We start from the raw sequence: 115,343 nt of genomic DNA, 5'->3' as shown, positions 1-115,343 counted from the left end.
CAACGGAGTGTACAACGTCGGAACCGGGAAGAGTACGACCATCCTCGAACTGGCGGAAACCATAAAAGACTTGACTGGAAACGCTCTTCCTCTGAATTTTTGCCGGGAACGCCCGGGAGATATTCGCTTTTCCCTGGCTTCCGTGGACGCGTTTTCCGGTGCGGCCCATTGGGTTCCCCGGATTTCTCTGCGGGCGGGACTGCGGGAAACCCTCCACTGGGTTCGAAGGGATTCTGTTTGAAGAATGGCTTCACACGGTTGACGTGATTATTGTATGAGCGTTTGTATAGAGAAGGGGAAAAAAAAGTCTGTAGAACCACTAACCTTAACGGAAAAGAAAGGAGTCAGATCATGCCAGAATTCGGAACATCTCTTTCCGGTTTAACCCTGGATCGCAAAGTCACTCATCAGGAGTTGGTGCGGGCAATCCGCTTCATGGTTGCTGCCGAGTACGAAGCGGTTCAACTCTATATGCAACTGGCGGAATCCACCGACCACGAACTTGCCAAAGAGGTACTCAAGGATATTGCCGAAGAAGAGCTGGTCCATGCGGGGGAGTTTCTCAGACTCTTGAAGGAACTCGAACCGGAAGAGGAGAAGTTTTACAAAGAGGGTGCCGAAGAAGTGGAGGAGATGATCGCTAAACTCAAGAAATGATTTTGGCAGGGCATCCTCCTCTTCAGAGGGAAGGATGCCCGTCCCTTGCATTCAAGTCCTGTCAGACGTTTCTGATGCTTACCCCGTTTTCTTCAAGGAATTTCTTGATTTCCCGTATGGTATAAGTCCCGTAGTGGACCATGGATGCGATGAGCGCGGCATCGGCGCAGCCTTTGGTGAGTACGTCGAGCAGATGTTCCGGTTTGCCCGCTCCCCCCGAAGCTATGACGGGAATCTGCACTTGAGTGGAAATCATGCGGGTGAGTTGCAGTTCGTATCCGGACTGAGTTCCGTCGGCATCGATGGAATTGAGGCAAATTTCCCCCGCTCCCAATCGTTCCGCTTCCAGGGCCCACCATAGAGCATCGATTCCCATGTGCTTGCGTCCACCGTTGATGACGATTTCATAACCTGAAGGAATCCTTTCAGATTTTTCAACTTGCTTCACATCCATTCCCAGTACGATGCACTGGCTTCCAAATGCCTCCGCTCCCTGGCGTATGATATCGGGGTTGAGGACTGCCGCTGAGTTGACGCTCACTTTCTCGGCTCCGGCAAGTAGAACATCCCGCATGTCTTCCAGTGTTCGAATTCCACCCCCTACGGAAAAAGGGATAAAGATGGTCTCGGCCACCCGCCTCACTACGTCCAGCATGATCGGCCTGCGGTCGCTGGATGCCGTGATATCGTAAAAGACGATTTCATCGGCTCCCTCTTCATAATAGAACCGGCCCATGTCGACGGGATCCCCAATATCGATGTTGTCTTTGAATTTGATTCCCTTTGTGGTGCGTCCATCCCGGACATCCAGGCAGGGGATGATGCGTTTGCTCAACATGATCTCTCCTTTACTGTGAAAATGCTCCATCCCATAGGCAGAAGTTTTTCAGCAGCTGCAGTCCGGGGGGGCCGCTCTTTTCCGGATGGAATTGGACAGCGACCAGGTTGCTCTGGGCGACGGCTGAGGCAAAAGAGATTCCATATTCCGTTTTACCGGCGATCTGATCCGGTTCGCTCGGGTCGGGATAATAACTGTGTACAAAGTAGAATGCGCTCTGGGGGGGGATGTTCTTGAAAACCGGGTGATCCTTCGTGAAAGCGACCTCATTCCAGCCCATGTGAGGAATTTTGAGATACGTTCCGTTGGCGGCTCGCATGTCCCTGGGGAAAAGACGAACCCTTCCGCGAACGATTCCGAGGCATTGCGTGTCGTTTTCTTCACTGTAGTCCAGAAGGACCTGTAATCCAACACAGATTCCAAGGATGGGAGTTCCGGCTTCCAGCCGTTCGCGAAGCAGGAGATCGAGACCCAGTTCTTTCAAATTTTCCATGGATTTCCCGGCGGCGCCAACTCCAGGGAAAATGATTCGGTCAGCCCTTTTGATCTCTTCGTGGGAATGGGTGATCCGACATGGGAAACCCAGAAAATTCAAGGCTCTTGCTACGCTGGTGAGGTTTCCGGCCCGGTAGTCCAAGATGGCGATCACGCATGACTCCTTTCACTGGCAGGTTGTATTCAATTTGAAGTAAGATGTGTAAATACCCATTATTTCTTCTGGGGTCAAGGGAATGGTCTCGTTCAAGATGGCGGGGAAACACCCTTTGCCGCTGAACGCGAATTCTTCCGGGCCGCCTTGCGTCCCGGGGCAGGAGAGTTTACGATTATCCTGGCAACAATCGTAGTCTTTGAATTGTCTGTTGCGAGCACAGATCATAAAATCATCTAAAGGAAAGTGAGAATAAAATGCAGAATATTGCCGAGTCTCTTCGCAAACAGCGGGAACAGATCCTGGGTGATGGCGGCGAGGACCTCTTGAGTCGCCATACCAGTCTCCTGGAGGTGGCCATCATTTCCCTTTATAACCGTCTCGTGAATCGCCTCAATCTGGACACGGAGCAGTTCCGCTCCAGCGGAGCCATATTGGCCCTGGGCGCTTTTGGGCGTGGACTGGTCGGACCGAGTCAGCCCATTCCGGTCCTCCTCTTAAAGGCTGAATCGTCGCCCTGGAAAGAGAGTTGGCTGGACGAAATCGTTTCACCGCTCACCGAAGCCGGTTGGACGCTCAAGGTAGAGCAGGGAACCGTGGATTCTTTGATGGAACGGGTGAGCCAGGATTTTTCTTTTTTTGTGTTGCTCCTGGAAAACCGTTATATTTCGGGAAACAGATTGCTTGTCGACCAACTGGAGGATGCGCTCGATACTTTTATAGAGGGGCGGCGGGATGAGTTCCTCAAGTACTTATACGATTCCGTGCGGCATCGGGAAAGCCGGCTCGAGGATCCTGGAAGCTGGCTGGAACCGGATTTGATCGAAAATCCGGGGGCGCTCTCCGAGATCCAATCCATAAGGGTTGCATGCCGTATTGCATCGAATATTCACAACCTGGAGGATGCCATTTTTCGGGGCTATTTGAACCGCCAGGAGGTGGATTTTCTTCAACAGGCTGAAAAGAGTTTCGCCCGCCTCCTCAGTCTTCTTGGAAGTCTTTCCAAGAGTGAGAAGAGCAAGCTTCGATTCGAGGAGCAGGAAATCCTTACGGAACGTTTGGGATATTCTTCTCGTGCGGGTTTTCTTCCGGTGGAATCTTTCATGCAGAAGGTCTTTCAACTTTTCCACGGTGTTGAATGCATCTCTCAGGAATTCTGGGAGCGTTTGCACGAAAGCCGGGAAGAGATCGTTGAAGAAGCTGGAGCGAAGGCCATCGAAGAAGGGGTAATGGTTCGTTCGGGGAGGATCACCCTGCAAACCGACCGGTACCCTGCCACGGCCGGGCACCTGGTTCATCTTTTCAACCTGGCTGCAACGCATCGTCTTCAATTCGCCAACGTGACGCGTCAATGGATTCAACACCACAGGAACGTGCTGGATACGGCTTCTGGGGACCCCATGGTTCGTGAGGAACTGTTGGATCTGATACGGAACGACTCGTCGGATTTGCCCGTCCTGAGGAAATTCTATGACCAGGGTTTTCTCACCTCTCTTATTCCGGAACTGGGGGCGGTACATGGACTGGTTCAACATGATGCTTTTCATCTTTATCCGGTGCATGAGCATCATCTGCGCACCCTCAGGGAACTGAAACGGCTCATTGCGGGGGAATATACCGATACGGAGCCCGAGTTGACCCAAATTGCCCAGGGAATTACCGACCCGACCTGGCTTTTTCTCGCCGGATTCCTTCACGATATCGGAAAGAGTTCAGGAAGGGGACATGCCCTCCATGGCGGGGAAATGATACCCGCTATTGCCCGGCGCATTGGGTTGAAACCCGAAGAATCCGATAACGTGCAGTTTCTGGTGGCGCAGCATCTGCTTCTGGTGGACAGCGCCTCCCTGAGGGACCTGGCCGATGAAGAGATGTTGGCCCACTGTGCGCTCATCATTTCCACACCGCTGCAGCTTGATCAGCTCATGCTCCTCAGTTTTTCCGACATGGTATCCACCGGTCCCAAAGGAAAACAGAAGTGGAAAAACACACCGGTCTTTGCTCTTTACGATATGATTCACCACCTTCTGGAGAAGGGGGAGCCGAGTCCTCAGGCTATCGCGGAGAGGATCGAACGGGTGAGGGTTCAGGTAGGAGAAGAATTGGCCGATTTGATCGGTACGGCAGAGTTGGAGACTTATTTTTCTCAGCTGGCTCCACGCTATTTGCTCTCCATGCCCCCGGAGGCCATAGCCCGGCATTTGAGGCTCGGATGGCAACTGCAAGCAAGCGAAGACCTTTTTGTATGGGAGGTTGCAACCAAGGACAGCGTGATAGAGTTGACACTCATGAGCTGGGAAAGACCCGAGCTGCTGTCACAAGTCGCGGGTATCCTGACCTTGCATGATATGAATATTGCTGGAGCCCAGGTTTTCACCATGAACAACGGGCTGGTGCTTCTTGTCTTTCAATGCCGCACGACGAAAAAGCGCGATGTGGCTTTCGATTGGAACGCAGTGAAAAAAGACATGAAGCAACTGATGCAGGGCAAAATGGCTCTGGATTATCGTATTGCAGCCCATGCAGCCAGTCGGGAAGATTTCCCCGTACCGGTTCGCCAGACTCCAAGCCATATTCTTATCGATAACGATTCGTCCCAGCTTTATACGATCCTCGAAGTTTACACCTTAGACCGTGTCGGCTTGCTTTATACCATCAGTCGAACTTTGTGTGAGCTACAGGTGAGAATTTTCGTGGCCAAGATCACGACCAAGGTGGATCAGGTGGCCGACGTTTTTTACATCAGAACGCATCAAGGGGAAAAAGTTACAGATCCGGAACAAATTGCAGAAATCAAAAATGCCTTGTGTTTCTGGCTGGATGGAATGATTTGAGCTTCTCTTTTTCAGGTGAATTTCGGGCTTGCGGGCTGATCTAAGCGCTCAAGATCTTGATTATACGGCCATTTCCATGGGGGATACGGCAATAAGTCGGCCGTGTCACCCATGGAAAAGTAGGCCCTTTTCTTTTTTCAGGTCAAGGAATGATGATCGTTTGTCCCAATGGCAGAGTATCTCCCTTTATCCCATTTGCCTTTTTTAGATCGTCGATGCTTACCTCGTATTTGCGTGCAAGACCAGAGAGGGTCTCTCCACTTTTCACCGTGTGAGAGCGCTTGGGATTGGACCCTGCACTGGGCTTCGGAGGATCGGCTTTTGCCTGAACGGCTTGTCCGACTTCTCTTTTGGCAACAGGAGATGCGGTTGTCTCTTCCATCCTTGCATTTGGGGGTATTTGAACGGATTGAAAATTGCGCTCGAAAGCCGCACCCGTGCCGGCTGGAAGTTTTAGTTCCTGAACGCCTGCTGGAATGGTGTCCGAACGAAAAGAGGGATTGATCTTCTTGAACTCACGGTAGGTGATGCCCGCCGCCGATGCTACGGTTTGAATGGGAACCGGCTTGCTCAAGTTCACTGTGACGCGGTCGAGCTTCAACTCTTGATACCCCGCGCCTTGGGGTAAATTATAGCCGTACCTTGCCGGGTCGCTCAGAACCGCTTTGATCGCCAGTATGCGAAAGACGTAGCGTTCTGTTTCCAGGGGAAGTTTGAGCAGATAATAGTTGTTGACTCCCTGAGAACGCATTTCATCCGTGATGCGCTTGTCTCCGCAATTGTAAGTGGCGATAGCCAGGGCCCAGTTGTTGTAGCGGCTGTATAAATCCCTCAGCAATCGGAAGGCGGCATCGGTGGATTGCTCGAAGTCGAATCGCTTGTCGCAGGAACCCTGTTGTTCCAGCCCATAGGATGCTCCCGTGGTCGGCATGAACTGCCAGGGGCCGGCTGCTCCTTTGGGTGAGCAAACATTGGGTTGCAGGTCGCTTTCCACAATGGCCACATACTTGAGGTCTTCGGGCAGTCCGTAGGAATGCAACCTTTCTTCGATCCAAGGGAAATATCGCTCCATTCGCTTCAACCAGAGGTAGACCTGAGCATGGTTGTAGACCACAAGGGTGAATTCCTTGTCGAATCGCTCCCATGCGTCTGCAACATCGAGAGGAACGGCTTCACCGCACAAGTCCATTCTTTCCGGCGGAGCGTAATAGGGAACAAGGGTTGGTGCATCACCGTGGCGGAAATCTCTCTTTGAAACCGTAGCCGGCTCAACCACAGACGTCTGAACACTGGTTTGTGTCACGGACATGGGAGGCGTCGGTGTTGAAGTCGTTTGAGTTGTTGAACAACCGGCCACTAATGCCAGGCCTGCCAAAGCTGAAAAGAATACCCGCAAATAGCTTTCCCTTTTCATGATTCTGATCCTTAAATGGTTCAAACGTCGTTCTTTTCTTTACCTGAAAATAGCCCATCTTCATGCTCTGAGGTGTCCCTAGAGGGCATGACAATTACATGGGCCAATATATTACTCTGCACGGATTAAATGAAGACTTTTGATCGCCATGGCGATGGGCAAGAAAGAGGCTTTGCCCATCTTACGGGAGGGACTCATGTAATTTTCGAACTTTCGCTCCCGGTAGGAACAGTTTTAATCCCGGCCACCATGTAACAGATTTTACCGTCATTGGAAGGCCATTTCCTCTTCCATGCATTTGATCTTTTCACGAAGCGTCTCCGAATTCTCAGCCTCTCTGATGCTCTCCATGAATTTCGGATTGTGACAGAGCCTGGAAATGGCGGCAAGCACCTGTAAATGGAGGGCGGTTGCATTTTGCGGAACTACCATGGCCAAAATGACATCCACGGGCAGACCATCCAGTGCATCGAAGTCTATGGGCTCTGCAAGGCGGATCAAGAGAATGGCCGCATCCTTGGCATCGGTACTGGGGGCATGAGGAATACCGATGCCGTCGCCTATGCCGGTACTCATCACCTCTTCGCGCATTTTCATTCCTTCGTAGAGGTGATTTGCATTCCTCACCGCTCCCTTGCGGGCAAAAATGTCCACTACAAATCGAAGCACGGAATCCTTGTCCGAAAGGTGGGCATCCAAGAAGATACAATCAGGTTGAAGGCGTTCCCATATTTTCATGGCATTCCAAAATCAAAGGGTTCTCTTGTGAGGAGTCAAACACGCTGATCAGAACATAATGCCAGGTTTTTCCTCAATAATCTTCTGGAATAAAGGAGCGTGATCCCTGTTGCACTCCATGTGACTGAAAATATTCCCCACCATATGCCTTTAATCCCCAGGTCCAGCAAGTGAATCAGAGCATAAAAGACAATGATGGGGGCCACAATCTGACGATACAGCCCTATCCATATGGCAAACATGGGTTTCTTGATTCCTTGCAGGGCCGCAATGTTGATATACATGATTGTATACGCATAAAGGACGAAAGAGGCAATCTTTAAGTAGGTCGTGCCGTGTTCTATGACCGGCGGGTCCTGTGTGAAGAACCCCATGAGGTTCTCGGCGAACATGAAAACACCCGCTGTTCCCAAGGACATGACCGCACCACCATAAAGCAGAGCCGTTTTGACGGCTTCGTGAATTCTGCCAAAGAGTCGTGCTCCGTTATTTTGTGCGACAATGGTCAGTGTGGCGATGTTCAACCCGATAGTGGGGAGCAGGGCTATCTGTTCCACCCTCGTTGCGATGCCGTATCCGGCAACAGCCTCTTTTCCGAATTTGCTGATGAAGTATGTGATGACGAAAATCCCCAAACCCACAGTGAACGTGTTGGCGCTTGCCGGAAATCCCTGCCGCGCAATTTCCTGAAACGTTTTTTTCCGGGGGTGCAATTCCGTCCATTGGCTCCCTTTGAGGATGCCAGATTGAAAGACCCTCGTTCCGAGATAGATGCTGCCGATCAATTGTATGAGGACTGTCGCGATGGCGATTCCAAGGGTTCTCATTGGAGGAATGCCCAGTCCGCCGTAGATGAACCATGGATCGAAAACGAGGTTCAAGAAGAAACCGGCAACCAGGAAGTTCCGATAGGGTTTGGTGTTTCCCAAGGCGTTCAGGATGGCGTTGAGCATATAAGTGAGCATGAAAAAGGGGGCGCCGAAAAAAATCGTATTCATATAATTCAAACATATTTCCAGATAGCTTTCCGAGGCTCCGAGCAACGAAAACAGGAAAGGCGCGCTCAGAAGGCCGATAACCGTCAGGAAAAAGGAGAGGATGACTCCGAAAGCAATCCCTTGAACGGCAAAAAGCCTTGCCTGTTGAAGATTTCCTTCTCCAATGGCCGTTGCTATCAAAGCCGTTGTGCCCGTGGCCATTCCGCTTCCCATGGCAATGATGATGAAAAAAATGGGAAACGAAAGGGAGAGGGCGGCCTGGACCTGAGTTGAAATGAGTCCTCCAAAGTAAGTGTCCACGACATTGTACATAGTGTTGAAGAAGAATCCTATGCTGGCGGGAATGGCGATTTGGCGGATGAGTTCGGGAATGGGCGCCATTGTGAGTTGGTTTTGTTGTTTCATGGAATAGAGGCTTTCCATTCGTTTGGAGTGAATGCCTGACCGGATTCAATCGTGAGCGATGAAGATGCGTAGAGAGGGGAATCCTTTCGGCGGCAGGACGGAATCCTTAAAATAAGTTCATCCACATGTCGGATGGATAGCAACTTTTAAAATTTCTGTCAATGAATAGGGCTTTGAGTCGGCCCTGGTCAAATTGTACAGTACTTATGGGGATCTACTCATAAAAGGGGTGAAATCGGGTTCCGATGGAATTTTCCTGAAGGTCAAACGAGTTCTCATTTTGCATGGCGGCCTTCTGATGAACCCTTGTGACCGTAACCCTGTATTTGATGGAATTAGAAATCATGTTAGAATTTTGCCCAAAAGGGCAAGTTTTGAAGAATCTACCCTCTTTCAATGTCCCCATACCTGGCTTGCTTATGTTGGTTATCAAAGCTTTCATGCCCGTGATGGCTTATAAGGCAATTTACATGGATTCCGGGGTCCTGGCCCCCTATGTTTGAGGAGAACTCCACTGTGCGAATTTCTGGATCATCGTCAGCCCGAATGGGCCTGGTGCTTTTTCTTCTATGCATCCTCTTGAATTTATCGCATGCCTCTCCTGAAGCAGTCATCACCGGCGATGAAGTTCGGAGTGACATGACCCTTTCTCTTTTCTGGCGCGAAGGGTGTGGACATTGTAAAAGGGAAAAAGAGTTCCTTTCTCAATTGCAAAAGGAGCTGCCTCATCTCAAAGTTAAACTGCTCAATATCGATCAGCCGGAAATCCGGCAGCTTTTCGACGCATTGACGGATAAGTTCCATCTGGCGAAAGTTACCCCCATCACTCTTATCGGCCAAAAATTCATTGTCGGTTTTGCCGGGCCTGACACCACGGGAAGCCAGATACGGGAATTGCTGCAGACTGAGCGGATGGATACGACAGTGGAACAGATGCTGGAAATGAATGTGGCAGGCGACACTGAGAAAGGGGGAGTATGCCCTTTAACGGGACCGAGCACAGCCTGTGGACTTGTTGAAGCCGGTCCTTTTTATTTTGATATTCCCCTTTTGGGAAGTGTCAATCTAACAGAATTCACTCTTCCCATGCTTTCGGTCGTGCTTGGTCTGGTGGACGGTTTCAACCCCTGCGCCATGTGGGTGCTTGTGGCCTTTCTGACGGCTCTGGCCCATGTCGGTTCCCTAAGGAGAATGGTCCAGTTTGCCGGACTCTTCATCCTGGCTCAGGGGGTAATGTACCTTCTTATTTTGAATTCCTGGTTCCTCGCTTTTGATTTTATCAAGGCCGATCGTATTGTGACGCCGCTCGTCGGATTGCTGGCGATAGGCGGTGGAATCTTCTTCCTTTGGGAATTTGTCACATTCGAGGGAACGTGCAAAGTGACAAGCCTGGAAAAACGGACCCAGACCGTCTCCCGCCTCCAATCTCTTGCGCACCAGAGCCTGACCCCCCTTGTGGTCGTGGGAATCCTGGGGATCGCGTTTTCCGTAAATGTAGTGGAGTTTGCCTGTTCTATTGGGATTCCACAAGCTTATACAAAAATCCTGGACATGAACAATATCGGCATCCTGAAGCGTGAAGCACTGATGGGAATTTATATTTGGTTTTATATGCTGGATGACCTGGTCGTTTTTGTCCTTGCCATCTGGAGCATCGAAAAAATCGGTCTTACGGCAAGATATTCACGTGCCACGAATTTCGTGGGGGGAATCATCATGCTGATACTGGGGGTGCTTCTTTTGGTTGCTCCGGAAAAACTGCGCTTCTGACAAGTTCTGAAACCCTTTCATCCTGCGTTGTGACCATCCCGGTCAGGGAATTAGTGAAATATTTGATCTTTAAAAAGTATAATCTTCTTCCAAAGGAACTTTCAGATCCTCCCTCCACTGATAAAGACCTTTTTGATCTTTTTCACGGGATTCAACGATGAGTCCCCATTTCAAGAAGGTATTCAAATAGCTTTGAGGGTTGGGCACCCCGAGCTTCTCTGCTTTTTCCAGCAGGGAGTGCAGGGGGAAAGGTTCTCCCATGCGTTGCGTGATCAATTGGAAATTAGAGAGTATTTCCGATTCTTCATGGGAAAGGTGGATTTCTGTGCGGTCGGTTTCGGGTGCGGGCGGTTTTCCCCTGGGTGGCGGGGTGAGGATTTCCGGCTCCGAAGATAGACGTCCCGGTCGGTGTTTGAGAATTTCCTCGCACATTCTGTCCCAAAGCTTGAGAAACCTTTCCGTTTGGGCAATCAAAATGGCCAGGATGACCAATCCCGTGAATACGATGCCGAGTCCCGCCAGTGCGATGACCCATCCATTCGCCGCATTGATTGCTTGAAGTCCGTACATTCTATTCTCCTCTCCGTGTCAACTTCCGGAGCAGGCTCAGGATCTGAACTGTCTCAAGGTCCTGGTATGGTGTTTCTTTCAGCGCATTCATGTGTTCAGAGTTTTTCCAAATCAAATTCGGCCCATACCGGTGTGTGGTCGCTCGGTTTGTCCCTGCCTCGAAGCTCATGGTCCACCATGCACTCGAGGGACGCCCTGGCGACAGGATCTGTGACCAGAATGTGGTCCAAACGCCAGCCCAGGTTCCTCTTGAAACTCATGGGCAGTCGGTAGTCCCAAAAAGTGAATTGTTTTTCATTGGGATGGTGTTTTCTATAGAGATCTATAAAACCCCAGGATTTGACACGGGAGAAGGCTTGACGCTCGGCGGGGTGGCAGCCGATTTCCCCTTCCATCCGCTTGGGATCAAATACGTCAATGTCCTCCGGCGCCACATTGATATCTCCAGCCCAGATAAGGCGATCTCCCGGGTCGAAACGACTTTCAAACCATCTTTTCAGCCGCTCCAAGAAGTCGATTTTATATCGGAATGCTGGATCTTCCGGAGTCCTGCCCTGAGGGACATACGTATTGACCACCCAAATCCCGTCAAAACGTCCCGCAATGAACCTGGCCTCCTCATCGGGATTTTCTTCATCGAGACGGCAAAGCAGTTCTTCGGCCGGTTTCTTTGAAACTATGGCGACACCGTTGAAGGATTTTTGCCCGCGCAGGCTGACACTGTAGCCGGCATCCCGGAAAGCCCCCTGAGGGAAATCCTTTTCCTGAGCTTTGATTTCTTGCATGCAGAGGACATCCGGCTGATGCTGTTCCAACCACTGAAGGACCACCGGCAACCGTGCCCGGATACCATTCACGTTGAATGTGGCAAACTTCCAATTCATTCAGACCTCCGTCGTTTCATTCCCTGAAGATCCTTGTTTCTTGTCCAGAACTTTTCGCGTTACCTGCAGCATTTGATTCATTTCATACGGTTTGCTGATGAAACCTTCGGCACCCAATTCGATGAGTTCATCTCTGGAATCATCCGGCGAGTACCCGCTGATGACGACAACTCTTACGGAGGGATTGATCCTCTGAAGTTCCCTGAGACATTCTGTGCCGCTCATGCCCGGCATGATCAAATCCAATAGAACTAAGTCTATGGTATTCCAATGAGTTGCATATATCTCAAGAGCGGTTTCTCCGTTTTCGGCGGTCCAGACAGTGTATCCGAATCTTGAAAGAATTTGTTTTCCAAGGTCTCTGATATAATCTTCGTCATCCACGAGAAGGATGGTCTCAGATCCCCGGTTTATAACTACTGGTTCAAGGGGTTTTTCCATGTCCCTCTCCTCTCGATCGATTACTGGAAGATAAATGTCGAAAGTCGTTCCTCTGCCGGGTTCGCTACGGCAAGTAATGTATCCCTTGTGGCTTTTCACGATTCCATAAACCATTGCAAGACCCAGCCCGGTTCCTCTACCGATTCCTTTGCTGGTGAAAAACGGTTCGAAGATGCGTCCCAGAGTGGGCGTGTCCATACCGTGGCCCGTGTCGGTGACTTGCAGGAGCACGTAGTTTCCCGGTACGGCCCCCATGTGTATTCGACAGTAAGGTTCGTCGAGAATGGCATTCCTCGTGGCTACGGTCAGTTTGCCTCCTTCCGGCATGGCATCCCGGGCATTTACTGCCAGGTTCATGAGCACCTGTTCCATTTGGGCCGGATCAGCATTGATGGTCATCAAATCCCCTGCAAGATGCAGTTCGATGCTGATCATCTTGGGAATGGTGCGGTCTAACAGCTTCCTGAGCTGAACAATTTCTTGGTTCAGATCGACCGGCTGAAGTTTGCTCTCGATCTTTCGGCTGAAAGTCAGCAATTGTTTCGTGAGGTCTGCTCCACGCTGGGCGGCACTGAAAATCTCTTTGAGATGGTCGTGGCTGGGTTCATTTTCTTTATTATCCAGGAGGAGCAGCTCCGAATATCCTTGAATGGCCTGAAGGAGGTTGTTGAAATCATGAGCGATTCCTCCGGCGAGGGTTCCGACGGCTTCCATTTTGTGGGCGTGGAGCAGTTGCGCTTCAAGTTTTTTCTGCGGCGTGATATCTCTGACGAAATTGAGGGTAGCTGTTTTTTTCTCCCATGTGTGTCGGACAGCATTGACTTCGAACCAGAGTTGTTCTCCTGCTTTATTGAGTGTCCGGCAGACATAATCTCCGGCAACTTCACCCTCCTTCAAGGATCTGGTATGCCTTTCCAAGGCTGACTCCTGTTCATCGGGATGGAGCAGGTCCGAGAAAGACATTCCGGTCAACTCGACTTCCGAGTATCCCGTAATGGCCAGTAAACGACGATTGGGAAACTTGATGACGTCGTCCTGATAGATGAATATTCCTTCATTGGTATTGTCCACCAATATTCGGTATTTTTCCTCGGATTCCTTGAGGGCCGCTTCGATCCTTCTGCGCTCGGAAATCTCTTTCTCCAGCTGCCTGTTTTTTGTCTCCACGTCCTGTTTGCTCCGGGCTGTTTCTTCCAGGCGCGTTCGAAGCACAAGATTGTGGGTATTGACCTTCAGAGCAAAAGCCGTTCCGCCCAAGATGATCAATGACAAGATACCCATGGCAATGGGAAGGCGCCAGGGGGCGGTTTTTCCAAATATGTCCGACGCCTCGGATAGAATCAGCAGGGAAAAGGGAGTCCCTTTCACGGGGAAGCGACCTGCAATCAGTTCTTCATATTTTCCATGCCTGGCAGAGGGGCGGATGCGATATATCTTGCCGGCTTCGAGGCCTTCAAGGTCAGGCATGGCATAGGATTTGAGCTTTTGCCGAATATCCGACGGCAAACCGAGTTCGCCTTTATTGGGGATGATATAGAGGGAACGTCCGACCTGGGTGCTGGTCTCCTTTACAAGCTGTTTGTAAACGGTTGCTGAAGAAACCCAGGCGACAATTTGCCCCTTGTATTTTCCTTTGTAATCATATGCAATGGAAACAATAACATCTGGATCCTGCTTGCTGGAATCGACAAGGATCGCTGCATCGCCAAGTTCCGGAGAGAGCAGGTGAGAGAGGCTTTCTACGTTTTTAGCCCTCGATTCGCTGGAGAAAGCCCCTGAGAGCAGCTGTCCGTTCTCTTTGATGAATGCAATCTGAGTGTAAATTTTTTCCTGATCCAATGTCTTCTCGTTCAAGAGACGGCTAAACGATTCCGTGACGCTGAACAGGCTGGCCTGAAGGCCGTATTCCATGGACATCCCGAGTGCTTTGCTGTGAAAGTAAGCGAGGATGTCGCGATTTTCACGCAGATCCTTCAGATCGCTCTTGCGTTCCGAGTAGAAGTAACTCACCGCCATGGAGCGTTTTTCCATGTCCTGTTTCAGTTGCTGAAGAGTGGCTGTCTGCAGTTCTACTTGTGAAAGGTAATTGGCGAAGAGCAGAAACCCTATATATCCCAGCAATACAAAGCTTGCGACTGCTACAGTGATGTTCCATTTTTTTGTTGCAAGTGTTGGTATTTTTGTTTTCATCTTTCCAAGAATGGGCTGAGAGATCATCCTTTTTGTCTGCACCTGATTCAATTGAAGAAATCGGGATAAAATTTGAAAATAGCAGGATAATACTTCATCACAAGTCGGTTGTAAGTACCGTCTTTTTTGCATTGCTCGAAAAATTCATTGAAAGCGTTACGTAATTCGGGGGAATTCTTGTCAAAGGCATAACCCATATTCTGCATAGAAGAAACCGGTCCAATGATCTTGACCCTATCGGGCCATTTTTCTACCGCAATCAGCACGCCTGAAACATCCTGGAGGCAGATATCCCCTTCGCCATTCATGATTGCCGGTACGAGTTCGTTCAAGCTTCCCCTGAAACCTTTTATTTTGGCGCCTGCCTCTTCCAGGCCATAGAGGTGAGGATCGACGCACGTGTTGGTCAGGCCCAATATGACTTTCCCCTGTAGCTGAGCCTTGACTGCCTTGATATCTTTTTGAACGTCTCCCGATGGAGTGATGGGGGTGAGAGGGGCGTCTCCATTGGCAACCGCCCACACCTGGTTGGGGAAGGTGGCAACGGAAAAGTCCGCAACCTTCTTCCGCCAGGGAAGGATCGTCAGTCCGTTGGCTGCAATATCCCCTTTGACGGGAACATCCCCCGTGATTTTTACTTCATCCCCGGTATTTGTGATTTTCTTTCCCGTCAGATCTGAAAAAACCCTTTCCCATGTCGTTTTGACGTATTCGTACTTAACGCCGAGATGCATGGCGAAGAGTCTTATCATTTCGACATCCAGCCCGTCTTCGCTCCCGGTTACAAAGTTGGCATAAGGAACTCCCAGATGTCTCAAAACTCCGCGCGTTTTGATTTCTTCAAGGTCTCCGGCCAAAACCCTCGACACGCTGAGGGTGCAGATAACAACACTAAGAATGATTTTCCACACGAATCGCGCTGCTGATTTGCTGCTCTGCTGTATCATCAATGCATCCTTTCTCATCTTCTACCCGGTTACTTCTTCGCGCATCGGCATGTGCAAGATATTTCGGTCCCAACGACAACAAGTATTAGAATTTTTTCCTCAAGAAAGAATCTGGATGACAAGAATTTATTTTAAACTTTTAAATTTTACCTCAACTGAACATTATTGGATTGGGCGCGTTTAGACTATTGCAGAAATACACTTTCAACACATTCGCCATTGAATATTATTCAGTATAATAGTAACGAATGCGAAATGATATCTTTTTCCGCGATTCAACGCATCAACGCAGGATAACGGCAATTGTTCACCGCAGAGAATGCGGAGAGTGCAGAGAATAAGGAAAATTCAAAAATTGGCTGTTTTTCCCTTTCTGTGCATCTGCTCAATCTGCGGATATAAAAAGGGTGGTGAACGGTTACAGGTAAGAAGGATTGGATCATCGTGAAAATAACGGACGAAATATACCAGGTAGGTGGTGGGAGATTCAGCTCTCCGGAAGATGCAGCGGTTTATCTGATCCATTTCAGAGAACATGCCGCTCTCGTGGATGCAGGGTGTGGGCGTGATCAGAACAAAATATTATCCAACATCAAGAAACTTGGAGTAGCCCCGGAACAAATTGAGTATCTCCTGATCACTCACTGCCATTTCGATCACACGGGAGGCGCTAAAGCGTTGCGGGAAATCACACACTGTCGAACGGTCGCCCATGAATTCGATGCGCCATTTCTTGAAAGGGGAGACAGTACCGTGACGGCTGCCGGTTGGTATGGATCCGAGATGGAGGCTTTCCCTATCGACATAAAGCTTAAGGGAGAACGACAAGAAATCGCTTTGGGGGAAAGAACTATCGAAGCTCTTCACGCCCCTGGGCATTCACCGGGGTCAGTGGTCTATGTGACGAAATCTCAAGGTTTGAAGGTTGTTTTCGCTCAGGATGTACACGGGCCTCTTCACCCGGACCTTCTTTCAAACAAAGAGAATTACCTGCAGTCCCTGGAAATGCTCTTCTCTCTAGGTTCTGTTGACATTTGCTGAAAGTTCCACATTTTCAGATAGATGCTTGATCTGCCTCGAAGCGGTCCTTTCCGGTGCAATGCCTTATGGATTCGGTCTCTACGAGAACGTTCCAATCTGAAATGTCAACAGAACCTAAGGGCGGACATCCTTTGTGAAGGGCATTACGGCGTGTTCAAGGGACAGAAGAAAGTCGCTGATTTTATTGAACAGTTCTTGAGATCCTAACATTCTATTTTGTAGGAGGGATCATTGAAGTGTTTGAAGCTTGGAAGGCCTTCTTCATGAGGAAATGGGGTCTGGTTGATGACTTCGTCGGGAAGGCAGGTGTTCTCATCGAAAATATGGAAAGCGAAGTGGAGTAAATTCAATTTTTCATTGTAACGCTTTTGTAAGAGAAAGCAGTAAAGCGCCTTGACCGATTCTTCGTAACTGAGTTTTTCCTTTTGAATTTTCTTTTGGATCAGCTTTTCCACGAATTCAGGGACAGGATGTATCAGGGATCGTGTGAAAGTGTCACACGCCGCGTGGCAGGACTCATCGTATGCCTCAAAATTTTCAAATTCCCGGAGCAGGCGTTCCCAATCGATGGTTTGCGATAAACTCTCTTTTGGCATGTTTCAATCTCCGATGTGTCCGAATTCGTCCGTTTCAAGTTTCAAATGATGATCTCTTTTCTGTTGCATTATCATAACATCGGTCCCGCAAATGTTGAAAGCCCCAAAGGACCCTCTCAAACACTTTCGTTACCCCATGGGTGAAAAGGGTTACGCCGGTGTGGGATGGCCTTTTGGGGCTTTATATTCTAATCTGCGTAAATTGCGCAATGTCTACGTCTATTCGATCGCTTATCTTGAATGGTTTTCAGTGCTCTTCCCGTGTTTATTGCTTTAACTGGGACAAACGGTCGATTCCTGCCAGGATCAAAACCCCGGCTACAAAGATGGCGCTACATCCCGGAATTGGATTTTCACCGATTAAATTGAAACCCATAAAGCCCATAGAAAGACCTAAAAGAATTTGTAATGAAGTAATCATATCGAACTCCTTGTTGAGTTGATCGATATGAAGAGCAATTCATATGCCAACTCTGAAAGGCGATTTTTGAAGCCTCTGAAGGCTGGAAGGAGAGCCTCGAGATGCCTTCAGCCATGGAGGATTCCATGAGAAATGCTCCTTTTCCTTTTGATCGAGGGCCTGATATGGAAGGTATGATATCAAATATTAACGATATTTCGTTATAATGTTATGATTTGGAAATTATGGACATATGAGAAGATTTTTGCATCTTGGATGGCATAGGCTCATTGTGAAGGGATAGGCGGATCAGGTGCCGGGAATCCAGTTCTTTAGAATCTGCGGACAGCCTTCGAATTTATTCGTTCGCGATGTGGAAAACGGCGCTGTTCATGACATCATTGCTATGATGCCATGGAATGGTGGAGGGAAATGTCATTGAGGGGTCTCATCAGGAACCCTCTGAATGGGCAACGGTCATGCCTGATTCAAACCACTGAAGATGCCGTCAAGTTTTGAAGACGGCATCTTCAGTGGTTTTATTTTCAAAGAAATGTTTCTCATCAGTCGTCCACAGGAATGAGTACCCCTTGGGTCACTCCAAACTTCATGCATTCCCGTTTGGAGGGAAGAAGAAAGTCGATCTTATTCTTGTGTTTCTTGGGCATGATATCTTGAAATTCTACCAGGTGGCTCTTTCCCTTGACCACCAGATAGAATTTATCGCCAAAGTCGTAATTCTTCGCCAGGTCGGGACTCAATGCGACCAACTTTCGGTAATGTTCTGGTTTGATGCGAAGAGAAGAAGCTGTACGACCGGGGGTCGTATCTGTACACGAAGAGGTGTTGGTGTAAGCGCTGACTGTGACTTTGCGAAAGTCTGAAGTTTCCTGATTGGGGTGAGCATGGGCGCTCAGTGGGAAATGAAAAAACATGGTAGCCAAACAGTAGATAGATAATGCTCCGATATTTCTTGACATTATTTCTTCCTTTCCTGGTAGGCCTCGTGATCCAAGAGAAGCGCTGTGAAGCCTCAGCCTTTCCATTTTGTCAATTAGACCCAATCCATGTTAACAAATTTGTTGACATGGCTCCTGCCGTTCAATGGACACACCGACCGGCTGCGTGACATGACCGTTGCCTCGATCTCAGTGGGAGTGTCATTCAAGGGAGCTTTCTTTATGCACAAATGATGCCTGATAAATCTGTCCGAACCTGGCAGAACGTGTTTTTCTCCTTTTCGTTTTTTCAGGAATTGGGTATTTTAAACAAAAAGGATCTCTGTATTTGCAGCCAGGCATATGAGTGATTATTTTAAATTTAACTTCCTATTGCTTTTGTAGCCTCCTGGTAGTTCTCGCGACTGATAAAATGGTTTTTATTCAAGTTGAAAAACATTCTTCAAATTCCGTAGCCGATCCTTCTAAAATAGATGTTTTGATTTAGTTAAGCTATTAAAAATATTGATATAATATATAAGAGTGGGGAAAGTGCGTGCTTAACCTCTTGGGGCAAAGGAGGGAGTGTCATGGCATGGCTCGCTTTTGAAATTGGCCTTTTCTTCGGAATTTGTTTCGGCGTTCTCATCGGGGTGCTCCTCAAGCAAGAGGACGCAGGGGGAGATGCAGAGAGTTCTGAGGCCGGATCTCTCGCAGTTCAAGCTTTTGATCTCTCAGAATAGGGGACGGTTGACATTGAAGTAGGAGGTAGTGGCAGTTGAGTCAACCAGCAGGGTTCCTGTTCAAATTTCCCTTGTCAGTACCGCTTTTATTTCAAAGATGATCATTGACGTTATAATGAGTATCCTGTATCTTTCACTCAATAAGTTTATTTGAGGATCAGGTGCTGCTACTTAGAACCTATCCGGAAACTACCTGTGGACTTTGCGACACCTCCATTGGTCCCCCCTTGAGGAGGGAATGAAAGGGGGGTGTCCGCTGCCGAGGTAGGTTTTCGGATAGGCTCTTAGTCCAAGATTGTAATGATGCGATCATATTGTTGTTTTGTGTGAAGCGGGAATTCTTGGTCGAGTAGTGCTGAGCTTAAAAGGGAATCCCGTGAAAGTCGGGAACGGTCCCGCCGCTGTGAACGGGGACGAAATCCGGTGATGCCACTGTCGCGCCTGGAGCGGGATGGGAAGGTCCGGAAAGTAGAGTGATCCGTAAGTCAGAAGACCTGCCTGATGCTGTTTGGGAAATCGGTACGTGGAAATTCCGATGACCTGATCAAGGATCAAGTGAAGCAGGGTGCAATCCTTAGAGTGTTTAGCTCTAGGGATTTTTTTTTGCCTGATCGCTTAATACTCAAGATCATAACTACGCGGCCCGATAGGGTTGAATCCTCTGACTGTTTTTACTCACTTTTGAAGAGGCGATCACGATGCCATAAGGATTTTGTCCTCAATAGCGTAAAAATTCATCTCAACTTTCTTGAAGCATTTTTAACAGGAAGTATCCAAGGCAGGATAAGAAGGAGGTGTAACATTGATTTTGACCATACTGGCGGCAACGACTCAAGCGACAGCAGAGGTGGCGGAGGTTCTTCCCACCCCGGGTGGGACAGGCATTCTTAGCATGGTGATCCATGCGGGACCGGTGGTCCAGGCCATCATGGCAGGTCTGCTAAGCCTCTCCTTGGTCTGTTGGGGCATCATCGTGGCCAAGACTTTCCAGTTTCGAAAGGTGAACCGGGAATCGGAGGCTTTTGCGGACCTTTTCATTCGGTGCAAAAGTCTGGAGCCGCTCCATAAAGAATGTGATCGGCTTCGGGAAGGCCATCTGGCCCATATCTTCCGGATCGGCTACGCGGAACTGAACCGCGTAAGCGGCCTTTTGGAGAGCAAGAGGCTGAAGAACACGGAAGGACATACGGATATGCTTCTGGAGAACGTGGATCGCGCCATTCAGGGCGGTGTCATCTCCAAAAGGAAGCGGTTGCAGCGTATGCTGTCGTTTCTGGCCACAACGGGCAGCACAGCCCCTTTCATCGGACTTTTCGGCACCGTGTGGGGTATCATGACCAGCTTTCAGGACATTGGCATGAAAGGTTCTGCCAACCTGGCGGTGGTGGCCCCGGGCATCTCGGAAGCCCTCGTGGCTACGGCCATGGGGCTTGCGGCCGCCATTCCCGCAGTGGTGGCCTATAACCACTTCTCCAACAAGATCCAGGTGATAGAAGACGATATGCTCCAGTTCACTTCCGATTTTCTCAACAGGCTCAAGACCGATTTGATGTGTGAGACCAGGCAGGACGATGAGGGATCGGAAACACTGGGGATTACGAGGGAAAGTCAAAGCTTGTGCGGCCGCAGGGACGAGAGTTCCCTGCAGACAGGATGAGGAGTGTTTCCAATGGGTATGCAGATGAGTGGCATCCGCTCACGTAGGCGGATGGTATCGGAGATCAACGTGACCCCTTTCGTGGATGTCATGCTCGTTCTGCTGATCATTTTCATGGTTGCGGCACCGATGATGATCCAGGGCATCGACGTGAGGCTTCCCGCAGTCTCCGCCAGGCCCATTCCCACAGAGACGGAAAGGCTCGTGGTGAGTGTGACTGCCGACGGGAAGGTCCTCGTCGAAGATAACGAGGTTGAGCTCGGGATGCTGGGGGCCAGGCTCTCGGCCATACAAAAAGAGTGTCAGGAGAAACGAGGCGTCATCCTGCGAGCCGATCGTAAGGTCGAATACGGGCTCGTGGCCCAGGTCATGGGAGTTATTCGGGATGCGGGAATCGAAGAGATCGGCATGATAACGGAACCGCTCGCGGGAAGCGCAAAACATCCCTTACCGGAGAGCTGAGCTCCGGTGCCATCCAACCGGGTGATTCATGAAAGAGTGAAACCTTTTTCACATTAATTTCCTCTCGCCGACTTTCTCCGATGGAAAGTGAATACGAAAGGGTATTGAGGATCAAGGCAATATGGAAGCTCGGGATTACAGGAATAACGGACTGTTCGATGAAGGCGTTCTGAAAGGCATGGTCGTGTCCGTTTTCGTTCACGTCGCGGTTTTCCTGCTGGTACTGGCTGGTTCATGGCTGATGCCGCCCCGCAAGGTTGAACTCCCGCTGTGCACGGTGAGCCTGCTCACACTGCAAGATATTGGAGGCGGTGGAGGGGAGGGGGAAGAAGGCGCTTCGAATAAGGGAAACGGGGAACCGAAGCCTTCGGGAGGATCGGAGGAGGTTCCGTCTCCGCCGGCACTGGAATCCACGGTGGAACCTGAACGGGAAGCACCGGCGAAGCCGGAATCGGAAAAAACGGAAGCGGTGCATCCGGCTGAAACGGTCAAGGAGACCGTGCCCCTCGTTCCGATTCCCAAGAAAGTCAAAAAGCCCGTGGAGAAGCCAAAAACCAGGCCAAAGCCTAAGCTTCCCCAGAAGCAGCAGACCATTGCGAACGCGGAGCCCTCTTCGTCCCCCGTGGCGAAAGCCGAGAGTGAGAGCCCCGGTGCCGCCGCCGGCGCTCTTTCCGGGCATGGCGAAGGGGCTGGATCGGGAAATGTCGATGGCCCCGGAAAAGGCCATTCCGGAGAGGGTGCCGGTGCAGGCTCCGGTGTCGGTGCCGGTGGAGGAGGGGGGCCGTACAACGCGACGTTCGGCTCAGGAGATGGTCCCCGGTTCGTCAGGAAGGTCCTGCCCAGATACCCCCGGTTTGCCAGAGAACTCGGGAAGGAGGGGACCGTTTTGCTCCTGGTCACCATTGACGAACTCGGACACCTGGTCGATGTAAAAGTGGTCCAGGGAGCTGGGTCTGGATTCGACGAGGAAGCTTTGCAGGCCGTTAAGAAATCGACCTTCAGTCCGGCAAAGCAGAACGGAAAACCGGTCCTCTGCAAGGCCCGTCTCCCCATCCTTTTTCAGCTGAAGGAAAAGGGCAACAACTGACAAAAGGCCAGCGAGATTTCGCAGTTTCAGCCGCCATTGGCATCAGGTTTGCCCATTCCAGCCTGATCGTACAAGTTCTTTGGTCCTGGAATTTTTTCTTGGTTCAGTGATGTTCGCCCGTATATGAAATTTTCCATGCGTTGCCATCTGAAACGGCTTGTATGGTTCCTTGAAAATCGGTTCGATAATACGGGATATGACGTTCACGGCATATTGCCAGGACTGGCGGGGAAGGAAATCCAAATTAATTTTATATGATTATATAACAGGATCGCCCCGTGATGCATGTCCATTTTACTTAATTGCTGACCAGCTTATCAGATAACTTCATGCTTTTGCCATACTACAAGAAGGCGCCATTAACTTATCGTACCGCAGGCGTCACCCTGTCACTGATTCACCCCAACCCACATATACGAGGCTTCCGAAACAGGACAACCCAATCCAGCTAGGATTTGCAAAACGTGGGTTTTTCAGGACTTCGTTTTTTCAAAGGACGGGTCAGGGGGGCAAATTACAGATTCAGGTTGCCGCCTGAAGGAAATTCCATTAGAGAGGCCACGTAGGATGTTGTCGACGGCACTACATCCACATGCCTACAATCCTGATCGGGTGCGGTCCCGCCGGGTTCCGTAATATCATAATGCAAGACCTGATCCCTTTTCTACATTGATCCTTCATTGCAGAATTTTAGATCCGAAGACGGGGGATAGCTCGGTCGTTTCCTGTCAGGAGAGAAGAAGTCATGATATTCTCCTGCATAAGTGATTATTTACTCGTTTCGCTCGATTCTTTGACCAATTGCTTTATCTGCTCGATTGAGTACGGCGGATTAATGGCATGGACTGCAGCGTGGCAATTCGGACAAAGCGGACGCAAATCCGCAATTGGATCTATTATGTATTCTTTGCCAATACTGGATATGGGTTTTATGTGGTGAACATGTATAAAATCTTGAAATGCGGACCCATAATATTTACCAAAGTCAAATTTGCAAACGCAACATATGGCACCATAATGATCCAGGCATTTCTTGCGAGCTTTCTTGTCTCGCTCGTAGGCGTTTACTAGGATAGAATGTACTGCACCTTCTGTGAATATCTCGAATTTTGATATTTCTCCTGCCACGTTACTAATAATACCTAACGAATCTTGAATATCTGGAAAGCATAGCTTGATGGCTCTCAAAAAACTATCGACAGATTCTTGACTGTCTATCTTAATGCCGAAGTAGTTCACCTTGTCCGATAGAATGCATCCAGCCCCTATCAGAATCTCTCCGATGCCGAGACTTGTCTTCATGACTTGAAGGCTGCACGCGCTCTGATTCGTCACCAAATGGAAGACATCGGGATAGGGTGTATAGCGAATATAGGGCATGTTCGACGGCGAACGTACTTTTGGGATGCAACCGGGTTGGAGATCTACCAGGATCTTGTGGATCTTTCTGGCAAATGGCCTGATAGTGGAGTTGACGATGTTCAGGCGTTCGTCCACTTGCTTCTGATCGGAGGAGGTGAGTGCGTCGGATTCAATATTACTGTTAGTCAAGTCGAAATCTCCTGCTCTCTCGATGGGAGTGGCATTGCTGAGACCGGTATTGCCGGTTACAGGCGTCTGTCAGATCGAACACGCTTGCTCAGACTTTGAAAATGGTCATGCCGAGTGCGCTCCACTGTTGAAGATTCTTTTCGATCTCCGGTGCCGCTTCGTCCAGGACAGGGAGTTCTGCGTCCCGGCCCAGCAATTCAACGTCGATCAGAAAAGCTGCCATCTTCGCATCGTACTCGTCGTTCTTGTTCGAGTACTGCTCGTCGAGTCGGTTGGCGAGCAGTCGGGTTCCGCTGAATCGGGCACCGATTTCGGTGAATTCAAGGATGTAGATGCAGTAGCCCGTCCAACTTCGATGGAAATAGAGCCGGTTTCTTTCATAGAAAATAAACCATTTGTCTTCCATCTCTTGGGGAATATGGCCGCAGACGATCAGTGCCTTCTCCTCGGGGGAGAACTCCAGCGCGATGGGGATGCTCGTTCGCATCCCCGGCATGGCGCGGATCTTCCAGTCCTTTCTTGAGGCGATATGTATTGAACTGGCATGTGCTGCGGAAAAATGTTCGTACAACTCGTAGGCATTCTGCAGGACCTTGAAATCGCGCTTGCGTCCGACGGAATTGGTGCTCATTCCGATGAGTCGTTCCGCTTCGTCCCGGGAGGCCCAGCGAATCGCCTGCGTCTCCTTGCGGTCGAATTCATCCGTTTCTCTTTCGACGAGCATGAGGAAGTAAATGTTCTGAGTGGTGCCTCCTGCATAGACGTACGGAAGCTTGTCTATGATCCTTCCTGCTACACCCGTTTCTTCAATAACCTCACGCAATGCCGCGATTTCGTGTCGTTCGCCGTCTTTGCAATGCCCTTTGGGAAACGTCCAATGATAGCCATCGAAATGGTTGGTTGGCTCCCGCAGAAGTACCTGCCCTTGCTTGTTGAAAACCACTCCTCCGCAGGAGAGCTTTTTGACCAGAGTCTTCTTCCCTTTGACTGGCGGCGTCTTTGGTGTGACGGCCTCTTCGACATCGTGGAGCACGCTCCAGACCTTGGAATAGACCTGGCTACGCTTTTGGCCCAAGGTCTTTGAGACCTCACTCTTGAAGTTGGCGTAGGTCAGATCCTCAACGACTCGCTTCATTCCTTTGGCGAAGTCTTTGTGGCTGATAGTGGCTCTGTACGGATAGTCGGTGCCTCCCCCATGTTGGGTGGGGGACAGCGTGGGCATGTAGGCTTCCCGAAGGCGGTCGAGGTCTCCCGACGCACGAGCTCTTACAGTCAGGAATGCCTTACCGGGTTTTTGAACAACACTAAAGAAACCGGAGGTCGTGAACAGCCACATGGATAGTTCTCTTTCAATTTGGACTGCAGCGCATGCTTCGCGGTGACATCAGATAAGACTGAAGGTAAGGGTTCAAAGTGAATAGTCGAGGTACGGGCCGAGATAAGTCGAGATGTTGAAATCCGAAGCCCGAATGGCCCTAGTGAAACTCCCGATCCAGCTGCCCGTGCGTTTTTGAAAAACGTTGATCCTCATGCTTTGGAGAGGGGCGCCGAAGGGCCTGCTCGCATAGTCCGAAACGATATTCAGTAGTGCGTAGCCATTTTCACCCAATTGGGAGAAATACCTCTCTGTGAGTGCTTGTATGCCCTCTTTGAGTATGTCGAACTTGTGGTGCTCCTTCTCCCGTTTCTGGTGGTCTGTAGCGCGAAGATCGAATTTCAAGCCCAAGGCCTGACAGGCGAGGGGGAGAACCAGATTTTCTGGAACGTGGAAGGCTTTCAGGAGAGTCATCTGATCGATGAATGCCGTCTCGAGCTCTTTGAGGTGGTGGAATCCAATCTCAAACTCCCCTTTGGGGATCATGTCTTTGGTATGGAAGAACCTGAATTCTATGGTCTCGCTTTCGAAGATGACCCCGTTATCGCAGAGCTTGCGGCAGAATCCCAAAGTGAAATGGAGTGCTCTGGTCCGGTTATAGCTGTTGGTGAGCCGTATGAAGGGAAGCCATATCTCCTGAGCCCAGATGTTGAGCGCGTAATGCTTGTGAACGATGTCCACATGGCAAAAGGACTTCTGCTTTGGAGTGATGATATTGAAAATCTCCATCTCGGAAGTGTCAACGGCGTCAAAGACGGCCTTGAAGCACTGTTCACCAAGCAGGAAGGCTTCCTGGTTGGTGACCAGCCGGTAATTCTTGCTCACCACCGCCAGGGGTTCGCCAGTCAGTGCGTTGACTACAGCCCGGTAACCTGGAATGGAAATTCTCCACTCCTCGGTCGTCTCACACGATGGATCGCCTGTCGGGTCAGAAGGACCGCCATCGTAAAAGATATCGCACAGTTTTACCGGAAACAGGATCTCTTCAAGATTTGTGTTTCTCGACATGGATTCCCTTCCACTGGGGAAGACTCGTAGTTCTCGTGTAGGCAGGAAACGACCGAGCTATCCCCAGTCTTCAGATCTACAATTCTACAATGAAGGATCAGTGCAGAAATGGAGTCTGGTCTTGCATTATGATATCACGGAACCCGACGGGACAGCACCTGATAAGGGTTGTCGGCATGTGGATGTAGTAGCGTCGGCAACATCCTTACCTGGCCTCTCTAATGGAGTTTCCCTCAGGGCGGCAACCTGAATCTGTAATTTGCCCCCCTGACCCATCCCGCATGGTCACAATCATGGAAGAGCCCTCAGGGCGACCGGAAGTCCGTAGTGTGGAGTCCCCCGATCCCAGTGGTCCCAACCAAGAAGTGCTACCCCCCTGACAGCGAGCGGTATCACACGTTCCTCCTGATCCAAACCTCCATGACACGACTTCGTAAGTTTCCAATATAGAGCATTTCTCTGCAAAGCTCAACGATTTTCATGGTTTGATCCCACCCTGCCCTCTCCCGCAAGATCGTAAGTCATGGAATACGCTATGGAGAAATCAAATGACTTTCCTGATCCACAGCCAGCCTGAGGCATCCCCGATGGCCTCAGTCATCACAACGATTTCGTGGTGTACTAATTATCTAGGAGTTCTAACAATAACGGATGGTTATGTCTGATCGTCATCTCGATCCCCTCCAGTATCTTCATCATTTCATCTTCAGGATCGAGCTGAACGTGTGGATTGAATGCGGAATGGCCGACCACAATCGGACCATCGAGAATGCCCCGTAGGAGCCGGTACTTGTCAGCAAAAGGCAAGTTGAGGATTTTGTAGCTCAGGGCCTTGAAGGGATCGGCCCCGGACATCAGCTTGGCGAACTCGGCTTCCTCGGCTTTTCGCTGCTGGAGTTCATCGAGGTCTTTCTGCGTATCCTTCGGCTTCTGGTCGAGCGATTTTATCTCCATCAGAAAACCGTTTCGCTTTTGGGAGTATGCGGCTTGGTCAAAACCGTCATGCTCAAGCAGGCTGTCCAGGTTCCGCAGGGCGATTTATTTCCTTCTCAGGCTGGCTTGAACGTTGCTCCGGCTCTTTTCCAGGCCTTCGATTTTGCCGTCCCACTTGTGTTGCGTATCGAGCAGAGGTTCATAATGCTCAGGCTCAAGGCCGAGGTGCTTCATGAGCTGGACATAGAAGACCTGCCATTCAAGAAGCTCCGCTGGAATGAGAGGCAGCGGGCATTTCTGGTGACCCTTGATTTCGCGTGTCTTTGGACCAACTTTATGCCAGTAGCAGGCGTAATGGCGGGACCGACTGCCGTCTGCGCGCCTAGTTCCATAATCAGACCGCATCTTCGCCCCGCAGATGCCACAGCGACATAAATCGTGAAGCAAGAACTCCTACTCCATTTTCGATGGTCTGCCGCTTCGGGAGTTGGCGCTATCCAGACGTTCCTGCAAGCGGTCCCATCTGGCCCGCGTTATAAGTGGCGGAGCTTCGAAGATGATGTGTTCACTTTCCGAGCGATGGCCGATTATCTTGCCTTTCACGTCGGTGATAAATCTGTTCACCGTTATTTCACCACAGTAGTCAGCAGATTTGAGGATTTTGGAGAGTGTGCCACTGAACCATTTCGAGGACCCGCCGTTCCGGGTCGGGATGCCTTCAGCGTTGAGCTCGAGGCTGATGTCGTTCAACGATCTTGCTAAATCCAGGTATTCTTTCACCACTATCGAATAGATCTCGCCCTGTTCAGGTTCGATCTCAATCCGCTTCTCTTTGGGGTTCCAGATATACCCATAAGGCGCCTTCCCGCAGAAGATCCGCCTATCTCGCCAGCGAGCCAACCGGTTCTCTTTGATGCGACTGGTAATTATTTCCAACTCCAACTGGGATATTGCAGCGAGGATGGTGAGCATGAACTGGCTGTAGGCGTCGGAGCCGTCGATGTTTTCCTTGATGCTGATGAACGTGACGGAGGAATCTTTTAGGGCTTGGAGGTTGTTCAAGAGGTCCCGAGCAGAGCGCCCGAACCTGGAAAGGTCCCGAACTACCACAGCTTCGATTTCTCCTGTTTTGACTGCTGCCAGCAATGCCTGTAAAGCTGGCCGGTTGTCAACGTTGGAACCTGATATGCCAGCGTCTCTAAAGGTGTTTACCAGCTTCCAGCCCTTTGATGCACAATAAGCCTGGATGATAGATTTTTGTGTGGATAATGATTCCCCATCGATTTGATTTGAGGTGCTTACGCGAACGTACGCTGCTGCTTTTGTCATACATCACCTTTGGAAAAGTTTGCTTGTTTTTCAATATCGGTGATCGGTTCCGCTCCATTCTTCCCAACCCCGGCGAAGGTTGGATTTTCGATTACAGTAAGCACCGGCTTGATCCTATCCTCGAAGACCAGTCTGCCATCCGGCGGTAACTTGACCACGTTCCTGCCCTTTATTGGCGAGTATCGGGGGTTTTGAACGTCAGAAACAAAGGTCGAGACGGTTTCACGGTTCAAGCCGGGATGCTGTTCCATGATTGCGTCCACCAAGGCCCGATGTGTGCAGGAGCCTTTCTCAAGCAGTTTCACGGCAAGATCCAGGTACACTCGGCGGCTTTTCCTTTTTGGTGAAGGCGGCTGAACTTCGGTCTTCGGAGTTGCTGATTGGGAAGGCACAACGGAAAGGCCGGATGGCGGATCGGTCGCACATTCATCGCGCTCCATACCGCCGGAAGCTGAGTTCCCCACGAAAGGAAGTCCAGCTTGGTCGAACAGATTGCGCGCCCAAGCAGTGACATCTTCATGGAGGCGTTGTTTGGATCGCAGAATGGTTCCGACAGCCACGAGGACGTTCTCGACTGTCATGTTGTTGGTAATGGTGTCGAGGTGGGGTCTTACGTCGAATAGGAAGAAAATCTGATTAGCAAGAATGGTCGGAGATCCGTCGAGGGATTTCAACAAGGAGACAAGTGCTCGTTGACGTAGACGGTTTCGCACACGGCCTCTCTTCTACCAAGCCATTTCCACTTATCCCCATAGACCCCGGATCTGCTTTTGGATGTCCTCGGCGGTCACATCAGCATAGATTTGCGTCGTCTGGATCGAAGCATGACCGAGCTGTTTTTGCAATCCCCTGAGATCCTTCTCCTGCCGATAATATTCAACGGCGTAGCTGTGACGCAATGCATGCACCGACTTCTCATTTTCGTACAGCCCGAGCGCTTTCAGGTGCTTTTTGACCAACTGCTGGATGGCCTGCGCTGTCCATGGCCCTTGCTGTCCGCGGAAAACGTGATCGTCCGGGCATGAGGGCTCACCCCGTGCGGCCTTCCATGTCACGAACTGCTTCAGATGGCGTTTCAAAGAATCGGGAATCTGAACCGTGGGGACTTCGAACCCTTTCCGTCGCGAACGTACAGGGTGCTCTCACCATAGCCTGCCTTGAGGTCTCCACAACGAACGTTGGATCCCCTTTTGGAGTCCAGATAGTTGGAGTCCCGTCAATTCTTGTACTGCCAAAGTTGAGCTCATCGAATGCCACGCAGTGAGCCGGATGGCCATCTCTGCCAGTTCCCGCACTTACCGCAGGAGCTAAAGGAGAGCACAACCCTATCGCCGGCACGGACCCTGGTCACATCCGTTCCCACGGTTTCAACGATCCCTGCACCTTCATGGCCAAAGACTGTCGGAAACCGCATGGAAAAGAATCCGTCTCGGGCAGCAATATCCGTGTGACAGACCCCACAGGCAACGATACGGACTACCACTTCATCCGGACGGGGAGTGTCGATTTCAACATCTTCAAAAATAAATAGGCCGCCGGGTTCATGCACCACTGCGGCACGGGTGCGTACTTTCGCCATTGGATACTCCGCTCAGGAGGGAGAGACTACGATGCCACCCTCCATCTGTCCCGCAATTGAAAGGATAAAACGGGCATCCATATGCCCCATGCCTGAGTGTTTAAGGTAACTCTGCTTGCAATATAGTCATCTTCCCAGTGCTCCGGTTCAGCCCTCGTGTCACCATAAATTGGTGTTGGCGGTAAAGTCAAGGAGACCTGTCACCTTCCCTTGATTACATCGGTCATGGCTCTTGTGGGGGAGACCGAAGGGCACAGAAGCTCCCTAACCTTTTCTTGAAACTCACCCTTATCGATCGGCTTGTGTGTTCCCAAAACAATCTCGAGGTTTGGGTACTCCTCCTTAATCGTTTTTTCGTATTTGGTAAGGAAGGGACAAAGTGCTGTCATGCAAAATGAGAAATGAAGCGCGTCCAGTTTGAATTCGGCCACAGCGCGCACCTTCCTGAGTATCTTTTTCGGAGCTGCAATAGTGGGACATCCTGCACAGTTGATGATACCGATGAGGTCGAGCGGTTCTTCAGCAGGATAACGCTCAAAGAAACCGCTTCGTTTTCTCATGTCTCCAAGACACACGACCGCTGCACAGTTGGTATCCTGCGAACAGTTAGAGCATGTAATGATGCCTATTCGCGCCATCCGAGCCTCCTTGCTAATGGGTTCAGGTTGCATTTCCATGAAATCCGCTCTTGTGCCGATACTATATGAAAACATAGTAGCCAAGGCATCGCCCATTTGGGGGATATAGGCTTTTTTTTATACTTGGGGAATAAAACGAAACATCACTGAGCGGTAGCTGGATTAAAGGAGACCATGGCGTGTTGCCCAGACGGATGCCTGGGTCCGATCATCGACACCCAGTTTATTGAAAATATGAATCACGTGGCTTTTTACCGTATGTGGGCTAACGTGAAGGGACTTGGAGATTTCCATATTCGTGGCCCCTTCGGCCATAAGGCGAAGCACATCAAGCTCCCTCCGGGTGAGAGGCGTTGGAAGGCTATCGTTTCGTGTTTTTGAAAATATCCCACCGATGGGCTCGGGATCTTTGTCGATCTTGTTCCCGAAGTCCTCGGCCGCTGCATACTCCCTTCGACAGTTGAAGTCCCGGGGAGAGCCATCAATGTCGAGGCTTACTGTGGAAAGCAGATTCCCCTTGTCATCGAGAACTGGATAGACCGCCTTGAAAGATATGGGGCGGCTGAACTCAGGACACATGAAGGAATCAGTTTTTTGCCTGCTTAGAGCTGCGGCAAAGGCCATACAGGTTGAAAAGCCGCATTCCCGGCAGTTCGTGCGCGGCAGAAGGCGTAAGAGGTCTAGTATGGATATGGGTTTATAGACCTTGTAGTTTGGTCGGATGGAGTCCTTGTTCTGGTAGATACGGTTAAGAAAAGAAATCAGCATCTCCATGAAATCGAGCGCTTGGCCGCGATCATGAAAAGACGCGGCTGAGCCCCCACTTCCAAAGAGAGTACACAAGACGCCGTCGAGCAAAAACCTTATGTGCGGTGGCTTTTCGTAATACAGAGCTTTTTGCGCGACTGCGTTGATATAGGGTGCTAGCTCTGAAGTGTCGGCGCCAAGCTCGAATTCAGCAATCAGCGATGTTCCTTCCGCCATCGGAGAGGGCAGTTTTAGGGAAAAGGCGGAATATCCCGATATAAACCTCTGTTCATTCATCGTAGTTCTCCCCAGGGGATTGAGTTCGGACTCGAAGATATGATAATTTTCAGCCGGGGAGAATTCAATTGTTTTCCAAGCATCACCCATATGGAGAGAGTGATAGCTGCGTCGAAAATGTCCCCATCTCCACCAAAAGGGAATCCGAGGGATTATTGACACAGGGGGCTGTCACCCACAAAATCATGAACTTGTCATTTTCCGGTAAGCAACGGCTCCTTCGAGGTGTGCTTGACGGTCCGATTGTGGTCGGCCATTTCATAGTCAATCCACACCATGAACCTGAGATTGAAGACGCTGTTGGGGAGATCATCGAGCACACTACGTTGACGGTTCGACATAACCAGCCATTATTGTTGGAACTCTTGGGAGATTAGTACACCACAAAATCGTTGTGAAGGTCGAGACCACGTAGGAGGGCTTGGCGAGGGTTGCAGATCAGAGAGATCAGGTGGCTTTCTTGGGAGATATTCCATGGCTGGGGCTACTAGGGAGGTTTCCGGCATGAAAAGCATACGGGGAATTCGGTTGATACCCCGCCTTTTGATCTCATCTATCGCCGTTGCTGCGCTGGGTAAGGCTACGACGCCATTCGCGAACGATAGAGCTTGATCGGCAGGTGTTGCTGGAAGAAATTGAAATCCGCATCTGTGGTGAAAATGGGCATCTGGTGGCGCACTGCTACAGCGCAGATGAGAAAGTCGGTATTTGAGCCCTGAACCCCTTTACAGCGACACAGATTATAGAACTCAGCGGCTGTCTCGAAATCTCTGGATGTCAGTTCGAGATCGGGAAATGGGCGCAGATGATCGCGAAGCTTCGTGAACTGATCAAGGCTTTTGATTCCTGAAAGGATTTCCTGACGCACCGGTCCAATCAACTGTACCCGCAGTTCCTTGACCAGCTCCATCAGCTCGGCCACTTCCGGACCATCGGAACCATCGCTTCGCTGCAATGCCATAGACCAGACACAGGTATCGACAAGGACTTTCATGGTTTCTTGCGCTGTTCCTTGTAATCGTAATCCGGATCATAGTCGACGGAATGGAATAAATCGAGGATCTCGATCTGCTTGCGGCGCTGGATGTATTCAAGGAGCGCTTCAGTGACCACGCCCTTCTTTGTCGCATGTTTGCCGATGCGGCGGGCTTCTTCAATCAGTTTGTCATCAATAGCCAGATTTGTCGCCATACGACACCTCCTTTACACATTCAATTACACTATGCTTTGTGTAAATTCAAGCGATTTTTTGCTCAGCGAATATGACAGAGGTAACACACGGCGGGACGAAATCAGGGGTACTGACGACCTGCTCGATTCACTCTCCAAAGGTTATTCTGTGATGGAAACCTCCCCGATGATCTCAATCGTCACAACGATTTCGTGGTGTGTTCTTCATCGAGGAGTTCCAACAATAGCGGCTGGTTATGTCGAACTGTCATTCCACAGCTATCCAATATGTTCATTATTTCATCCTCGGTTTCAGGTTCATGGTGTGGAATGAGTGTGGAATCGCCCATCCAATGCATCCCCGATGGTTTCGGCCATGGAAGAGATGGAGGAGCTCTCAGACAAATCACATGATTTTCATGATCGCGTCCACCCTTGCCCGTTCTACCTGATCTCAGTCGGAGAGTATCCATTGGGAACGTTCGACCATTTCCCGTATGTTTAGTCAAACAAAGAGGGACTTGGGAGAGAAAGCCCGGCGCTCCTTTAAAAGCCGGGAACTTGACAGGGCTCTTGAACTTGATACAGCTTGCCCAACGTAACTTTTTGATTTTTCAAAGTATGGTTTGCTGACTTCCACTTTACCGTAAACCTCTCCCGAAGAATAGCTTCGCATGGCTTTCCAGGTCTTGTTGAGCGGTTATCGTCCATTGCCGTCCGTCCGAGACGGCGTGTATCGCTCCCTGGAGATCTGTCCTGTAGATCGATATGTGTCGCTCCGCACAGCGCTGGATGGCTTCCGGGGAGGGGAAGCCGAACCAGTTTTCATATCCGCAGGAAAAAATGATTGCCTGAGGTTGCAGGTGATCCAGCAGAACCGCGCTGTTGGAGCGCCCGCTCCCATGATGCGGGGAGACGAGTAAAACTCTTTTTCCATCAGGAGCCATGGATCCAAAAAGATGACTCTCCACCGACCTGTCGATATCTCCAGGGAGAATCAGGCGCGTGTTGCCGTAATCGATCTGCAACACGAGAGAAACGTTGTTCAGGTCGGTGCCGTCCCATTCTTTTTGTATATACGAGGGAGTGGGATGCAAGATGCGCAGATTGCAGGGGCCGAATGTTTGATCCTTCATCATTTGCGGAAGACGTTTCACAGGGATCTGACGCCTGTGAGCGATGGTGGAAAGTTCATTGAAGCCTGCCGGATTTTCGATGATCCCGCTTTCCCAGAAATCGCCGATCTCGAAACCGGAGAGTATGAAACGGAGCCCGTTTTTGTGGTCCGGGTGATCATGAGAGAGCACCACGTGGTCCAGTCTTCGAATTCCTTCGTACCAGAGATAGGGAGCCACTACAGACTTTCCCACATCGAATGAATTGTCGAAAAAACCCCCTCCATCGATGAGCATGTTCTCACCGTTGGGAAACCTGAGGAATGTCGAACTCCCCTGCCCCACATCGATGACGGTCACCTTCAGGATCTTTCCCTCCTTGGAGACGGCTGAACCGGACAGAATATTCTGCGAAAGCTCCAGGGTAGTGCAGAAAAGAAGCAAAGCGGTAAGGCCGAGGGCTTTTCTTTGCCGGCGCCACGGACTCAGCAGCATCGCCAGGGTTCCGTAGAAGGCGATGATCCAGGGGATTGGAATGTTTCCAACCCAAAAATATGCCCATGAGAGATCACTGAACCATAGGATGATTTTCTGAGCGCATTGAAGAAAAAAGCCGCCGACCACCAGGAAGGGGAGGGCTATTCCTTTGCTCAAAGCAGAGAGAGCGAGCCCTGTCAGTCCAAATGGCAAGACGAGAAAACCGATGAGAGGTACGAGTACCGTGTTGGCTATAAAACCGGCGAGTGAGACACCGTGAAAGTGATGGACCAGAATGGGAAGCACCATGATGTTTGCGGCCAGGGAGACTCCAAATGCATCCAGAAAGATGCGGGGAATTTTACCCCAACGGCTTCCGGAGAGGGATTTGAGCGGACCGATGTCGTACAGGGTCTTTTGGAATATGGGATATAGGGCGAACAAGCCGATTATGGCGGCAAAGGAGAGCTGGAAGGACGCCTCCCGGAGGCTGCTGGGGGCAATGAGCAGGATCAGCAGGGCTGCCGAGGCCAGGGCGGTTGTTGAGTCGCTGAACCGGTAGCAGAAGAGTCCTCCCATCAAGAGAAAGAGCATGATCGCGGCCCTCCAGGTAGGAAGCGCCAGACCGCTGATGAGCGCATAAAGTATCGCTGCCGGCAGGGCGCCCCAAATGGCCAGCTTTTGGTCGCTCGTCCACATGAGAATCGAGGGGCAAAGAATACGCACCATTCGACGGATCAGCCAGAAAACACTCATTCCCACCAACCCGAGGTGCAGGCCGGAAATGGCGAGAAGGTGCGTGACTCCGGCTCTGTTCAAACGCTCGTTCCATGCATTGGAGATCCTGTTTCGATAGCCCAGCAGGAGAGCCGCGTAGAAATTTCCCGTTTCCGCTTCCAGGTTGTCGAGAAGCCAGAAGAGCGTTTCTTGTCGAAACTTTTCCAGGCGATTCCCCAAATAGCGCAGCGCGGATTGAGGGAGCGGTTCGCTGGGAGGAGCCAGTTTGATGATCCAGCGGGCATCCGAAAGGCGAGCCCTGCCGAAGTAGCCCTTTTCCGCCTGTCTCTTTGTGTAGGAGTAACCTCCCGGGTTTTGAAAATCATGAAAGCGTTTGAGAGTGAGACGCAAGAGGAGACGGTCGCCAGGCAGCCACTTTGGGGACATTTCGGGGTTGCCGTCGATTGTGACAAGGATCCCTCCCTTTACGGCGAGGCTTTTCCCTTCGATATAAGCTCGCAGCAGTTTCACCGGAAGGCGCGTTTTTTCGGGATGGAATTCGGGAGAAGAAAGGACCTCGGCCAGGAAAAGGGTTTGCGGGCGTTCGAAGAATGGTTCGAGCTCCGGCGGATGAGGCATGATCGGGGAGCTGAGGCGGGCGGCCCAAAGACCCAGTATCAGGAAAAACGCGAGAGGAGGGATGAGAGAGCGCAAAGGCGCCGGGCCGCGGAAATTTATGGCAAGAAGACAGCCCATGAGAAGGCTTGAGAGCAGGATGAGAGTCCCATTGGGGAGGATAGAGGGGGTGTAATGCCCTAGAAGGATTCCCCCTCCAAAAGCCAGGGTCAGCGGCGGCATCGGGCGGGAAATGTGGAGAACAGAGGGTATCCTTGAAAAAACGGATCCGGACCTTTGATAGGTCATTGGTATTTGTTGGAAGGGTTGGGAAATTTCCTTATTTTCTGGAGATGGGTCCCGGGAGGAAGCGAGCTCGGGCGAACGTTCCATCATTGCTGCGACCTCCCGTTGTTTTCAGTTCAACTGCAAGACATTTAGAACACTTATGGATCGGCTGAGCCTTTAACTCTTTTCCCGCCAGATTCTTGCGCCTACCGCGGCGAGCTTCTTTTCCATGGCTTCATATCCCCGGTCCAGGTGATAAATGCGGTTGACTTCCGTGATTCCTTCCGCTGCCAGTGCTCCAAGGACCAGCGAAGCGGAGGCGCGAAGATCCGTTGCCATGACGGGGGCTCCCGACAGCTTTTTCACTCCCCTGACCACTGCGGTGCGTCCATCCAGTTCTATGTCCGCACCCAGCCGTTTCAGTTCCAGCACGTGCATGAAACGGTTTTCAAATATCTGTTCTATGATAACGCTGACCCCGTTGCCGAGAGTCATGAGGGACATGAACTGCGCCTGCATGTCTGTGGGAAAGGCGGGGTAAGGCCACGTCTTGATGTCTACACTCTGAATGATTCCATTGCTTCGAACCCGCAGGAAATCGTCTCCCGCGTCGATACTCAATCCGGCTGCCTGCAGTTTTTGAATCACGGCTTCCAGATGTTCCGGCCGGCAGGAATTGAGCTTCAACTCTCCTCCCGTGATGCCTGCGGCTACCAGGTACGTTCCCGCTTCAATCCGATCCGGGATCACCCTGAAGCTTCCGGGAAAGAGCTCCTTCACCCCTTCGATGGTGATTTCCGCCGTTCCCGCTCCCTCGATACGCGCTCCCATCTTACAGAGGTATTCCGCCAAAGCTACGACTTCAGGTTCCCGAGCCGCATTTTTGAGAAGGGTGGTCCCTTCGGCCAGTGTTGCGGCCATCATCAGGTTTTCGGTTCCCGTCACAGTCACCTGGTCGAAGCTGATGGTCGCTCCCTTGAGTCTGTCTGCACGGGCGATGACGTAGCCGTGGTCCAACTGGACCTCGACTCCCATCTGCTCCAGTCCCATGAGGTGAAGGTTGATGGGCCGCGCACCGATGGCGCATCCTCCCGGGAGTGAAACGCGGGCGCGATGGTACCTGGCCAGCATGGGACCCAACACCAGCACGGAGGCTCTCATGGTTTTTACCAGATCGTAAGGAGCTTCGAGCGTGTGAATGTCGCTCGTGTCGATCTGGAGAAGATCGTTGTGTTCGCAGGATGCTCCCATATGTGCCAGCAGGTTCTGCATCGTGCGAATGTCCCTCAACTTGGGAGCATTCGATAAGGTGTGTTTTCCGGCGGCAAGAAGACTTGCGGCCATGAGGGGCAATGTCGCATTCTTCGCCCCGCTGATATTCACTTCTCCTTGGAGGGGAATTCCCCCCTCGATCACCAGTTTGTCCATCCATTCACCTGTTGACTTTACGAAGCTTTAAGACTCTCAAAATTCCGGAATAATCGCTGATAAATTCGTGAAATTCGATTTGAGGATTTTCCTCGATCTCTTTTTGCAAAAGAGCTGCCTGCCGGTGACCGATTTCCATGAGCAAAGCGCCCCCGGCCTTTAGGTAAAGCGGCATTTCCTGAAGGATTTTTCGAATGACCGTCAATCCCTCGATCCCACCGCCTTTAAGGGCTGTGTGCGGTTCATAGCCGGAGACTTCCGCGGCAAGCTCCGAAAATTCCGCATCCCCAATGTAGGGAGGATTGGTGACAATCAGGTCGAAAAGGGGCAAAGGGGCCAGGGCGGCAAAAAGATCCATGGCAACAAAGAAAATGCGCGACGACACATTGTGCCGGTCGGCATTGCGCCTGGCGATCTCCAGGGCTCGAACGGATGTGTCGGTAGCAATGATCTGGAGGGTAGGGCATTCATGAGCCAGTGCAACAGAGATCGCCCCGGAACCTGTCCCCAGGTCCATGATTCTGGCGGGGCCGGTCCCGAGAATTTTTAAGGCGTTTTCAACCAGTAATTCTGTTTCCGGGCGTGGAATCAGCACGGACGGGCCGACTTCAAATTCGAGAGACCAGAATTCTTGTTTTTTCGTAATGTATTGAGTGGGTTCACGGGCCGCTCTCCGTCTGACCGCCTCACGGTAGCGGGCGAGTTCAGAGGTGGTGAGGGGTTGATCATGGCGCAGGTAAAGCTCGATGCGCTGCAGGCCGAGGACATGTGCGAGGAGTACTTCGGCATTGGCGCGCGGCTGCTCGATCCCTTTGCGGGCAAAGTATCCTGTAGTCCATTGAATCACCTTCAGGATGGTCCATGTTTCTCCCATCCCCGATTCCTTTGATGAGGCTTGTGGCTGGGTCATGAATTCCAGGTTTTGAAAGAGATGGATATTATGTTGAAAGCTCGGCGGCAGTGAGGCCTTGTCCCGCTGCTGCCGAGCAGCGTGCCCTACTCCTCACTTTTAAGAGCCTCCGATTGAAAGTATGTGATCAAAGGATCGATGACTTCATCGATCATTCCCCCCATGACACTTTCCAGCTTGTAGAGCGTAAGATTGATCCGGTGGTCGGTCACACGGTTTTGTGGGAAATTGTAGGTTCTAATCCGTTCGCTACGATCCCCCGATCCCACCTGGCTCTTTCTTTCCTGCGCGATCTTGGCGTCCTGTTCGCTTTGCATCTGGTCCAAAAGCCTGGCTCGAAGCACCTTCAACGCCTTGGCTTTGTTCTTGTGCTGCGATTTTTCGTCCTGACACGTCACCACCAGCCCTGTGGGAAGGTGAGTGATGCGAATCGCGGAGTCTGTGGTGTTGACGCTCTGTCCGCCCGGCCCTGACGAACGGAAAACATCCACACGAATTTCATTGGGGTCAATGAAGACGTCGACCTCTTCCGCTTCCGGCAATACGGCAACCGTCACTGCAGAGGTGTGGATTCTTCCCTGGCTCTCCGTAGCGGGCACCCGTTGCACCCGGTGCACTCCTCTCTCATATTTCAATCGACTGAATGCCCCTTTGCCGTTGATAGCCGCGGTAATTTCCTTGAATCCACCGATTCCCGTGGGATGGGAATCCATGATATCCACTTTCCATCCGCGCATTTCCGCGTAGCGGGAGTACATACGGAAGAGATCGGCAACAAAGAGGGCCGCTTCCTCACCACCTGTTCCTGCGCGAATTTCGAGGATGACGTTCTTATCGTCATTGGGATCCTTGGGAGCGAGCATGAATTTGAGCTGCTGTTCGGTCGTTTCCAGCTCTTTTTTCAGCTGAACGATCTCGTCTCGAATGAGCTCCCTCATCTCGGAATCGTCTTCCTGCTCCAGCAATTCCTGGCTCTCCTGGATCTGCTGCCTGATATCCTTGTAACGCTGATAACCCTCCACGATGGGGGAAATTTCAGAGTGTTCCTTGACAATCTTCTGATATTCCTTCTGGTTAGCCAAAAGGTCAGGATTGCTGAGGTCCGATTCCAGTTTCCGGAATCTTTCTGCGACACTTTCCAAACGATCAAACATATCCATCTTGCCTGTTGTGTTGTTGCCAAGCTCGCGAAGGGTCTTTCAGTTCAAAATCCCGGGTGAATGCTTTCCCGGAAAAGAAAGTCGCTTCCTGCGTCGCTCCTCCCCCCCGATGCGAGGGGAAAGGCGAGGCATGAACTGCATGAAGTGCGTATTGATTCTCGTTAAAGGGAATGCCAGAAAAGACGACTGAAAAACAGACTATTCCTGGGTCTCTTTGTTTTGGAATTTTTCGTATTTCTTGCGGAAGCGTTCAATGCGGCCTGCCGAATCCACGAGTTTTTGCTTGCCTGTGTAAAAGGGATGGCATTTGGAACAAATTTCCACGCGGATATCTTCTTTGGTAGAACCTGTGGGAATTTCATTTCCGCAAGCACACCGAATGACTGTCTGGTGATAAGTGGGGTGAATGTTCTCTTTCATTGGATTGTTTTCCTCCTCATTGGTGATGGTAAGCCTTCGCAAATTTTTCATTATAGACTTATTCGAATTACTTTCAAGCAGTTTTAGACGGCTTCGCTCTCTTTGAGTCGATACACTCCGAAGGAATGTTTCCCACAGCTTTTGCAGCTGAGGGCGATAGCTTTCACACTGCTTTGAAAATATAAGGTGTTCTTTCCGATATTCCAAGGATTGCAAGGGTTATCGATTCATGGAAGCCAGGAAATCCGTATTGTCTTTGCTGCCCTGCATCTTATCCAGGAGAAATTCCATGGCGTCGATAGGGTTCAGGGGCGAAAGCAGCTTTCTCAGAATCCAGATGCGATTGAGATCTTCAGGATCGAGCAGCAATTCTTCTTTTCGGGTGCCGGATTTGTTGATGTCGATGGCGGGGAAGATGCGGCGGTCGGCGAGCTTGCGATCCAGCACGATTTCCATGTTGCCGGTGCCCTTGAATTCTTCGAAGATCACATCGTCCATTCGGCTTCCGGTGTCCGTCAAGGCTGTGGCGATAATGGTGAGGCTGCCTCCCTGTTCGACATTACGCGCCGCTCCGAAGAACCGTTTGGGGCGATGCAATGCGTTGGAATCCAAACCGCCCGAGAGAATCTTGCCGCTCGGGGGGACTACCGTATTGTAGGCCCGGGCAAGGCGCGTGATACTGTCGAGTAGAATCACGACATCGCGTTTGTGCTCCACGAGACGTTTGGCCTTTTCGATGACCATTTCCGCCACTTGAACATGGCGCTGTGGGGGTTCATCAAAGGTGGAACTCACCACTTCGGCACGAACGTTGCGCTGCATGTCCGTGACTTCTTCCGGACGTTCATCGATGAGCAAAACGATCAGATAGGCATCCCGGTGGTTGATGGTTATGGCATTGGCAATATTTTGAAGCAGTGTAGTCTTGCCTGTACGGGGCTGAGCCACGATGAGGCCGCGCTGTCCGAATCCGATGGGCGTGAGCAGGTCCATGACTCGCGTGGACAGGTTATCCGATACCGTTTCCAGCCGGACCCTCCTGTCCGGATAGAGGGGAGTGAGGTTGTCAAAAAGAATCTTGTCTCGGGCGACATCCGGGTCTTCAAAATTGACGGATTCAACCTTCAAAAGGGCAAAATAACGTTCGTTGTCTTTGGGCGGTCTGATCTGACCGGAAATGCTGTCGCCGGTTCGAAGACTGAAACGGCGGATCTGGGAAGGGGATACATAGATGTCATCCGGGCCTGGGAGGTAGTTGTAGTTCTGGCTTCTCAGGAAACCAAAGCCGTCGGGCAGGATTTCCAGGACTCCTTCACCGTAAATGAGCCCGCTCATTTGTGCCTGGGCCTGTAGAAGTGCAAAGATGAGTTCCTGCTTTCGCATGGAACTGGCTCCTTCAATATTGAAGCCCCTGGCAATGCTCATGAGTTCCCTGATGTTCTTGCTCTTGAGTTCCACCAGATTCATTTCATTGCGCTGCTGATCCCGGGGTTCCCGTTCCGCAGTCTCTTTCTCCGGTGCATCGTTCGTCTCTTGGTTTGGCTCGGTCATGATTGCTTTTCTCCGTTTATCCGTGGTTTACTTGTGCAACTTTCTACATAATTTTCTTCGATTTCGGTTGGGACATGGATTCCCATCGCATGAGAGATTCCTGTTTCGATAGCCGGCGATTGGTGGAGGCCGGCAAGAAGCTTGCTCTGTTTCCACTACTTAAGAAGCTTTCGGATTTCAGGGAAGTGGTGTTGGCCGAACAGTGGGACTTGGCTCAATGGGTGATCTCTAATTGTTTCTTCACCTGGTCTGTCGTGAGGTCGCTTCAAAAGGTAGGTCTGCGTGCTCCGTTTTTGCTTGGTTTCCAATCAATCGGGTTGAATCAATTTTATGACCAATCCTCAATATTGATTGAAACGATATGATCAACTTTCACAAAATTATACCCCTCGCGGGGAGGGCTGGCATCTCCTTGAACCGAAGGGCTTGAAAGAGGGCTCGCTTTTTTGAAGCCATCTCTCAGCATATTGTTGCGGTTTCCGCCTTTCCCAGTTGCCCCCCCAAAATAGGTCTCTCAACTGGAATGCATTCAAAATCCTATGCGAGTCCAAATACTGGGTTTCTTTTTCTCCTTCACAACCTCTGTTGCGCACTTGGCCAGCATCTGGTCGATTTCGTCCTGATAGCCCAAATCTTTGACGGCTTCGGGATATGTATCCTTGATCATGTCTAAACGTACCTTGGCAGAAGCATATTGTTCCAGGCGAAAATAAAATTGCCCCACCTGAAATTCGTGTGCCACAATACGTTTCTGACATTCAAAGAGCTGTTTTTTGCCTCTCTGAGCATATTCCGATTGAGGATGCGTCTGAATGAGTTTTTGGAAGGCCTCCATGGCCAGGCGCGTTTCTTCCTGATCTCGATCTACAGTGCTGAAGGAGAGGAAATGACACATTCCGATCTGGTAGAGCACATACGGAATGACTTCATTTCGAGGGTGAAGCCTTGCGAACTCTTCGTAAGCGAGGGCCGCATTGCTATAGTCTTTATTATAGAAGTGAGCATCACCCAATTTGAGTTCTGCAAGGATGGCATATTTACTGTATGGATAGTGTTCCTTCAATTGCTGGAAAGACTTGAGAGCGTCATCGTAGTCTTTGTCTCTCATCTGCTGCATGCCATCCAAAGCAAGCTGCTCTGCGCTCCTTTCGATGGTCGACGACTTGCTCTTGCCAAAGAGGTCTCCAAAATAATAATTGGTGAGGGATGTGCCGCAACCGGTGCAGAGGAGAAGCAGGAAAAAAAGGAAAAAATGTGGAAGGTGATGAAAGAATATCTTCAATTTAATAAACGGAAAAGACATGTAATTTCCTCAAAAAAACAATTCTGCATAACTGAAGTGCACTCCGATCTCCAGGCTTCGGCCTCCAAAATACCGATGTGCCATCAGGCTCATTGTACGCCGTAGGACATGGATTTTGGCAAAAGCCGTTCCCTTTGGCTGACATAAGATCAAAGGGGTTACCTTTCTTGAAATCGGTTTAAGAAAAACCTGGAGCCTCCCTAGATGGAAGACGTTGCGTAAACTCAGGTGCACCGGACTCTATCTATGACCACAAGCGCCCAATTGCGTGCCACGAAAAACCATTTAAAAGGAATCCGCAGCCTTTTTCTCCTGCTCTAACGGTCTTATCCAAGACAGGGGCATGGGGCGGGATCAGGCTTATTGTCAACAGCCTGAATGCAATGAGGTCGTCGAGGTTATCAAATGGGTTGGAGGGCTTTCTCCCCAAAAGCAACTATCCCATCATCGCGCCTGGCCTTCATCGACGCCGGAGATACCTTCCTGGCTCCCGCGCCCGAAAGGGGGGGGTGATGTGAGGCAGAGTTGTGGGCAGGCCAGCCTGTTAGCCTTGCCGGCCCTCCTTTTAAATTACTCCATCTTAAACATGGCTCGTCAGCACTGTCGAGAAGGAAGATTGAAGGATAGGGCTGGGGCTCCACAATGACGCACTCCATAAGACCCTATGCAGAACATTCTTAAGCGACTGCCTTATCGATGGCAGCCATAATTTGGGATTTTGCTACAGCGCCCGTGATCTGCTCGCTCACGTTTCCGCCTTTGAAGATAATGAGAGTAGGAATAGCGCGAATGCCGTACTTGGAAGGCGTCTTGGGATTATCATCAACGTTGCATTTGGCAACTTTCAGTTTGCCTTCATATTCCCCCGAGAGCTCTTCGACAACGGGAGCGATAGCCCGGCAGGGACCGCACCACGGAGCCCAGAAATCCACCAGCACAGGCAAATCAGATTTCAGGACTTCCTGTTCGAAATTATTGTCACTGATTTCAATGATATTTTTTCCAGCCATTAGAAAAACTCCTCTCTGCTAAGAGAATTACCTGATTTTAACATCATCCCACTGATAGCTATGCTGTTTCTGAATGCTCAGGGTCGGAATATAAACCAATCTTTTCGAGTTTGTCAATCGAACAATGGGCCTGTAACGAATTGTAGCGACCCGTGCGTGCGAGCATAATCGAAGGCTTGGCTTTCCTTGCGGAAAGCGTGAGGAGCTTTTGCGGTAAAGGGGCGGATGGCTGGAGCCGTTTGTGAATAGAGGTGAAGGGGGGGGAAAGTCTTAATAGCATTTCCCAGAGTGGAGGGTGATGACATTTTTCTCCGCAAGCGCTATGTAATGATTCGTTCCCTGTAAATGTTATATCGAAGCTTCACATCCAATCCTTCATTAAGAGGGTGATATGGCCGATCAGAAGACAATCTATCGATGTCAACAATGTGGATATGTGAGTCCCAAGTGGCTCGGGCGCTGTCCCGAATGCAGAAGTTGGGAAAGTTTGGTGGAAGAGATTGCCTTCAGGAAGACCGGCAAGGACATTGTCGGTGGGAGCTCACAGAATTGTCCAGTCGCATTGATAGATATTCCGTCAGAAACGGAAGCCCGTATTCTTTCCGGCATAGGCGAATGGGACCGGGTGCTGGGGGGGGGATTGATTCCGGGATCACTCGTTCTTGTGGCTGGGGATCCCGGAATCGGAAAGTCGACCCTGTTGTTGCAGGTTCTTGCACGTCTTTCTGAAGAAAAGCAGGTACTCTATGTTTCCGGAGAAGAAAGCCCTCAGCAGTTGAAGGTAAGGGCAATGCGCCTGGGAGTCGAATCGCCCAGTCTCTATGTGTATTCGGAAACTCTGCTGGAGGCGGTTCTCGATGCTGTGGGAAAGAGGACTCCAGACATACTGGTGATCGACTCTATACAGACCGTGCACACGCGTGCCCTGGATGTGGCTCCGGGTTCCGTGAGCCAGGTGAGAGAATGTGCTGCGCGGTTGATGCGAGCAGCCAAGGAAAGCCGCGTCAGTATCTTCGTTGTCGGACACGTGACAAAGGAGGGTTCCATCGCGGGGCCGAGAGCCCTGGAACATCTTGTAGATACAGTGCTTTACCTGGAGGGCGATCGCACGCATACTTTCCGGCTTCTGCGCGCCGTGAAAAACCGGTACGGCTCCACCAATGAAGTGGGTGTTTTTGAAATGAAGGAAGTGGGACTGGAGGAAGTTCCCAATCCCTCCAAGCTGCTTTTGGCGGAACGTCCCACAGGGGTTTCCGGTTCTGTTGTCGCTTGTTCGGTAGAAGGAACCCGCCCTCTGCTCGTGGAGCTCCAGGCGTTGGTGAGTGCTACCGGTTGGTTGCAGCCGCGCCGTACGAGCATGGGGGTGGACAGCAATCGTCTATCATTGCTTCTGGCCGTTCTGGAAAAAAAGCTCGGCCTCAATTTTACTCAGCAGGATGTTTTCGTGAATGTGGCGGGAGGGGTACGCCTGTTGGAACCCGCTTCGGACCTTGCCATGACGACGGCTCTCATGAGCACCTATCTGGATCGGCCTTTGCCTTCGGAGTTGGTGGTATGGGGTGAGGTCGGGCTGGCGGGAGAAGTTCGGGGGGTGGGACACAGCGCACTGAGAGCGTTGGAGGCTCAAAAACTGGGGTTTTCCAAGTGTCTGGTACCCAAAAGCAATGCGGAAAGATTGTCTCAGGAGCTGGAAATCGAATGCATGGGGGTGAAGTCTTTGCAGGATGTCTTGAAGCTTTTGTTCTGACGGTAAAACTGTAAGGGAGTTGGCGGATTCCAATATCCCGTTATTCACCACGGAGACACGGAGGGTACAGAGAAGATTCTGGAATTCTTATGGAATTCCTCTGTGTTCTCTGTGTCTCTCTGGTGAATGGGAGTTCGAGAGCGATTCACTCCCTACAGATCCCGAGGTGCTTGGATGCTGCCTGACAATCCCCCTCTTTTTTTCTTCACGACTCCTGCAGGGCTTTGCGAATGGACTGCTTGAAGGGCTTCCTTAAGATACCGACTTCGGTAATGATTCCATGGATGTACTTGTTGGGAGTCACATCAAAAGCCGGGTTCAATGCCTTGACCTCTTTGGGCGCTATGGGACGCCCAAAGAAGTGGGTCACTTCGCGGGGATCCCGCTGTTCTATGGGGATCGCCGAACCATCGGGGATCGTCGGATCAATGGTGGAACGCGGAGCGGCAACATAGAAAGGAACATTGTGTGTGTGGGCCAGAACGGCCACGGTATAGGTGCCGATCTTGTTGGCGGTATCCCCGTTGGCTGCAATGCGGTCGGCTCCGACCACCACCACGTCCACTCCATTTGCCTGCATGAGACTTCCCACGGAATTGTCCGTAATCAAAGTCACGGGAATCCGTGCGCACTGGAGTTCGTATGCGGTCAGTCGGGCCCCTTGGAGGAAGGGACGGGTCTCACAGGCATAGACTTCGATGGTGGGATCTTCGGCATAGGCAGCACGAATGACTCCTACCGCCGTCCCGTAGTCGGCGGTCGCCAAGGCGCCGGCATTGCAGTAGGTGAGAATCTTTGCGCCACGGGGAATGATTTCTTTTCCCCATTTACCGATGGCCAGGTTGTCCTGCACATCCTGTGCAAGGATTTCGTCTGCCTTCCTGCGGATGAGTTCCTGCAGTTCAGGGACCTCTGCGTCGGGGTTTCCCTGGATCACCGAGTAAACCTTTTCCACGGCCCAGCTCAAGTTGTTTCCCGTGGGGCGGGCGTTTTTTACCTGTTCGCAAAGGCGAACAAACTTGCGCTTGAAGGTCCGAGTATCCGCCGCCTGGATATGGTATGCTCCGAGGGCCAGGGCCATGGCGCCCGCAACACCCACGGCCGGTGCTCCACGTATGGACATGTTCTTGATGGCCGTGACCACTTGTTGCGGTTTCGTGCAGAGCAGAATTTTTTCCTGATGGGGCAGCACCCGCTGATCCAGAATCGCTACCGCATCTCCATCCCAATAAATGGGAGGTAAACACTTTTCAAACATTCTAAATTGCCTCCTGGCTTCTGATTCGATCAAACGTGAATATACGGTTCCGATTTCCCGCATCCCATATCCATCAGTTTCCCAGCTTGCTGCGCAGGATATCGTTTACCAGCTGTGGATTGGCTTTGCCTTTGGTCTTTCTCATGACCTGTCCCACAAAGAAACCGAACAGCTTTTCCTTGCCGCTGCGGTAGAGTTCCACTTCCTTGGGATTTTCCGCGAGGACCTCGTCGATGGTGGATTCAATGGTCCCCTCGTCTTTCATCTGTGTAAGGCCCTTTTCCTCCACAATGGTTTTGGCCTGTTTTCCGGAACTGTACATTTCTTCGAAGACGGTCTTGGCGATCTTTCCGCTGATGATGCCCGTATCGAGCAATTGCAGGAGCTCTGCAAGATTTTCCGGAGGTACCGGGCACACCTCAATCTCCCGGTCATCCCGCTTCAATTGTTTCAAGAGTTCAGACATCATCCAGTTGCTGACCGCTTTGGGCTGCGGGAACGCTTTGACAACCGTTTCAAAATAGGTCGCCAGGGCTTTGGACGACGTGAGAACCTGTGCGTCATAGAGAGGGAGATTGTATTCAGCAATAAACCGTTCCCGCTTTGCATCAGGCAGTTCCGGCAAAACCGCCCTCACGGATTCTACCCAATTTTCGTCCACCACAACGGGCACCAGATCGGGATCCGGAAAATATCGGTAATCATGAGCCTCTTCCTTGCTCCGCATGCTCTGGGTTACGTTTCGCCCTGCATCCCAGAGCCGTGTCTCCTGCACCACGGGTTCGTTTCGCTCGAGAAGGGCTCTCTGCCTTCTGATTTCGAAATCGAGGGCTCTCTGTACATTTCTAAAGGAGTTCATGTTCTTGAGTTCCGTCTTGACTCCGAGCGTCTGCGTGCCGATGGGTCGAAGGGAAATGTTGGCGTCGCACCGGAAACTTCCTTCCTCCATGTTTCCATCGCAGATTTCAAGGTATCTCAGGATTTCCCTGATCGTTTTCAGGTAGGCGGCAGCCTCTTCCGAGGAGGCGATATCCGGTTCACTGACGATTTCTATGAGCGGGACCCCCGTGCGGTTGAGATCGACGTAACTTATGGGCTGGAACTCATCGTGAATGAGTTTGCCCGCATCTTCTTCCATGTGGATGCGGTGAATTCTGATGCGTTTCGGACCCTTTTCCGTCTCTATCTCGACCCAGCCGTTGACGGCGAGGGGCAGTTCATACTGGGAAATCTGGTAGCCTTTGGGAAGATCCGGGTAGAAGTAGTTTTTACGGGCAAACTGGCTATAAGGTGCGATGGCGCAGTGGGTGGCCAGCGCCATTTTGATGGTGAATTCGACCACGTCGCGATTGAGTACGGGCAGGACTCCCGGCATGGCCAGACAGACGGGGCAGGTATGTGTGTTGGGGCTCGCTCCAAAAGCAGTGGAGCAACCGCAAAAAATCTTACTTTTTGTGAGAAGCTGAGCGTGGATTTCCAATCCAATGACCGGTTCGAATTCCATATTTTACTCCATTCAATGGCCTGCAGCGTGACATTTTGCAACAAAGCATATGTCGTTCGTTTATTTGGATGAGGTTTACGGTGTACCGAACCCTCTCTTATTCGCGGAAGAATTTTCATTTGGAGCTTTCCCTCCAAAAAAAATATTCCTGTCGTATCGATCTTCGTAGAACAAGCCAACCCTCATAATCCCAATACCCTATAACACCAAACGGAACACACGTGCAAGCTGTAGAGATTCCTCCTTTGTCCAAAACACTGCAAACAACGTTTGACATTGTGAGATGTTTCATCTAGGAATATTTCGGATTAGCGAATAGCAGATGCTTTTGGGATTGATGGCTCTCGTTGGTGAGATCTGATCTGCACTGCACAGGATGAAGTTGTTTCGGGGATAGTGAGGAGAACTATGAAAATTCACGAGTACCAAGCGAAAGAGTTGTTTCAAAAATACGGAGTCCCTACTCCTCGTGGCAAAGCGGCTTTCAGTGTTGATGAAGCCAAATCCATTGCCGCTGAATTGGGAAGCTTTCCGGTAGTTGTCAAGGCCCAGATCCATGCAGGTGGACGCGGCAAAGGCGGCGGCGTCAAGCTGGCCAAATCTGCAGCGGAAGTGGATCAGTTGGCCGGCCAGATTCTGGGTATGACCCTGGTGACCCACCAGACCGGCCCGGAAGGCAAACTGGTAAAGAAGCTTCTGATCGAAGAAGGTCTTCCCATTGAAAAAGAACTCTATTTGAGCATGCTTCCCGACCGCGGCACTGCCAAGAACGTGATCATGGCCAGTGAAGCCGGTGGTATGGATATTGAGGAAGTGGCCGCCAAGACGCCTGAAAAAATCATCAAAGTTTACGTGGATCCCCTCCTGGGTCTTCAGGGATACCAGGCGCGTCAGGTGGCTTACGGGCTGAACATGGAACCGGAAGTGGTCAAAGCTTTCATTCCCATGCTCTCCAAGCTCTACAAACTTTTTGTAGATTACGACTGTTCGCTCGTGGAAATCAATCCTCTCGTCATCACCAGCGACAAGAGAGTCATTGCCCTCGATGCAAAGGTGAACTTCGATGACAATGCCATGTTCCGTCACAAAGACATTCAGGCTTACCGTGACCTGGATGAAGAAGATCCTTTTGAAGTTGAAGCTTCCAAGTATAACCTCAATTACATCAAGCTCCCTGGCGGAAACATCGGCAACATGGTCAATGGCGCCGGTCTTGCCATGGCCACGATGGACGTCATCCAACTGGCAGGAGCAGCTCCCGCCAACTTCCTGGATGTAGGTGGTGGAGCGAGTGCCGAGCAGGTTGAGAATGGTTTCCGCATCATCCTGAGCGACCCGAATGTGAAGGGTGTCCTCATCAACATTTTCGGTGGTATCCTCCGTTGTGACATCCTTGCTGAGGGTGTTGTTGAGGCTGCCAAGAAAGTGGAAGTGAAGGTTCCCATCATCGTTCGTATGGAAGGGACCAACGTCGAGAAGGGTCGACAGATTCTCAGTGATTCAGGACTCAAGATTACTGTGGCAAGTGATTTGGCAGATGCCGCCCAAAAAGTTGCAGCAGTAGCTAAAGCATAGAAGGGGGAAATCATGAGCGTTTGGGTGGATCGAAATACTAGACTGTTAGTTCAGGGTATTACTGGTCGTGAAGGACAGTTTCATACCCTTCAGTGTAAAGCATATGGTACGAACGTCGTAGCCGGTGTAACTCCCGGCAAGGGCGGACAGAATGTAGAAGGTATTCCCGTTTTCAACACGGTTGCGGATGCCGTCAAGAATGCCGGTGCCAATGCCGCCATGATTTTCGTGCCGCCTCCATTTTGCGCGGACGCCATTTTGGAAGCCATCGACGCGGAAGTTCCCCTGATCGTCGCCATCACCGAGGGAATCCCCGTCATGGACATGATGAAGGTGAAAAACTACCTCAAGGGTTCCAAGAGCCGTCTCATCGGACCCAACTGCCCCGGCATCATCACTCCCGGACAGTGCAAGATCGGCATCATGCCCGGCCCCATTCACAAGCCGGGCCCTGTGGGCATCGTTTCCCGTTCTGGAACCCTGACCTATGAAGCCGTTCATCAGATCATGCGTTTCGGCATTGGCCAGAGCACCTGTATCGGTATCGGTGGAGACCCCGTAAACGGTACCAACTTCATCGACTGTCTTGCCGCTTTTCAGGCTGACCCGGAGACCAAGGCCATCATCATGGTGGGTGAAATCGGTGGTTCCGCTGAGGAAGAAGCTGCCGACTTCATCAAGAAGAACGTGACCAAGCCCGTTGTCGGCTTCATCGCCGGCGCTACGGCACCTCCGGGACGCCGCATGGGACACGCCGGAGCAATCATCAGCGGATCGAGCGGAACCGCTCAGGGCAAGATGAAAGCCATGCGCGAAGCGGGTATTGCCGTTGTGGAAAACCTGGGTATGCTGGGTGAAGTTGCTAAAGAGGCTTTTCAGAAAGTCTTATAATCCAGCCCATCGATGAAGATATCCTGAAATAGGTTGTCAGCTGCGGTTTCGGTCAGCTTCTGAAGCTGCCGAAACCGTTCCACGAGAGCCTTGCCCAGGGGGGTGAGTTCCGATCCGCCTCCCCGGGCACCCCCCGCCTTTCTGCTGAGAAGAGGCTGTCCCAGACGTTCTTCGGTAGCCTTGATTTTTCCCCATACTGCGCGATAGCTCATATTGAGCTGTTTTGATGCCGCCAGGATGGACCCATGTTCTTCCACGGCATTTAGAATGCGCAAACGTCCTGATCCGAAAACCACATCTCCGTTTTCATCCTCAATCCAGATTTTGGATCTGACAACCAGTTTCTTGGGGTGGGGTTTAAAAGTTGCCACGTCGAATCCTTCCATTGTCTGCGAAAAGGCTGTTTGCTGCTCTCATTCCATGGACTTTGATGGAAAACATGTTCAAAGGCTGGATGCCGCCATTCTGTGATCATTGAATTGCGGACTGTATTCATCTTCTCATAAAGGGATATTTACGGTCAATGTGTTGCTCCCGCCTTTGGCAGAATCCTTTCCATGAGAATTCTCTCTGTGGAAACTTTGCATCTGGTTTTCCCTTTCCTGGTAATGTAAAGGTTTTGGGGAATCAGATCGCGGACGATGGATTTATGATCGACTTGTTCAGAACTCACTGCCAGAGGAAAAAATGTCTCAATTTCTCAAGGTAAAAACTGCGGAAGAAGTTCTCGACATACTGAAAACATTGGATTTTCTCGAAGCCGAGACAGTCCGGTTGGAGCAGGCTTGTGGCCGCATCCTGGCCACTCCCGTCTCCGCTCCAGAACCCGTACCCCATTTTGCCCGTGCAACGATGGACGGGTACGCCGTTCGCGCTCGAGATACATTTGGGGCCTCCGAATCCCTGCCTGCATTACTCGAAATAACAGACGAAGTGTCCATGGGCAAACCCGTTTCAGCCACCACGGAAAAAGGAAAAGCCATTGCCATTCCCACTGGGGGCATGCTGCCGTCGGGTGCAGACTCGGTGGTCATGGTGGAATATACGATTCCCATGGATGAGAAGACCATCGAGGTCATAAAGCCCGTGGCCCCGGGCGACAATGTGCTCAAAGAAGGGGAAGACATCGGGCTGGGAGAAGAACTGTTCGGAGCGGGCTGGCACCTGAGACCCCAGGATATTGGCGTTCTTGCCGCTTTAGGGATGCAGGCGGTTTCTGTGAGACGCCGTCCCAAGGTGGCCATCCTTTCCACGGGGGATGAGATTGTACCTGTTTCAACGGAGGTTGTGCCTGCGGGGAAAATAAGAGATATCAATACATTTACTTTAACGGCGCAGGTGCAGGAAGCAGGAGCCGAAGTTGGATTCAAGAGTTTGGTGGAAGATGATCTGGATGCCCTTATCTCCGCCTGCCGTAAAGCTCTGGACACCCACGATGTGGTTGTTTTGTCCGGTGGGAGCTCCGTTGGAGTGCGGGATTTTACCCTCAGGGTGCTGGATTTTTTCCCCGAAGCGGAGCTGCTGGTGCATGGAGTGGCAGTAAGGCCGGGAAAGCCTACCATTCTGGCACGCATCGGGAAAAAACTTTTCTGGGGGCTTCCCGGGCAGCCCGTATCCGCCATGATGATCTGCAGGGCTTTTGTCCTGCCTTCGCTCATGATCCTTCAAGGAGCGGAAAGCGCGCTTGAACCCGGAGCGGAGTATGGGAATACATGCCGTGCAGTTTTGAACCGCCGGCTGCCTTCGGTACATGGACGAACCGATTATGTTCCAGTGATCGTCTCCAGGGTGGAGGGAGAGATTCACGCAACTCCTGTCTTCGGGAAGTCCGCCATGATCAGCACACTCGCACGGTCAGACGGCTATGTCATTATCCCCGCCCATGTGGAAGGATTGGACCCGGGTAGTGAGGTAACGGTTCATCTTTTTCAACGGGTATGAACCGGCACGAAAGAACATTTTTAGGGGAAGGGATCAAGCGGATTTCTCAGCCTCACGGGTGGACAGTTCCTTCCGATGGAGTTGGGATGGGCTCCACGTCCTCCATATCCAGTTCAACACTGACGGATTTTTGAATGAGATCTATACTCACCACCAGTCTTCCCTTCTTGGGGTTCTGCCGAAGGAGGAGACCGATGCATCCGGTCAAATGCCCGCGAGTCACGCGAACCCAGTCTCCCTCTTTCAGGTAAGGATGCAAGTCCAAAGGTTCTTTGGACGCAAGCATCGTCCGGAGATTTTCGATCTGATAGCCGGGGATGGGAAGGGGGCCATCGGAATTTCCGAGAATATTCAGAGCACCGGGAGTCTTCAGGATGTGCACGTTGGTATAATTATCCAGAAGCGTATGTACAAACACGTAGCCGGGAAAAAGGGGGGTATGGATCTTTTTTCGCCGGTCCTGCCTCTTGCTCCATGTTTCCAGCAAGGGTAGAAAAGATTCGACCGATTTTTGTTCCAGACGTTTTGCGACTTCTTTTTCGTGGTTGACCTGCACATAGAGGGCAAACCAGGATCTTTCCGTGCCTGTCAGTTTTGGAAAAATTACAGGCCCCCGGCGTGCCCCCTTGGAATGGCTGGGATCAAAGAGCGATTTCTGTTTCGATCCGGTGGGATCCATGTGCTCACTACCTCCTGAGCTATGACGGGCGATTTTGGACATCAGACAAATCCAAAGGTTGTATCTCTGCGGATTGTACAGGCATGGACCTGTGTCCGTTGCTTTCCTGAATGATTTGCTCCAGGTCCCAGGGAGTCTGGATTCTCAGGAGCTGGCTGTTTCGATTGCTGTAGAGCAGATAGCCTTTTTCCAGAGCATGCCGGAAAAGATCTCTTGTCAGAATGACATCCGATTTGCAGTAATGGATCAAGGGTTCCCATTGCCCCTGCCGAAACCAGTTCACTGCCTGAATGCCGTCTGCAGTCTTGTTTGCTCCCAGGGTTTTTTCGGCGAGGTGATCCAAACTGAGGCGAAAGCCCAGTTCCCGATAAATCTCTTTCAGAAGGTCAAAAGTGGGAAGTTTGCGGAAGTCAAAGGGGGTATAGGCTCTGAGGACTTCATAATCAAACCGTTCCACATTGAATCCCACCACCAGGTCCAATTTCTGAAGATCCTGGACCAGTGACATCACGTCTTCTTCCCTGTAAACATGAAAGCCGTCCGAACCCGTTTCATAGAGAACCGCTACGGATACCCTCATCAAGTGCTTGTTCTGCCATCCCCCCACCTCATTGGCGAGGCGCTGAGTTTCCAGGTCAAAGAAACCGATTCGCCGTTTCGGGGCCAGAGATCTTGCCAGCGGAGCATGAAAGAGGGGTTCATCCGGTTCTTCCGCTGACGTGGGAGAGGTCTGCAACGGATTCCATTCGCCGAGAAGAAACTTGAGAACGGCCAGTGCCGCCCGTTTGTCGAGGGGTTTGTTGCCCGATCCGCATTTGGGGGAATGGATGCAGGCAGGACAGCCTTCCGGACAGGAGCAGGACGCGATGAGTTCTTTGGTCTTTTCAAGAAGAGGCAAAATGATTTCATAGCCCTTTGCAGCCAGGCCGATTCCACCGGGATACCCGTCGTAGATAAAGATCGCGCCTTTTCCGACCTGGGGATGTTGTGGGCACGAGATGCCGCCGATATCGTTTCGATCGCAAAGGGCAAAAAGTGGGAACATGCTGATAGCGGCGTGTTCGACGGCGTGAATACCCCCCATGAAGTGCAGGCCGTCGGCCTGAAGATGTTTGGCCAGAACCGATTCGATTTCTATCCAGAAACCGATGGTTTCAAAAGTCTGGGGAGGGAGTTCCAGAGGGTTCGTTCCCAGGAGCTCCTGAGTGAAAAGGCGCCTTTTTTCATAAGCGAGGATGTGTTCCGTGACCCGCAGCCTTCCGAGGCGTATGACGAAATTGCCTACGGGCTTGGATGCGAGCACTTCAAGGATTTCTGTCTCCTTTTCGCTCTTGACCCGCGTGAAGTAGGGTGCGCCGCTGGGGGTTACATGGATGACGTGGTTTGCCAGGTCCAGGCTTTCCACGTGGTAGGTTTCGCCCCGGTGAAGATAAATCGCTCCAGGGTGACATTCCTTGAGAGCCCGAAGTCCTTCACTTTTCCCTAGGGGACGTTTTTGATCCTCGTGAGTGGTGGTGAAGATCGCGAAGGATTCACCCACCGAACGGATATCCACGTTCCGGTGGGGCCGCAGAGAAGACGCCAGCCACTGGGTTCCCTCTCCGGTCTGCAGCAGTCTTCCGCTCTTCGTGAGTGCCTCCACCACTTTTTGAAAGGAACTGTTTTGCTGGTGGACTTCCTCTTCCTCAAGGGGCAGTTCGGCTGCGGCGCAGGGGAGGTGGGCCTTGAGAATTTCCTCGTTTGAAGGGTCTACGACGGCGATTTCATAGTGGCTCTTGAGAAATTCTTGCGGGTGCTGAGCGATGTATTGATCCAGGGCATCCGGTTGAGGCAATAAAATGATGGCCGATTCCCGGCCGCTGCGCCCCACCCGGCCTCCCCGCTGCCAGGTCGTCATGACCGTACCCGGATAGCCCACAAGAACGCAGAGATCGAGCCCACCGATATCGATGCCCAGTTCCAGGGCACTGGTTGAAATGACCGCCGACAGATCTCCGCCGGCCAGTTTTTGCTCGATGGACCGGCGCTCCTCGGGCAGAAAACCCGCCCGGTAGGAGCTTACTTTTCGAGCCAGTTGCGGGGCCAAACGGAGCACACTCATGTGAACCAGTTCCGTGAGCCTCCGTGACTGGGTGAACGCAATCGTTTTGAGTCCCGCTTCCGCTGCGCGTGCGATCAGGCGGGCCGCCATGCCCGAAGCGTGTCCCGCCGCTCCTTCCTCTGTCTCCATGAAAACAAAATGCCGTTTTGCCTGAGGGGCCCCGTGATCATGGATGACCGTAATGGAATTCCGAGCATGTCCCAGAAGCTGTTCCGCCAGTTCTTTGGGATTGGCGATGGTGGCGGAGAGGAGAATGAACTGGGGGGTGCTTCCATAATAACGGCAGACCCTCTGGAGGCGACGAAGTATTTGAGCGACATGGCTCCCGAAAACCCCCCGGTAGGTGTGCATTTCATCGATGACCACGAAACGCAGATGTTTCCAGTAAGTTTCCCATTTGCCGTGGAAGGGGAGGAGAGCGTAATGCAGCATGTCCGGGTTGGTCAGCAGGATGTGGGGCGGATTTTGCCTTATTTTTCCCCTGCGGTAAGCGTTGGTGTCTCCATCATAGATGGCGGCCTGAAAAGCGCTTTTGCCCGTCTTCGCGTTCAATGTGCCGAGGAAGGTGTCCAGGGTCTCCTGCTGGTCGCGGCTCAGAGCCTTGATGGGGAAAAGATAAAGGGCTCGCTGTACAGGGTTCTGAAGAAGCGCTTCTGAAACGGCAAGGTTGTAGATGAGGGACTTTCCGCTGGAGGTGGGAGTCGCTACAACTACATTCTGTCCTGATCGGATGTGATCCAACGCCTGGGTTTGATGGCAATAAAGTCGAGTCATGCCCGATTGTAGAAGGGTTTCTTCCAGAATGGGTGGAAGCGGGAATTCCGGCTTGCCGTAACGTGCTTCCTGTGCGGGAAGGACGGCATGGTGTGTCACCTTGAAATCCCGCCACTTCTGATTCAGTAGAGCGTTTAAAAAACGTTGTATCACCTGCCTTGGTCCTTCATTTGGGTCGACTCCACCATTTTTGTCATTATCGTATTAAAAAATGTAGGTATACATTTTCTCAATCGTGCGGGATATAGCGGGTCATGGCGGGGAAGCCTCGACCATTTTTTCTTCTTACCTGCTCATGAAAACAGATTAACTCAAAGGAAAACGGAACGGCAATAGGGAGTACATAAAAAGATGTTCAGGCCTGTTTGTTGCTTGTTCGACAGTTTCGGCTTGAGCCCTATTTTTTCGATACAATGGGTCGGGTCTCGCTTCATTGGGATCGTTCCAAAACTTGGGGCTTGCCGGGATTCGAGACGAGCAAGGAGTAGACGATGTTGATTCAAAGAGCGTGCATTCAAAAAGGGAGAATTTCATGAAAAGAGATGAAATCATAAGAAAGATCCATTGGTTGGGGCATGATACCATCCGTCTGGATGGCAGCATCACGGTCTATTTCGATCCTTTTCAGATCTCACAGGCGGTTCCTGCGGATCTGGTTCTCATAAGCCATGAACATTTCGATCATTGTTCCCCTGAAGATCTCGCCCGGATTCAAAAGGCGGACACAGTCATCGTTACGAATGCAGCATCAGCCGGAAAACTCACGGGCGACATTAAAGTTGTCACCCCAGGTGACCGATTAAGTGTGGCGGGTGCGGATATTGAAGTGGGAGCGGCATACAACATCAACAAGAACTTTCACCCCAAGAAAGCGGGGATGCTCTCCTTTGTGATCTCTCTGGATGGGATTCGTTACTATCATGCGGGGGATACGGATTTTATTCCGGAAATGAAAGACTTGCAGGTGGATGTGGCTTTTCTGCCCGTTTCCGGAACTTACGTGATGACAGCGGATGAAGCGGTTCAAGCCGCCCTGGCGATCCGCCCCCAATTGGCCATTCCCATGCATTATGGTGCCATCGTGGGTTCAGAAGAGGATGCGGTTCGGTTCAAAAAGAAGCTGGAAGGGAAGATCGATGTGGTCATTCTCTCCAAGGAGGCTGGTTAGAAGACAAAAGAATTTCAAGCCTGCCGAATGTGGTTTTCCATTTTGAGCCCATTGTCAGCATAAAAAGGAAGAGATCATGCCGGCCGCATACCTGGAAGCTTACCGGAACGGGCGTTTGAGCGAGAGCATTCACCGAAGCCTTCAGTGGATGACCAAGTGCACTCTATGTCCACGGCTCTGCCGTGTTAACCGTATGAAGGGTGAAACAGGCTATTGCCGAACAGGGCGGTATGCCATTGTGGCAAGTTACGGACCCCACTTTGGAGAAGAAAAACCGCTGGTAGGAAGAAGAGGGTCCGGGACTATTTTTATTTCCTACTGCAACCTGGGTTGTGTGTTTTGCCAGAATTACGAAATCAGCCATGGGGGCGAGGGGCGTCCCGTGAAACCGGATGAACTGGCTGATATGATGGTTTCCCTTCAGGAAGGAGGATGTCACAACATCAACATTGTGACTCCTTCACATGTGATTCCTCAGATCCTTGAAGCTCTGCCCCCTGCTATCGAAAGAGGTCTTCGCATCCCTCTGGTCTACAACACCGGGGGATACGATCGTGTCTCCGCTTTGAAACTCCTGGACGGCATAGTGGATATTTACATGCCGGATTTCAAATTTTGGGATCCGGAGGTCTCCAAAAGACTGAGCAACGCCCCTGACTACCCGCATCGAGCCAGGGAAGCCTTGCGGGAAATGCATCGTCAGGTGGGGGATCTTCAATTGGATTCCCGTGGGATTGCTGAAAGAGGGCTGTTGGTCCGTCACCTCGTCATGCCGGGGGGGCTTGCCGGCACCGCCTCTGTTCTGCATTTCATCGCCAGGGAGATTTCCATTGACACTTATGTGAATATCATGAGCCAGTATTACCCTTGCGGAGAGGCCGTGGGTATGCCTGACATAGGGAGGACCATCACTGCGGAAGAATTCGAAGAAGCTTTGAAATTGGCTCAACGGGAAGGCCTGAAACGGTTGGATGAGCGGCACAGGCACTGGATCTCTCTGGAATTTTAAAGTAGAAGACCGGATTTTCAGCCGAAAGGGGCTCTATGGCGAGAATTGATGCGTTTTTCAAATTGATGAACGAACAGAAGGCCTCGGACCTGCATTTGGTTTCGGGGCAGCAGCCCGTATTGCGAATCAGGGGAGACTTGGAGCGGGTCAAGTTCAAGGTGTTGGACGATGATGAACTGCGCGCCATGCTTTATGAGATCACGCCGGAAGACAAGATCAAGATTTTCGAAGAAACGGGTGATTTGGATTTTTCATATGAGATTACGGGACTGGCCCGTTACCGCGCCAATTATTTCATGCAGAAAAATGGAATTGGAGCGGTTTTCCGTGAAATTCCCAGTGAGATTCTCTCCGTGGAACAATTGGGACTTCCCCCCGTAGTGAGCCGCCTCTCCATGCTTCCCCGAGGATTGGTTCTGGTTACGGGTCCTACCGGCAGCGGCAAATCGACCACTCTTGCCGCCATCATCGATGAAGCCAACAGAAAGCGCAAGGATCATATCATCACCGTTGAAGACCCCATCGAATTCGTTCACACGAGCAAGAATTGCGTGGTCAATCATCGGGAATTGAACACTCACACCCGTTCCTTTTCGGCGGCCCTCCGTGCGGCCCTTCGTGAAGATCCGGATATCATCCTCGTCGGTGAAATGCGGGACCTGGAAACGATACGACTGGCCATGGAAGCTGCGGCTACGGGACATCTCGTTTTTTCGACACTCCATACCACCGGCGCCGCCAAGACGGTGGATCGTATCATCGAGGTCTTTCCCCCAGGCGAGCAGGCCCAGGTGCGTTCGACCCTGGCCGATGGGCTTCGAGCGGTCATATCCCAGGCGCTTTTCAAGCGGGCCGATGTGAAGGGGCGCTGCGCCGTGCTGGAAATTCTCATTGCCACCCATGCCGTGCGGGCCATGATTCGTGAGTCTAAAACCCATCAGATCATTTCGGCCATGCAGACGGGAAAAAAATACGGAATGCAGACCCTCGACGACGGCATTGCCGCTCAGCTCAAAGCGGGAAGGATCAGCCCGGATGAGGCATACATGAAGTGTGTGGACAAGGAAAAATTCAAGTCCTATCTCACAGAGCCGCCTCTGGATTTTACTGAGATCTAACTTGACATTGTCGGATTTCATCTGAACCACGGAGACACAGAGGGCACAGAGAAAGACTTTCAAATGAAATCTTGGTGTTCTACCGGATCATGAGGTTTAGAAGGGAAAACAAGTGAGACGACCGGAACTGGACTATTTGCTCAGTCGCATTTTGGAGGAGAACCCTCAAGCCTCGGATATCAATTTCACGGTGGGAAAGCCGCTTCAGGCGGAAGTGGATGGTCAACTCAAGGTGGTTTGCCGAAACCTGGGCATTGAGAAGCTGACCCCCTACCATACGGAAATGCTCGCACTGAATCTTGCGGGAGGCGACCGCCGCAGCGTTCAACATCTCTTGAAACACGGTTCTTGTGACCTTTCTTACCATCTGCAGGGACGGGCGCGATTCCGTGTGAATATCTTTTCCCAGCGTGGAACATACTCCATTGTGATGCGTCAGTTGCCCACCAAGGTGCCCTCTCTTGAAGATCTGAAGCTGCCGCCCGTGTTCAAAGAAGTGGCCGACCAAAAATACGGGATCATATTCATCACCGGTGCCACTGGCAGCGGTAAATCGACGACGCTCGCGGCGGTTTTAAATGAAATCAATCAAAAAAAGGCCGTCCATGTCATCACGTTGGAGGACCCTGTAGAATTTGTGCATCCCCAACTGAAGGCTACTTTCAATCAGCGTGAACTGGGAATAGACTTCGATTCTTTTGCCAATGGCTTGCGGGCGGCGCTTCGCCAGGCGCCCAAAGTGATTCTCGTGGGGGAAATGCGGGACAGGGAAACGGTGGAAATAGGATTGAGCGCCGCAGAAACGGGCCACCTGGTTCTCAGCACCCTGCATACCGTGGATGCGGGGCAAACGATCAACCGCATAGTGGGTATGTTCGAACTGGAAGAAGAGCGCCTCATCCGCATTCGACTGGCGGACACTCTACGCTGGGTCGTTTCCCAGAGGCTGCTGCCGAAAATTGGTGGAGGGCGTGTGGCGGCCCTGGAAATAATGGGGACCAATCTGCGGGTCAAAGAAGCCGTCGTGCAGGGGGAGTCGGAGGGGAAGACCTTCTACGAAATGATGCAGCAGGCAAAGCCTTTCGGGTGGATGAATTTCGATGACTGCATCACGGGCCTTTATGAAAAGGGTGTGATCACTGAAGAAACCGCTTATGCGTATGCTTCCAAGAGAGCCATGGTCAAGCGCGGCATTGACCAGATCAAGGCCTCTCGAGGCGAAAAGACTACCGATATAGAAGGTTTGAAAATCGACAAGAGCTACTCGCTCAAGATGGGATGAGACACGATGATGACCAGGGCGATCAAACGATCGCTCTGGTTTTTTCGTCGGCCACCCTTCAAAGGTCCCTTCCGAATCCGATTTTATGCCACTTTCTTGTAGATATCTCTCCCATGAAGATTCCAAGTGCGATATGATTATTTTTTTATGGGGATACTCGAGTCCTCAACGAGGGTCGAGCGTCTGCCGAGAGCAAGAATTTATCAGCTGAAGAACGGAGTCTGAATGATGCGAGTACGTGACTTGGGGGAATTCGGTTTGATCGGACGCATCGCCGGTTCCCTGCCCCAGCCGCCCCCCGATGTGGTCGTGGGGATAGGCGATGATGTGGCGGTGCTTCGAGGCTCCGGGCCTGACTACTTTTTGGCTACCTGTGATGTTCAGGTCGAGAATGTGCATTTCTTGCGAACCACCACCACACCTTATCAGTTGGGCCGGAAAGTCGTTGCCATCAATGTGAGCGATATCGCAGCCATGGGAGGAACTCCCCTGTGGGCCCTGGTCTCGCTCGCCCTCCCGCCCGATACGGATGTTGATTTTGTCGACGGTCTGTACCAGGGAATGGGGGAGCAGATTCGGCTTGCCGGGGGATCCATAGTCGGTGGAAATCTTAGCAAAATTCATTCGGAAATTGTGATCGATCTTTGTCTGATGGGGAGTGTGGCTCCAGAAAGGATGATTTTGAGAAAAGGGGCCCGCCTTGGGGATTTGGTCCTGGTCACCGGGTCCTTGGGAGATTCCAGGGCCGGTTTGGAACTCATCGGTCATCCCGAATGGTCGATTTCGGATTCTGCCCGCCGGACTGTGATAGAAAAACATCTCATGCCCCAACCCCGCCTCAAAGAAGGGCAGGCGCTGGCACGGCTCGGTTGTGTACATGCCATGGCCGATGTGAGCGATGGTCTCGTGAGCGATCTTCAGCATATCTGTGGGGCCAGTCGGGTGGGAGGGGAGATCTGGGTTGAGAATTTGCCCATCAGCGCCGCATGTAAGGAAGTGGCGGAGAGAGCAGGGCAGGATGCTTCGACGTGGGCCTTGACGGGCGGTGAGGATTATGAGCTCTTGTTCACCGCACCTGAAACGTCTGTGCCGGAAATCCAAAGGACGTTGGCGGATGAAATGGGAACACCCTCTCATGTCATAGGGCGGATCGTCGAAGAGATGTCGGGAGTGCAGGTGCGGCATGCTGACGGCAAAACCGTCTTGTATGCCGGTGGTTCAAGAGGATGGGACCATTTTTCGGGGAGTTGACGGCGTTGGAATTGCCGTGCAGTTGACAGTCGAGCGGAAATGAGCCTCCAGATCTTGCCGAATATCCAGAGATTTCAGTTCGGATGAACAGATGAAAGAAGAGTTGAATATGACAAAGATTCCTCGTGCATTGACCATAGCGGGTTCCGACTCGGGGGGAGGGGCCGGCATTCAAGCAGACCTCAAGACATTTTCGGCCCTCGGGGTCTTTGGGATGAGCGCCATCACGGCCCTCACGGCTCAAAATACCGTGGGGGTTCATGGTGTCGTGGAATTGGACCCGGCTTTTGTTTCATCCCAGATTCACGCGGTCGTGACGGATATCGGAGTGGATGCCGTCAAAACGGGAATGTTGTCCAATGCGGGCATTATTTCCAGGGTGGCGAAAGATATCGAAGCATTGCAGATCGGCGCAAACCTTGTAGTGGACCCCGTGATGGTGGCCAAAAGCGGGGATGCCCTCTTGCGGCGGGAAGCCATCGAAACATTGGTGCGGGAGCTTTTTCCCCTGGCTTTGGTGGTGACGCCCAATCTGCACGAGGCGGGAGTTCTGATCGGTGCGGAGGTCACCAACCGGGAGGATATGAAAGAGGCTGCAAAGCGCATCAAATCCTTCGGTCCGCGCTATGTCTTGATCAAGGGGGGGCATTTGGCCGGAACTCCCATGGACCTGCTTTTCGATGGGACGAACTTTCGTGAATACTCCAATGTCCGTTACGATACCCCTCACACTCATGGAACGGGCTGTACATTTGCTTCCGCCATCGCTGCAGGACTGGCTCGCGGGCTTGCAGTGGAAGAAGCCGTGGCCCAGGCCAAATCCTACATAACGGGAGCTATCCGCCAGGGGCTGCCCCTCGGCAAGGGGCATGGCCCGGTCCATCATTTTTATGAACTTTACAGACTGGCTGGCTGGCATTTTCACTGATTCCTTCCAGGATTCCCCGTTTTATAGAAAAAACCTTCATGCACGCTTCGTTATGTCCCTCTCAGGTAGAGGGGGATATACAATGCGACATTGTCACATCGACCACAGAGACACGGAGAACACAAGGATTTCATTTGAGAGTCTTTCTCTATGCCCTCCGTGTCTCTGTGGTTCCTATGGAGTTCAAGGGCATTTGCAATCGTGTGCATGCCGGTGGTATATATATTCATCATGTTGTAAGATGATCTCCCCCTCCTCTTCGATCGAATACGGTTCTTATCCTCAAAATGCTTATCAATGCGTCCTTGATCCGAGGGGACGATTTTTTGAAAATCGCCACAAAAAGCAATAGATTGCCATTTCAACGACACGATTGGAAAAGGAGGAGCCTAAGAGAGGACCTTGCAAGCCGGTTTGTCTGAGTAGGGATGGTTTTGATTCAAATCTCTCATTGTCAATACATGCTCACATAAAAGAAAGGAAGGATCGAAATGGAATTGAAAAAAAGCTCATTTCAAACCCTTTCACCCCGGTGGCGGCATGGCGTTTTCTGGACCATCGTGATTGGCATGTCCATCCTGATCTACATTTCTGCAACAGCTTACCGGGATGCGCCACCCATTCCCGAGGGAATCGTATCGCCATCGGGCGAAATGGTTTTCACCGGTAGGGACATTTCAGAAGGGCAGGAGGTCTTTCTAAAGTACGGCCTCATGGAAAATGGCACCATTTGGGGGCATGGAGCCTATCTCGGGCCCGATTTCTCGGCGGAATATCTCCACACTCTGGGTGTTGATGCACGTGACAGCCTGGCTCAAAAACTTTTCAAAAGGGATGCGGCCTCCCTTTCAGATACCGAAAAGGAAGCGCTCGGAGCGGAAGTAAAAAATCTTCTGAAAACCAACCGCTATGATCCCAAGACCAAAACGCTGATTTTTTCGGAGCCAGAGGTGGCTTCATACCGGAAACAGATCGGCAAATGGACCGATTACTTCTCGGGACCTACCGTCAGTGGAGGCCTTCCCATGAAGTATATCGAAGACAAAGAGGAAATCCGGAAGCTCACGGCTTTTTTTGCCTGGGCAGCCTGGGCCTCCGTGGCGGACCGGCCGGGGAAGTCCTATTCCTATACCAACAACTTCCCATATGACCCTCTGGTTGGAAATACTCTCACACGGGATGCCGTTTTGTGGAGCGCCCTCAGCATCATTACTCTTCTTGGCGCGACGGCCCTGGTGCTCTTTATTTTCGGCCGGTTCGATTATCTGGGCTGGAAAGGCCATGGGGAAGGAGTGCACATTCATCCACACCTGCTTCCCGGGGTGGCTACGGAAAGCCAGAAGGCCACAATCAAATATTTCGTCATCGTCTCTTTGCTCTTTTTGGCGCAGGTGCTGGTGGGCGCTGCGACGGCTCACTTCCGCGCCGATCCCGGAAACTTTTACGGCATCGATCTCTCCTGGATTCTTCCCAGTAACCTCGTGCGTACTTGGCATCTCCAGTTGGCCATTTTCTGGATTGCAACGGCATACGTCGCCGGGGGCCTGCTGCTCGCTCCTTCCTTGGGAGGCAAAGACCCCAACGGACAAGTGGCGGGCATCAATGCACTGTTCTGGGCCCTGGTCCTCGTGGTGGTCGGTAGTCTTTTGGGGGAGATGTTCGGCATTCGCCAAATTCTCGGAAAACTCTGGTTCTTGTTTGGGCATCAGGGCTGGGAATTCCTGGATCTGGGACGCGGGTGGCAGGTCCTGTTGACTATCGGACTTCTCTTTTGGCTCTTCCTGCTCTATCGCGCCGTGGCTCCCGCGAGAAAAGACGAGGAACGCAGTGAAATCGCAACGCTCTTCATGCTTGGGGCCATAGCCATCCCCTTCTTTTACCTGCCAGCATTCTTCTTTGGCAGCAAGTCCAATTTTTCCGTCGTGGATATGTGGAGATTCTGGATCATCCACCTCTGGGTGGAAGGTTTTTTCGAACTTTTCGTGACCGTGCTGGTTGCCGTCATCTTCTACCAGCTCGGCATGGTAGCCCGCAAGACGGCTGTGCGCATCATTTACTTGGACGCCATACTTTTTCTGGGAAGCGGCATTGTGGGAACGGCACATCACTGGTACTGGACGGGACAGTCCAATGTGACCATGGCCCTTGCAGCAACTTTTTCCGCCATGGAAGTCGTTCCCCTCACTCTTCTCACGCTGGATGCCTGGGATTTTGTCAAGTTGACGGGCACGCAATGCGAGGTCTGCGGTAAAGGCATCGTGATCCCTCACAAATGGACATTCTATTTCCTGATGGCCGTGGGCTTCTGGAATTTTCTGGGAGCTGCGGTTTTCGGCTTTCTCATCAACCTTCCCGTGGTGAGTTACTTTGAAGTCGGAACCATGCTGACGCCGAACCATGGCCATGCGGCCTTCATGGGGGCTTTCGGAATGCTGGCCATGGCGCTCTTGGTGCTATCACTCCGGCAGGTGCTTACGGACGAGCAATGGGTCCGCCCTGAAAAATTCATTCGCATATCCTTCTGGGGATTGAACATCGGTCTGCTGCTCATGGTGCTCCTGAGCCTTTTTCCCGGTGGTGTGATGCAGTTTTGGGATGTTCTGACCAATGGCTACTGGCATGCACGGGGACTCGACTATACCAGTGAACATCTGGTTCGTCTGGTCGAATGGATGCGTATGCCCGGAGACGTGGTATTCATTGTCCTGGGTGTTGTCCCGGCGGTACTGGCAACAGCTCTGGCCTACCGGTACATGTGGGCCGCGAACCGGTAGAGTTTCCTTTCTGAAGGGGTTCAAATCCATCTCCTGGCCCGTCCAGTATACCGGCAACTCTGTAAAGCGATTTTATCAAATCATGACGAATGCCTGCGTCACCGACGCGGCCCCTTCCCCAAGGCCAACTTGATAGGAGAGACCTCATGCCAATACCGGGTAACCTTTTGACGACCGCCATGGCGGTCATGCCCCACAGGGATGTGGATGCCGCGCTGAAGGCCGCTCTTTCCCTGGATATTCCTTTCTGGCCTCAGTTGCCGCTCTACAATTATTATGAAGACATGTATGTCCAGGCTTCGGAACATTTCCCCGGAATCGTTCTGGATATGGAAAATCGAACCCTGCGCTTTTCCATGGATAAGTTCGTGAGGGAGTTAGAAGATGCGCTGGCCCATTTTGAGGAGCTTGCATATTTCGATATCAGTGAAACCTACTCGGTGGTTTACCACAGGTTCCTGCAGATGGACTTCAGCGACCGGAGAGCCATTCGAGGCCAGTTGGAAGGTCCCATCAGTTTCGGTTTCAACGTGAGGGACCAGGATGACCGTCCCATCCTCTTCGATGAAACGGTGCGCCCTTTCATGCTGGAGTTCATGGCCCGGCGCGTGAATGCGCAATTGAAGCGTCTGAAAGGGTTGCATCCCAATGCCTTCATGTTCGTGGATGAACCCGGGCTCCAGTTCGTATTCAGCGGCATGTCGGGGTACAACAATACGCTGGCCGGAAAGGACATGGAATATTTTTTCTCCCTCATTGAAAGGCCGCGAGGAGTGCATTTGTGCGGGAATCCCGATTGGGACTTCCTGCTGGGGCTGGACCTGGATGTGCTCTCTTTGGACATGTACACGAACGGGGAGATTTTTGTTTCCTATGCCGGTTCCATAAGAAAATACCTGGAGCGTGGAGGCATCCTCATCTGGGGAATCACTCCGACAAACTTTCAGTTCTTTGAAAAAGAGGAACTGGATTCCCTGGAAAAGAGGCTGCTGGATCTCTGGGACCGGCTGGATCGGCAAGGGATCGATCGGGAATACCTTCTATCACGCAGCATGCTGTCTCCTGCAACCTGCTGCCTGGTGAATCCGGACGGTGTCGTTACTGTAGAGAATGCCTTCAAATTGACTCAAGATCTTTCCAGAAGGCTTCGCATGCGTTTTGCCTTGGAATAAAAATCTTTCATTCTGTTGACTTAAGTCAATCCCTCTTTTGATCGGTGCTGCTAAACATTATCTTAAACGCAAAGAATGATGAGAGTATCAGCCTTTCACACTGAGAAGATATCATTCTCAATCAACCGAGATGAAACCGAAAAGGAGATGGGATGAAAAAAGTCAACTTGTATGAGGCAGGCGGGTTTGATGAAAAAGGCTTCAAGAGACTGCTGGTCCAGGATTCCCCTTATTTCAAGATTCTCAATTTTAACTTCAAGGCAGGGCAGGAACTTCCCGTCCATTCTCATGACATTGAAGGGGAGGTGAGCCTTGTGATCCTGGAGGGAGAGGGGGAATTTCTGGGGAAAGACGGAGCTTCATTCCCTGCAAAGCCCGGGGATGTGGTTGTCAGTGAAATCAGTGAACCCCATGGGCTTCGAGCCAAAACGGATCTCAGGCTTCTGGTCACCATCGCTCCCCCTATCTGATGGATGAAAGCCTGGAGTATGTCGGTGAGTCTCGTCAAAGGTTCGCAACGGTTCCGCTCGGGGGTAATGGGGGGCCGGGACGGAACCGTGATGCAAAAAATGGAAAGGAGTGAGAAAATGGCTCGAAAGGTCGTTTTGGATCAGGAATGTTGTATTGCTTGTGAGAGTTGCGTAGAGCTTTGTCCTGAAGTTTTTCAGATGGATGAAGCGTCGGAAAAAGCTCATGTGATTCTGCCGGAAGGGGGCAACGAAGCGTGCATTGAGGAGGCCATTGACACTTGCCCTGTGGGATGCATTTCATGGGAAGAGTAGAAATGCGTTATGACGGCTCTTAATATGCACGACATGGTGCCAAAAATTCCTGCCCGACCCGGCCCCGAGAAGCAGCTTCACATGACCGGGTTGGGAAAAAGGGGAAACTTTTCATCTTCTCATCTTCGTTCAATTCGAGCAATTCTTCAAAACGCCCTTCATCCAATAGAAGAGGGACGTTTGACTGGTATTCAAGCAATCCATTTTCTATGTATGTTCCTCAGACTGGCGTAAAACAGGACGATACAAAAAACAGTGATGATCGAAAAGTCCAGGCCGAGTGGCATGATATTTTTCCCCCGAATTGTACCATGGAGAATGTCGGCACCATAAGTGAGAGGGAACAGGTAGGACAACGGGCGCAAAAACGTTGGAAGAGAATGGATCGGGAAAAACAGGCCGCAAAGAAAAATCATTGGAAAACGGAAAAAGTTGGAGAAAGTCTGAGCTTCAAAAACTTCACTGACTGAAACCGCGATAAAAAGGCCCAGGAAAGTCGATGCGATTGCGATCAATATAATGGCGGGCAATACAGCGATCCAGGCAACCTGGGAAAGATCGCTCAGGAACAGGGCCAGAAGGATGGGGACAGAAGCATTCGCCACACCAAAGAGGATCGCCCCGCTCGTCTTGGCCAGCATGAGAAGCTCCAATGGAATGGGGGCGAGCAGCAAGCGTTCAAACGAGCGGTTCTTTTTCTCGAATGTTACCGTCACTGCCAACATAGAAGTGGTGCCGAAAAGGACAGAAATCGCAATCACGCCTGGAAGCAGTGTAAGAATGCTTTCCAGGCCGCTGCCCGACTTGATGAAGAACATACCCGTCCAGGCCACAGGAAACATCAGGCCCCAACTGATGTTGGGCGGCTTGAGATAATAGGCATGCATATCCTTGAGCATAATATTCCAAAAAGCAATCCACCGTTTCATTGACCGCCTCCAGCCCTTTCCTTTTCTTTTTTCATGGCATCCAGCTCGATACCGGTAACCCGAACAAAGACTTCCTCCAGTGACGGTATCAGCCGGCGGGCCTCCATGACTTCGGCGCCCTGGTTCTCAATGAACCGTACGAAGGGGCCAATGCTTATTGCCTCTGCCGACTCGATGCGAACCTGGCCGGTGGAAACGGCTTGGAACTCGAAATGAGGAAAGGCGGAAGCCAGCTTGTCGCATAGATCGTCGGCACTATTCGAGACAGAAATCAGCATCGCTTTCCTTTCCTGTATTGGCTGCAAAAGATTGGCAACGGTGTCTGTTCGCACCACCCGCCCTTTCACGATGAAGGCGATACGCTCACAGAGGCGTTCAGCCTCTTCGAGGTAATGTGTGGTGAGAAAGATCGTTGTCCCGGCGCGGTGAAGTTCGGCAATGAGCTGCCTGATCTGCCGGGCGCTGGCCACATCGATGCCGGTGGTGGGTTCATCCAGAAACAGGATTTGTGGATGGTGAATGATTCCTGCGGCAATCGTCAGTTTGCGTTTCATGCCTTTGGAATAACCGGCGAATTTCCGATTCGCCGCTTCTTTTAAACCAAATGCGTCCAGTAGTTCTCTTGCGCGCGCCTGGCGCTCCTTCTTCCGCATGCCGTAGAGGGAAGCGCAAAAACAGAGGTTGTCAAATCCGGACAACTCGGGATAAAGGTTGCTTTCATCGGGAACAATCCCAATCAGATGCTGAGCCGCTTTTGGGTTTTTTTCACATTCCATACCGGCGATTTTGATTTTTCCCGAATTCGGCCTGGCAAGCCCTGTGAGTATATTGATGGTAGTTGTTTTGCCCGCGCCATTGGGGCCGAGAAAGCCGAAAAGCTCACCCTGACGCACACTGAAGGAAATCGCGTCAACGGCTGTGACCTCGTTGAATTTCTTGGTCAATTCAGTCACTTCGATCAGCGAATCCTGGTCACTTGCCAACGATATTGGTCCCTGTATTCCCATGTTTTTCCCTTATGAGTCATGCCATAGCACGCGGGCCGAGAACTTTCGGGGCAACCGGCAGCTAAAGCCAGGGAGGACAATGCGGTTGCTTATAACTCATCAGGCAGCCGTTGAATCCTTTTCCATCGCCTCTTCGAGCCTTGCAATGTTGTCGCGCGCAAATTCGATGTCTGGGTCGAGTTCAAGGGCCATGCGGTAGAGACGAATGGCTTCCTGCTTGAACCCAAGTTCCCGCAGGTTGGAGCCGATGTTGGCATAGTCGATGGCCGAGCCGGGGTCCAGTTCGATGGCTTTTTCAAAGGCCGAGATGGCGTCCCGGTGTCTCTTGAGCTGATAGTAGCAAAAGCCGCGCAGGTTGTAAATTTCCTTCAGTTCGTCGTTGAATTGTTCGGCCTGCGCCAGGGCTTCCAGGGCTTCTTCGTATTGCGCCAAATCTTTTCGGCAGGAAGCGATGTGTACATAAATGCTCGCGATTTCCCTGGGATCGGGGTTTTGATCCAGGGCCTGAAGGAAGAGAGAGAGTGCGGTTTTCGGCCGGCCTTCCAGTTCCAGACTGTGCGCCAGAAAGAAGGTGAGATCGTAGCGCGGCCCGAAAAGATGGAGGAGTCGTTCCATGTGGGGCATGATCTGTTCGATGGGAACGCTTTGGAGCAGGGTGCGCGCGGCATGCTGGGCAAAATCCGTGTCGCGGGTGCGGTCCAGGAAGTGCGCTCCCGGTACAATGGTGTAAACCGCCGGTACACCGAGTTCCGGGTGCGTCACGTCGATCACCAGAACTTCCAGGCCGATCCGCCTGAGAGCGTTTACGCAGCGTTCGATTTCCACCTTCAAATTGTCGTGGTCCAGGTTGGGAAGATCTCCAATGGAAACGGTTCTATGGTTTTCCATGAGGTAGCCGGCCTCTTCCAGGCTGGTGTACTTGGGGAGAGTCGGCCGGTAGGAGGTGCGGCTTTCAAAATCTCCCGCAAGCTGGGCGATCTCCGTTAGAGCCCTTGAAAGGGATTTTTCCGGATTGGATGTGGTTCCCGCAGTGAAAATGATTTCACTCAATTGGGGAAAGGTGGAAGGATCGTAGGCCAGCGCTCCCACCGTGGGGATTCCCGTATCCAGGGAAAAATCCCTCATATAGAGTTCGATGCCCTGCCTGCGGAATTTTTCCACCAGTTCCACTGCCGCTGGATCCTTGAGGGATGCCGGATCGATGAGGGGGGTCGAGCGCTTTTCATAGCTGATGATGGAGCCCACATGCCGTTCCACCACTTCGCAGAGGCTCTGCAGAATGGCTTCCTCGATGGTGTTGCCTGCCGCGGGACCGTTGTATTCATTGATGAGATAAAACCAGTCGATGGGCACCCATTGGTCTTCTCCGCGGGTCAGGTTGGTGGCTCTGGTCCAGCGCAGGGGAACATCCTGCAGGAATTCCCGGCAGAGGTCCAGGGGAGTGGAATCATCGTAAACGGATTGCTTGAGCATTTCGGGGGAAACCGCTTCGGATGCGACCTCTCCATAGGGCAGCAGGGGAAACGAAGACCGGCGAATGAAAGAGAAGAAACTGAATCTTTCCATGAGTTCCATGACGGCGCTGGCTTCCGACTGGATGGGCGTGGCTCCCTTTCCCATCTGTTTCTTGGTGCCCGTGAGCCGCGTGGCGTCGTCACCGCACAAACTGATGTAGACGGGAATGTCCAAACGCCCGGTGTCGATGCGCCGGGTCTCGGAGAGGATGTTGATCTTGAGCTTTTCCAATCTTTCTTTGACCCTTGCCACCGTTTCTTCCGGAGTGCGCGCTTTGTCCTGATCATGGCGGTAGGTTTTGTAGCAATCCTTGATCACAATGTGCGAATTCATTATTTCTCCTCTTTCATCGTTCATTTTCTGCATATATTTTCAAAGCGCCGGCCGACTCTTTGAATTTCTGCTTGAAATAGATGGTGTCCGGTTTTTATGGATTCTTGAATGCCCAAGGCATTCAAGAATAAGTGAAGTTTGCATAGGCACTTTCGGGAATGGGCTCCAGGGTCTTTTTCTGTTTCGTGCTTTTTCTTCGCTGTCATTTTGGGTCTCCGGCGAGAGGGGAATTCCGGAAGGGAGAGCGTTCACGAAAAATATTTCGCCATCGGAGAAAACGGCAGGATGCATCAATGATCACAGCGGTGCCTCAGATGATAACCTTTGCGGGATCCTTCTCAGCGAGAGGCATGTCCCTCAATTTTCCGGATCAATTCCAGGAGGTTTTGAGCCCCACGCCCGTTGTGGTAGTTCCTCGGTATTCCTTTGATCTTGGAAAAATCGCTCACGTTCTTGGGCCGCTGGTGAGCCAGTCTCAAAAGGGTGTCATTGGAAAGGACTCGAAACGGAGCTCGATTCCGCCGTTGCGCTTCATGTTCCCTGTAGAGGTAAAGGGCTTTCAGAATGCGCTTCCCCGTAGGGTCCAGATTCCTGGCGCCGCTGATCTGAATGAAGCTTTCGGGCCGAAACGTCTTCTCCTGAACTGCCTGTTCCGTGATTTTGACACAGGATTCCCGTGCTGCCTCCCAGAGTTCCCGTGCCTTGAGATTTTCAGCCAGGATGTGCCGCAGGGTGATGAGATAATGAGTATCCATGCGGGCATAATCCAACTGTTCGGGTTCCAGTGGGCGCTTCCCCCAGTTGTGGCGCTGCCACTTTTTGTTGAGCACCACTCCGAAGTGTTCCTGAAGGAGCTTTGCCAGGCCCAATTGTTTGTATCCCAGAAGTTTGGCTGCGATGGCCGTGTCAAAGACGTTGTTGATGCTGAACCGGTAGTCCCGTTTCAGTCCCAAAACATCGTTTACCGCAGCATGGAAGATCTTTTCGATGCCGGGGTCCATGAAGATTTTGGCCAGAGGCTGCAGGTCTTCCAGTTCCAGGGGGTCCAGGATATAATCTTCCTGTTCCGTCGAGAGCTGAAGGAGGCAGATCCGTTCGAAGTATGCGTAAAAGCTGTTGGATTCCGTATCGATGGCAATGTATCGAGTGGCAGCCAACTTTTCGACAAGAGCATCGAGTTCTGATGGTTTTTCAATCACAATCACTGGGTTCATCAAGGGGGTTCCCGTTACATTTTCCTATGCTATGAAATGAGACACAAACGAGGCAATATGATGGGTACCAGGAAAAAAAACATCAGACAAACCATCCATCGCTCTTCTCATGCGAAATCTTCCGCCCAGGGATTCTATACCCCCTTTGAGGGCTTAGATCAACACCTTGCACAAATTTCGCGTGCAGTTCGCAGTGCTTCCCTGCCTGATGACGTTTGCGTCTCAACGTCAGCCCCAAAACAGTCCATGAATGACGAGCAGCTCTTCGCGGAGGCCATGAAGGATGTAACGCCTTTGGAAAAAGTGCACAGAGAGCGGGTCGCACCTCCATCCCCTGCAAAGCGAATTCCGCGTTTTCTGGCGGAAGAAGAACGGGAAGTCTACATGCATTTGATGCATCTGGTGTCGGGCGAGGTGGAATTCGAGCTCTCATACTCCGACGAATATGTGGATGGGGCGATTGTGGGGCTTTCTCCGAAGGTTCTCAAGAAGCTGCGTAAGGGGGAATTCAGCTACCAGGACTACGTGGATCTTCATGGCTGCAACCGGAATCAGGCTCGTGAGATCGTCATTCAGTTCGTGCAGGAGAGTTTTGCTCAAAAGTGCCGTTGTATTCTCATCGTCTCCGGGCGCGGCCTCAATTCAAAGGACAAACAACCGGTTCTGAAAAAAGAGCTGGTGACCTGGCTTACACGCGCCCCTTTGAAGCGCTTCATTCTGGCTTTTGCTTCGGCGCGAACCTATGACGGCGGTGCCGGAGCATTCTATGTGCTCCTGCGCAGGAATGAAGGAAAAGCGCCTTTTGTGACTTCGGTTGTCAGAGGGAGAGAAAAGGACGGAATGTGAAGGGGGGCAAAGGAGTGAAGGATGTTTCCGGGTGGGCTCTTAGTGTGTGGTATCGTCATATTTACCACGGAGGCACGAAGGGCACAGAGAAGGACTTTTAAATGAAATCTCCGTGTTCTCCGTGTCTCTGTGGTTCAGATGAAATCTGACAATGGGTTGTCTGAAAATTCCTCTGTCTGGGAGCCGCATCTGATTCGATTCCCCCCTTGAAGGGGCAGGGGGGCAGACAGTCCCTCAATCCCAGGCGAGGATTTCCTCGTCGTACATGGTTTCGATGGTGCGTTTGTGCTTCAGTTCTTCCATGGCCAAAAGTTCAAACAGTTTGGATGTCTTTTCATGCATGCACTTGTTTTTCCAGCCTGAATAGAAAGCGTGGGCCTTTTCTTCCTTTTTCATGGCAAGAGTCAGTGCCTCCTGATAGGTGATGTCGTCATAGAACTCGACATCGATCAAGTAATCGCCGATTTGCAGATCTTCCACCTGGGGCAGTTTCACGTCCGAAATTCCAAGAACATCGAGATCCTTGAGCATGTCCCTATGCCGTTTTTCCTCAGTCACCATTTCCAGGAAGAATTTCTTGATGCCCGGATTTTTGGCGCGGTCGGCGCACTTCTGATAAAACTCCATGGCCTTCTCTTCCTTATTGATGGCAAAGTTGACAACATCATCAACAGAACTGCACGAAACGCTGGTCATGGTTCCCTCCAAAGTTTTTGATGACGGGTAATGTTTGTTCTCAAGCGTCGCTCATGAGAAACAATCTGCAGCCTTTTTTCCCGAAGGATATGAGGCCGTGGCCGGTCGAGCATCCTGTGTGCGTTTTCAGCGCTGAGAGCCTCGGCAAATCGCGTATTGCCATGACTCTTTGCAAGGGATGGGGGTAAGAATCGGAATACAGGGGCCTCATGCCTCAGCCCCCCGCCACGTGCATGGGGGCTGTTTTGTAACCATTCAAGCCCCCCACCTCGATCTTCTCTCCCCAAAGGGGGAAGGAAGGTCTTTTGATGGGGGCTTATTTTGACTGGAAAAGAGGAACAAAATCAAAAGCGGAAACATCCACCAGCCCCAAATCTGTCAGCTTCAGCTCAGGGATGACGGGAAGGGCGAGAAACGAAAGAGCCATGAACGGGTTATGAAGAGGAGATCCCCAGGAGCGGGCTCTCGCCTTCAGGGTTTCAAGATGTTCCACCACTTTTTCAACAGGCGCATCGGACATGAGTCCGGCAATGGGCAAAGGAAGCAATTCCGTGGTATCGCCTGCCGAACCGATGGCCATGCCTCCACCTGCCTTCCGCACAGCATCGACCACATGTGCGATATCTGTGTCGTTGGTTCCCACTACAATGAGATTGTGCGAGTCGTGAGCCACAGTGGTGGCCATGGCTCCTTTTCTAAGTCCGATCCCCTGAACGAACCCGATGGAAGGTGGAGCGCCCGGACGGTAGCGGTTGAAGACCACCAGTTTCAGGATATCACGGTCCAGGTCCGCAACGGCCTGTCCATTTTCGACTTTGGGGGGAAAGAGAATTTTTCGAGTGAGGAGTGTTCCTTCCTGAACACCGATCACGCGGAGAAGGCCGGCTTCGACTGGAACACTCAAGGCATCGAGGGATGGAGCGGAAAGATTCATGGGGCTGGGAGGCGCCGCGGGGGAGGGAAATGTCTCTGGTGCAATGAGGAGTTTTCCCTCCCGGGCAACTTCCCTGCCTTTCTTGAAAACGCGCTGAGGAACCCATGGATTGAGAGTGGGACTCAGGCTGAAATCCGCCAGATATCCAGGAGCGATGGCTCCCCGGCGGGAGAGGCCGAAGTGCCTGGCGGGCGTCCACGTGGCCAGAGTCAGAGCGCGGACGGGTTCCAGGCCGAGGGCCATGGCCCGGTTTACGATGAAATTCATGTGTCCTTCCCGAAGGAGATCGTCGGGATGGCGATCATCGCTCACCAGCAGACACCGGGGCCAGGTGTAATCATCGACGGCGGCAAGAAGATTTGCCAGGTCCTTGGATTGACTTCCTTCCCGAAGCATGAGGGCCATTCCCTTGGAAAGCTTCTCACGGGCTTCTTCAAGGGTGGTGCATTCGTGGTCGGAAGTGATTCCCGTTCCGATGTAGGCGTTCAGATCCATGCCGCTCAACTGCGGAGCGTGGCCATCCATGCATCGCTCCTGAAAGAGCAGAAGCTTGTCCAACACGTCTGGAAAAGCTTGCAGGACGCCGGGGAAGTTCATCATTTCCGCAAGACCGAGGATCCTTGAATGGGGCAGAAGAGAGTGGAGGTCCGAAGCCCTGAGGTGTGCTCCCGATGTCTCCAGGGGGGATGCGGGCACACAGCTCGGAAGATTGAAATAGACATCCAGCGGAATGGCTTCGGTGGCGCCGAGGAAATATCGGATTCCCTCGATCCCCAGGACGTTGGCGATTTCATGAGGGTCCGCAACGACTGCGCTCGTGCCCCACGGGACCACGGAGGCGCAAAACCGGCCGGGGCTCAGAAGCGTGCTTTCGATATGGATATGGCCGTCAATGAACCCGGGACACACAAACATACCGTCTGCATCGATCGTTTCCATTGCCTCATACCGGCCCCATCCCGCTATGAATCCATCATAAACTGCCAGATCGGCGGTTTCCACCTTTCCCATGAGGACATTCACGATGCGGCATCCGCGTAGACAAAGATCCGCAGGGATTTGACCCCGGGCTGCTTCAATGAACCGGCTCAGGCGAGAGCTTTCCCACTTCATGCATTCATCCATTGTGGTTGTATGCCTTACATCTTGTATTTGCTGAAGTCTTCCGGATCGAGATCTTCCAGAATGTCTGCCCATTTCTCCTTATTTTCGCGGTCGAAGAGAGGCTGAGTGGAATCCTCGGTTTTTTGGGATTTGTAGAGAACTTCCTCTTCGACAAAAATGGGGGCATTGGTCCGAAGGGCGATGGCAATGGCGTCGCTTGGACGCGCATCGATGGAACTGACCTGATCCTTGTCCCGAAGGTAGATGAGAGCGTAGTAAGTGTTGTCCCTCAAGTCACAGACTTCTATGCGTTCGACTTTGACATCCAGCAGGTCAAAACAGTTTTTGATCAGATCATGTGTCATGGGACGCGGGAACTGGATTTTCTCCAGCTCTGTTGCAATGGCGGTTGCTTCCAGAAGGCCGATCCAGATGGGAAGGGAGGTTTCGTTCCGAGGATCCTTCAGGACCAGGATGGGCGTGTTGGTCTTTGGGTCCATAACAAGGCCGGAAACTTTCATCTCTTTAAACATGCTGGCTCCTTAGAATAGCTATAGTCCAGTCCTCACTGGATGAAAAAAGTGAACTGGTGATCAAACCGAAAAAAGCGTCTGCGCGTCAATGCAATTCGTGTTACGTGTTCGGGTGTTTCTTTTAAGGGAAATCTGTATGGCGCTTGACGACTAAATTAACCATTTAAACGAGCCGTGAAAAGACCTTCCATATTCAGCCGGTGGTTGTGCTCTGCGCTGATAAAGTCAAGACTTTTGGTCATAGTAATAGGATTGCAACTATCCATCACTGCGAGCCTGTGAAACCGGTTCACCCGTTAGTGAGTGGGAAGATGCCGAACGGATTCTGACCTGGAGGAGCCTTCCGATCTGTTCCTGCGATCCTTGGAAATGAACAAGCCGGTTTTGCTGTGTCCGGCCTGTCAAAAGCTCCGGCGCGGTTTTGCTGGGACCTTCTACCAGAATTTCTCGAATGGCCCCTACTTCAGCCCTGTTTTTCCGGAGCGTGATCTCCGCCTGAAACGCCTGAAGCTCTATCAATCGACGAGCCTTGGTTTCTTCATCCACCTTATGAGGAAACTGTGCGGCCCTGGCATAGGGACGGTCCGAATACCTGAAAGAAAAAAGATTATCATACTGGATCGTTTCCAGCAAATGAAGGGTTTGTTGAAAATCTTCTTCCGTTTCCCCCGGAAATCCCACGATGACATCTGAAGATAGGCCGATTTCCGGACAGGCTTCCCGCAGACGCCGAATTTTTTCCAGGTAATGTGCCGCAGTATAGTTGCGGTTCATGCGTTGGAGGATAGAATCGGATCCTGCCTGGAAGGGCAGGTGCAGGTATTTGCAAAGTACGGGCATATCGGCAAAACAGCGGATCAGCTCGTCCGTGAGATCCTTGGGGTGGGAGGTGGTGAATCGAAGCCTGCGAACGCCCGTTTCTTCCTCGATGCGATGCAGCAGATCGACAAAAGATATTTTCTCCTGGAGACCTCGCCCGTAGGAATTCACATTTTGGCCCAGCAGGAGGACTTCCCTCGTTCCGCAGGAGGTCAGCCTGTTGATTTCATCCAAAATCTCCCGGCTGGGGCGACTGCGTTCCCGCCCACGAACATAGGGAACGATGCAATAGGTGCAGAAATTGTTGCAGCCCTGCATGATGGTCACGGGGGCTGAAACCGTGAAGTTGGAGAAAGGGGATGCTTCGAAGAGTTCCTGTGGAGCCGTGGAGTCTTCTTCGGGAAGATAGGCCAACCGCTTGTCCGATGCTTGAATTTCGTCCAGAATTTCCCCTACCGAAGAAATGGCACGGGTGCCCATGACGAGATCCAGGTGGTCGAATCTTTTCAGGAGCTTCTCGCCCAGTTGCTGGGCTACACAGCCGCCCAGAATGATCTTGAGACTCGGATGATGAACTTTAAGGCGTTTCAGACGTCCCAAAAAAGAATGGACCTTCTGCTCCGCCTTGTCCCTTACGGAACAGGTATTCAGAAAAATGACGTCCGCAGAAGCCATATCTGGCGTGGGGAGATAGCCCTTGGCCGCAAGAATGCGTTGTACCCGCAGGGAATCGTATTCATTCATCTGGCAGCCGAAGGTATGGACATACAAGTAGCGTGGCTCACTGGCCGTTTTCAGTAACGGTTCTGTCATGGATCTCCCTATACTGAGGTGTCGGTTCCGCTCTCCATTGCATCCATCGGGAACGGAGTGTTTGCATCATTCGAAGGGCAACTTCGGGGTAATCCCTGATGATCACATCCAGATTGTCCACCGTGTAGGCCTCCAGAACGGTTTCCCCCATACTCGTTATTGTTGCTTCGTGGGGAATGGCGAGGAGCGCGGCCGATTCTCCGATGAATTCTCCAGGGGTGTCGATGATGGCTGTAACCTTGCCCCCCGTGCTCACCTGCAGGCCTTTCTGGGTGGAGATCAGCCTGTAAAAGGCTTTTCCCGTGCTGTCTTCATCGATAATGGTATCTCCATCGGAAACAAAAATGATTCGGTTGTCCCGCAAAAGAAAAGGGTTAGGACTTTCAACCATATTCTGCGATGTCTGGTCCAATTGACGCAGCACCGAAGCCAGAATGCTCTGCGCCATGCGTGGCGTTTCCCTTATGAAATGGTCCAGTGCTTCTCTATTATAGGATGCAACCCTGGATTCTTTCATGGCTATGGCCGAATAGGGGGACGGTTTTTTGAGGGAATACGACTCCAATCCGAAAACGTCCTGGGGTTCCAGTATCCTGATTTCTCTGGCACCGACTCTGATCTCCACCTGACCGTCCATGATCACAAAAAAGAGGGAAGAGCTTTCACCTTCCTGCAGGATTGCCTCCCCTTGCCGGTAGATCTTTATCTCTTCCGGCCGAAGAGACAGGGAAGAATCATCTTCATCGTCATTGTAGTGAAAAAACTTATCCATAGGTTCTAAAGCCTGATCCAATAGCTTATACTGAAAACCGGAGGGTTTTCGCCTCAGGAAAAGCCGGTGGGCTTCATGAGGTCAAAAATGGAGAGGTGCATGAGTTCACTCTGAATTTAACCTTAAGGGGAAGATGCTGAGGATGCTTTGGTCTGAGGGGTTCGGTTTGAGGAAAAAGGTTCCAGGATGCAGATTTCCTCGAAAAGAAGCTGGGACGGAAAATCTTCCTCCAATGCAACCCCTCGCCATTGCAGCTGTTCTTTTTCCGCTTCAAGGATCCGGTCTATCTCCTCTTCGCATCCAGGAGCAATTCTCAATTGTATCAGACCCAAACGAGGATCCAGAGTGGTGACTATGCCAATCCCCTCGTAAGCTTCCAGAATAAAACGGAGATAATGGATTTGGAAAGGGGGTAGAATCATGTGGCGGACAACACACTTGTCAGGAATCCCACTCAAGCATTTCTCCTTTCGTTTCAATCGAGACTATGATACCAGATAACATTCCAAAAAGGAAAGAGTGAGAAACGAGGTTGCACAGGAAAAAGAGTCTTGATCTGACATTCGACAGGAAAAAGTTCGTGATATCCTCTACCATTCACAGATTGGATCGGAAAAAGCAGAGTAAAAGAGTTGGGAACAGATATGAATGGTCGTGCAGTGCTTGTAGTTTTGGCTTTGTTTATAGGTTTTAGCCCTCATTTCGGCTGGACCGCTATCAACCAATTGCAGGGCAAGTCCTCCATTTATTTCAGCCAGGGACAATCGCTTTATAACGCTCAGGACCATTCGAAAAGCCAGCAGGAAGCGATTCATGATTTTCAGGTGCAGGCGATCATTCATGCGGTCGGTACATTCCTGCCCCCCGGCCAGATGGGCACCCGTTATAACCTCCTCCAGGATAAAATATTCAAACAGCCTGAGCGCTATGTTCAAACTTACCGGATTTTTTCGGAAAATCCTTCTGAAGGCGGGCTTTACCGCGTGGCGGGGCAGGTGACGGTTGATATGGATCTGCTCATGGCGGATCTTCAGCAGCTGGGTTTGATATCGGAGGAAAAAGCGCTCCCCGAAACCTCTGTTGCCGACTCTGGAACCCCGGCGCCTCCTTCCGATAAATCGTATGATGCGTCGGAGTCAACTTCCGAGGTGGCGTCGGAGGACGACAGGCAAGCAAATGCGCCCAGTGCGGTAGAGAGGATTTCAGCGGGAACGGATGTCTTGTGGGTGGTGCCGGAAAAGTGGGACCAGGATTGGCATTTGCCGCAGGATAAGCGCGATCCTCATGGGCTTTTTGCGGTGAGCCTTTTGCAGGAAACGCAGGATTATGACTGGCAGATCCGCTTTCCCCAATCGGATGGATTGGAAGTGAGCGAAAGAGGCAACGTTTCATCGGGCGAAGCCCTGAGGCAGGCTCGCGAACAGGGTGTTGGAAACCTGGTTTTGGGAACCGTGGCGTTGTATGAGAAACAGGGCGAAGAACCCCGCCTCGAAGTCGTCCTTCGCGTGCTGGACGTGGACACGGGGAAAAGCCGAGGGGAAATACGCGAGAATTTGGAGTTATTGGATGAATCCAATCAGGAAGGAGCGATGGAAATCGCTTCTCGTGTGGTGCCTGAATTGGATGGTCTATTGAGGAGGTCCGTTCGAGAAATGGAGGAAAGCTCGCCTCGTCCAGGTGCGCCCGGTTCAGGGCAATATGTCACCGGCGGGGAGGTGGGTGAGTGGATCCTGCGCATTCGGTCGGATCAACAATATGTATATTGGCAGGAATTGGAAAAACTTTTGAGGGAACAGTTCAAGTCCATGCAGGTTAAAGGGCTTGAACTGGGGCCTGAGGAAGGGGTAGTGCGTTTGGATGGAGTGGATGGTGCTTTCATTCAGACCCTGGATGGGAGAGAGCTTCGAGGTGGAGTCCAAATCAAGGTCGATGCCTTCGCACCGGAATCCCATTCCGTCCGAGTGACATTGACAGGCACTCCAACACATCGATCCAATATGCAGCAAAGTACGGAGCCCTCGGAAATACCTGAGTCAGAAACGCCTGAATCGGAAATACCTCAGACAGAGTCGGAGCAATGACAATCCCTAACATTCTAACTCTCGGCCGCATTCTCCTCACCCCCCTGCTCATCTGGCTTCTCCTCGACGGCAATCTGAAACAAGCGCTGTTCGTGTTCTTTATTGCCGGAATGACGGATGGTCTCGATGGTTTGATTGCGCGCCTTTTTCACCAGAAGTCAAAATTGGGAGCCTATCTGGACCCTCTGGCCGATAAGCTTCTGCTCGTGAGTTCTTTTATTCTGCTCGGGCACTTGGGGCTGGTGCCCGATTGGCTCGTGATCGTCACGGTGAGCCGGGACATCATGATTGTATTGGGCTTGATGACTCTCATCTTCCATGAGGTCAGTGTGGAGATCAGGCCTTCTTTTTTTAGTAAAATCACTACGCTGATGCAACTCGTTACGATTTTGGCGGTCATGGGTTCCCCTTACGCCTCACTTCCGGAATGGGGATATTCGATCCTGTTTTTTGCGACGGCCTTTTTTTCGGTGGGGAGCGGCATACACTATATTCTCATAGGGATATCCCTCCTGGAAACCCGCCGTTCCAATAATGAAGAATAAGAGAGATCGTGAATGCTATTTTTCTTGACATGGATAGACGATACCGCTATAGAAACGTATAAATTTTTTAGGCGCGTAGCTCAGTGGGAGAGCGCTACCTTGACACGGTAGAGGTCGGCGGTTCGATACCGCCCGTGCCTACCAAATGGATCCCCCGGGAAAAATGGGGGTGGTTGGAATCCACTTCGATAAGGCGCCTGATTGGCTCGTTGGAATTCGGAATACGACGGAAAAGAAGACTTTTCGAGACAGAGACACAAGTCCTTAGGATATCGGTGATGGGCACCTTCCCTCTGTGTGAGGCACGGTGCCTTTTTTGTTGAATTATTGTATATATTGTGTGCTAAACGATTTTGGTTTGATTACTCCCAGGAAGCGGACATGAATTCACAAGAAATCCAGGTGACATTTTCAGATGGAAGTCGAAAAGCTTTCCCCAAAGGTGCTTCCGCTCAGGAAATCCTGAAAACCGGGCAGAGGGATGATTTTGTGGCGGCCCGTGTCGATGGAGAACTGGTCGATCTCTCGCGACCGGTGGAAGCGGACGCTCTGGTCGAGGGGGTTCCGGCGGATTCCGAGGATGGGCTTGAGATCCTCAGACACAGCGCGGCTCATATCATGGCCCAGGCTGTAAAGATGCTCTTTCCCCGTGCCAGGGTCGCTATCGGTCCTGCCATTGAAAGCGGTTTCTATTACGACTTCGATGTGGATCGTCCTTTTACCCAGGAAGATCTCGAACAGATTGAAGCCAAGATGAAGGAAATCATTTCCTCCCGCCTGGAATTGCACCGGCAGGAAATGTCCCGGGAAGAGGCCATTCGATTTTTTGAAGAGCAGGGGGAAAAGTACAAAGTCGAGCTGCTCGAGGGCTTTGCAGATCCAAAAGTGTCGTTGTACAGACAGGGAGAGTTTGTGGATCTTTGTCGAGGACCCCACATTCCAAATACGGGATACCTCAAGGCATTCAAGCTGCTGAGCGTTGCAGGGGCCTACTGGCGGGGCGACGAACACAACGCCATGCTTCAGAGGATTTACGGAACCGCCTTTCCGAATCGGGATGGGCTGAAGAGGTACTTGAATTTCCTGGCCGAAGCTCAAAAGCGGGATCATCGCCGCCTGGGAAAAGAGCTGGATCTTTTCAGCTTCAGTGAAGAGGTGGGAGCGGGGATGGTGATTTATCATCCCAAGGGGGCTCTCATTCGGCATATTCTCGAGACGTTCGAGAAAAAAGAGCACCTGCGCAGGGGGTATCATCTGGTGGTCGGACCGACGCTGCTTAAAACAGACCTTTGGAAACGCTCCGGCCATTTTGATAATTACCGTGAAAATATGTATTTTACGGAAATCGATGAGCAGTCCTATGGCATCAAGCCCATGAACTGCCTTTCGCATATGCTCATTTACAAATCCAAGATTCGCAGCTACCGGGATTTGCCCTTGCGGTATTTTGAACTGGGCACGGTTCACCGTCACGAGAAATCGGGTGTCCTTCACGGCCTTTTGCGTGTGCGGCAGTTTACTCAGGATGATGCCCATATCCTCTGTATGCCCGAACAACTCAACCGGGAAATCCAGGGCATCATCGAATTTGTTATCGAAATAATGGGGATTTTTGGGTTTGAATATGAAATGGAAATCAGCACGCGGCCCGAAAAATCCATTGGAACGGATGAAGATTGGGAGCGGGCGACGGCCGCGCTGATCGGGGCGCTCGAAGGGAAGGGCATCCCTTACGAAGTCTGCCGGGGGGAGGGAGCTTTCTACGGTCCCAAGATCGATGTGAAGCTGAAAGATGCATTGGATCGCCGCTGGCAGTGTGCTACCATTCAATGTGATTTCACTCTTCCGGAACGCTTTGATCTGAGTTATATCGGTGTGGACGGGAACCGCCATCGCCCCGTTATGCTGCACCGTGTGATCCTGGGAGCGATCGAACGGTTTTTAGGTGTTCTCATAGAACACTACGCAGGAGCTTTCCCCGTTTGGCTGGCTCCTGTTCAGGCGGTTGCGGTCACGGTCACGGACGCTCAGGTGGAATTTGCCCAAAAAGTCTGTGATGAGCTGCGCAGCGCCGGTGTGCGGGTCGATTTGGACGACCGGAACGAGAAGCTGGGTTACAAGATTCGTGAAGCTCAAATGCAAAAAGTACCTTATATGCTGGTCATAGGAGATCGGGAAGTCGCAGCCGGCGGAATTTGCCCGCGACGCCGTGATGGTACTCAAATGGAACTCATGTCTCCGCGGGATTTTGCTGCACTGCTCGAAGAGGAATGCCGCGGTCTCACGAAGGGTCGCGTGGGTTTGAGTATCATTTAGCATTCAACGGCATAGAGATCATATCTATCAGAAAGGAGGATTTTGTCCTGGAGAAACAAGCCAACGTCAACGAAAGAATTCGATCTCCGGAAGTCCGTGTCATCGGTCATGATGGGCAACAGTTGGGAGTCCTGCCCATAAAGAAGGCCTTGGAGCTGGCCTTTCAGGATGAGCTTGATCTGGTGGAAGTAGCCCCGAATGCGGATCCCCCTGTTTGCAAGATCATGGACTACGGCAAGTTCAAGTATCAACAAAGCAAACGGACGCAAGAGGCCAAGAAGAAGCAGACCGTCATTCAGGTAAAAGAGGTCAAGATTCGTCCCAAGACGGACACTCATGATCTGGAAGTCAAGATCCGCCATATCAAACGTTTTCTGGGCCAAAAAGACAAGGCCAAGGTTGCCATCGTTTTTCGTGGACGGGAAATTGCTTACACCGAACAGGGGACAAAAATCCTGGAGCGTGTCATTGAAGAGCTCAAAGACGAGGCGATCGTGGAACAGGCGCCCAAGATGGAAGGGCGCAATATGGTAATGATATTGGCCCCCAAGGCGTAACTTCAGCCTCGGAAAAAAGAGCTTGACACACTTGTGGAAGGCCAATAAATTGCTCCCTTTCAACTCCTGGCGAAGGGGTGGAGGTGAAAAGCCGGTGGACTGTTCCTTTCCGGTGAGATGCGGTTCCCGGCAAGTGGTTGATCACGGAAAGCAAGAGGGGTGGGCTGCGGAGTCGAGCCGCCGGTTGAGTTTCATTTCGGTGGGCTGGGCTGCGGGGTTCTGGATCGGGAGACGAAGGCTGCCGGCTGAAGCTCTCAACCTCTAGCCAAACATTAAGTTGGAACATGGAGGATGTAATGCCGAAGATTAAGACCAATCGCGCTGCTGCCAAGCGCTTCAAGAAAACGGGAACGGGCAAGTTCTTGCGTGGGCGAGCTAACAAAAGCCACATTCTCACCAAGAAAGCACCCAAGCGGATGCGTTATCTGCGCCAGACCACGACAGCCGATGCCGCCAACTCCAAGGCTCTCAGGCGCATGCTGCCCTATCTCTAGAGGATTAAAAAATAGTTGAAGATTTTCAATTGAGGAGTCGTTATCCATGCCGAGAGTAAAAAAAGCTGTCAAATCCCGCCAGCGTCGCAAGCAAATCCTGGACATGGCGAAAGGCTATAGAGGGGGACGCGGTACTCTGTTGCGTTCTGCGTCTGAAACGGTTGATCGCGCCCTGAAGTTCGCCTACCGGGACCGCAAGGCTCGCAAGCGTTCTTTCAGGAGCCTTTGGATCATGCGCATCAACGCCGCAGCCAGGCTGCATGGCCTCAGCTATTCCAAATTTATGAACGGCCTTTCCAGGGCCAACGTCTCCCTGGACCGTAAGGCCTTGGCCAATCTTGCCGTTTCAGATCCCGATGCTTTCGCCAAACTGGCCCAACTCGCAAAAGAAGCCGCATAAAATGGAAGACGCTGTTCGAAAACTCCTGGATGCGGCATCACGAGAGATAGCCGCTTTGGGGGATGACCTCAAGTCGCTGGAACAAGTCCGGGTACGCTATTTGGGTCGAAAAGGGGAATTGGCCCAGTTGTTCAAGCAACTGGGCAAGGTTTCCGAAAAAGACCGCCCCCTGGCTGGAAAAATACTCAATGAAGCCAAGGTTTCTCTGGAAGGGTGGCTCAACGATGCTCTTGATCGTGCGAGGGAAGGGGAGACTGACCGTAAAGAACGGTTTGATGTGACCATCCCGGGCAGGAGGCCCCTTCGAGGCCGCCTGCACCCCATTACTCAAACGGCTCAGGAGATCTCGCGCATCTTCAACTGGTTGGGTTTCGAGACGGTGGAAGGCCCCGAGATCGAGCTGGATTATTATAATTTCGAAGCTCTCAATATCCCCAAAGATCACCCGGCTCGGGACATGCAAGATACTTTCTACATTTCCGATGACGTGGTCCTGAGAACGCATACTTCTCCCCTTCAGGTCAGGACCATGGAAAAACGCCGCCCGCCTATTCGCGTCATTGCACCCGGCAGGACCTACCGCTGCGATTCCGACGTTACCCATACACCCATGTTCCACCAGGTGGAAGGTCTGCTGGTGGGGGATGACATCTCCTTTGGGGACCTCAAAGGGATACTTACCATCTTCGTGCACCAGATGTTTGGCCCTAATGTAGGCCTCAGGTTTCGCCCCAGTTTCTTCCCCTTCACTGAGCCGAGTGCTGAAGTGGACATCCAGTGCGTGATGTGTGGGGGGAAGGGGTGCAGGGTTTGTTCGCAGACGGGCTGGTTGGAGATTCTCGGGTCGGGAATGGTGGATCCGGAAGTTTTCAAGATGGTGGGTTACGATCCGGAAGAAATCACCGGTTTCGCTTTCGGTATGGGGATCGAGCGCATTGCCATGCTGAAATTCGGGATCGATGATCTGCGCCTGTTCTATGAAAACGATCTCCGTTTTTTAAAACAATTTTGATCGTATCCAGGTTTCGTTTCGCTTTCCCGGGTTCCTGATCGTCCGTCTCACACAATCGGCGGATGAAGGGAACTTTTCTCGTTTTTTAGGCACCCATCGACTGTACTGAGAATGGAACAGATTGTTGTTCCCCAATATTTTCTGCTTCGCCGCGCTGAAGCTGTCTGCAGGGGAAGGAGAAGAGGGATTCGAGGATGATCGTCAGTCTAAAGTGGCTCCATAATTACGTGGATGTACCCCTATCCGTTGAAGAGTTGATTCACCGCCTGACCATGGTCGGCCTTGAAGTGGAGGGCGTCAGTGAACTGAATCCCCATTTGAAGGGAGTGGTGGCTGCGCGTGTCGAAACGGTGCGACCTCACCCGCGCGCTGACCGGCTGCATCTCTGTGATGTTTCGGATGGACAGAAAGTCTATCAGGTGGTGTGTGGCGCGCCCAATGTAAAAGAGGGCATCGTTGCTCCTCTGGCTCTCCCCGGAACTCAAATGCCCAATGGAATGACGCTGCAGGAAACCAAGCTTCGTGGTGAGCTGTCCCAGGGCATGCTTTGCTCTCAGAAGGAGTTGGGACTCGGAGAAGACGCCGGCGGCATCTGGCACCTGCCCGACGACCTTCCCCTGGGGGTTCCTTTGTCCAAGGCCCTGGATATTGAAGACACCATTGTTGAGGTCAGCATCACTCCCAACCGTGGTGATTGTTTGTCCATGCTGGGCATTGCTCGTGAAGTTTCGGCCATCTGCGGAACGCCCCTCAGATATCCTGACTCCTCTGTGCAGGAGAAAGGGCCTCGTATCGAGAACCTCGCTTCAGTGACCATAGACGATCCGGTGGGATGTCCCAGATACGCAGCGCGCGTTGTCGAGGGCATCACGATCGGTCCCTCTCCCCGTTGGCTGAAGGAAAGTCTGGAAGCCGTCGGCCTTCGATCCATCAATAATATCGTGGACGTCACCAACTACATTCTTATGGAAATGGGCCAGCCACTGCACGCCTTTGATTTCGATAGCCTGCGCGAGAATCGAATCGTCGTGCGTAAAGCCAAAGCGGGCGAGCGTTTTACCACCCTCGACGGCGTTGAACGGGTTCTTTTTGATGATACCCTGCTCATCTGCGACGGCGTCGGACCCGTAGCCATTGCCGGAATCATGGGGGGGCTGGATTCGGAAATCACGGCAGAAACCACGCGCGTGCTCATCGAAAGCGCCTATTTTCAGCCCGTCTGCATCCGGCGGACGGGGAAAAAGATCGGATTGCGCTCGGAGTCGAGTTATCGGTTTGAACGCGGGGTCGATCCGGAGGGAGTGCTTCGGGCATTGGACCGTGCAGCTCGATTGATGGTTGAAGTGGGTGGCGGTGAGATTGCCACGGGGCGCATCGATGTTTACCCCAATCCCATTGAAAAACCGGTCTTGACCCTGCGGGTGGATCGCACCAATCGTTATCTCGGAACCGAACTCGAAGCTTCGCAGATGGCTCAGGTGCTGAAGAGCATCGAAATGGAAGTGAAGCAGTTGAATGAAAACGAGTTGCAGGTGATTTCACCCTCATTCCGCCCGGACATAACGCGGGAAGTGGACTTGACGGAGGAAGTGGCCCGTCTGGTGGGTTACGACAAAATTCCTGTGACTTACCCCAAAGCCGATGTCTGTGCGGCCCCCCTTGATGCGCATTTCAGGATTCGTCAGGAGGCGAAGAACCTTCTGCAGGGGTTCGGCTTTTTCGAGGTGCTCAATTATTCGTTTATTTCCCAGGAATCACTGCGCAGGCTGAAGTTCTCGGCCGATGACCCGCGGCTCAATCCTGTTCCCGTGAAGAATCCGCTCAGCGAGGATCAGGGAGTGATGCGGACCTCTTTGATTCCCGGTCTCCTGCAGACGGCGCGGCACAACTTCGGCCATCGGAATGAAGATCTGAGGATATTTGAGTTGAGTAAGGTCTTCCTTCCCAGAGAAGGGGAGCTTCTGCCCTTTGAACCCCACCATCTCGCAGGACTCATGGCTGGAAAACGCGATCCCCATCTCCTCTATGGCGGAGAAGCCGAAGTGGAATTCACTGATGTGAAAGGGGTGGTCGAAAGCGTTTTGGAACTGTTCTTTTTGAATGAATTACGGTTTGTCGCGAAAGATCTGCCCCCTTATCTGGATCCTTCCCTTTCTGCGTCGGTTTTTTGCTCCGGGGAATGTATCGGAGCTTTGGGGCGCCTTCGCCCCGAAGTGGCGGAATCCTTCGATCTCAAAAGGAACATCTTTACGTTTGAATTGGACTTCGACAAGACCTACTCCTTCAAGCGATCTCAACCCATGTTCCGGAGTCTGCCGAAGTTCCCTTCCGTAGCCAGGGATATGGCTCTCATTGTGGATGAAAACCTCCCCGTTCAGGAACCTCTGGATTTCATCGGGAAACAGGAAGAGCCTCTTCTGGAGCGGGTCGATATTTTCGATATCTATCGGAATCCTCAGTGGGGAGGGAAACAAAAAAGCGTAGGCTATCGGCTGGTGTATCGCTCTGCGGACCGGAGCCTGACGGACGAAGAAGTCAACGAAATACACAACCGGCTGGTTCAAAAGGTGTTGGACGTATTCCATGCTACGTTGAGGTAACTCCCATGACTGGAGCGGTCACAACGAAAGATAAAAAAAGGGCAAAGAGATGCAAGGCGATAGGGAAAGCGCGAAACGCTCTTGAAAAGCGATGTCGGCATGAGCTATGAGTCATGAGCCTTTTTTCATAACGATAGGGAGAGAATGACGGATAAAAAAAGTCATCCACCCAAAGTTAGAGTTGCGACCAAGCCGCCCCCCTGCCTGGTCATTTATGAAGCGGGTGGCCAGGCCCGCAATGGATCTTCCCTGCATTTCAACGCAACGGGAATGTTGATCATCTGTACCGAACCCGCGCCCCTCAGGACCAAACTCAAACTGCTTCTCCAATTCCAGGGGTTGAGAAATCCCTTTGAACTTCAGGGAGAAGTGGTTTGGACCAATATTCATGGCAGTGCCGATTCCCTGACGCCTCGGGGCATGGGGGTGAAGTTCCTGAATGTCGAAAGGGACATGGAAAGAGTCTTGTCTAAATTGGCGGAGAGGTACGAGACCCACGGCAATATGTACGAGTGCTACTATACATAGATGTGATGAAGGCGTGCCCACAGTGTTCAAGCAATTTTTTTCGGGTATTTGAATCGAGGATACAGGACTTGGAGTTTATCGAAACATTTCTGGTTGCGGTGGCACTGGGATGTGATGCGTTTGCCGTGGGCATGGGGGTCGGGACGCGGTTTTGCGCCCCGAGGCAGGTCTTTCGCCTTTCCTTTCACTTTGGATTGTTCCAGTTTTTGATGCCCGTGATCGGCTGGTTTCTTGGGCAGAATATGGTGGGAATCATGCGCCGGTGGGCGCCCTGGGTGGCATTCGCTCTGCTTTTCTTCATCGGTGCGAAGATGGGCTACGAAAGTCTGAAGCCGCCTGAATCCGACAAAAGGGACGAATGCATCGACCCGACGCGTGGATTCAGCCTGGTGATGCTCTCCGTTGCCACAAGCATCGATGCATTGGGGGTGGGGATCGGTCTTGGAATCATGGGACAAAGCCTTTTCTTTTCTGCAATCTGTATCGGTATTGTGGCCTGCGCTATGACGTGGATGGCCATGAAGCTTGGAAACCGACTTTCTGAAAAATTCGGCCGGCGAATGGAAACCGTAGGGGGTCTCATTCTCATCGGGATTGCGGTGAAGTTCCTGGTCGCATAGCACTGGATACGACATATGGTAGCAAGACTTGAAATCACGCTCAAAAGTCATCTTTTCGATGCCGAAGGGGCGAGCCTTTGCCGCAAAATCAGGGACTATTTCGGCTGGAATCCGGACAGGATTCGTGTCGTGCATATTCTCACCCTGGATACCGGACTTTCCATCGATGAACTGGAATCCGTTCGCCGGGAAATCTTCACGAATCCCGTGACGCAAGATTCGAGCTTTCGCCCCCTGGCGAAGGATTTCGATTGGGCCATATGGGTCGGCTTTCGGCCCGGTGTAAGGGATACGGCCGGGAGTGTGGCCATTGAGGCCATTTCGGACTATCTGGGCCGTTCCCCCGGGTCCGGTGAATCCGCATATACCTCCAGGCTTTATCTCTTGTCGGGCGATACATTGGAGCGCGAACAGATCGATACGATTGCACGCGAGCTGCTGGCCAACGATATCATTCAGCAGTGGCGCATTTATGCCCGGTCCGAGTGGAATGAAGAGGAGGGGATCGGGTTGATCGTGCCCAAGGTCGTACTGGCTCATACTCCGACGGTAGCCGAAATCCCAGTTCCTTCGGACGAAGCTTTGATGGCCCTGAGCCGCGAGCGCAACCTCGCTTTGAATCCTCAGGATGTTCCCGTTATCAGAAACTACTTTAGTCGAACCGAAGTGGTCGAGGCGCGCAAGGCAGTAGGACTGTCCGTACCCACCGATGTCGAATTGGAAGCCATCTCGCAGGCCAGAAGCGACCATTGCAATCACAATACCTTTCGGGGGAAATTCCACTATCGGGATCTTGCGACGGGCGAGAGCCAGGTGGTGGACAACCTTTTCAAAACGTGCATTGAAGCTCCCACTCTCACCATCCAGAGACAGAAAGACTGGGTCGTTTCCGTGCTGTGGGACAATGCCGGGCTGGCGCGTTTCGACGAGGAGCATAACTATGCCATCACCGGTGAGACCCACAACAGCCCTTCCAATATGGAGGCCTACGGTGGATCCCTGACCGGCATCGTGGGCATCTACCGCGATATCATGGGGACCGGCAAAGGGGCCCGGCTGGTGGCGGGTTTGTACGGATACTGTGTCGGCCCTAGAGACTATGCCGGCCCATTGCGCCCCCATCTCCATCCTCGGCGGCTTCTGGATGGAATCGTGGAGGGAGTCCGTGACGGAGGGAACAAGCATGGCGTTCCCACTCCCTTCGGAAGCCTTTTCTTCCATCCCTCCTACCTTGGAAAATGCCTGGTCTTTGTGGCGTCCTTGGGAATCATGCCTGGAAAAATCCTTGGGGAGCCTTCCGACCAGAAGTGCCCGAGGCCCGGGGACTGCATCATCATGAGTGGGGGGCGGGTCGGCAAGGACGGGATCCACGGCGTCACGGCTTCCAGTGAAATTTACAGCGCCAATACGCCTGCCGGTCATGTACAGATCGGGGATCCCTATACGCAGAAAAAAATGCACGACTTTCTTCTGGAAGCCCGCGACGAGGGACTCATCACTTTTATCACGGACAACGGCGGCGGGGGGTTGTCTTCCTCCGTAGGTGAGTCGGCGCAATTTGCGGGCGGGGCCTACGTCGAACTGGATAAGGTGCCCTTGAAATACGAGGGGTTGGATGTCTGGGAAATCTGGATTTCCGAATCCCAGGAACGTATGACGGTGGCGGTCGATCCTTCGCATCTGGATCGGTTCATGGAGCTTTCACGCAAACACGAAGTGGAAAGCACCGTCATCGGGTATTATAAAGGGGATGGTAAGCTCCAGCTTGCCTATGACGGCAGAACGTGTGCCCAGCTTGACCTCAGCTTTTTTTCCGAAGATTTTCCACAATGGCAGTTCGATGCTCATTGGCTGCCGCCGGAATCACGTGGCCTGCAGGAACCCGTTCTGGGAGAACCCCGGGATTACACAAAACTGCTGCATGCGCTTCTGGAAAGCCCCAATATCTGTTCGCGCGAGTGGATTCAGCGTCAGTACGATCACGAAGTGCAGGGGGGCAGTGTTGTCAAGTTCCTCACAGGGCGGGAACGGGATGTCCCCAACGATGCAGTGGTGCTCCGGCCTTTATTGGAAAGCAACAAAGGACTGGCGGTTTCTCAGTCCCTCAACCCCACTTATTCCGTCATCGATACCTACGATATGGTCGCTGCGTCCATCGACGAGGCGGTCCGCAGATTGCTCGCCGTGGGAGCAGTTCTGGAGGAAATCGGGGGTGTCGATAACTTTTGCTGGCCCAGCATTCAGTATGACCCGGTTCAAAATCCCGACGGGCGTTACAAGGCCGCGCAACTGGTTCGGGCCAATTGGGCTCTGCGCGACATGTGTCTTGCCTATGGTATTCCGCTGCTTTCCGGCAAAGACAGTATGTATGTGGATGGACATCTGCCGGGGGAGTTCGGAGAGCGCCACAAGATTTCGGGGCTTCCCACCATGCAATTCACGGCCACGGGTGTCGTTTCAGATGTGAGGAAGTGCTGCACCATGGAAGCCAAAATAGCGGGAGACCTCGTCTATGTATTGGGAAATACAGCCAATGAACTGGGTGGTTCGGAATACTACGACCTCATGGGATATGTGGGACTGAACGTTCCCAAAGTGAATGCCGAAGCCTTTTGGCCGCTTTACAAGGCCCTGGAGCGGGGCCTTGCCTCCGGCCTGATGGCCTCCTGTCATGGCATCTACCGTGGCGGATTGGGGGTCCATGCAACGATGGTGGCCTTTGCAAGTCATCTTGGAATGATACTGGACCTGGCCAGGGTACCCCGTTCGTCAACTGGCGGGATGCAACTCAGGGATGACCAGATCCTCTTCAGTGAATCCTGCGGGCGGTTTTTGGTTACTGTGTCACCCTCTCGGCAAAAGGATTTCGAGTCTCTTTTTAAAGGCTTGCCCTATGCCCTCGTGGGGAAGATTACCGAAGAACCTCAATTGGTCATTAAAGGAGAGGGGGGCGGCATTCTGGTTCAGGAACCCCTCGCGCTTCTCAAACGATCATGGAGACAATTTACACAAGTGGATGCGGATTAGGCGCGTGCTGCCTGCTTTTCAGGCATCCCGAGGCAAGTTTTTCGTCATCTTTTTGAGTCCAGCATTCAGCGGTGGAGTAGCAGGAGTCCCCGATGAGCCCTGTAAGAGCTCTTGTTTTGACAGGTTTTGGTTTGAATTGTGATCTGGAAACGGCCTACGCTTTAAAAAAAGCGGGGGCTGAAGCGGAAAGAGTCCACCTCAACACTCTTGTGGCCCGTGAGAAAAATCTCTTGGATTACCAAATATTTGTGGTTGGAGGAGGCTTTTCCTGGGGAGATGATCATGGGGCGGGCGTGATCATGGCCATGCGTCTCAAACATCGCATGAAAGACGATATCCTCGGATTTGTGGAAGGTGGAGGGTTGGTCCTCGGAATATGCAACGGTTTTCAAGTGCTCGTGAATCTGGGTCTTCTCCCCGGCTTCGAAACACGGGCCATGAAGCGTGAAGTCGCCCTGATCAATAACGACTGTGGCGGATTCCGGGATCAGTGGGTTCATCTGGCTGCCAATCTTTCTTCGCCGTGCATTTTTACCAAGGGAATCGATAAAATCGAATTGCCCGTCCGCCACGGCGAAGGCAAGTTTTTTACCGAACCGGATGTTCTGGCCCGTTTGGAGGAACAAAACCAGGTCATCCTGCGGTATGCGTTGCCCGATGGCGGAACGGCGCAAGGGGAATTCCCACACAATCCCAACGGATCTGTGGCGGACATTGCGGGAATTTGCGATCCCACGGGCCGTGTTGCCGGCCTGATGCCTCATCCTGAAGCCTTCAATCATTGGACGAACCATCCCGACTGGACCCTGCAAAGGGAGATCGTAGGGCGCCGGGGGGGAGATTTTTCCGAGGAAGGTGATGGAATTCGCATTTTCCGTAATGCCGTCAATTTTTTTGAATGAGCTTGAGTTCGTTCTGGTAACTTCTTTGAAATTTAAAAGAAACGGGAGGCAGCGGTTTCAGTCTGCCGTCAACATTCCATAGAAATATTTCATGAATACCACACGTCGAAAACTGCGTCTTGCGGTTCTGGTTTCTGGAGGAGGGACGAATCTTCAGGCCCTTCTGGACCGTGCTGCCGAAGGAGAACTTGCTGCGGAGGTCGTGGTTGTAACCAGTGACAGGGCCGATGCTTATGGGTTGGTGCGCGCCGAAAGAGGCGGCATTCCGCACCACGTAGTGGATTACAAAGCTCATCTTCAGCGGGCGAGGGAGCTTGACCTTTTAGAGGAAATCCTGCCTGTGGATTTGGAAGAATTGGACCGCAGGCAAAGGATACTGAAAACAAAGGATCCGCTGAAGCGGTTGCGTCATCTGGCGGGACTTGTGTTTGCCGAAAAGGAAATGATGGAGCTGCTGGACGGATATCATCCAGATTATATCTGCCTGGCGGGGTTCATGCGGTTGCTCTCACCCTATTTTATCAGCCACTACAATCAAAGAGACTCATGGCGTATTTTGAACGTTCATCCTGCGCTCCTGCCCGCCTTTCCCGGACAGCACGGGTATGAGGATACTTTTGCTTATGGTGCAAAATGGGGCGGGGTCACGGTTCATTTTGCGGATGAGGGTGAAGATACAGGGCCCATCATTGCTCAGGGAGTCTATCCCATCTGGCCGGCAGATGATCTTGAAAAGATCCGTAAACGGGGATTGCAGCTTGAATATGAGGTATATTCTCAGTGTATCAATTGGCTGGCTGCGGGACAGGTAAAAATGCAGCAGGATGCGGACGGGCGAATGAAAACATTGATATGCGACCCTTCATATGCCGATATTCTCAGCAAATGGATTCGAAAAAGCTTTGCTTTTTAAGGGTACCTTGACACCCTCCCTAATTCTTGCCCCTGTCTGATTTTGCCGCGTTCCTTTACCAAAATCGGTCCCTGCCGTTGCAAATCCTCCACCAAGAGGCCTTTTTACCCTGTTTTTCAAATTCCGGATCGATCGGCAATCTTGTGAGATTTTTCCAAGAAATTTTTATCGTAAAAAAGCAATTGACAATATCAGAATATTCTTATATTCTAACAATCAAATATAACGATAATAAAGAGGAGAAGGATTGACCTGTGTCTGAAAATTCTCTTACAGTGCTTGAAACGGAGCAGCTTCAAAGAGCTGCGGATATACTCAAGACTGTTGCTCATCCCACACGCCTGCAAATCATTGATTTGCTGGAGCAGGGAGAGAGGACGGTTTCAGAGTTATGTCAAAGCCTGGGAACTCAACAGCCCTATACCTCTCAGCAGTTGAATTTGATGAAATCCAAGGGAATCCTCTCTTCTCGCCGGGAAGGCAACCAGGTGTATTACGCTATTGCCAATTATAGTGTGGTAAAGGTGATACGCTGCGTTCGACAGCAGGTCGGAGGTGCTGAGAAGGGTGCGGAAGAATGTGTAAAGGAATTCAATTCCAAACCCAGCAGTTGACCAAGATTGTGATTCATGGAACGAAACCGAGACGATTTAAGCCGGATGATGCAAACATTCGACTCGTAGGAGGAAAAAACATGTCTGAAGTAGTGAGTTTAAACATTGAAAAATCATTACAACCCGCTCCTGAAAGGGAAAGTTGTACTTTCATTTGCAGTCGAGGGACCCTGGATGGGGCTTATCCTGCGCTCATCCTTGCCATCAATGCGCGTAGACTGGGAATGGATGCCACTGTTTTCTACACTTTTATGGGAATCGAAGTGATTCGCAAGGGGGGAGCCCCCAAGTGCAAGTTCATTCCTCAGGGTACCCTGGGGGCCATTCCCGGGATGGCAACCGTCGCCACAAGAATGATGAAAAAGCAGATCGAAGGTGCCGAAATTCCCTGCGTGGAAGATCTGCTGGAAATGGCGCAAGCGGAAGGAGTGAAGTTCGTTGCGTGTAAAATGACGATGGATATGATGGGGATGACAGCGGAAGAACTGATCGATGGTGTGGAAATCCAAACAGCTGAGGATTACCTGAAACATGCTCGCTACTGTAAGATCAATATGTTCACCTAAACGGGCATTCGAGTAGGTTCCTTCCCATTTCTGCAGCGGCGCTTCCCGGTTGGTTTTGTTTCGTGGGGCGCCGTTGAAATTTAAAAGATCCGGCTGGAGAAGCAAGTCCTCATGGGGAGGGCATGGCGGATGACCAAGGCCACAGAAGTGCTCATACGGTATTGCCTTGAGTGCATTTTTGAGCGGCTAGGGCACAGATTTGCTGAGCTTTCTTATGAAAAGAGCATTTGGCCATCGCCTCCTGCTTCTCTTCCATTTCCTGAGTGGTTCGGAACGTCCAGGTGCTTGAGTCTGTATAGCAGTAAATCGCTAATTGGCAATTTTTACATTCTTCCATCTCGGTTACCCTCTGATTGATCCTTCCAATTATACTTTTCCTTTGTGGATTCTTCAGCCGAAAAGTCCCTGAGATAGGCTTCCCATTCTATGGGAAGTAAATACTTCTTCTGGTTATTGCAGGTCTTACAAGCGGCCACCACATTCCCTTTGGTGGACTTTCCGTCACGAATCAAGGGGATCACATGGTCCATCGTCAGTTCTTCCGGGGGTGTCGGCTTTCTGCAATAGTAACAGATTCCCTTGGAAACCTGTCTTTGCCACCACTGGGTTTTTCGCAGCGCTCTTGCCTTTTCCTTTTCACGCCGGACGGATTCCGGTGATGCTGTCACCAAAAAAACGCTCATATTGGAATAAAACTCCATCTATCTAAAATCTCTTTCAAATTTATAAAATATCGTAAGAGACCGGAATGCCTCCCCCTGACTGGAAGGGAGAGATGCAAGGCGGAAGGGAAAGTTCGATACACTCTTGAAAAACGATGTTATTATGAATTATGTGCCTTTTTTCATATAAAAGGGAGTTGGCGGATTCCAATATCCCACTATTCACCACGGAGACACGGAGGGCACGGAGAATGTTTCAGAATTCCTCTGCGATCTCTGTGTCTCCATGGTAAATGGGGATTTCAAGAGTGACTCACTCCCTAACTTCTCTTTTTCCTAATCGGTTGCTTTGAGTGCAACATAAAATGTATTTTGTCCGCGCTTGACCAGAAGGAGCAGAGTCTCACCCTTCTTGGGAACTTTTACGATCTGGCTGTAATCTCGCATGTTTTGGATCTTCTGCCGGTTCGCTTCCTTGATGAGATCCCCCATGCGCAACTGTGCTTCTGCAGCAGGGCTTCCCGGTTCGATGCCGGAGATGACGACTCCGCGTTCATTTTCATCCCAGCCAAAGCGCTGCGCCAAATCAGGGGTTATGTTCTGGACGGTCAAACCCCAGGCGGATTTTTTTGCTTCAGGTTCTGCCTCCTGAGTTTCATCGGGCATTGTCCCGATCACGACGGTAATCTCTTTTGCCTTGCCGTCCCGCACGATCTGAACATTCACCTTGGAGTCGGGTGGAGTAATGGCCACGAGGCGGGAGAGTGTATGAGCGTTGTCGACTTCTTTTCCGTCAAAGCGGGTGATGACATCCCCACGTTTTATCCCAGCCTTATCCGCGGCACCATCCGGTACGACATCGCCAACGATGACGCCTTTCTTTTCTTTGATACCAAAAGATTCGGCCAATTCAGGAGTAATATCCTGAATCATGACCCCAAGCCAGCCGCGGATGATCTTTCCGGATTTGAGCTGTGGGATCAATTCCTTGGCGACATTCACGGGGATCGCAAAACCAATTCCCTGGCCTTGAGCCACAATGGCGGTGTTGATTCCCACCACCTCACCTCTCATATTGAAAAGAGGGCCTCCACTGTTGCCGGGATTGATGGCGGCATCCGTCTGAATGAAATCGTCATAGGGCCCGGCGCCGATGATGCGCCCTTTGGCACTGACAATACCTGCGGTCACCGTATTGCCCAGTCCAAAGGGATTGCCGACGGCCATGACCCAATCTCCAACGCGTATGGAACCGGAATCACCGAGTTCCGCCGGCGCGGGAAAATCCTTGTCTGTTTTGACCCTGATAAGTGCCAGATCCGTTTTGGGGTCCCGCCCAACCACCTTGGCATCATATTCCTTGCCGTCCTGGGTTTTTATCTTTATTTCATCCGCTTTTTCAACCACATGATTGTTGGTGAGGATGAGCCCTTCGGAATCGATGATGAATCCTGATCCCAACGCATGAGTTTTCATTTCACCCTGTGGCATTTCCCCCCCGAAGAACTTTTTGAAAAACTCGTCTCCAAAGAATTCCCGGAAAGGAGAATTGGGGGACATGAAGGGCTGCATGGGATTATCTTTAATGACCTGGGTAGTAGAAATATTGACAACCGTGTGATTGACCTGCTCCGCAAGGTCTGCAAAAGAAGGCGGCCCTTGAGTGCCCAAGGATGCAAACGCTGAAGGTGAAAGATGGAGTGAGACCGCCAACATCATCAAAGCGATAAAGATCATGAGAGATGCCCGCCCACGTGCAACCGACTTTCCATAATGAAATGTCATTGATACTCCTTTCTAAATCCCAATTGAAAAATAAAGTCATTGAGGGATCGAAAATGCTATTTGAGAGATTTTACCTTTGTCTCGTCACCGTTGAATTCAGGGTACCTCTTGATCAAAAAGGCGTACCCCTATTTCTGAATCGGCTTCCAACACCCCGGGAAAGATGTTATAAACAACATAAACTAATTGGGTAAAAAATCAAGCTACATATAGGAAGACAGACGAAGGAGAGTCTGGTGTTCGAAGGACGGTTAAATATTATAGAAGCCTGTGATAAGGCTGAGCGTATTGTGTACAAAGCAAAGGAGATAGAGCGCCTTCATCGGAAGGCCATCCGCTATCTGGGGGTTGGAGCTCTGCGGACCAGCGTACTCAATATGGCGGTGGAAGCGCTTGAAGAAGAGGAATTGAAGAAGGAAGTATTCATCAACAATGAAAGCCTGTTGAGTTTCTTCTGCGGAGTGTGGATACAATTTTTGCTCATTGAAATTGCAGGCGTGAAAAGAGAGAAGCTTCAGGCCATTGCTCAAAGAGTATTTGAAGGCATCCAGGAAGAGAAATCACTCCATTGAAACCATTTTCTCATTTCCATCCCTTGCAGCTGTAATTGGGTTGCGTAATTCATGGCAGCGGTATTCAGAAAAACCTGCAAAAAAAATCTGGTGATTCTGTGTTGTGAAATTCATCCGTGAGGCAAGAATCATTCCTTTCAAAACACGGTGGATTCATTGTGTTGCAGGTGCCTTTTTCTAAGCCCCCCTTCCCGACCGTAATATTCAATGGAAAGATGTTGTGCCGGCAGATTCATGAAAAAATCATGAGCTTCCTTGAAATCTCTCAGCTTAACATTCATTAGGATCACGGGCTGATCGTGCTTATCCAAAATGTGTTCGATTTTTTGCACTTGTATTTCCCCCTTTATCCTGGAGAGGATAGGCAGGAGAGAGCTCATCGTCTCGTGGAGGACCTGGATTTGAAACACCAACGGATATCGCCAGGCTTTCTGAGCGCACCATTGGACATCGACCAGTTGTTGTGGTCGAAGATCATGGCGGACAAGCAGATCCTGACAGTCTCGGTGGTGAAAAGTGATCCCTCTTTCACTCAGAGTGGCGACGATATCCTCCTGGCCGGGGTATGGATTGCAGCAGCGGGCGAATTTGTGAATGGCCTTGTCCAATTCACAAATGGAGATAGTGTTGCGTTCAAGTATCGGTTCCAGGGAAGGCTGCTTTTCCCGCTCCGTATTACTCGATACGGATTCTAGGTAATAAAGGATCAGGTGAGGATCGATCAAATCCTGGCCGATCCGTATAAAGAGTTCTGAAAGATCCTTGAGATTGAGTATTTCCAACATGAGCCGGGTGCTTTCACCCAGAAGCACATCCGAGGCCAGCCCGTGGCGCTCGATTTCCTGCTCCAGAATCTGCCGCCCAATCTCTTCAGCATAGTGGGATCTCTTCTGCTGAAGGTGGCGGTTTATGGCGGTGCGGGCCTTGGGGGTCTTGCAGAGTTCCTCCAGATCGGGGTCCACATCCAGCGGGTCGGGTGAAGTCAGAATTTCTACCGTATCGCCATCCTGAAGCCTGCGGGTGGGAGGGGCCCAATCATTGTTGATCAAGGCCCCTTCGCAGAAATCCCCCAATTCTGAGTGGATTTTATAAGCAAAATCCAGGACTACGCTGTTTCTGGGAAGATAGAAAATATCACCATTGGGACTGTAAACGAAAGTGTCTTCCGTTTCGGAAAGGCGGATGAGAGCCTTCCGCTGCGTGGCAGCGCCTCCATACTCACCGATGGACCGCAGCAGTTCACTCACCTCATGCCAATGTTCGTCACTCAAAGCTTCCTGTGCGTCCCATTCAGCCAAAACTCCAAAGGCTGCCCATTGGTCCATCTCCGGGGTGCGAATCTTGATGAGATAATTCTGACCCTTCACATGGACACGAACGTGCAGACTCCTGTAGCCATTGCTTTTAGGGTTGGCTATGAAATCTCTCATGCTGCGTGGAATGGGGGGATAGGTACTGTTTACGATCCCCAGGGCCAGGTAACAATCCAGAATGTTTTCCGTAGGAAGAATGATGGCGAAGTCTATGTAATTTTCTGGATTCAAAGGGTCAAGGCTGCGCTTTCTGGGGTCATAGTAGCTTCCAAGACCCTTGGGGCGAGGGCGTATGACAACAGATGGGATCTTGTCGGAAAAAGTCCTTTTTAGAGTCTCTTCAATTTCAACAACTTCAGGTGAACTGCGAATTTCCCGGATCCGGTTGAGAATTTTCTTGCTCTTGCGAGGATAGAGAAAGGAGAGAGCCAGATGGTAGAGTTCCCTTTTCAGGGGAAACAAATTGAGCCTCGCCGCAATGGGGGCATAGACCTCTACGGTTTCCTGCGCGATCCTCTGACGTTTGGCCAGGGGCAGAAAATGGAGGGTACGCAAATTGTGGAGACGGTCCGCAAGTTTGATGATGAGCACACCCAATCGCCGACTGGCGCTGAGGAAGATCTTGCTGTGAGTGAGGTCTTTCAGTGCCGCGCGGTCCAGGTGGTGGCGAGTCAACTTGGTGCATCCGTCGACCAGCTCCGCGACCGTCTCTCCAAAACGGCTTTCTATATCTTCAAGAGTGATGGAAGGAACATCTTCGACTACATCATGGAGCAGCGCAGCAGCCAGAAGTATGGGGTCTTTGAAACCCAGCTCCCGAATCAGGATCTCGGCCACTGCACAGGGATGGCTGATGTAGGGCGCCCCGGATTTCCTGATCTGGCCTTTGTGAAGATCGTGAGCGAAACGCAGTGCATTGAAAAAAACCTTGTTTTCTTCTTTGCTGTCATCCAGATAGCGGGCTATTCGGGAATGATAATTTTCCAAATCAAACAAGTGAGGATCCCTTCTTGATCCTTTGGATGGTGCGTAGCTCATGTTTTTCTTAATGCCTTGAACGCTCACGGTTGCCTCACAGAGTAAAATAGTTAATCGAAAGCAAAGCAGATAGACGAATGTGCCGTCGGTTTCTCTTCAAGAGTAGTCTTGCAAGCGAAATGGATCGATAACTGTAATAGCCTGAAGTCGATGAAGCTTTTTCTGCCTTGCTCAAAAACGATTATAGAATAACTTCCTAATCGAAACAAGCAATTGGAGACGATGTTTTTCCTTGACACCACAGGTGATTTTGATTATGTTCTGCAGGTCGTTGGGGGATCGTCCAGCGGCAGGACTGCAGACTCTGGATCTGCCTACCTAGGTTCGAATCCTAGTCCCCCAGCCAAACCCCAAAAAACAAAAGGTCCCATCGTCTAGCGGCCTAGGACACTGGCCTCTCACGCCAGAGACACGGGTTCGAGTCCCGTTGGGACTACCATCGAGATGATTGGGACCATGGAAATTAAGGGCTTACATCGAAAGGTGTGAGCCTTTTTTCATGGTTGCTGTGTTGGTTCTTCTCCTCCGCAAACTCCGTGATCCGATAGGGCCACGTCCAACTGTCCTTTGCGAGTGCAAAGCAGACTGTGTCTGATCCATATTCAGGAGCCGCATCTAGAGACTGCAGGATTAAACGACACGCGCTTCCGTGTGGTCCGCAGAAGCGAAGGCGAGAAGGTGAAGTCTTATGTCAAGGGCTGACCCCAATTGGCATTACAGGCTTATCTCGATTCCGCCCAAGTACTCGGTTGCTCAAGTGGTGGGGTATATCAAAGGCAAGAGAGCCATCCACATTGCAAGGACGTTTCCTTGGTCAGAGGAAGAATTTCACTGGCCACAATTTTTGGGCGCGCGGATACTTCGTGTCCACGGTGGGTAAAGATGAGAAGATGATCCGCGAATATATCAAAAAGCAGGAAACCGAGGATCGCAGACTCGATCAACTGCATATGTTCAAGTAGCCGCCACCTTTAGGTGGCCAATGGTTTACAACCGCTTTGAGCGGTCCATATTTTCAAGCCTCCGGCTTTGCCGGAGGTATTTGACTCATGGGAGAACATTGTGTCCCCCCGCAGCGGCGACTTCCAAACCCCGCTTGGTATGTTCCTGCCCTTTCACCTCTTCAAAATCCATTTCGTTGAGCATTTCAAAATTCCAGATTTCTCCGGGAGCCAGCCGAAGGGGTTGGAGATCGGATTGGCCGTTCAGGAAGCTCACGACTTCCGAAAGGTGGTTTACAGGATATATGGAGAGCTCTCTCTTGTTGTCTTGCAGAATGTCCTGACCCCAAGATAGTGGTTTCGTTCACGATGTTTTGACTGAAAGCGCGAACTGGTCAATTTATATGGACGGTTTGATGCAAGCGGATCGAGTGGATGGTGTAGGGGAAAAGAGTGCGGCAATCACTCCTTACCCCCGAACAAAGTGGGTTCCCCCCCAACACAGAGCATTCCATTGATACTGTTCGTAAGCGTTGCAATCAAGAGTCTCGTTGAGCTCGGGCGTCGGTATGAGTGGCCCAAGGACCTGGTATGCCCCGAGTGTGGCTCTCGCCTGTGGGGCCATGGCTTCGTACAGGCCTGGTTTGATGGATGCCCGCAGGCGGTCCGGCTTGCCCGGTACCGATGCAGCCAATGTCGCAAGGTGTTCCGGGCCCGCCCGGTCGGCTACTGGAGCCGATTCCAGGCTTCCATTTCAGACATCCGTGAGAGCCTTTCCCATCGTTTGAGTCACCTCCGATGGCCATCCGGCCGTTCCCCTTCCCGTCAGCGCCATTGGCTGAGCGGCCTAAAAAAGCAGATCCTCGCCCGATGGGGTGCCGGCTGGGCGGGAAATTTTCTGGAAGCCTTCGATCAGTTATGCCGGGAGGGTATTCCCGCCGTGAGCCGGTCGATTTAATTCGGGCTCCCAGCCTCGATTGACACACCCCACCGAAGCGTGCTTTTGCCTCCGGAGGCCTTTTCACGCTATTTCCTGGGAAAACCCAAAACACATAAAGAGGAGGTTTTCCATGGATGAGCAGCAACAAAAGGATGTGGCCGTATTCCGCTTTGGCGTCATCAGCGACTTTGTCACCCGAAACGCGATGGATCGTGGCGAGCAGGAGAGGCTCCTTACCGAAAAATGCGAACAGTCCTGGCAGATTCCCCACTCCAACCGCTCCCGCCTGGCCCGATCCACCATCCTCGGCTGGATCAAAGCCTATCGCCAGGGTGGCGGCAGACTCGAATCCCTTTACCCCGGCAGCCGAAACGACCGTGGGGTGAGCCGGATCATTGACGAGGAAACCGGGGGTCTCATCGCTCGACTGAGGGCCGGGATGCCCAAATGCTCCCTTCCCACATTGATCAAAGAGCTCGAGAAGCGAAAGCTCCTTCCCGCCGGTATGGTCTTGAGCGAAAGCACCCTCTACCGCTTTCTCAAACGCGAAGGACTCCTCAAGGCGGCACCGCCCCCTGCCGTCGATCGCAGGAAATTTGAAGCCGAGCTCCCAAACGATCTGTGGCAAAGCGACGCCCTGCATGGCCCCCTGGTCATGGTGGGAGAGAAGCGGCGAAAGACCTACCTTTTTGCGTTCATTGACGACATGAGCCGTCTCGTTCCTCATGCCGCCTTCTTTTTAAACGAGAACCTCGACTCCTACCTGTGCGCACTCAGACGCGCTCTTCTCAAGCGTGGACTTCCCCGCAAGCTCTACGTGGACAATGGAGCCGCCTTCCGCTCCAGGCTCCTCCATGAGATCACGGCATCCCTTGGAATCGCCCTCGTCCACTCCAAACCCTACAAACCCCAGGGACGCGGCAAAGTGGAGCGCTTCTTTCAAACCGTTAGAGCCCAGTTTCTTGCATCCGTTGAGGCAGACTCCCTCGAAGCTCTCAACGAGCAGTTCGACCAATGGGTCACGACCGTCTATCATCAGCGTCCTCACGGGGGCACCGGAGAGCCTCCCCTGAAGCGATTTGCCGATCACATGGAATGCATCCGCCCCGCCCCTAAATACCTCGAGGACTACTTCAGGAAGCGCGCACGAAGGAAAGTGGCAAACGATCGCACCGTATCGCTCAACGGTAGACTCTACGAGGCTTCTGTCGCCCTCATAGGATCCCAGGTCACCCTCCTCTACAACGAGGACGATCCCACCCGGGTCGAAGTCCAGCTCGGGGGCCAATCCCACGGCTTTCTCACCCCCCTTGATCTCAACGTCAACTGTAGGGTGCGCCGCAACCACTCGACCGGCCTCGTGATCGAAAACACCGGCAAACCGGCCATTTCTTCCGGCAGGCTTTCCTTCTCCAATCGGGAGGACCAGTAGATGAAGCCCTCCTATCTCACTTTCTTCGGTTTCCTCCATGAGCCCTTTGGCGCAGACATCCGGATCGATCAGATCCTTCAAACCCCCGAAGTGCTCGCCGTCTCGGACCGGCTCGAATATACCGTACGCCTTGGCGCCATCGGCCTGGTTACAGGAGATGTCGGATCAGGCAAATCGACGGCCTTGAGATGGGCTCTGAGCCGCCTCCATCCTTCCGAGTACCGTCCCCTGTGGATCACCGCCTCATCAGACGCCAAATCCTCGAGCTTGCCTGCAACCGCAAACAAAGACCCGTGCTCGTCGTCGATGAAGCCTCTCTTCTAAGGATCGAAGTCTATGCCGAGCTCCATACCCTCACCCAGTTCGAGGGCGACTCCAAACCTTACCTGCCCATCATCCTGGCCGGCCAGAACAATCTGGTCGATCTCCTGCTCTACCGGACTTCCGTCCCCCTGGCATCGAGAATCGTTTCCCGCTGCCACCTCCAGGGTATCACACGAGAGGACATGGACCGCTACCTCAACCACCATCTCAAAATCAGCGGAGTCTCCCAGCAGATCTTTGCCGATGCGGCCGTTACCGCCATCCAGCAAGGCTCGGGGGGATTGCTCAGACGAGCCAGTCATCTCGCCCGGGGCGCCCTCATCGCTGCTGCACATGAAAAAAACCAGATCGTTTCGGCCGAGCACGTGCGCATCGCTTCAACCGAGCTCATTTGATGTGAAAACCGGCAAGGCGTCTGCCCGGGGCGCCTTGCCCCCCCAAAGGAGCCTCTCCCATGGAAAAGCTCTTTCAAAAGATGGCCTGATACTTCCTCAACCTTTGGCAACTCGGCGTCCTCGATCCACAAAAGGGACTGTGGACCGTAAAACCGGCTCTCGAGAAGATCGCCTACCTCAGATCCCAAAATGCCCGGGGCTGCCACATACTCATAAAGCCCCTCTGCATCGACCATTACCTCCTGGCCGACGACATTGACCGACAAACCCTTCTGCGACACCACTGCTTCCCCTCCGGACAGTGGAAACCCGCTCGAATGATCGTTGAGACCTCACCGGAAAACTTCCAGGTATGGGTTCACTCCAGCAGAGCATTGTCCCTGGAAGAAAAATGCATGTGGCTTGAAAGAATGCGAAGCGATCCGGCAGCACATCCCAAAAACCGCTGGGGGCGCTGTCCCGGCTTTCGCAACACCAAGGAAAAGCACCGCTCCCCTACGGGACGCTTTCCCCTTGCAAGGCTCATCTGGATCGACTGGGACTCGCAGGCCGACATCCCCCTGCTTGTCCCGGAATCAAAACCATCCCTCCTTTCCCATCCCTCCCGAAGGGTGTCTGTGTGCCATCCGGCTGATCCCTGCCGATACCATTTCAAGAAAGACAACGAGTCCACAACCGACTTTGCTTATGCACTCTCTCTGGCCAGAAGAGGCTTCTCGGACGATCAGATCCGGCAGCGCATTCTCTCGGAGAGAACCGACTGGAGCAATCATAAGGGGGAAAAAAGAATCCAAGACTACCTCGATCGCACCATCGGCCGTGTCAAACAGGTAGTCAACAATTCCTGAGCCCGCTATTGAATGTCAAAATAGCCTGGTCGACTTTCCCTTCAATCCAGAATAATCAGAACCAAAAGGTCAGATCAATTTGAGAGGCAACACCCGTCCCTGGCTCTCCAGTTGGTGTACACGAGCCCGGCTCTCCTTGAGCTCTTTTTTGAACTTGTCGCGCTCCGCCTTGACCCGGGCCAGCTCTTTACTCTGGTAGCGGTTCTTCTCAGCTCTGCACGCGGCTTTCTGTTTCCAGTTATCCCGGCTCCTTTTGTATCTGGTCTCCGGACTCATAGCGCACCCGCCCACCGAGATGCGCCGCCGCTGCCACTGAGGATGTGTATTTTGATCATTGTACTTACCTCCCGGATTATGGCTGATAAAATCCAGGTTATCGTACAACTGTGGACACAACCTGTCCAACACTTATGTGGCCCAAATCCCGAGCACTAAAATCAGCCCTCAGAGGCCATTTTTGGACGCCCTAGTTTAATTCAATACTTCATCGACCTTACATATAAAGTCAAATATCTCGTTCCTAATTTCTCCAGATAAAAGAGGGGAATTGAGTAATACTTGGTCGAGTTCCCATCTTAATATCATTAGTATTTCCGTTGCTGTAGAACCTGCAGAAATTGCATCGACTACTTTGCTTGCTTGGTCGGTAAGGTTCTCTTTTTCAAGTTTTCGGGCAATCTCTCTGGCCTTACTATAGAAATCATATGTCTCCATAGTGTTCTCATTCCCCTATAATGCTAAAATATTTTAAAATGATGCCATGTTCTGGCACGACCACTTCAATACCCCCGCCAGGATTGGTTCCAAAACCTGGTGCTGGTCTCGTTATGAACGGTGTACCTGGTTTCAGGGTTGCAGCTTCGATAAAGTTAGCACCTGCAACATTTTCAGGTGGTATACCATATCTTCCTGCAAAACCCGGTGTCGAGGGATGCTCTAGAGCCCAAAACTGAGCTTCGCATGCAGCACTTCTCCCTGTTGTCCCAGTTCGATAGAGAGTTGCCCCTCCCTCCACCTGAGCACGTGAAGCCAAGGCTGCCTCACTACTGCTTTGTGTTGCAATACCCCAAGGTGTTCTTATCGATGGTATACTTTTACCTACTGACGACCGGCTACCACCACCGACGAGCGGTCCTGCATTGACGATATCACTGGGATCTCTGACAGGTCTCTGCAATCCTGATGGATCCACCCAATTCACCGGATCACCCAGGACATACCCATACAGGTTCGTATCCCCGCCCCGGAAGAGGATAGGATCCTTTGCGGTCCACCTGCCGGTATCCGGATCATAATCTCTGTATCCGAATCTCACAAGGCCTGTGTCCCGGTCGTAGAGGCCTCCGGCAAAGCCGAAAGGCTGGAATCCCGGGTTTGTATCGAGAAGGATTTTGCCGAAGACATCGTAATCGATTCTTTGAGCAACCTCGCCGGTGAGAGCGTTCACGACCAGTCTCGGACTGCCTGTCTGATCGGAAATGATGCGGTAGGTGGTCCCGCCTTTGATCATGTAGTCGGGTGCGTTGAGATGGCTACCGTAGACAAAACGGGTGATGAGATTGCCGTTGCCGTCCAGCTCGGCAATGGGGTTGAGCGGATCCTGGTACAGGAAGCCCTGAGCGAGAACGCCGTTGACTTTCTTGCCGATGCGGCGGTTGCGCCCGTCAATGAGGTACTCAACGCAGTTGCCGTTTGGCAAGACAACGGCAAGGAGGTTGCCGAACTCATCGTAGCTGTAGCTCGTAGTATCGGTCCCTTCGGTCTTGCTTTCCAGGTCACCGCTGGCGCTGTAACTGTAGGTTGTGGCGCCATACCGCGTAAGACGGTCCTGGCGGTCATAATCGGCGCTGTCCACTCCCAGTGTCCCAGTGTAACTCAAGCGGTTGCCGTTTGCATCGTAAGTGTACATGGCGACCGTGGTTCCGTCACGTTGGACTTCCTTGATGCGGCCGGCCGTGTCATATGTATAAGCATAAGCCGTTGTCTCTCCTGCCAAGGATTCGGTTTTTTCACTGATGCGCCCCAGCCGGTCGCGGCTATATTGAACGCCATATAAAAGTTCACCCTGGCAGAACACCTCAAAGCTTTCGGGTTCTCCAAACTCGTTGTAACCGTGAGTCGTGCTGGTATTCTCTAAAGAGGTGCCGGTGACAAGGCCGTTTTGGGCGTTCCGTGTGAGTGTCAGACTCCCCGCGTGGGCCAGCAGTCCATCGACATCGTATTGGAAGTTGATGGGTATGCCTTGCAAGGCGAGCCCTGTGATACGCAAGTTGTTATCATAGCTGCGCGTGATGCTTCCCGAGATCTCTCCCGACCAGCTCTCGACGGTCATTAATGGTCCATCGTACAAATAAGCCAGTGTGATCCCCTCGGGGGTCGCTATGGAAGCCAACTGGCCAGTTGGTGAATAGCTATAGCTCAACTGTCCGCGGGAGAACTGGACGGTACCGAGTCTCCCGCCCGCGTCGTAGGAGAGGAGGACTTTTTTGCCGTCCGGTCGGGTAATGGAGCTGAGTTGCTTATCCAGATTATACGAATAAAGGGTGCTTTCTATACCCGTGCCCACATCCGGCGGTGCGTATTCCTCTGTAAGGTCCACTGGAGTATAGCGAAATACGTGGATGAAATGTCCTGGAGGGGTAATAGAGGTGAGATTGCCTATGGCGTCATAAGTGAAGCTGATCTTCTCTCCGTGAGGCAGAGTCTTGCTCGTAACATTTCCGACCGCATCATACTCAAATCCCACAGTCCTGTTCAGGGCATCACTCAACATTTCGATCCTGCCCTGAGAATTATAGGAAAGGGTAGTGCGACGCAGGGTCTCCCCTTCGCCCTGGCTGATTTCCGTCAACCGGCCCTGCGGGTCATATGTGAAACGGACCGGCTCGATCCCTGCCATTTCGATTTGTCGCATCAATAGAGTATCAGGATCATACTGTGTGGTTGTAGTGCGTCCTGCCGGGGTGGTCGTTGTCACACTGGCGTGCGTCAGGTCCTTTCGTGTAAAATAACTTTTTCCGTTCAGGCTTTGAGTGTGGCTGGTTGCTTCCAGGATCCCGTTTTTATCGCTGTCAGTGTAGTTCACGGCATATTCGGTAAGAGATGTGATACCCGAGGGAAACCGAGTGGTTGTTGATTGAGTGCGCCGGGTACCATAAAGGGGATCGCTGGCGTAAAGAAAGGTAGAAACAGTGCCTTCGGGAGAGTGGAATATTTCTTTCAATCCATAGGGGTCAGTCTCTATGATGGTTGAAAGACCCGCTTTGTCCCTCCATTCGTGATAGCTGCTTTCCGTAGCTCCTTTCCTGAAGAGGCTGAAGCTGGAACGTCCTTCTGCGTCAGTAGTAGCGGCAGTTAGCTTGTCGCCATCTGTTGTTACAGCGAAGCGAGTGAGTGCCCCCACAGCATCCCGGGTGAGATAAACACGGCCATGTCCGTCATAACTATACTCAAACCGTCCCCCATTGGGGTCGGTTTTGCGGGTCATCAATCCAGTGTCGGAATATGCAAACTCGTAACTGTTTCCATCGGCATAGGCCACGCTGACGAGACGTCCATCACTCACCGTGAGAAGATTGACATCTCCATCGGGACCGACGATGGAAGTGACGCCCCCTGTACTGTCGCGTTGAATGGTGGTCATATTGCCAAAACGATCGGTGACTGAAATCAAACGGTCTTGATCGTCGTAACCAAAGTTCAGAAGCGTTTTGCCCGTGTCGAGGTCAACGGTTCTCGTATGTCTGCCATCAGCTGAAAAAACATAAGCCACGGATGACGATATGTCGGGGATAGCCTTTTCTCCAGGTGCCTGTCTGAAACGGTTTGAAATCCTGTCGCGCAGAAGATAGATGCGGCTTCCACAGGGAAGCAGTAGACCGCCGTGCTTTTCAGAGTAACAGAGGGCGGATACCTGAATACGTACTTTACTGACTGGTGCACCGGGGTAGGGAGCGGGATCGCCTGCATTCCCGGATAACCGGCGCAGGGTCCCGTCCGGTGTGTAAAGATAGATGCCGTCCGCGGCATTGTTATAGAAACCTGTACTGATGTACATATTTCCGAAACTGTCCCAGGAAATGTCATTCGGTCCGGTGATGGGGATTTGTTCACGGTCTCCTGAGGGACGGATGATATCTATTTTGTGTCCGAAAGTGCTGGATATGAAAAGCGAACCATCCTTTCGTGTATTTACGCCCCAAGGCCAGTAATATACGGAAACGACATCCGTGACACTGCCGTCGGGAGAGATTTTGGTAACAGTATTAGCCGCCTCCCGTGTCACATAGAGAGATCCATCAGGTCCCGCATCAATGTCTGTGATGTCGCTGCTGATAAATTTTGCGACCGTTTCTATTCTTCCTTCGGGAGTCACATGTCTGACATGGGAATTGTGTTGGCCGAAAGAATCCGTCTCAATGAAATAGAGGGTTCCGTCAGGAGCGAGGGTGAAGGCCATCAGAAATCCCAGGCCCACCTCAGTGGCAAGAGCTCCGTCATTGGCTCCGGGATTTGCTGCCGAGCCATTGCCGGCAATCGTTCGAATGATGTTGTCAGGCCCCAGTGAACGGATCCTTCTGCCACCATCAATGAAGAGAATACTGCCGTCGGCAGCCACGTTAATATCGCCCGGCGAAAGACTGATGGCCGTTTCAAGACCGGATTTCCCGTCACCATTAAACGAACCGCCGCCTGCAACCACCTCGAGATATCCAGCGTCGGAAGGTTCCAATATTTCCCCATCCCCCTTCCAGATAGTGTGGGATGCAGCGCTCAAACTATGGTGTTCGGATAAAGTCCAGCCTTCCGCGAATTGATTGTTGAGTGAGGGGCCTGCATGGATAACCAAATCGTAGTCGAAACCGAGAGATGCACTGATACTCTGATTATTGCGCTGTGCGATAACGTTGTAGCCCGTATTACCGAAAGCTCTGGCTAGAGTTCCTCCCCGTCCCGCACTCGCATACCTGAGGGGATAGTCGTAGTTTATCTCCACGTGGACCGGCACCTCTCCGCTCATCCTGTGTCCCAGATGATCGAATCCGTCCCAGTTCACAACGATGCTCTGATTTGGTTGGGGATCCAACTCATAATTGAAGACCCTTCCTGCTACCGAGACCTTTGCCCTGACTTTTCGGAGGATTTGCGGCACCGTACCTTCCGTCAAGGGGATGGTAATGGGATACTGATATCCCGGTGCACTTTGAGATTTATAATGGAGAGTCATTCCGGTGCCGAGAAGCGGAATATCTTCTTCAAAAATGCCTGACTCACACATGACTGTGGAACCGGGATGCAATTTCTGCTCGCAGGCATTCTGGTTGGGTGGGGGAGAAATGACCTTGGGCGGTCCAACTGCACCCTCCTCGAAATCCCATGGCCAATTACAATCCCACGGTGTGAAGTGATCAATTTTCACACGCCAGTAGGTTTTTCCTGGCTGATAAGAGCCATTGCCAGCGATACCCGCCACCTCATCCCCGAAGCTGCCATCTTTATTCAGGTCATCTGCACTCTCATCGCCGTTCGCGTCGAGAGCATCAGTCGTACCATCCCCATCGAGGTCCAGAAGCTTTATGACCAGCCCGTTGTCGTAAGGTACCCACACGGCTTTGATGCGGTCATAGTAGCCAACCGGTACCACTTCACCCACGGGAAACTCGAGAAAATTGTCAACGTACATGGTTACGGGTTTCGAGAAATGCACTTGGGATCGCTGTGCAACTCCATCGACCGTGAGGTCTACAGCAAAGGTATATGCGGAGGTAGAAGGCAGATGTGCCGGCATCGTCTCCGGTTTGACAAACTCCGTAGCGCGTACGGTAATGGGAGTGGTCACTGGCGATTCGTTGCCTTCCGTATCTTTTATCGTTACAGTCGTATCCCCGGAAAAAACCAAAGTAGTGCTGCGCACTCCATCTTCGTCCGTGTAAGCGCTCGACACATGGATATAACGGCTTGCGGGGTTTCCGTCGAAGTCTATGGTAGTGCAAGCCGTATCCTCCTGAAGCAGAAAAACGCCATCCACGGTATGGATCTGGTTCCACTCCGTGGATGCTTTTCGCTGCGCTTCCAGGTATCCCTTTTTGACGAAGCTGACCGTGAATATTCCACCGCCTTCAACCGGTAGTGTGTATTCTCCTTCGGCGTTGGTTATCGATGTACCGTATTCGGAGTGATCGAGAATGCTGACAATCACCTCCGGCAAAGGTGAACCGTCAATACTGTAGACAGTTCCGGTGATGAGGCTGAATCTTGCGGAGGAATACTCTTCAATGGTGGCGTCCGCCGGCACGAGAGAGCGGTATTTTTCGCCGAAACTTCCCTCTGGGAGTTTTTTTGCAGCGGGAGGAAGCGAGCTGTTCACGATAAAGGTCAGTGCGGGACTTTCATTTCCGGCTAAGTCCATAACCACGATGGAGACGCTCTCGCCGGACAGGGCGGGGATGTCTATCGTGAAGCCGCCGTCAGGGAATACGGTGACCGTCCTTGCCTCTTGAGTCACCTTGTTTGTCACCTTGATCCTCATGCCGGGCTCAAAGCATCCCGTTGCACCGGCTATACTTGCATGGCCGTTTATCACGGGCCCTACTGTCACGTGGGTGCTGTCGATGAGGGGAGGGGGGATGGTGTCGAGGGTCACTAGAAGGGGCAGTTCCTGTTCATTGCCAGCACGGTCCAGTGCGCGGATTGTAAAAGTGTTGTTCCCCTCCTGAAGCGTTACAGTGGAGGAAAATGTTAGATTTTGTAAAAAGGTGACTGGTTGGCCGTTCACTGTAAGCATTGCCGGTTCATTTACGTTTCCCATGATGGCTTGAGCCGGTTGATTGGTAATAAGACCATCCCGTGGGGCCTCCACAGTGATTTGGGGTTTTACCGTATCAATGGTAAAACGGATACCGGTGACATGGGCAGTGTTTCCCGTAAAATCCTTCACGGTAGCGCTCAATGCCGTTTCACCATCGGGAAGAACACTCTGGGGAGTGCACGAAGCGCCGTTTTCCTCAAAAATGCAGTTCACCTTCAGGGAGATGTTATTGATCTGAAAGACAAGAGAGGATGTGTCCACACCCGAGCCAGGATCCTCGAAATTTACCTCAATTTTTGGGGTATTCGTGTTGAGAAATTCTTCCTCGGAGGGAGAGGTGATTCTAAAGATCGGGGCAGCAAGGTCACTGTAAAGGGCCAATGACAGTAGATGTCCCATTTCTTTGGCAACCGGTTCCATGTAATGGAGTAGCGCGCCGTCCTCACTCACATGGATCAAGACTTTTGTGTCGATGCCCCATACAGAGTGATCGGAAGGGTTAAGGACGAGGGCCTCTATGGTGCCATGCCCCTTTGGGTTGAAAGGCTCCACTTCAAAGAGAACATGCCCCATGGAATCAATGCGAGTGAGAAGCTTCTTTTTTGCGATCCAGAGTCCCCCTTCTCCGTCCGGGACCATGGAATCGATTTTTCCGATCTGTATTTTAGTCCTCAGGATTCCGTCGCCTCCGTAGCAGTAGATGTCTTGCTCAGTTGCGACCCAGAGGCTGTCCGAGGTGCTCTCAAAAGCGATTTCTGCGATGTCGGCCTGTTTTCCAGGATCAATTGAAGCGATGGGGGTTCCAGTGGTGTCATAGGCCATTAGAGCTTTTTTTGTCGCCACCCAGATGCGCGACCGATGGGGGTCCATGGACATCGCCTCGATGAGATGGGGGAGGGGGGTCATGAATTCCGTGACGCCCTGCGAATTGAGCCGATACAAGGTTTTTCCTTCTCCCAGCCAAACGCCCCTGTCTGATGGGTCCACTGCCAGGACAATACGGTTACTCTCACCTGAAGGGATGCTTGTTGCCGACAGTCGTTCTCCTCTGCGGTTGTAAGCATAAAGGGTGGAGTCGGTAAAGGCCCAGACTCTGCCGTCCTCCTCGTCTATGGCAAGGGCGAGGACTTCTCCTAACCCTCGGATCTCAAGAAGTTTTACACCGTCTTTTCCAGAAAACTTGACAATCCCTTCTGATGTACCAATCCAGATCGAGTTCACGAGGTCCGGAACGGGTGCTCCTGCAGGTTGGGGCTTCACGTCCAACGTCAAAAGAACCGACAGCAACAGTGCCAAACCGATTGCCATGCCAATGGATTTTCTCAAAAACATGCCATCCTCCTTGCTTTTTTATATTGCGATCAGAAGATAGGGAAAGTGCAGTGGCTTCATTAGAATAATATTGTATATACAATGTATTGCTTACGGATTCTATCGAGAAATTCCTGATTATAGGAGAGGAATGTATTCCATTTTTTAGGGAGCCGGTGTGTCCCGATATGCCAGGATGGGGGAGGTGCGGGCAAACATTGAACAGCTTGCAGGCAGGGTTTTCATACTCGACGGCGCCACATTTCGGGTATGAAAACCCGACCTACAAAAACGGTAAATCAGCAGCCGCAGATTACGGAGTTAATTTTCGCTTTCAAACCGCAATCCGGGAGGAGGGGAACACTCGAGTTCAAGAAGATTTCCCGTTGCCGGGTGCTTCAGGAGGAGCTTATGTGCATGCAGAAGATAGCCGATGTCTCCCGGCAGAGC

At 51.7% G+C, this 115,343-nt stretch carries 103 protein-coding genes, 3 tRNA genes, 1 pseudogene and 1 riboswitch (2 of these 108 only partly in view); of the genes and pseudogenes, 50 read left to right on the top strand and 57 right to left on the bottom strand.

The window, feature by feature from the left end; genetic code table 11:
* Together QMG16_RS08190 and QMG16_RS08185 are read left to right on the top strand one after the other, a co-directional pair.
* Nucleotides 1–241, top strand: partial view of an NAD-dependent epimerase/dehydratase family protein gene (locus QMG16_RS08190; RefSeq protein WP_281793481.1) — the end only. Its footprint begins 737 nt before the window's first position; 241 of the gene's 978 nt are visible here — the last part of the coding sequence; its start codon lies off the left edge, out of view; its stop codon occupies nt 239–241.
* Between the two features lie 110 nt (nt 242–351).
* Nucleotides 352–657, top strand: a complete 306-nt coding sequence (locus QMG16_RS08185) for a ferritin family protein (RefSeq protein ID WP_281793480.1) — start codon at nt 352–354, stop codon at nt 655–657.
* Nucleotides 658–718: 61 nt separating this feature from the next.
* Here QMG16_RS08185 and hisF read toward each other — a convergent pair whose 3' ends face one another.
* Nucleotides 719–1,495 (bottom strand): imidazole glycerol phosphate synthase subunit HisF, encoded by a 777-nt coding sequence (gene hisF / locus QMG16_RS08180; protein ID WP_281793479.1) that lies wholly within the window; start codon nt 1,493–1,495, stop codon nt 719–721.
* Between the two features lie 10 nt (nt 1,496–1,505).
* A complete protein-coding gene (gene hisH / locus QMG16_RS08175; protein ID WP_281793478.1) occupies nt 1,506–2,144 on the bottom strand; it encodes an imidazole glycerol phosphate synthase subunit HisH in 639 nt (212 codons plus the stop codon).
* Nucleotides 2,145–2,401: 257 nt separating this feature from the next.
* Between hisH and QMG16_RS08170 the strand changes: the two genes are divergently transcribed.
* The gene (locus tag QMG16_RS08170; protein WP_281793477.1) at nt 2,402–4,978 is read left to right on the top strand and encodes a [protein-PII] uridylyltransferase family protein; all 2,577 of its coding nucleotides are present in this window, start codon (nt 2,402–2,404) and stop codon (nt 4,976–4,978) included.
* 142 nt (nt 4,979–5,120) lie between these two features.
* Here the strand turns inward: QMG16_RS08170 and QMG16_RS08165 are convergent, their stop codons facing one another.
* The 3 genes from QMG16_RS08165 to QMG16_RS08155 all read right to left on the bottom strand — a co-directional run bounded on the left by QMG16_RS08165 (nt 5,121) and on the right by QMG16_RS08155 (nt 8,533).
* Nucleotides 5,121–6,392 (bottom strand): lytic transglycosylase domain-containing protein, encoded by a 1,272-nt coding sequence (locus QMG16_RS08165; RefSeq protein WP_281793476.1) that lies wholly within the window; start codon nt 6,390–6,392, stop codon nt 5,121–5,123.
* A 267-nt stretch (nt 6,393–6,659) separates the two neighbouring features.
* Nucleotides 6,660–7,130: a PTS sugar transporter subunit IIA gene (locus tag QMG16_RS08160; protein ID WP_281793475.1), complete on the bottom strand. Its 471-nt coding sequence runs from the start codon at nt 7,128–7,130 to the stop codon at nt 6,660–6,662.
* Between the two features lie 35 nt (nt 7,131–7,165).
* Nucleotides 7,166–8,533, bottom strand: coding sequence for an MATE family efflux transporter (locus QMG16_RS08155; protein WP_281793474.1), 1,368 nt, complete (start codon nt 8,531–8,533; stop codon nt 7,166–7,168).
* 516 nt (nt 8,534–9,049) lie between these two features.
* Here QMG16_RS08155 and QMG16_RS08150 point away from each other — a divergent pair.
* Nucleotides 9,050–10,303, top strand: coding sequence for a hypothetical protein (locus QMG16_RS08150; RefSeq protein WP_281793473.1), 1,254 nt, complete (start codon nt 9,050–9,052; stop codon nt 10,301–10,303).
* A gap of 69 nt (nt 10,304–10,372) precedes the next feature.
* On the opposite strand, the gene QMG16_RS08145 is transcribed toward QMG16_RS08150, so the two are convergent.
* The 4 genes from QMG16_RS08145 to QMG16_RS08130 all read right to left on the bottom strand — a co-directional run bounded on the left by QMG16_RS08145 (nt 10,373) and on the right by QMG16_RS08130 (nt 15,335).
* Nucleotides 10,373–10,873: an OadG family protein gene (locus tag QMG16_RS08145; protein WP_281793472.1), complete on the bottom strand. Its 501-nt coding sequence runs from the start codon at nt 10,871–10,873 to the stop codon at nt 10,373–10,375.
* A gap of 95 nt (nt 10,874–10,968) precedes the next feature.
* Entirely contained in the window at nt 10,969–11,757 is a 789-nt protein-coding gene (gene xth / locus QMG16_RS08140; RefSeq protein WP_281793471.1) for an exodeoxyribonuclease III, read from the bottom strand.
* Nucleotides 11,758–14,388 carry a response regulator gene (locus QMG16_RS08135; protein WP_281793470.1) on the bottom strand — a complete coding sequence of 877 codons (2,631 nt, stop codon included), beginning with the start codon at nt 14,386–14,388 and terminating at the stop codon, nt 11,758–11,760.
* A 47-nt stretch (nt 14,389–14,435) separates the two neighbouring features.
* The gene (locus QMG16_RS08130) at nt 14,436–15,335 is read right to left on the bottom strand and encodes a transporter substrate-binding domain-containing protein (protein ID WP_281793469.1); all 900 of its coding nucleotides are present in this window, start codon (nt 15,333–15,335) and stop codon (nt 14,436–14,438) included.
* A gap of 444 nt (nt 15,336–15,779) precedes the next feature.
* Here QMG16_RS08130 and QMG16_RS08125 point away from each other — a divergent pair, with 444 nt between their 5' ends.
* Nucleotides 15,780–16,376, top strand: a complete 597-nt coding sequence (locus QMG16_RS08125; protein ID WP_281793468.1) for an MBL fold metallo-hydrolase — start codon at nt 15,780–15,782, stop codon at nt 16,374–16,376.
* A 203-nt stretch (nt 16,377–16,579) separates the two neighbouring features.
* Here QMG16_RS08125 and QMG16_RS08120 read toward each other — a convergent pair whose 3' ends face one another.
* The 3 genes from QMG16_RS08120 to QMG16_RS08110 all read right to left on the bottom strand — a co-directional run bounded on the left by QMG16_RS08120 (nt 16,580) and on the right by QMG16_RS08110 (nt 18,352).
* Nucleotides 16,580–16,972, bottom strand: a complete 393-nt coding sequence (locus tag QMG16_RS08120; protein WP_281793467.1) for a hypothetical protein — start codon at nt 16,970–16,972, stop codon at nt 16,580–16,582.
* 265 nt (nt 16,973–17,237) lie between these two features.
* The gene (locus QMG16_RS08115) at nt 17,238–17,393 is read right to left on the bottom strand and encodes a hypothetical protein (RefSeq protein ID WP_281793466.1); all 156 of its coding nucleotides are present in this window, start codon (nt 17,391–17,393) and stop codon (nt 17,238–17,240) included.
* Between the two features lie 542 nt (nt 17,394–17,935).
* On the bottom strand, nt 17,936–18,352 hold the full coding sequence (locus tag QMG16_RS08110) for an RlpA-like double-psi beta-barrel domain-containing protein (protein WP_281793465.1): 417 nt from the start codon (nt 18,350–18,352) through the stop codon (nt 17,936–17,938).
* A 548-nt stretch (nt 18,353–18,900) separates the two neighbouring features.
* Here QMG16_RS08110 and QMG16_RS08105 point away from each other — a divergent pair.
* From QMG16_RS08105 to QMG16_RS08090, 4 genes are all read left to right on the top strand, one after another.
* Complete coding sequence (locus QMG16_RS08105; RefSeq protein WP_281793464.1) at nt 18,901–19,053, top strand: hypothetical protein; 153 nt, start codon at nt 18,901–18,903, stop codon at nt 19,051–19,053.
* A 325-nt stretch (nt 19,054–19,378) separates the two neighbouring features.
* Nucleotides 19,379–19,569, top strand: a riboswitch (cobalamin riboswitch).
* 286 nt (nt 19,570–19,855) lie between these two features.
* Nucleotides 19,856–20,710, top strand: coding sequence for a protein TolQ (gene tolQ, locus QMG16_RS08100; protein WP_281793463.1), 855 nt, complete (start codon nt 19,856–19,858; stop codon nt 20,708–20,710).
* A 12-nt stretch (nt 20,711–20,722) separates the two neighbouring features.
* Nucleotides 20,723–21,172 (top strand): ExbD/TolR family protein, encoded by a 450-nt coding sequence (locus QMG16_RS08095; protein ID WP_281793462.1) that lies wholly within the window; start codon nt 20,723–20,725, stop codon nt 21,170–21,172.
* A gap of 121 nt (nt 21,173–21,293) precedes the next feature.
* Nucleotides 21,294–22,259 carry an energy transducer TonB gene (locus tag QMG16_RS08090; RefSeq protein ID WP_281793461.1) on the top strand — a complete coding sequence of 322 codons (966 nt, stop codon included), beginning with the start codon at nt 21,294–21,296 and terminating at the stop codon, nt 22,257–22,259.
* Between the two features lie 768 nt (nt 22,260–23,027).
* On the opposite strand, the gene QMG16_RS08085 is transcribed toward QMG16_RS08090, so the two are convergent.
* The 22 genes from QMG16_RS08085 to trxA form a co-directional block, all read right to left on the bottom strand.
* Nucleotides 23,028–23,810 carry an HNH endonuclease gene (locus QMG16_RS08085; protein ID WP_281793460.1) on the bottom strand — a complete coding sequence of 261 codons (783 nt, stop codon included), beginning with the start codon at nt 23,808–23,810 and terminating at the stop codon, nt 23,028–23,030.
* 88 nt (nt 23,811–23,898) lie between these two features.
* A complete protein-coding gene (locus QMG16_RS08080; protein ID WP_281793459.1) occupies nt 23,899–25,146 on the bottom strand; it encodes an NUDIX domain-containing protein in 1,248 nt (415 codons plus the stop codon).
* Between the two features lie 72 nt (nt 25,147–25,218).
* The gene (locus QMG16_RS08075; RefSeq protein ID WP_281793458.1) at nt 25,219–26,193 is read right to left on the bottom strand and encodes a DUF932 domain-containing protein; all 975 of its coding nucleotides are present in this window, start codon (nt 26,191–26,193) and stop codon (nt 25,219–25,221) included.
* 621 nt (nt 26,194–26,814) lie between these two features.
* Entirely contained in the window at nt 26,815–27,147 is a 333-nt protein-coding gene (locus QMG16_RS08070) for a hypothetical protein (protein ID WP_281793457.1), read from the bottom strand.
* Nucleotides 27,148–27,231: 84 nt separating this feature from the next.
* The gene (locus tag QMG16_RS08065; RefSeq protein ID WP_281793456.1) at nt 27,232–27,573 is read right to left on the bottom strand and encodes a recombinase zinc ribbon domain-containing protein; all 342 of its coding nucleotides are present in this window, start codon (nt 27,571–27,573) and stop codon (nt 27,232–27,234) included.
* 6 nt (nt 27,574–27,579) lie between these two features.
* Nucleotides 27,580–28,455, bottom strand: a complete 876-nt coding sequence (locus tag QMG16_RS08060) for a recombinase family protein (protein ID WP_281793455.1) — start codon at nt 28,453–28,455, stop codon at nt 27,580–27,582.
* A complete protein-coding gene (locus QMG16_RS08055) occupies nt 28,452–29,132 on the bottom strand; it encodes a hypothetical protein (RefSeq protein WP_281793454.1) in 681 nt (226 codons plus the stop codon). Before QMG16_RS08055 ends, QMG16_RS08060 begins: the two co-directional genes overlap by 4 nt.
* 66 nt (nt 29,133–29,198) lie before the next feature.
* Entirely contained in the window at nt 29,199–29,510 is a 312-nt protein-coding gene (locus QMG16_RS08050; protein ID WP_373878662.1) for a tyrosine-type recombinase/integrase, read from the bottom strand.
* A 188-nt stretch (nt 29,511–29,698) separates the two neighbouring features.
* Nucleotides 29,699–30,034, bottom strand: coding sequence for an alcohol dehydrogenase catalytic domain-containing protein (locus tag QMG16_RS08045; protein WP_281793452.1), 336 nt, complete (start codon nt 30,032–30,034; stop codon nt 29,699–29,701).
* A gap of 200 nt (nt 30,035–30,234) precedes the next feature.
* Nucleotides 30,235–30,672, bottom strand: a complete 438-nt coding sequence (locus QMG16_RS08040) for a CGGC domain-containing protein (RefSeq protein ID WP_281793451.1) — start codon at nt 30,670–30,672, stop codon at nt 30,235–30,237.
* 162 nt (nt 30,673–30,834) lie between these two features.
* Entirely contained in the window at nt 30,835–31,716 is an 882-nt protein-coding gene (locus tag QMG16_RS08035; protein ID WP_281793450.1) for a LuxR C-terminal-related transcriptional regulator, read from the bottom strand.
* Nucleotides 31,717–31,910: 194 nt separating this feature from the next.
* Nucleotides 31,911–32,057 carry a hypothetical protein gene (locus tag QMG16_RS08030; RefSeq protein ID WP_281793449.1) on the bottom strand — a complete coding sequence of 49 codons (147 nt, stop codon included), beginning with the start codon at nt 32,055–32,057 and terminating at the stop codon, nt 31,911–31,913.
* Nucleotides 32,058–32,296: 239 nt separating this feature from the next.
* Nucleotides 32,297–32,710 (bottom strand): type II toxin-antitoxin system VapC family toxin, encoded by a 414-nt coding sequence (gene vapC, locus QMG16_RS08025; RefSeq protein WP_281793448.1) that lies wholly within the window; start codon nt 32,708–32,710, stop codon nt 32,297–32,299.
* The gene (locus QMG16_RS08020; RefSeq protein ID WP_281793447.1) at nt 32,707–32,907 is read right to left on the bottom strand and encodes a type II toxin-antitoxin system VapB family antitoxin; all 201 of its coding nucleotides are present in this window, start codon (nt 32,905–32,907) and stop codon (nt 32,707–32,709) included. Before QMG16_RS08020 ends, vapC begins: the two co-directional genes overlap by 4 nt.
* Before the next feature lie 620 nt (nt 32,908–33,527).
* Nucleotides 33,528–36,206, bottom strand: coding sequence for a DNA internalization-related competence protein ComEC/Rec2 (locus tag QMG16_RS08015; RefSeq protein WP_281793446.1), 2,679 nt, complete (start codon nt 36,204–36,206; stop codon nt 33,528–33,530).
* Nucleotides 36,207–36,275: 69 nt separating this feature from the next.
* Nucleotides 36,276–37,526: a UDP-N-acetylglucosamine 1-carboxyvinyltransferase gene (murA, locus tag QMG16_RS08010; RefSeq protein ID WP_281793445.1), complete on the bottom strand. Its 1,251-nt coding sequence runs from the start codon at nt 37,524–37,526 to the stop codon at nt 36,276–36,278.
* Between the two features lie 4 nt (nt 37,527–37,530).
* On the bottom strand, nt 37,531–38,400 hold the full coding sequence (prmC, locus tag QMG16_RS08005; protein ID WP_281793444.1) for a peptide chain release factor N(5)-glutamine methyltransferase: 870 nt from the start codon (nt 38,398–38,400) through the stop codon (nt 37,531–37,533).
* 122 nt (nt 38,401–38,522) lie between these two features.
* Nucleotides 38,523–39,590: a peptide chain release factor 1 gene (prfA, locus tag QMG16_RS08000; protein WP_281793443.1), complete on the bottom strand. Its 1,068-nt coding sequence runs from the start codon at nt 39,588–39,590 to the stop codon at nt 38,523–38,525.
* A 204-nt stretch (nt 39,591–39,794) separates the two neighbouring features.
* On the bottom strand, nt 39,795–40,016 hold the full coding sequence (gene rpmE / locus QMG16_RS07995) for a 50S ribosomal protein L31 (RefSeq protein ID WP_281793442.1): 222 nt from the start codon (nt 40,014–40,016) through the stop codon (nt 39,795–39,797).
* 219 nt (nt 40,017–40,235) lie between these two features.
* Entirely contained in the window at nt 40,236–41,483 is a 1,248-nt protein-coding gene (gene rho / locus QMG16_RS07990) for a transcription termination factor Rho (protein WP_281797064.1), read from the bottom strand.
* 613 nt (nt 41,484–42,096) lie between these two features.
* Nucleotides 42,097–42,870: an outer membrane protein assembly factor BamD gene (gene bamD / locus QMG16_RS07985; protein ID WP_281793441.1), complete on the bottom strand. Its 774-nt coding sequence runs from the start codon at nt 42,868–42,870 to the stop codon at nt 42,097–42,099.
* Nucleotides 42,871–43,547: 677 nt separating this feature from the next.
* Nucleotides 43,548–43,880 carry a thioredoxin gene (gene trxA, locus QMG16_RS07980; protein WP_281793440.1) on the bottom strand — a complete coding sequence of 111 codons (333 nt, stop codon included), beginning with the start codon at nt 43,878–43,880 and terminating at the stop codon, nt 43,548–43,550.
* A gap of 391 nt (nt 43,881–44,271) precedes the next feature.
* Between trxA and radA the strand changes: the two genes are divergently transcribed.
* The gene (gene radA, locus QMG16_RS07975) at nt 44,272–45,627 is read left to right on the top strand and encodes a DNA repair protein RadA (protein ID WP_281793439.1); all 1,356 of its coding nucleotides are present in this window, start codon (nt 44,272–44,274) and stop codon (nt 45,625–45,627) included.
* A gap of 205 nt (nt 45,628–45,832) precedes the next feature.
* Here radA and mtnA read toward each other — a convergent pair whose 3' ends face one another.
* Nucleotides 45,833–46,885 carry an S-methyl-5-thioribose-1-phosphate isomerase gene (gene mtnA, locus QMG16_RS07970; RefSeq protein ID WP_281793438.1) on the bottom strand — a complete coding sequence of 351 codons (1,053 nt, stop codon included), beginning with the start codon at nt 46,883–46,885 and terminating at the stop codon, nt 45,833–45,835.
* Between the two features lie 73 nt (nt 46,886–46,958).
* A complete protein-coding gene (gene gatB / locus QMG16_RS07965) occupies nt 46,959–48,389 on the bottom strand; it encodes an Asp-tRNA(Asn)/Glu-tRNA(Gln) amidotransferase subunit GatB (protein ID WP_281793437.1) in 1,431 nt (476 codons plus the stop codon).
* Nucleotides 48,390–48,797: 408 nt separating this feature from the next.
* Here gatB and sucC point away from each other — a divergent pair, with 408 nt between their 5' ends.
* Both sucC and sucD read left to right on the top strand, forming a co-directional pair.
* Nucleotides 48,798–49,964, top strand: a complete 1,167-nt coding sequence (gene sucC / locus QMG16_RS07960; RefSeq protein ID WP_281793436.1) for an ADP-forming succinate--CoA ligase subunit beta — start codon at nt 48,798–48,800, stop codon at nt 49,962–49,964.
* Between the two features lie 12 nt (nt 49,965–49,976).
* A complete protein-coding gene (gene sucD, locus QMG16_RS07955; protein WP_281793435.1) occupies nt 49,977–50,855 on the top strand; it encodes a succinate--CoA ligase subunit alpha in 879 nt (292 codons plus the stop codon).
* Here the strand turns inward: sucD and QMG16_RS07950 are convergent.
* Nucleotides 50,840–51,226, bottom strand: a complete 387-nt coding sequence (locus tag QMG16_RS07950; protein ID WP_281793434.1) for a winged helix-turn-helix domain-containing protein — start codon at nt 51,224–51,226, stop codon at nt 50,840–50,842. The genes sucD and QMG16_RS07950 overlap by 16 nt on opposite strands.
* Nucleotides 51,227–51,542: 316 nt before the next feature.
* Between QMG16_RS07950 and QMG16_RS07945 the strand changes: the two genes are divergently transcribed.
* Nucleotides 51,543–52,796: a molybdopterin molybdotransferase MoeA gene (locus tag QMG16_RS07945; RefSeq protein ID WP_281793433.1), complete on the top strand. Its 1,254-nt coding sequence runs from the start codon at nt 51,543–51,545 to the stop codon at nt 52,794–52,796.
* Between the two features lie 52 nt (nt 52,797–52,848).
* On the opposite strand, the gene nusG is transcribed toward QMG16_RS07945, so the two are convergent.
* Complete coding sequence (nusG, locus tag QMG16_RS07940; protein WP_281793432.1) at nt 52,849–53,475, bottom strand: transcription termination/antitermination protein NusG; 627 nt, start codon at nt 53,473–53,475, stop codon at nt 52,849–52,851.
* 19 nt (nt 53,476–53,494) lie between these two features.
* Nucleotides 53,495–56,503 carry a DEAD/DEAH box helicase gene (locus QMG16_RS07935; RefSeq protein ID WP_281793431.1) on the bottom strand — a complete coding sequence of 1,003 codons (3,009 nt, stop codon included), beginning with the start codon at nt 56,501–56,503 and terminating at the stop codon, nt 53,495–53,497.
* A 379-nt stretch (nt 56,504–56,882) separates the two neighbouring features.
* Here QMG16_RS07935 and QMG16_RS07930 point away from each other — a divergent pair, with 379 nt between their 5' ends.
* The 10 genes from QMG16_RS07930 (at nt 56,883) to QMG16_RS07885 (ending at nt 67,834) form a co-directional block, all read left to right on the top strand.
* Nucleotides 56,883–57,518: an MBL fold metallo-hydrolase gene (locus tag QMG16_RS07930; protein WP_281793430.1), complete on the top strand. Its 636-nt coding sequence runs from the start codon at nt 56,883–56,885 to the stop codon at nt 57,516–57,518.
* A gap of 76 nt (nt 57,519–57,594) precedes the next feature.
* Nucleotides 57,595–58,527, top strand: a complete 933-nt coding sequence (locus QMG16_RS07925) for a radical SAM protein (protein ID WP_281793429.1) — start codon at nt 57,595–57,597, stop codon at nt 58,525–58,527.
* A gap of 35 nt (nt 58,528–58,562) precedes the next feature.
* Nucleotides 58,563–59,645 carry a type IV pilus twitching motility protein PilT gene (locus QMG16_RS07920; RefSeq protein ID WP_281793428.1) on the top strand — a complete coding sequence of 361 codons (1,083 nt, stop codon included), beginning with the start codon at nt 58,563–58,565 and terminating at the stop codon, nt 59,643–59,645.
* A 112-nt stretch (nt 59,646–59,757) separates the two neighbouring features.
* Complete coding sequence (locus QMG16_RS07915; RefSeq protein WP_281793427.1) at nt 59,758–60,927, top strand: type IV pilus twitching motility protein PilT; 1,170 nt, start codon at nt 59,758–59,760, stop codon at nt 60,925–60,927.
* Nucleotides 60,928–61,152: 225 nt separating this feature from the next.
* Complete coding sequence (gene thiL / locus QMG16_RS07910) at nt 61,153–62,178, top strand: thiamine-phosphate kinase (RefSeq protein WP_281793426.1); 1,026 nt, start codon at nt 61,153–61,155, stop codon at nt 62,176–62,178.
* A gap of 109 nt (nt 62,179–62,287) precedes the next feature.
* Entirely contained in the window at nt 62,288–63,106 is an 819-nt protein-coding gene (thiD, locus tag QMG16_RS07905; RefSeq protein WP_281793425.1) for a bifunctional hydroxymethylpyrimidine kinase/phosphomethylpyrimidine kinase, read from the top strand.
* A gap of 491 nt (nt 63,107–63,597) precedes the next feature.
* Complete coding sequence (locus QMG16_RS07900) at nt 63,598–65,880, top strand: nitric-oxide reductase large subunit (protein WP_281793424.1); 2,283 nt, start codon at nt 63,598–63,600, stop codon at nt 65,878–65,880.
* Nucleotides 65,881–66,026: 146 nt separating this feature from the next.
* Entirely contained in the window at nt 66,027–67,052 is a 1,026-nt protein-coding gene (locus tag QMG16_RS07895) for a uroporphyrinogen decarboxylase/cobalamine-independent methonine synthase family protein (protein WP_281793423.1), read from the top strand.
* Nucleotides 67,053–67,204: 152 nt separating this feature from the next.
* The gene (locus QMG16_RS07890) at nt 67,205–67,522 is read left to right on the top strand and encodes a cupin domain-containing protein (protein ID WP_281793422.1); all 318 of its coding nucleotides are present in this window, start codon (nt 67,205–67,207) and stop codon (nt 67,520–67,522) included.
* A gap of 117 nt (nt 67,523–67,639) precedes the next feature.
* The gene (locus QMG16_RS07885; RefSeq protein ID WP_281793421.1) at nt 67,640–67,834 is read left to right on the top strand and encodes a ferredoxin; all 195 of its coding nucleotides are present in this window, start codon (nt 67,640–67,642) and stop codon (nt 67,832–67,834) included.
* Between the two features lie 191 nt (nt 67,835–68,025).
* On the opposite strand, the gene QMG16_RS07880 is transcribed toward QMG16_RS07885, so the two are convergent.
* The 4 genes from QMG16_RS07880 to QMG16_RS07865 all read right to left on the bottom strand — a co-directional run bounded on the left by QMG16_RS07880 (nt 68,026) and on the right by QMG16_RS07865 (nt 72,832).
* Nucleotides 68,026–68,763, bottom strand: coding sequence for an ABC transporter permease (locus tag QMG16_RS07880; RefSeq protein WP_281793420.1), 738 nt, complete (start codon nt 68,761–68,763; stop codon nt 68,026–68,028).
* A complete protein-coding gene (locus tag QMG16_RS07875; protein ID WP_281793419.1) occupies nt 68,760–69,746 on the bottom strand; it encodes an ABC transporter ATP-binding protein in 987 nt (328 codons plus the stop codon). Before QMG16_RS07875 ends, QMG16_RS07880 begins: the two co-directional genes overlap by 4 nt.
* Nucleotides 69,747–69,869: 123 nt before the next feature.
* Nucleotides 69,870–71,618 carry a YcaO-like family protein gene (locus tag QMG16_RS07870; protein WP_281793418.1) on the bottom strand — a complete coding sequence of 583 codons (1,749 nt, stop codon included), beginning with the start codon at nt 71,616–71,618 and terminating at the stop codon, nt 69,870–69,872.
* 338 nt (nt 71,619–71,956) lie between these two features.
* Nucleotides 71,957–72,832, bottom strand: a complete 876-nt coding sequence (locus tag QMG16_RS07865) for a ribonuclease D (RefSeq protein WP_281793417.1) — start codon at nt 72,830–72,832, stop codon at nt 71,957–71,959.
* A gap of 246 nt (nt 72,833–73,078) precedes the next feature.
* Here QMG16_RS07865 and QMG16_RS07860 point away from each other — a divergent pair, with 246 nt between their 5' ends.
* On the top strand, nt 73,079–73,678 hold the full coding sequence (locus tag QMG16_RS07860) for a Smr/MutS family protein (protein WP_281793416.1): 600 nt from the start codon (nt 73,079–73,081) through the stop codon (nt 73,676–73,678).
* A gap of 234 nt (nt 73,679–73,912) precedes the next feature.
* Here the strand turns inward: QMG16_RS07860 and QMG16_RS07855 are convergent, their stop codons facing one another.
* The 6 genes from QMG16_RS07855 to QMG16_RS07830 form a co-directional block, all read right to left on the bottom strand.
* Nucleotides 73,913–74,374, bottom strand: coding sequence for a ferritin family protein (locus QMG16_RS07855; RefSeq protein WP_281793415.1), 462 nt, complete (start codon nt 74,372–74,374; stop codon nt 73,913–73,915).
* A 316-nt stretch (nt 74,375–74,690) separates the two neighbouring features.
* Nucleotides 74,691–76,421, bottom strand: coding sequence for an adenine deaminase (ade, locus tag QMG16_RS07850; protein WP_281793414.1), 1,731 nt, complete (start codon nt 76,419–76,421; stop codon nt 74,691–74,693).
* A 26-nt stretch (nt 76,422–76,447) separates the two neighbouring features.
* Nucleotides 76,448–76,945, bottom strand: coding sequence for a bifunctional nuclease family protein (locus QMG16_RS07845; protein WP_281793413.1), 498 nt, complete (start codon nt 76,943–76,945; stop codon nt 76,448–76,450).
* Between the two features lie 258 nt (nt 76,946–77,203).
* The gene (gene miaB, locus QMG16_RS07840) at nt 77,204–78,577 is read right to left on the bottom strand and encodes a tRNA (N6-isopentenyl adenosine(37)-C2)-methylthiotransferase MiaB (RefSeq protein WP_281793412.1); all 1,374 of its coding nucleotides are present in this window, start codon (nt 78,575–78,577) and stop codon (nt 77,204–77,206) included.
* A complete protein-coding gene (locus QMG16_RS07835) occupies nt 78,546–79,349 on the bottom strand; it encodes a cyclic nucleotide-binding domain-containing protein (RefSeq protein ID WP_281793411.1) in 804 nt (267 codons plus the stop codon). The genes miaB and QMG16_RS07835 overlap by 32 nt, the downstream gene beginning before the upstream one ends.
* A gap of 122 nt (nt 79,350–79,471) precedes the next feature.
* A complete protein-coding gene (locus tag QMG16_RS07830; RefSeq protein ID WP_281793410.1) occupies nt 79,472–79,807 on the bottom strand; it encodes a DUF4911 domain-containing protein in 336 nt (111 codons plus the stop codon).
* A gap of 186 nt (nt 79,808–79,993) precedes the next feature.
* Here QMG16_RS07830 and QMG16_RS07825 point away from each other — a divergent pair, with 186 nt between their 5' ends.
* The 17 genes from QMG16_RS07825 to QMG16_RS07745 all read left to right on the top strand — a co-directional run bounded on the left by QMG16_RS07825 (nt 79,994) and on the right by QMG16_RS07745 (nt 96,524).
* A complete protein-coding gene (locus tag QMG16_RS07825) occupies nt 79,994–81,430 on the top strand; it encodes a hypothetical protein (protein ID WP_281793409.1) in 1,437 nt (478 codons plus the stop codon).
* A complete protein-coding gene (locus QMG16_RS07820) occupies nt 81,427–81,975 on the top strand; it encodes a CDP-alcohol phosphatidyltransferase family protein (RefSeq protein WP_281793408.1) in 549 nt (182 codons plus the stop codon). The genes QMG16_RS07825 and QMG16_RS07820 overlap by 4 nt, the downstream gene beginning before the upstream one ends.
* A 69-nt stretch (nt 81,976–82,044) precedes the next feature.
* Nucleotides 82,045–82,119 (top strand) — tRNA-Val (locus QMG16_RS07815).
* Between the two features lie 237 nt (nt 82,120–82,356).
* Nucleotides 82,357–84,291, top strand: a complete 1,935-nt coding sequence (thrS, locus tag QMG16_RS07810) for a threonine--tRNA ligase (RefSeq protein WP_281793407.1) — start codon at nt 82,357–82,359, stop codon at nt 84,289–84,291.
* The gene (infC, locus tag QMG16_RS07805) at nt 84,246–84,848 is read left to right on the top strand and encodes a translation initiation factor IF-3 (RefSeq protein WP_281793406.1); all 603 of its coding nucleotides are present in this window, start codon (nt 84,246–84,248) and stop codon (nt 84,846–84,848) included. Before thrS ends, infC begins: the two co-directional genes overlap by 46 nt.
* Before the next feature lie 94 nt (nt 84,849–84,942).
* Entirely contained in the window at nt 84,943–85,113 is a 171-nt protein-coding gene (locus tag QMG16_RS07800) for a hypothetical protein (RefSeq protein WP_281793405.1), read from the top strand.
* Between the two features lie 31 nt (nt 85,114–85,144).
* Nucleotides 85,145–85,342, top strand: coding sequence for a 50S ribosomal protein L35 (rpmI, locus tag QMG16_RS07795; RefSeq protein WP_281793404.1), 198 nt, complete (start codon nt 85,145–85,147; stop codon nt 85,340–85,342).
* 46 nt (nt 85,343–85,388) lie between these two features.
* Nucleotides 85,389–85,742, top strand: coding sequence for a 50S ribosomal protein L20 (gene rplT, locus QMG16_RS07790; protein ID WP_281793403.1), 354 nt, complete (start codon nt 85,389–85,391; stop codon nt 85,740–85,742).
* Nucleotide 85,743: 1 nt separating this feature from the next.
* Nucleotides 85,744–86,754 (top strand): phenylalanine--tRNA ligase subunit alpha, encoded by a 1,011-nt coding sequence (pheS, locus tag QMG16_RS07785; protein ID WP_281793402.1) that lies wholly within the window; start codon nt 85,744–85,746, stop codon nt 86,752–86,754.
* Between the two features lie 194 nt (nt 86,755–86,948).
* A complete protein-coding gene (gene pheT, locus QMG16_RS07780; RefSeq protein ID WP_281793401.1) occupies nt 86,949–89,354 on the top strand; it encodes a phenylalanine--tRNA ligase subunit beta in 2,406 nt (801 codons plus the stop codon).
* 144 nt (nt 89,355–89,498) lie between these two features.
* A complete protein-coding gene (locus tag QMG16_RS07775; protein WP_281793400.1) occupies nt 89,499–89,882 on the top strand; it encodes a PilZ domain-containing protein in 384 nt (127 codons plus the stop codon).
* 68 nt (nt 89,883–89,950) lie between these two features.
* Nucleotides 89,951–90,502, top strand: coding sequence for a manganese efflux pump MntP (locus QMG16_RS07770; protein ID WP_281793399.1), 552 nt, complete (start codon nt 89,951–89,953; stop codon nt 90,500–90,502).
* A gap of 15 nt (nt 90,503–90,517) precedes the next feature.
* Nucleotides 90,518–93,529 carry an AIR synthase-related protein gene (locus tag QMG16_RS07765; protein ID WP_281793398.1) on the top strand — a complete coding sequence of 1,004 codons (3,012 nt, stop codon included), beginning with the start codon at nt 90,518–90,520 and terminating at the stop codon, nt 93,527–93,529.
* Between the two features lie 92 nt (nt 93,530–93,621).
* On the top strand, nt 93,622–94,431 hold the full coding sequence (gene purQ / locus QMG16_RS07760; protein WP_281793397.1) for a phosphoribosylformylglycinamidine synthase I: 810 nt from the start codon (nt 93,622–93,624) through the stop codon (nt 94,429–94,431).
* A 91-nt stretch (nt 94,432–94,522) separates the two neighbouring features.
* Nucleotides 94,523–95,344 carry a phosphoribosylglycinamide formyltransferase gene (gene purN, locus QMG16_RS07755; protein WP_281793396.1) on the top strand — a complete coding sequence of 274 codons (822 nt, stop codon included), beginning with the start codon at nt 94,523–94,525 and terminating at the stop codon, nt 95,342–95,344.
* Nucleotides 95,345–95,598: 254 nt separating this feature from the next.
* Complete coding sequence (locus QMG16_RS07750) at nt 95,599–95,958, top strand: ArsR/SmtB family transcription factor (protein WP_281793395.1); 360 nt, start codon at nt 95,599–95,601, stop codon at nt 95,956–95,958.
* A gap of 80 nt (nt 95,959–96,038) precedes the next feature.
* Nucleotides 96,039–96,524, top strand: coding sequence for a DsrE/DsrF/DrsH-like family protein (locus QMG16_RS07745; protein WP_281793394.1), 486 nt, complete (start codon nt 96,039–96,041; stop codon nt 96,522–96,524).
* Nucleotides 96,525–96,847: 323 nt separating this feature from the next.
* On the opposite strand, the gene QMG16_RS07740 is transcribed toward QMG16_RS07745, so the two are convergent.
* Nucleotides 96,848–97,207: an HNH endonuclease gene (locus tag QMG16_RS07740; protein ID WP_281793393.1), complete on the bottom strand. Its 360-nt coding sequence runs from the start codon at nt 97,205–97,207 to the stop codon at nt 96,848–96,850.
* 315 nt (nt 97,208–97,522) lie between these two features.
* Nucleotides 97,523–98,971: a DegQ family serine endoprotease gene (locus tag QMG16_RS07735; protein ID WP_281793392.1), complete on the bottom strand. Its 1,449-nt coding sequence runs from the start codon at nt 98,969–98,971 to the stop codon at nt 97,523–97,525.
* Nucleotides 98,972–99,207: 236 nt separating this feature from the next.
* On the opposite strand from QMG16_RS07735, the gene QMG16_RS07730 reads away from it, so the two are divergent.
* Nucleotides 99,208–99,543, top strand: a complete 336-nt coding sequence (locus QMG16_RS07730) for a hypothetical protein (RefSeq protein WP_281793391.1) — start codon at nt 99,208–99,210, stop codon at nt 99,541–99,543.
* Nucleotides 99,544–99,680: 137 nt separating this feature from the next.
* On the opposite strand, the gene QMG16_RS07725 is transcribed toward QMG16_RS07730, so the two are convergent.
* A complete protein-coding gene (locus QMG16_RS07725; RefSeq protein WP_281793390.1) occupies nt 99,681–101,852 on the bottom strand; it encodes a RelA/SpoT family protein in 2,172 nt (723 codons plus the stop codon).
* A gap of 314 nt (nt 101,853–102,166) precedes the next feature.
* Here QMG16_RS07725 and QMG16_RS07720 point away from each other — a divergent pair.
* The 3 genes and pseudogenes from QMG16_RS07720 (at nt 102,167) to tnpA (ending at nt 102,856) form a co-directional block, all read left to right on the top strand.
* Nucleotides 102,167–102,240, top strand: a tRNA-Gln gene (locus tag QMG16_RS07720).
* A gap of 17 nt (nt 102,241–102,257) precedes the next feature.
* A tRNA-Glu gene (locus tag QMG16_RS07715) sits at nt 102,258–102,333 on the top strand.
* A gap of 249 nt (nt 102,334–102,582) precedes the next feature.
* A pseudogene (tnpA, locus tag QMG16_RS07710) lies at nt 102,583–102,856 on the top strand (IS200/IS605 family transposase).
* A gap of 85 nt (nt 102,857–102,941) precedes the next feature.
* On the opposite strand, the gene QMG16_RS07705 reads toward tnpA, so the two are convergent.
* The gene (locus QMG16_RS07705) at nt 102,942–103,112 is read right to left on the bottom strand and encodes an ATP-binding protein (protein WP_281793389.1); all 171 of its coding nucleotides are present in this window, start codon (nt 103,110–103,112) and stop codon (nt 102,942–102,944) included.
* Between the two features lie 237 nt (nt 103,113–103,349).
* On the opposite strand from QMG16_RS07705, the gene QMG16_RS07700 reads away from it, so the two are divergent.
* The 5 genes from QMG16_RS07700 (at nt 103,350) to QMG16_RS07680 (ending at nt 106,774) form a co-directional block, all read left to right on the top strand.
* Nucleotides 103,350–103,793, top strand: coding sequence for a hypothetical protein (locus QMG16_RS07700; RefSeq protein WP_281791626.1), 444 nt, complete (start codon nt 103,350–103,352; stop codon nt 103,791–103,793).
* Between the two features lie 112 nt (nt 103,794–103,905).
* Nucleotides 103,906–105,207, top strand: a complete 1,302-nt coding sequence (locus QMG16_RS07695; RefSeq protein WP_281791627.1) for a DDE-type integrase/transposase/recombinase — start codon at nt 103,906–103,908, stop codon at nt 105,205–105,207.
* The gene (locus tag QMG16_RS07690; protein WP_281791628.1) at nt 105,208–105,531 is read left to right on the top strand and encodes a hypothetical protein; all 324 of its coding nucleotides are present in this window, start codon (nt 105,208–105,210) and stop codon (nt 105,529–105,531) included.
* On the top strand, nt 105,501–105,926 hold the full coding sequence (locus QMG16_RS07685; RefSeq protein ID WP_281791629.1) for a hypothetical protein: 426 nt from the start codon (nt 105,501–105,503) through the stop codon (nt 105,924–105,926). The genes QMG16_RS07690 and QMG16_RS07685 overlap by 31 nt, the downstream gene beginning before the upstream one ends.
* Before the next feature lie 137 nt (nt 105,927–106,063).
* Entirely contained in the window at nt 106,064–106,774 is a 711-nt protein-coding gene (locus QMG16_RS07680) for a DNA-primase RepB domain-containing protein (protein WP_281797062.1), read from the top strand.
* Nucleotides 106,775–106,843: 69 nt separating this feature from the next.
* Here the strand turns inward: QMG16_RS07680 and QMG16_RS07675 are convergent, their stop codons facing one another.
* The 4 genes from QMG16_RS07675 to QMG16_RS07660 all read right to left on the bottom strand — a co-directional run.
* A complete protein-coding gene (locus QMG16_RS07675) occupies nt 106,844–107,182 on the bottom strand; it encodes a hypothetical protein (RefSeq protein WP_281793388.1) in 339 nt (112 codons plus the stop codon).
* Nucleotides 107,183–107,245: 63 nt separating this feature from the next.
* Complete coding sequence (locus QMG16_RS07670; protein WP_281793387.1) at nt 107,246–107,488, bottom strand: hypothetical protein; 243 nt, start codon at nt 107,486–107,488, stop codon at nt 107,246–107,248.
* Nucleotides 107,489–107,495: 7 nt separating this feature from the next.
* The gene (locus QMG16_RS07665; protein ID WP_281793386.1) at nt 107,496–114,914 is read right to left on the bottom strand and encodes an RHS repeat-associated core domain-containing protein; all 7,419 of its coding nucleotides are present in this window, start codon (nt 114,912–114,914) and stop codon (nt 107,496–107,498) included.
* Between the two features lie 300 nt (nt 114,915–115,214).
* Nucleotides 115,215–115,343, bottom strand: the 3' portion of a protein-coding gene (locus QMG16_RS07660; protein WP_281793385.1) for an RluA family pseudouridine synthase. 777 nt of this gene lie beyond the right edge of the window; 129 of the gene's 906 nt are visible here — the last part of the coding sequence; its start codon lies off the right edge, out of view — the gene reads right to left on this strand; its stop codon occupies nt 115,215–115,217.

Origin of the sequence: Desulforhabdus amnigena, assembly GCF_027925305.1 — a bacterium.
Classification (GTDB): Bacteria; Desulfobacterota; Syntrophobacteria; order Syntrophobacterales; family Syntrophobacteraceae; genus Desulforhabdus; species Desulforhabdus amnigena.
Note: the sequence above shows the minus strand (reverse complement) of the source record. Positions and strands in the feature narration are given on the sequence as shown.

Bases quoted from the DNA above. Each gene is read 5' to 3' on its own strand.
- QMG16_RS08185 (WP_281793480.1), top strand. From the start codon at position 352: ATGCCAGAATTCGGAACATCTCTTTCCGGTTTAACCCTGGATCGCAAA.
- hisF (WP_281793479.1), bottom strand. From the start codon at position 1,495: ATGTTGAGCAAACGCATCATCCCCTGCCTGGATGTCCGGGATGGACGC.
- QMG16_RS08170 (WP_281793477.1), top strand. From the start codon at position 2,402: ATGCAGAATATTGCCGAGTCTCTTCGCAAACAGCGGGAACAGATCCTG.
- QMG16_RS08165 (WP_281793476.1), bottom strand. From the start codon at position 6,392: ATGAAAAGGGAAAGCTATTTGCGGGTATTCTTTTCAGCTTTGGCAGGC.
- QMG16_RS08160 (WP_281793475.1), bottom strand. From the start codon at position 7,130: ATGAAAATATGGGAACGCCTTCAACCTGATTGTATCTTCTTGGATGCC.
- QMG16_RS08155 (WP_281793474.1), bottom strand. From the start codon at position 8,533: ATGAAACAACAAAACCAACTCACAATGGCGCCCATTCCCGAACTCATC.
- QMG16_RS08145 (WP_281793472.1), bottom strand. From the start codon at position 10,873: ATGTACGGACTTCAAGCAATCAATGCGGCGAATGGATGGGTCATCGCA.
- xth (WP_281793471.1), bottom strand. From the start codon at position 11,757: ATGAATTGGAAGTTTGCCACATTCAACGTGAATGGTATCCGGGCACGG.
- QMG16_RS08135 (WP_281793470.1), bottom strand. From the start codon at position 14,388: ATGAAAACAAAAATACCAACACTTGCAACAAAAAAATGGAACATCACT.
- QMG16_RS08130 (WP_281793469.1), bottom strand. From the start codon at position 15,335: ATGATACAGCAGAGCAGCAAATCAGCAGCGCGATTCGTGTGGAAAATC.
- QMG16_RS08120 (WP_281793467.1), bottom strand. From the start codon at position 16,972: ATGCCAAAAGAGAGTTTATCGCAAACCATCGATTGGGAACGCCTGCTC.
- QMG16_RS08115 (WP_281793466.1), bottom strand. From the start codon at position 17,393: ATGATTACTTCATTACAAATTCTTTTAGGTCTTTCTATGGGCTTTATG.
- QMG16_RS08110 (WP_281793465.1), bottom strand. From the start codon at position 18,352: ATGTCAAGAAATATCGGAGCATTATCTATCTACTGTTTGGCTACCATG.
- QMG16_RS08105 (WP_281793464.1), top strand. From the start codon at position 18,901: ATGGCATGGCTCGCTTTTGAAATTGGCCTTTTCTTCGGAATTTGTTTC.
- QMG16_RS08095 (WP_281793462.1), top strand. From the start codon at position 20,723: ATGGGTATGCAGATGAGTGGCATCCGCTCACGTAGGCGGATGGTATCG.
- QMG16_RS08090 (WP_281793461.1), top strand. From the start codon at position 21,294: ATGGAAGCTCGGGATTACAGGAATAACGGACTGTTCGATGAAGGCGTT.
- QMG16_RS08080 (WP_281793459.1), bottom strand. From the start codon at position 25,146: ATGTGGCTGTTCACGACCTCCGGTTTCTTTAGTGTTGTTCAAAAACCC.
- QMG16_RS08075 (WP_281793458.1), bottom strand. From the start codon at position 26,193: ATGTCGAGAAACACAAATCTTGAAGAGATCCTGTTTCCGGTAAAACTG.
- QMG16_RS08070 (WP_281793457.1), bottom strand. From the start codon at position 27,147: ATGGAGATAAAATCGCTCGACCAGAAGCCGAAGGATACGCAGAAAGAC.
- QMG16_RS08060 (WP_281793455.1), bottom strand. From the start codon at position 28,455: ATGACAAAAGCAGCAGCGTACGTTCGCGTAAGCACCTCAAATCAAATC.
- QMG16_RS08045 (WP_281793452.1), bottom strand. From the start codon at position 30,034: ATGGCGAAAGTACGCACCCGTGCCGCAGTGGTGCATGAACCCGGCGGC.
- QMG16_RS08040 (WP_281793451.1), bottom strand. From the start codon at position 30,672: ATGGCGCGAATAGGCATCATTACATGCTCTAACTGTTCGCAGGATACC.
- QMG16_RS08035 (WP_281793450.1), bottom strand. From the start codon at position 31,716: ATGAATGAACAGAGGTTTATATCGGGATATTCCGCCTTTTCCCTAAAA.
- QMG16_RS08030 (WP_281793449.1), bottom strand. From the start codon at position 32,057: ATGTCGAACCGTCAACGTAGTGTGCTCGATGATCTCCCCAACAGCGTC.
- vapC (WP_281793448.1), bottom strand. From the start codon at position 32,710: ATGAAAGTCCTTGTCGATACCTGTGTCTGGTCTATGGCATTGCAGCGA.
- QMG16_RS08020 (WP_281793447.1), bottom strand. From the start codon at position 32,907: ATGGCGACAAATCTGGCTATTGATGACAAACTGATTGAAGAAGCCCGC.
- QMG16_RS08015 (WP_281793446.1), bottom strand. From the start codon at position 36,206: ATGATGGAACGTTCGCCCGAGCTCGCTTCCTCCCGGGACCCATCTCCA.
- murA (WP_281793445.1), bottom strand. From the start codon at position 37,526: ATGGACAAACTGGTGATCGAGGGGGGAATTCCCCTCCAAGGAGAAGTG.
- prmC (WP_281793444.1), bottom strand. From the start codon at position 38,400: ATGGGAGAAACATGGACCATCCTGAAGGTGATTCAATGGACTACAGGA.
- prfA (WP_281793443.1), bottom strand. From the start codon at position 39,590: ATGTTTGATCGTTTGGAAAGTGTCGCAGAAAGATTCCGGAAACTGGAA.
- rpmE (WP_281793442.1), bottom strand. From the start codon at position 40,016: ATGAAAGAGAACATTCACCCCACTTATCACCAGACAGTCATTCGGTGT.
- rho (WP_281797064.1), bottom strand. From the start codon at position 41,483: ATGAATCTGGTGGAACTCAAGAGCAAGAACATCAGGGAACTCATGAGC.
- bamD (WP_281793441.1), bottom strand. From the start codon at position 42,870: ATGTCTTTTCCGTTTATTAAATTGAAGATATTCTTTCATCACCTTCCA.
- trxA (WP_281793440.1), bottom strand. From the start codon at position 43,880: ATGGCTGGAAAAAATATCATTGAAATCAGTGACAATAATTTCGAACAG.
- radA (WP_281793439.1), top strand. From the start codon at position 44,272: ATGGCCGATCAGAAGACAATCTATCGATGTCAACAATGTGGATATGTG.
- mtnA (WP_281793438.1), bottom strand. From the start codon at position 46,885: ATGTTTGAAAAGTGTTTACCTCCCATTTATTGGGATGGAGATGCGGTA.
- gatB (WP_281793437.1), bottom strand. From the start codon at position 48,389: ATGGAATTCGAACCGGTCATTGGATTGGAAATCCACGCTCAGCTTCTC.
- sucC (WP_281793436.1), top strand. From the start codon at position 48,798: ATGAAAATTCACGAGTACCAAGCGAAAGAGTTGTTTCAAAAATACGGA.
- sucD (WP_281793435.1), top strand. From the start codon at position 49,977: ATGAGCGTTTGGGTGGATCGAAATACTAGACTGTTAGTTCAGGGTATT.
- QMG16_RS07945 (WP_281793433.1), top strand. From the start codon at position 51,543: ATGTCTCAATTTCTCAAGGTAAAAACTGCGGAAGAAGTTCTCGACATA.
- nusG (WP_281793432.1), bottom strand. From the start codon at position 53,475: ATGGATCCCACCGGATCGAAACAGAAATCGCTCTTTGATCCCAGCCAT.
- QMG16_RS07930 (WP_281793430.1), top strand. From the start codon at position 56,883: ATGAAAAGAGATGAAATCATAAGAAAGATCCATTGGTTGGGGCATGAT.
- QMG16_RS07925 (WP_281793429.1), top strand. From the start codon at position 57,595: ATGCCGGCCGCATACCTGGAAGCTTACCGGAACGGGCGTTTGAGCGAG.
- QMG16_RS07920 (WP_281793428.1), top strand. From the start codon at position 58,563: ATGGCGAGAATTGATGCGTTTTTCAAATTGATGAACGAACAGAAGGCC.
- thiL (WP_281793426.1), top strand. From the start codon at position 61,153: ATGATGCGAGTACGTGACTTGGGGGAATTCGGTTTGATCGGACGCATC.
- thiD (WP_281793425.1), top strand. From the start codon at position 62,288: ATGACAAAGATTCCTCGTGCATTGACCATAGCGGGTTCCGACTCGGGG.
- QMG16_RS07900 (WP_281793424.1), top strand. From the start codon at position 63,598: ATGGAATTGAAAAAAAGCTCATTTCAAACCCTTTCACCCCGGTGGCGG.
- QMG16_RS07895 (WP_281793423.1), top strand. From the start codon at position 66,027: ATGCCAATACCGGGTAACCTTTTGACGACCGCCATGGCGGTCATGCCC.
- QMG16_RS07890 (WP_281793422.1), top strand. From the start codon at position 67,205: ATGAAAAAAGTCAACTTGTATGAGGCAGGCGGGTTTGATGAAAAAGGC.
- QMG16_RS07885 (WP_281793421.1), top strand. From the start codon at position 67,640: ATGGCTCGAAAGGTCGTTTTGGATCAGGAATGTTGTATTGCTTGTGAG.
- QMG16_RS07880 (WP_281793420.1), bottom strand. From the start codon at position 68,763: ATGAAACGGTGGATTGCTTTTTGGAATATTATGCTCAAGGATATGCAT.
- QMG16_RS07870 (WP_281793418.1), bottom strand. From the start codon at position 71,618: ATGAATTCGCACATTGTGATCAAGGATTGCTACAAAACCTACCGCCAT.
- QMG16_RS07865 (WP_281793417.1), bottom strand. From the start codon at position 72,832: ATGAACCCAGTGATTGTGATTGAAAAACCATCAGAACTCGATGCTCTT.
- QMG16_RS07860 (WP_281793416.1), top strand. From the start codon at position 73,079: ATGAATGACGAGCAGCTCTTCGCGGAGGCCATGAAGGATGTAACGCCT.
- QMG16_RS07855 (WP_281793415.1), bottom strand. From the start codon at position 74,374: ATGACCAGCGTTTCGTGCAGTTCTGTTGATGATGTTGTCAACTTTGCC.
- ade (WP_281793414.1), bottom strand. From the start codon at position 76,421: ATGAAGTGGGAAAGCTCTCGCCTGAGCCGGTTCATTGAAGCAGCCCGG.
- QMG16_RS07845 (WP_281793413.1), bottom strand. From the start codon at position 76,945: ATGTTTAAAGAGATGAAAGTTTCCGGCCTTGTTATGGACCCAAAGACC.
- miaB (WP_281793412.1), bottom strand. From the start codon at position 78,577: ATGACAGAACCGTTACTGAAAACGGCCAGTGAGCCACGCTACTTGTAT.
- QMG16_RS07835 (WP_281793411.1), bottom strand. From the start codon at position 79,349: ATGGATAAGTTTTTTCACTACAATGACGATGAAGATGATTCTTCCCTG.
- QMG16_RS07825 (WP_281793409.1), top strand. From the start codon at position 79,994: ATGAATGGTCGTGCAGTGCTTGTAGTTTTGGCTTTGTTTATAGGTTTT.
- QMG16_RS07820 (WP_281793408.1), top strand. From the start codon at position 81,427: ATGACAATCCCTAACATTCTAACTCTCGGCCGCATTCTCCTCACCCCC.
- thrS (WP_281793407.1), top strand. From the start codon at position 82,357: ATGAATTCACAAGAAATCCAGGTGACATTTTCAGATGGAAGTCGAAAA.
- infC (WP_281793406.1), top strand. From the start codon at position 84,246: ATGCCGCGGTCTCACGAAGGGTCGCGTGGGTTTGAGTATCATTTAGCA.
- rpmI (WP_281793404.1), top strand. From the start codon at position 85,145: ATGCCGAAGATTAAGACCAATCGCGCTGCTGCCAAGCGCTTCAAGAAA.
- rplT (WP_281793403.1), top strand. From the start codon at position 85,389: ATGCCGAGAGTAAAAAAAGCTGTCAAATCCCGCCAGCGTCGCAAGCAA.
- pheS (WP_281793402.1), top strand. From the start codon at position 85,744: ATGGAAGACGCTGTTCGAAAACTCCTGGATGCGGCATCACGAGAGATA.
- pheT (WP_281793401.1), top strand. From the start codon at position 86,949: ATGATCGTCAGTCTAAAGTGGCTCCATAATTACGTGGATGTACCCCTA.
- QMG16_RS07775 (WP_281793400.1), top strand. From the start codon at position 89,499: ATGACGGATAAAAAAAGTCATCCACCCAAAGTTAGAGTTGCGACCAAG.
- QMG16_RS07765 (WP_281793398.1), top strand. From the start codon at position 90,518: ATGGTAGCAAGACTTGAAATCACGCTCAAAAGTCATCTTTTCGATGCC.
- purQ (WP_281793397.1), top strand. From the start codon at position 93,622: ATGAGCCCTGTAAGAGCTCTTGTTTTGACAGGTTTTGGTTTGAATTGT.
- purN (WP_281793396.1), top strand. From the start codon at position 94,523: ATGAATACCACACGTCGAAAACTGCGTCTTGCGGTTCTGGTTTCTGGA.
- QMG16_RS07745 (WP_281793394.1), top strand. From the start codon at position 96,039: ATGTCTGAAGTAGTGAGTTTAAACATTGAAAAATCATTACAACCCGCT.
- QMG16_RS07740 (WP_281793393.1), bottom strand. From the start codon at position 97,207: ATGAGCGTTTTTTTGGTGACAGCATCACCGGAATCCGTCCGGCGTGAA.
- QMG16_RS07735 (WP_281793392.1), bottom strand. From the start codon at position 98,971: ATGACATTTCATTATGGAAAGTCGGTTGCACGTGGGCGGGCATCTCTC.
- QMG16_RS07695 (WP_281791627.1), top strand. From the start codon at position 103,906: ATGGATGAGCAGCAACAAAAGGATGTGGCCGTATTCCGCTTTGGCGTC.
- QMG16_RS07690 (WP_281791628.1), top strand. From the start codon at position 105,208: ATGAAGCCCTCCTATCTCACTTTCTTCGGTTTCCTCCATGAGCCCTTT.
- QMG16_RS07670 (WP_281793387.1), bottom strand. From the start codon at position 107,488: ATGGAGACATATGATTTCTATAGTAAGGCCAGAGAGATTGCCCGAAAA.
- QMG16_RS07665 (WP_281793386.1), bottom strand. From the start codon at position 114,914: ATGTTTTTGAGAAAATCCATTGGCATGGCAATCGGTTTGGCACTGTTG.